The sequence below is a fragment of the Pseudonocardia sp. genome, from assembly GCF_035305885.1.
GTDB lineage: Bacteria > Actinomycetota > Actinomycetes > Mycobacteriales > Pseudonocardiaceae > Pseudonocardia.
Map to the genome: position 1 here is coordinate 56181 of NZ_DATGOP010000110.1, position 114880 is coordinate 171060.

At 74.8% G+C, this 114880-nt stretch carries 100 protein-coding genes, 4 tRNA genes, 1 pseudogene and 1 riboswitch (2 of these 106 only partly in view); of the genes and pseudogenes, 40 read left to right on the plus strand and 65 right to left on the minus strand.

From position 1 onward, the window contains the following. A protein-coding gene (locus VKZ81_RS22860; protein WP_324243698.1) for a hypothetical protein crosses the window boundary here: on the minus strand, positions 1–314 show its 5' portion. It extends 85 nt beyond the left edge of the window; only the first 314 of its 399 coding nucleotides appear in the window; the start codon lies at positions 312–314; its stop codon lies off the left edge, out of view. 109 nt (positions 315–423) lie between these two features. Between VKZ81_RS22860 and VKZ81_RS22865 the strand changes: the two genes are divergently transcribed. Together VKZ81_RS22865 and VKZ81_RS22870 are read left to right on the plus strand one after the other, a co-directional pair. Then, positions 424–663, plus strand: coding sequence for a hypothetical protein (locus VKZ81_RS22865; protein ID WP_324243699.1), 240 nt, complete (start codon positions 424–426; stop codon positions 661–663). A gap of 1 nt (position 664) precedes the next feature. Then, the gene (locus VKZ81_RS22870) at positions 665–1150 is read left to right on the plus strand and encodes an OsmC family protein (RefSeq protein ID WP_324243700.1); all 486 of its coding nucleotides are present in this window, start codon (positions 665–667) and stop codon (positions 1148–1150) included. A gap of 4 nt (positions 1151–1154) precedes the next feature. Here the strand turns inward: VKZ81_RS22870 and VKZ81_RS22875 are convergent, their stop codons facing one another. After that, positions 1155–1865 carry an alpha/beta fold hydrolase gene (locus VKZ81_RS22875; protein WP_324243701.1) on the minus strand — a complete coding sequence of 237 codons (711 nt, stop codon included), beginning with the start codon at positions 1863–1865 and terminating at the stop codon, positions 1155–1157. A 115-nt stretch (positions 1866–1980) separates the two neighbouring features. Continuing rightward, a complete protein-coding gene (locus VKZ81_RS22880; protein WP_324243702.1) occupies positions 1981–2805 on the minus strand; it encodes an SAM-dependent methyltransferase in 825 nt (274 codons plus the stop codon). A gap of 226 nt (positions 2806–3031) precedes the next feature. Here VKZ81_RS22880 and VKZ81_RS22885 point away from each other — a divergent pair, with 226 nt between their 5' ends. Further along, positions 3032–3928: a Sco1979 family transcriptional regulator gene (locus VKZ81_RS22885; protein WP_324243703.1), complete on the plus strand. Its 897-nt coding sequence runs from the start codon at positions 3032–3034 to the stop codon at positions 3926–3928. 87 nt (positions 3929–4015) lie between these two features. Here VKZ81_RS22885 and VKZ81_RS22890 read toward each other — a convergent pair whose 3' ends face one another. After that, positions 4016–4252, minus strand: coding sequence for a DUF397 domain-containing protein (locus VKZ81_RS22890; RefSeq protein WP_324243704.1), 237 nt, complete (start codon positions 4250–4252; stop codon positions 4016–4018). Between the two features lie 574 nt (positions 4253–4826). On the opposite strand from VKZ81_RS22890, the gene VKZ81_RS22895 reads away from it, so the two are divergent. Next, positions 4827–5051 (plus strand): hypothetical protein, encoded by a 225-nt coding sequence (locus tag VKZ81_RS22895; RefSeq protein ID WP_324243705.1) that lies wholly within the window; start codon positions 4827–4829, stop codon positions 5049–5051. 97 nt (positions 5052–5148) lie between these two features. Here the strand turns inward: VKZ81_RS22895 and VKZ81_RS22900 are convergent, their stop codons facing one another. The 8 genes from VKZ81_RS22900 to VKZ81_RS22935 form a co-directional block, all read right to left on the minus strand. After that, positions 5149–5514 (minus strand): DsrE family protein, encoded by a 366-nt coding sequence (locus tag VKZ81_RS22900; RefSeq protein WP_324243706.1) that lies wholly within the window; start codon positions 5512–5514, stop codon positions 5149–5151. Between the two features lie 132 nt (positions 5515–5646). Next, positions 5647–6729 (minus strand): alpha/beta fold hydrolase, encoded by a 1083-nt coding sequence (locus tag VKZ81_RS22905; protein WP_324243707.1) that lies wholly within the window; start codon positions 6727–6729, stop codon positions 5647–5649. A gap of 198 nt (positions 6730–6927) precedes the next feature. Continuing rightward, positions 6928–7161 carry a hypothetical protein gene (locus VKZ81_RS22910; RefSeq protein WP_324243708.1) on the minus strand — a complete coding sequence of 78 codons (234 nt, stop codon included), beginning with the start codon at positions 7159–7161 and terminating at the stop codon, positions 6928–6930. 389 nt (positions 7162–7550) lie between these two features. Then, positions 7551–7922, minus strand: a complete 372-nt coding sequence (locus tag VKZ81_RS22915; protein ID WP_324243709.1) for a VOC family protein — start codon at positions 7920–7922, stop codon at positions 7551–7553. A 61-nt stretch (positions 7923–7983) separates the two neighbouring features. Next, positions 7984–8057: transfer RNA gene (locus VKZ81_RS22920), tRNA-Leu, on the minus strand. Between the two features lie 42 nt (positions 8058–8099). Beyond that, positions 8100–9470, minus strand: a complete 1371-nt coding sequence (locus tag VKZ81_RS22925; RefSeq protein ID WP_414709448.1) for an NAD(P)/FAD-dependent oxidoreductase — start codon at positions 9468–9470, stop codon at positions 8100–8102. Positions 9471–9487: 17 nt separating this feature from the next. After that, positions 9488–10225 (minus strand): uracil-DNA glycosylase, encoded by a 738-nt coding sequence (locus tag VKZ81_RS22930; protein ID WP_324243711.1) that lies wholly within the window; start codon positions 10223–10225, stop codon positions 9488–9490. A gap of 354 nt (positions 10226–10579) precedes the next feature. Then, positions 10580–11533, minus strand: coding sequence for a Ppx/GppA phosphatase family protein (locus VKZ81_RS22935; RefSeq protein WP_324243712.1), 954 nt, complete (start codon positions 11531–11533; stop codon positions 10580–10582). Between the two features lie 180 nt (positions 11534–11713). Here VKZ81_RS22935 and VKZ81_RS22940 point away from each other — a divergent pair, with 180 nt between their 5' ends. Both VKZ81_RS22940 and VKZ81_RS22945 read left to right on the plus strand, forming a co-directional pair. Next, positions 11714–13345, plus strand: a complete 1632-nt coding sequence (locus VKZ81_RS22940; protein ID WP_324243799.1) for an acyl-CoA dehydrogenase family protein — start codon at positions 11714–11716, stop codon at positions 13343–13345. 57 nt (positions 13346–13402) lie between these two features. Continuing rightward, positions 13403–14269: a sigma-70 family RNA polymerase sigma factor gene (locus VKZ81_RS22945; RefSeq protein WP_324243713.1), complete on the plus strand. Its 867-nt coding sequence runs from the start codon at positions 13403–13405 to the stop codon at positions 14267–14269. On the opposite strand, the gene VKZ81_RS22950 is transcribed toward VKZ81_RS22945, so the two are convergent. From VKZ81_RS22950 to eno, 5 genes are all read right to left on the minus strand, one after another. Further along, the gene (locus VKZ81_RS22950; RefSeq protein ID WP_324243714.1) at positions 14209–14604 is read right to left on the minus strand and encodes a MarR family winged helix-turn-helix transcriptional regulator; all 396 of its coding nucleotides are present in this window, start codon (positions 14602–14604) and stop codon (positions 14209–14211) included. The genes VKZ81_RS22945 and VKZ81_RS22950 overlap by 61 nt on opposite strands. Before the next feature lie 278 nt (positions 14605–14882). Beyond that, entirely contained in the window at positions 14883–15944 is a 1062-nt protein-coding gene (locus VKZ81_RS22955) for an SDR family oxidoreductase (protein ID WP_324243715.1), read from the minus strand. A gap of 83 nt (positions 15945–16027) precedes the next feature. Continuing rightward, the gene (locus VKZ81_RS22960) at positions 16028–16525 is read right to left on the minus strand and encodes a DUF501 domain-containing protein (protein WP_414709449.1); all 498 of its coding nucleotides are present in this window, start codon (positions 16523–16525) and stop codon (positions 16028–16030) included. Next, positions 16522–16926 carry an FtsB family cell division protein gene (locus VKZ81_RS22965; RefSeq protein ID WP_324243716.1) on the minus strand — a complete coding sequence of 135 codons (405 nt, stop codon included), beginning with the start codon at positions 16924–16926 and terminating at the stop codon, positions 16522–16524. Before VKZ81_RS22965 ends, VKZ81_RS22960 begins: the two co-directional genes overlap by 4 nt. A gap of 121 nt (positions 16927–17047) precedes the next feature. Then, positions 17048–18346: a phosphopyruvate hydratase gene (eno, locus tag VKZ81_RS22970; RefSeq protein WP_324243717.1), complete on the minus strand. Its 1299-nt coding sequence runs from the start codon at positions 18344–18346 to the stop codon at positions 17048–17050. Positions 18347–18506: 160 nt separating this feature from the next. Between eno and VKZ81_RS22975 the strand changes: the two genes are divergently transcribed. Then, positions 18507–18908 (plus strand): tetratricopeptide repeat protein, encoded by a 402-nt coding sequence (locus VKZ81_RS22975; protein ID WP_324243718.1) that lies wholly within the window; start codon positions 18507–18509, stop codon positions 18906–18908. Between the two features lie 135 nt (positions 18909–19043). Here VKZ81_RS22975 and VKZ81_RS22980 read toward each other — a convergent pair whose 3' ends face one another. From VKZ81_RS22980 to mfd, 5 genes are all read right to left on the minus strand, one after another. After that, positions 19044–19796, minus strand: a complete 753-nt coding sequence (locus VKZ81_RS22980; RefSeq protein ID WP_324243719.1) for a lytic transglycosylase domain-containing protein — start codon at positions 19794–19796, stop codon at positions 19044–19046. Between the two features lie 77 nt (positions 19797–19873). After that, positions 19874–20827 (minus strand): nucleoside triphosphate pyrophosphohydrolase, encoded by a 954-nt coding sequence (locus VKZ81_RS22985; protein ID WP_324243720.1) that lies wholly within the window; start codon positions 20825–20827, stop codon positions 19874–19876. A 4-nt stretch (positions 20828–20831) separates the two neighbouring features. Continuing rightward, entirely contained in the window at positions 20832–21734 is a 903-nt protein-coding gene (locus VKZ81_RS22990; protein WP_324243721.1) for a SurA N-terminal domain-containing protein, read from the minus strand. 36 nt (positions 21735–21770) lie between these two features. Next, positions 21771–22181 carry an RDD family protein gene (locus tag VKZ81_RS22995; RefSeq protein ID WP_324243722.1) on the minus strand — a complete coding sequence of 137 codons (411 nt, stop codon included), beginning with the start codon at positions 22179–22181 and terminating at the stop codon, positions 21771–21773. 205 nt (positions 22182–22386) lie between these two features. After that, a complete protein-coding gene (gene mfd, locus VKZ81_RS23000) occupies positions 22387–25941 on the minus strand; it encodes a transcription-repair coupling factor (protein ID WP_324243723.1) in 3555 nt (1184 codons plus the stop codon). A 135-nt stretch (positions 25942–26076) separates the two neighbouring features. Here mfd and VKZ81_RS23005 point away from each other — a divergent pair, with 135 nt between their 5' ends. From VKZ81_RS23005 to VKZ81_RS23035, 7 genes and pseudogenes are all read left to right on the plus strand, one after another. After that, positions 26077–26868, plus strand: coding sequence for an SAM-dependent methyltransferase (locus VKZ81_RS23005; RefSeq protein WP_324243724.1), 792 nt, complete (start codon positions 26077–26079; stop codon positions 26866–26868). Positions 26869–26904: 36 nt separating this feature from the next. Further along, complete coding sequence (locus VKZ81_RS23010; RefSeq protein WP_324243725.1) at positions 26905–27696, plus strand: SAM-dependent methyltransferase; 792 nt, start codon at positions 26905–26907, stop codon at positions 27694–27696. A gap of 41 nt (positions 27697–27737) precedes the next feature. After that, positions 27738–28529, plus strand: a complete 792-nt coding sequence (locus tag VKZ81_RS23015) for an SAM-dependent methyltransferase (protein WP_324243726.1) — start codon at positions 27738–27740, stop codon at positions 28527–28529. Between the two features lie 195 nt (positions 28530–28724). Further along, a riboswitch (guanidine-I (ykkC/yxkD leader) is annotated at positions 28725–28832 on the plus strand. A gap of 54 nt (positions 28833–28886) precedes the next feature. Then, a complete protein-coding gene (locus VKZ81_RS23020; RefSeq protein ID WP_324243727.1) occupies positions 28887–30041 on the plus strand; it encodes an agmatinase family protein in 1155 nt (384 codons plus the stop codon). A gap of 69 nt (positions 30042–30110) precedes the next feature. Beyond that, a complete protein-coding gene (locus VKZ81_RS23025) occupies positions 30111–31586 on the plus strand; it encodes a sodium:solute symporter family transporter (RefSeq protein ID WP_324243728.1) in 1476 nt (491 codons plus the stop codon). 40 nt (positions 31587–31626) lie between these two features. Further along, positions 31627–32211: pseudogene (locus VKZ81_RS23030) on the plus strand (LLM class flavin-dependent oxidoreductase); the annotation flags it as partial. Between the two features lie 22 nt (positions 32212–32233). Further along, on the plus strand, positions 32234–32554 hold the full coding sequence (locus VKZ81_RS23035; RefSeq protein WP_324243802.1) for a hypothetical protein: 321 nt from the start codon (positions 32234–32236) through the stop codon (positions 32552–32554). Between the two features lie 73 nt (positions 32555–32627). On the opposite strand, the gene VKZ81_RS23040 is transcribed toward VKZ81_RS23035, so the two are convergent. Then, positions 32628–35969 carry a S41 family peptidase gene (locus tag VKZ81_RS23040; RefSeq protein ID WP_324243729.1) on the minus strand — a complete coding sequence of 1114 codons (3342 nt, stop codon included), beginning with the start codon at positions 35967–35969 and terminating at the stop codon, positions 32628–32630. 69 nt (positions 35970–36038) lie between these two features. Between VKZ81_RS23040 and VKZ81_RS23045 the strand changes: the two genes are divergently transcribed. Together VKZ81_RS23045 and VKZ81_RS23050 are read left to right on the plus strand one after the other, a co-directional pair. After that, positions 36039–37268 (plus strand): PQQ-dependent sugar dehydrogenase, encoded by a 1230-nt coding sequence (locus tag VKZ81_RS23045; RefSeq protein ID WP_324243730.1) that lies wholly within the window; start codon positions 36039–36041, stop codon positions 37266–37268. 231 nt (positions 37269–37499) lie between these two features. Continuing rightward, positions 37500–37769: a DUF2277 domain-containing protein gene (locus VKZ81_RS23050; RefSeq protein WP_324243731.1), complete on the plus strand. Its 270-nt coding sequence runs from the start codon at positions 37500–37502 to the stop codon at positions 37767–37769. On the opposite strand, the gene VKZ81_RS23055 is transcribed toward VKZ81_RS23050, so the two are convergent. After that, positions 37654–38886, minus strand: a complete 1233-nt coding sequence (locus tag VKZ81_RS23055) for an MFS transporter (RefSeq protein ID WP_324243732.1) — start codon at positions 38884–38886, stop codon at positions 37654–37656. The two genes, VKZ81_RS23050 and VKZ81_RS23055, sit on opposite strands and share 116 nt — an antisense overlap. A 92-nt stretch (positions 38887–38978) precedes the next feature. Between VKZ81_RS23055 and VKZ81_RS23060 the strand changes: the two genes are divergently transcribed. Next, on the plus strand, positions 38979–39488 hold the full coding sequence (locus tag VKZ81_RS23060; protein WP_324243733.1) for an Lrp/AsnC family transcriptional regulator: 510 nt from the start codon (positions 38979–38981) through the stop codon (positions 39486–39488). A 161-nt stretch (positions 39489–39649) separates the two neighbouring features. Here VKZ81_RS23060 and VKZ81_RS23065 read toward each other — a convergent pair whose 3' ends face one another. The 4 genes from VKZ81_RS23065 to VKZ81_RS23080 are packed head-to-tail and all read right to left on the minus strand — an operon-like array spanning position 39650 to position 43510. Further along, the gene (locus tag VKZ81_RS23065; protein WP_324243734.1) at positions 39650–40675 is read right to left on the minus strand and encodes an NAD-dependent epimerase/dehydratase family protein; all 1026 of its coding nucleotides are present in this window, start codon (positions 40673–40675) and stop codon (positions 39650–39652) included. Positions 40676–40732: 57 nt separating this feature from the next. Further along, complete coding sequence (locus tag VKZ81_RS23070) at positions 40733–41413, minus strand: PIG-L deacetylase family protein (RefSeq protein ID WP_324243735.1); 681 nt, start codon at positions 41411–41413, stop codon at positions 40733–40735. Between the two features lie 13 nt (positions 41414–41426). Then, complete coding sequence (locus VKZ81_RS23075) at positions 41427–42290, minus strand: sugar phosphate nucleotidyltransferase (RefSeq protein WP_324243736.1); 864 nt, start codon at positions 42288–42290, stop codon at positions 41427–41429. Further along, positions 42287–43510 carry a class I SAM-dependent methyltransferase gene (locus tag VKZ81_RS23080; RefSeq protein WP_324243801.1) on the minus strand — a complete coding sequence of 408 codons (1224 nt, stop codon included), beginning with the start codon at positions 43508–43510 and terminating at the stop codon, positions 42287–42289. The genes VKZ81_RS23075 and VKZ81_RS23080 overlap by 4 nt, the downstream gene beginning before the upstream one ends. Positions 43511–44001: 491 nt before the next feature. Here VKZ81_RS23080 and VKZ81_RS23085 point away from each other — a divergent pair. The 3 genes from VKZ81_RS23085 (at position 44002) to VKZ81_RS23095 (ending at position 44910) form a co-directional block, all read left to right on the plus strand. Next, positions 44002–44072 (plus strand) — tRNA-Gln (locus VKZ81_RS23085). Positions 44073–44410: 338 nt separating this feature from the next. After that, on the plus strand, positions 44411–44683 hold the full coding sequence (locus VKZ81_RS23090) for a hypothetical protein (RefSeq protein WP_324243737.1): 273 nt from the start codon (positions 44411–44413) through the stop codon (positions 44681–44683). After that, entirely contained in the window at positions 44680–44910 is a 231-nt protein-coding gene (locus VKZ81_RS23095) for a hypothetical protein (RefSeq protein WP_324243738.1), read from the plus strand. The genes VKZ81_RS23090 and VKZ81_RS23095 overlap by 4 nt, the downstream gene beginning before the upstream one ends. Before the next feature lie 129 nt (positions 44911–45039). Here the strand turns inward: VKZ81_RS23095 and VKZ81_RS23100 are convergent, their stop codons facing one another. After that, complete coding sequence (locus VKZ81_RS23100; protein WP_324243739.1) at positions 45040–45477, minus strand: OsmC family peroxiredoxin; 438 nt, start codon at positions 45475–45477, stop codon at positions 45040–45042. A gap of 136 nt (positions 45478–45613) precedes the next feature. Next, a complete protein-coding gene (locus VKZ81_RS23105) occupies positions 45614–46087 on the minus strand; it encodes a L,D-transpeptidase (protein WP_324243740.1) in 474 nt (157 codons plus the stop codon). Positions 46088–46330: 243 nt separating this feature from the next. Here VKZ81_RS23105 and glmU point away from each other — a divergent pair, with 243 nt between their 5' ends. Next, positions 46331–47836, plus strand: coding sequence for a bifunctional UDP-N-acetylglucosamine diphosphorylase/glucosamine-1-phosphate N-acetyltransferase GlmU (gene glmU, locus VKZ81_RS23110; protein ID WP_324243741.1), 1506 nt, complete (start codon positions 46331–46333; stop codon positions 47834–47836). Further along, positions 47833–48813 carry a ribose-phosphate diphosphokinase gene (locus VKZ81_RS23115; RefSeq protein ID WP_324243742.1) on the plus strand — a complete coding sequence of 327 codons (981 nt, stop codon included), beginning with the start codon at positions 47833–47835 and terminating at the stop codon, positions 48811–48813. Before glmU ends, VKZ81_RS23115 begins: the two co-directional genes overlap by 4 nt. Positions 48814–49117: 304 nt before the next feature. Here VKZ81_RS23115 and VKZ81_RS23120 read toward each other — a convergent pair whose 3' ends face one another. Together VKZ81_RS23120 and VKZ81_RS23125 are read right to left on the minus strand one after the other, a co-directional pair. Next, positions 49118–49285 (minus strand): hypothetical protein, encoded by a 168-nt coding sequence (locus VKZ81_RS23120; protein WP_324243743.1) that lies wholly within the window; start codon positions 49283–49285, stop codon positions 49118–49120. A 241-nt stretch (positions 49286–49526) separates the two neighbouring features. After that, positions 49527–50315, minus strand: a complete 789-nt coding sequence (locus tag VKZ81_RS23125) for an SDR family oxidoreductase (RefSeq protein ID WP_324243744.1) — start codon at positions 50313–50315, stop codon at positions 49527–49529. A 382-nt stretch (positions 50316–50697) separates the two neighbouring features. Between VKZ81_RS23125 and VKZ81_RS23130 the strand changes: the two genes are divergently transcribed. Further along, positions 50698–51318 (plus strand): 50S ribosomal protein L25/general stress protein Ctc, encoded by a 621-nt coding sequence (locus tag VKZ81_RS23130; RefSeq protein WP_324243745.1) that lies wholly within the window; start codon positions 50698–50700, stop codon positions 51316–51318. Positions 51319–51323: 5 nt separating this feature from the next. Next, positions 51324–51905, plus strand: coding sequence for an aminoacyl-tRNA hydrolase (pth, locus tag VKZ81_RS23135; RefSeq protein ID WP_324243746.1), 582 nt, complete (start codon positions 51324–51326; stop codon positions 51903–51905). 42 nt (positions 51906–51947) lie between these two features. On the opposite strand, the gene VKZ81_RS23140 is transcribed toward pth, so the two are convergent. Further along, a complete protein-coding gene (locus VKZ81_RS23140) occupies positions 51948–53621 on the minus strand; it encodes a fatty acyl-AMP ligase (RefSeq protein ID WP_324243747.1) in 1674 nt (557 codons plus the stop codon). A gap of 43 nt (positions 53622–53664) precedes the next feature. Between VKZ81_RS23140 and VKZ81_RS23145 the strand changes: the two genes are divergently transcribed. Further along, positions 53665–55017 (plus strand): dipeptidase, encoded by a 1353-nt coding sequence (locus VKZ81_RS23145; RefSeq protein WP_324243748.1) that lies wholly within the window; start codon positions 53665–53667, stop codon positions 55015–55017. A gap of 436 nt (positions 55018–55453) precedes the next feature. Here the strand turns inward: VKZ81_RS23145 and VKZ81_RS23150 are convergent, their stop codons facing one another. After that, positions 55454–56011, minus strand: a complete 558-nt coding sequence (locus VKZ81_RS23150; RefSeq protein ID WP_324243749.1) for a TetR/AcrR family transcriptional regulator — start codon at positions 56009–56011, stop codon at positions 55454–55456. A 93-nt stretch (positions 56012–56104) separates the two neighbouring features. Here VKZ81_RS23150 and VKZ81_RS23155 point away from each other — a divergent pair, with 93 nt between their 5' ends. Then, complete coding sequence (locus VKZ81_RS23155; protein WP_324243750.1) at positions 56105–56542, plus strand: nuclear transport factor 2 family protein; 438 nt, start codon at positions 56105–56107, stop codon at positions 56540–56542. Positions 56543–56560: 18 nt separating this feature from the next. Here the strand turns inward: VKZ81_RS23155 and VKZ81_RS23160 are convergent, their stop codons facing one another. The 12 genes from VKZ81_RS23160 to metG all read right to left on the minus strand — a co-directional run bounded on the left by VKZ81_RS23160 (position 56561) and on the right by metG (position 72017). Beyond that, on the minus strand, positions 56561–58045 hold the full coding sequence (locus VKZ81_RS23160) for an ArnT family glycosyltransferase (RefSeq protein WP_324243751.1): 1485 nt from the start codon (positions 58043–58045) through the stop codon (positions 56561–56563). Positions 58046–58116: 71 nt separating this feature from the next. Beyond that, a complete protein-coding gene (locus VKZ81_RS23165; RefSeq protein WP_324243752.1) occupies positions 58117–58998 on the minus strand; it encodes a hypothetical protein in 882 nt (293 codons plus the stop codon). Beyond that, the gene (locus tag VKZ81_RS23170) at positions 58995–60011 is read right to left on the minus strand and encodes a C40 family peptidase (protein ID WP_324243753.1); all 1017 of its coding nucleotides are present in this window, start codon (positions 60009–60011) and stop codon (positions 58995–58997) included. Before VKZ81_RS23170 ends, VKZ81_RS23165 begins: the two co-directional genes overlap by 4 nt. Further along, positions 60008–60490, minus strand: coding sequence for a poly-gamma-glutamate biosynthesis protein PgsC/CapC (locus VKZ81_RS23175; protein ID WP_324243754.1), 483 nt, complete (start codon positions 60488–60490; stop codon positions 60008–60010). The genes VKZ81_RS23170 and VKZ81_RS23175 overlap by 4 nt, the downstream gene beginning before the upstream one ends. Then, the gene (pgsB, locus tag VKZ81_RS23180; RefSeq protein ID WP_324243755.1) at positions 60490–61686 is read right to left on the minus strand and encodes a poly-gamma-glutamate synthase PgsB; all 1197 of its coding nucleotides are present in this window, start codon (positions 61684–61686) and stop codon (positions 60490–60492) included. The genes VKZ81_RS23175 and pgsB overlap by 1 nt, the downstream gene beginning before the upstream one ends. Beyond that, positions 61683–63107: a HAMP domain-containing protein gene (locus tag VKZ81_RS23185; protein ID WP_324243756.1), complete on the minus strand. Its 1425-nt coding sequence runs from the start codon at positions 63105–63107 to the stop codon at positions 61683–61685. The genes pgsB and VKZ81_RS23185 overlap by 4 nt, the downstream gene beginning before the upstream one ends. Before the next feature lie 163 nt (positions 63108–63270). Continuing rightward, positions 63271–65049: an ABC-F family ATP-binding cassette domain-containing protein gene (locus tag VKZ81_RS23190; protein WP_324243757.1), complete on the minus strand. Its 1779-nt coding sequence runs from the start codon at positions 65047–65049 to the stop codon at positions 63271–63273. After that, complete coding sequence (locus VKZ81_RS23195) at positions 65049–66014, minus strand: 4-(cytidine 5'-diphospho)-2-C-methyl-D-erythritol kinase (protein ID WP_324243758.1); 966 nt, start codon at positions 66012–66014, stop codon at positions 65049–65051. The genes VKZ81_RS23190 and VKZ81_RS23195 overlap by 1 nt, the downstream gene beginning before the upstream one ends. Before the next feature lie 159 nt (positions 66015–66173). Beyond that, on the minus strand, positions 66174–67031 hold the full coding sequence (gene rsmA / locus VKZ81_RS23200; protein WP_324243759.1) for a 16S rRNA (adenine(1518)-N(6)/adenine(1519)-N(6))-dimethyltransferase RsmA: 858 nt from the start codon (positions 67029–67031) through the stop codon (positions 66174–66176). A 16-nt stretch (positions 67032–67047) separates the two neighbouring features. Next, a complete protein-coding gene (locus VKZ81_RS23205; RefSeq protein ID WP_324243760.1) occupies positions 67048–69081 on the minus strand; it encodes a transglycosylase family protein in 2034 nt (677 codons plus the stop codon). Between the two features lie 270 nt (positions 69082–69351). Continuing rightward, on the minus strand, positions 69352–70227 hold the full coding sequence (locus tag VKZ81_RS23210; RefSeq protein ID WP_324243761.1) for a TatD family hydrolase: 876 nt from the start codon (positions 70225–70227) through the stop codon (positions 69352–69354). Next, positions 70224–72017, minus strand: a complete 1794-nt coding sequence (gene metG, locus VKZ81_RS23215; RefSeq protein WP_324243762.1) for a methionine--tRNA ligase — start codon at positions 72015–72017, stop codon at positions 70224–70226. The genes VKZ81_RS23210 and metG overlap by 4 nt, the downstream gene beginning before the upstream one ends. A 109-nt stretch (positions 72018–72126) precedes the next feature. Between metG and VKZ81_RS23220 the strand changes: the two genes are divergently transcribed. The 3 genes from VKZ81_RS23220 to VKZ81_RS23230 all read left to right on the plus strand — a co-directional run bounded on the left by VKZ81_RS23220 (position 72127) and on the right by VKZ81_RS23230 (position 75049). After that, complete coding sequence (locus tag VKZ81_RS23220) at positions 72127–72606, plus strand: cation:proton antiporter regulatory subunit (RefSeq protein WP_324243763.1); 480 nt, start codon at positions 72127–72129, stop codon at positions 72604–72606. Then, the gene (locus tag VKZ81_RS23225; protein WP_324243764.1) at positions 72606–73802 is read left to right on the plus strand and encodes a cation:proton antiporter; all 1197 of its coding nucleotides are present in this window, start codon (positions 72606–72608) and stop codon (positions 73800–73802) included. Before VKZ81_RS23220 ends, VKZ81_RS23225 begins: the two co-directional genes overlap by 1 nt. A gap of 206 nt (positions 73803–74008) precedes the next feature. Continuing rightward, positions 74009–75049, plus strand: coding sequence for a polysaccharide lyase family 7 protein (locus tag VKZ81_RS23230; protein WP_324243765.1), 1041 nt, complete (start codon positions 74009–74011; stop codon positions 75047–75049). A 271-nt stretch (positions 75050–75320) separates the two neighbouring features. Here VKZ81_RS23230 and rsmI read toward each other — a convergent pair whose 3' ends face one another. Continuing rightward, on the minus strand, positions 75321–76172 hold the full coding sequence (rsmI, locus tag VKZ81_RS23235; RefSeq protein WP_324243766.1) for a 16S rRNA (cytidine(1402)-2'-O)-methyltransferase: 852 nt from the start codon (positions 76170–76172) through the stop codon (positions 75321–75323). A 23-nt stretch (positions 76173–76195) separates the two neighbouring features. Between rsmI and VKZ81_RS23240 the strand changes: the two genes are divergently transcribed. After that, positions 76196–77806: a dolichyl-phosphate-mannose--protein mannosyltransferase gene (locus VKZ81_RS23240; protein ID WP_324243767.1), complete on the plus strand. Its 1611-nt coding sequence runs from the start codon at positions 76196–76198 to the stop codon at positions 77804–77806. A gap of 3 nt (positions 77807–77809) precedes the next feature. On the opposite strand, the gene VKZ81_RS23245 is transcribed toward VKZ81_RS23240, so the two are convergent. After that, positions 77810–78694: an EamA family transporter gene (locus VKZ81_RS23245; protein ID WP_324243768.1), complete on the minus strand. Its 885-nt coding sequence runs from the start codon at positions 78692–78694 to the stop codon at positions 77810–77812. 117 nt (positions 78695–78811) lie between these two features. Between VKZ81_RS23245 and VKZ81_RS23250 the strand changes: the two genes are divergently transcribed. Further along, positions 78812–79432, plus strand: a complete 621-nt coding sequence (locus VKZ81_RS23250) for an XRE family transcriptional regulator (protein WP_324243769.1) — start codon at positions 78812–78814, stop codon at positions 79430–79432. Here the strand turns inward: VKZ81_RS23250 and VKZ81_RS23255 are convergent. From VKZ81_RS23255 to VKZ81_RS23280, 6 genes are all read right to left on the minus strand, one after another. Beyond that, positions 79429–79992 carry a hypothetical protein gene (locus tag VKZ81_RS23255; protein WP_324243770.1) on the minus strand — a complete coding sequence of 188 codons (564 nt, stop codon included), beginning with the start codon at positions 79990–79992 and terminating at the stop codon, positions 79429–79431. The genes VKZ81_RS23250 and VKZ81_RS23255 overlap by 4 nt on opposite strands. Before the next feature lie 1236 nt (positions 79993–81228). Beyond that, positions 81229–81301 (minus strand) — tRNA-Ala (locus VKZ81_RS23260). A 40-nt stretch (positions 81302–81341) separates the two neighbouring features. Further along, positions 81342–82328 carry a SepX/GlpR family protein gene (locus VKZ81_RS23265; RefSeq protein WP_324243771.1) on the minus strand — a complete coding sequence of 329 codons (987 nt, stop codon included), beginning with the start codon at positions 82326–82328 and terminating at the stop codon, positions 81342–81344. Between the two features lie 131 nt (positions 82329–82459). Further along, the gene (locus VKZ81_RS23270; RefSeq protein ID WP_324243772.1) at positions 82460–83146 is read right to left on the minus strand and encodes a GNAT family N-acetyltransferase; all 687 of its coding nucleotides are present in this window, start codon (positions 83144–83146) and stop codon (positions 82460–82462) included. An 8-nt stretch (positions 83147–83154) separates the two neighbouring features. Beyond that, positions 83155–84381: a molybdotransferase-like divisome protein Glp gene (glp, locus tag VKZ81_RS23275; RefSeq protein ID WP_324243773.1), complete on the minus strand. Its 1227-nt coding sequence runs from the start codon at positions 84379–84381 to the stop codon at positions 83155–83157. A gap of 7 nt (positions 84382–84388) precedes the next feature. Further along, complete coding sequence (locus tag VKZ81_RS23280; RefSeq protein WP_324243774.1) at positions 84389–85288, minus strand: UTP--glucose-1-phosphate uridylyltransferase; 900 nt, start codon at positions 85286–85288, stop codon at positions 84389–84391. Between the two features lie 36 nt (positions 85289–85324). Here VKZ81_RS23280 and VKZ81_RS23285 point away from each other — a divergent pair, with 36 nt between their 5' ends. The 4 genes from VKZ81_RS23285 to mscL all read left to right on the plus strand — a co-directional run bounded on the left by VKZ81_RS23285 (position 85325) and on the right by mscL (position 87475). Further along, the gene (locus VKZ81_RS23285; protein ID WP_324243775.1) at positions 85325–85930 is read left to right on the plus strand and encodes a 5-formyltetrahydrofolate cyclo-ligase; all 606 of its coding nucleotides are present in this window, start codon (positions 85325–85327) and stop codon (positions 85928–85930) included. Between the two features lie 68 nt (positions 85931–85998). Further along, the gene (locus tag VKZ81_RS23290) at positions 85999–86334 is read left to right on the plus strand and encodes an FmdB family zinc ribbon protein (RefSeq protein ID WP_324243776.1); all 336 of its coding nucleotides are present in this window, start codon (positions 85999–86001) and stop codon (positions 86332–86334) included. Positions 86335–86415: 81 nt separating this feature from the next. Then, positions 86416–87051 (plus strand): SAF domain-containing protein, encoded by a 636-nt coding sequence (locus VKZ81_RS23295; protein WP_324243777.1) that lies wholly within the window; start codon positions 86416–86418, stop codon positions 87049–87051. A gap of 1 nt (position 87052) precedes the next feature. Next, the gene (mscL, locus tag VKZ81_RS23300; protein WP_324243778.1) at positions 87053–87475 is read left to right on the plus strand and encodes a large-conductance mechanosensitive channel protein MscL; all 423 of its coding nucleotides are present in this window, start codon (positions 87053–87055) and stop codon (positions 87473–87475) included. A 6-nt stretch (positions 87476–87481) separates the two neighbouring features. On the opposite strand, the gene VKZ81_RS23305 is transcribed toward mscL, so the two are convergent. Then, positions 87482–87640, minus strand: a complete 159-nt coding sequence (locus tag VKZ81_RS23305) for a hypothetical protein (protein ID WP_324243779.1) — start codon at positions 87638–87640, stop codon at positions 87482–87484. Between the two features lie 34 nt (positions 87641–87674). On the opposite strand from VKZ81_RS23305, the gene VKZ81_RS23310 reads away from it, so the two are divergent. Beyond that, on the plus strand, positions 87675–87968 hold the full coding sequence (locus tag VKZ81_RS23310; protein ID WP_324243780.1) for a hypothetical protein: 294 nt from the start codon (positions 87675–87677) through the stop codon (positions 87966–87968). A gap of 6 nt (positions 87969–87974) precedes the next feature. On the opposite strand, the gene VKZ81_RS23315 is transcribed toward VKZ81_RS23310, so the two are convergent. The 4 genes from VKZ81_RS23315 to VKZ81_RS23330 form a co-directional block, all read right to left on the minus strand. Then, on the minus strand, positions 87975–88463 hold the full coding sequence (locus tag VKZ81_RS23315) for a MogA/MoaB family molybdenum cofactor biosynthesis protein (RefSeq protein WP_414709453.1): 489 nt from the start codon (positions 88461–88463) through the stop codon (positions 87975–87977). A gap of 238 nt (positions 88464–88701) precedes the next feature. Next, complete coding sequence (locus tag VKZ81_RS23320; RefSeq protein ID WP_324243782.1) at positions 88702–90156, minus strand: S1C family serine protease; 1455 nt, start codon at positions 90154–90156, stop codon at positions 88702–88704. Positions 90157–90233: 77 nt separating this feature from the next. Then, positions 90234–91661, minus strand: coding sequence for a sensor histidine kinase (locus tag VKZ81_RS23325; RefSeq protein ID WP_324243783.1), 1428 nt, complete (start codon positions 91659–91661; stop codon positions 90234–90236). After that, positions 91658–92356 carry a response regulator transcription factor gene (locus VKZ81_RS23330; protein ID WP_324243784.1) on the minus strand — a complete coding sequence of 233 codons (699 nt, stop codon included), beginning with the start codon at positions 92354–92356 and terminating at the stop codon, positions 91658–91660. The genes VKZ81_RS23325 and VKZ81_RS23330 overlap by 4 nt, the downstream gene beginning before the upstream one ends. A gap of 257 nt (positions 92357–92613) precedes the next feature. Here VKZ81_RS23330 and srmL point away from each other — a divergent pair, with 257 nt between their 5' ends. Then, positions 92614–93753, plus strand: coding sequence for a PheS-related mystery ligase SrmL (gene srmL / locus VKZ81_RS23335; RefSeq protein ID WP_324243785.1), 1140 nt, complete (start codon positions 92614–92616; stop codon positions 93751–93753). Between the two features lie 44 nt (positions 93754–93797). Here the strand turns inward: srmL and VKZ81_RS23340 are convergent, their stop codons facing one another. After that, complete coding sequence (locus tag VKZ81_RS23340) at positions 93798–94121, minus strand: antibiotic biosynthesis monooxygenase family protein (protein WP_324243786.1); 324 nt, start codon at positions 94119–94121, stop codon at positions 93798–93800. A 97-nt stretch (positions 94122–94218) separates the two neighbouring features. Beyond that, entirely contained in the window at positions 94219–94941 is a 723-nt protein-coding gene (locus tag VKZ81_RS23345; protein ID WP_324243787.1) for an SIR2 family NAD-dependent protein deacylase, read from the minus strand. 94 nt (positions 94942–95035) lie between these two features. On the opposite strand from VKZ81_RS23345, the gene VKZ81_RS23350 reads away from it, so the two are divergent. Further along, positions 95036–95108: transfer RNA gene (locus VKZ81_RS23350), tRNA-Arg, on the plus strand. Between the two features lie 44 nt (positions 95109–95152). On the opposite strand, the gene VKZ81_RS35210 is transcribed toward VKZ81_RS23350, so the two are convergent. Further along, complete coding sequence (locus VKZ81_RS35210; RefSeq protein WP_414709450.1) at positions 95153–95629, minus strand: DUF2510 domain-containing protein; 477 nt, start codon at positions 95627–95629, stop codon at positions 95153–95155. Here VKZ81_RS35210 and VKZ81_RS23355 point away from each other — a divergent pair. Continuing rightward, entirely contained in the window at positions 95574–96065 is a 492-nt protein-coding gene (locus VKZ81_RS23355; RefSeq protein ID WP_324243788.1) for a GNAT family N-acetyltransferase, read from the plus strand. The genes VKZ81_RS35210 and VKZ81_RS23355 overlap by 56 nt on opposite strands. A gap of 6 nt (positions 96066–96071) precedes the next feature. Here VKZ81_RS23355 and VKZ81_RS23360 read toward each other — a convergent pair whose 3' ends face one another. Beyond that, positions 96072–97235: an epoxide hydrolase family protein gene (locus tag VKZ81_RS23360; protein ID WP_324243789.1), complete on the minus strand. Its 1164-nt coding sequence runs from the start codon at positions 97233–97235 to the stop codon at positions 96072–96074. A 102-nt stretch (positions 97236–97337) separates the two neighbouring features. Between VKZ81_RS23360 and VKZ81_RS23365 the strand changes: the two genes are divergently transcribed. Next, positions 97338–97913 carry a CGNR zinc finger domain-containing protein gene (locus tag VKZ81_RS23365; protein ID WP_324243790.1) on the plus strand — a complete coding sequence of 192 codons (576 nt, stop codon included), beginning with the start codon at positions 97338–97340 and terminating at the stop codon, positions 97911–97913. A gap of 9 nt (positions 97914–97922) precedes the next feature. Here the strand turns inward: VKZ81_RS23365 and VKZ81_RS23370 are convergent, their stop codons facing one another. Both VKZ81_RS23370 and VKZ81_RS23375 read right to left on the minus strand, forming a co-directional pair. Continuing rightward, positions 97923–98537: a hypothetical protein gene (locus VKZ81_RS23370; protein WP_324243791.1), complete on the minus strand. Its 615-nt coding sequence runs from the start codon at positions 98535–98537 to the stop codon at positions 97923–97925. A 74-nt stretch (positions 98538–98611) separates the two neighbouring features. Next, positions 98612–114880 carry the 3' portion of a preprotein translocase subunit SecA gene (locus VKZ81_RS23375; RefSeq protein ID WP_324243792.1) on the minus strand. The gene runs 3525 nt beyond the window's last position, so 16269 of the gene's 19794 nt are visible here — the last part of the coding sequence; its start codon lies off the right edge, out of view; the stop codon is at positions 98612–98614.

Sequence of the window (114880 nt, forward strand, 5' to 3'; positions counted from 1 at the left end):
GTGGCGAGCGGGGCGTCGACGTCGACGATCCGGCAGCATTCCACCAGCGTGTCGTCGTAGGCGGCCTGCACCGCCATGCGCCGCACCTGGTTGCGGTAGCAGCCGCGGCGCACCTCGCGGCGCAGCCTGCGCAGATCGGCCACGACCGATTCGAGCGCGGGCCCGTTCGGGCCCTGCGGGCGCCTGCGGTGCTCGGCCCACGCCGTGGCGGCAGCGGGGAGTAGCCGCAGCGCCGCCCAGAACAGGAGGGTGGGCGTGGCCGCGACGAGGACGTAGAGCATCAGTCCCATCAGGACCGGACGGTCGCCCGCCATCGCCCGATGGTAGCCCCGCCTGCGGCCGGAGCGGGAGCCGTTTGTGCCGGTCGCGCGGCGGGAACAACATCGTCTGCACGTGCACCGACTCGTCGGAGGTGACCTTCGGATGTGGGCCTTCCTGTCCGCCCGGCTGCGCTGGTGGCTCATCCTCGCGATCGGGGCGCCGCTGCTCGGCTGGGTGCTCGGCCGGATCGGTGACGTGATCGAGTCCCGCCGCGGCCCGAACGCGCTCAGCAGGGTGCTGCAGACGGCCCGCGGCTGGCTGCGGCGACGCTCGCGCGGCCCGTTGGCGCGGCGAGCGGGCGACCCCGCGAGCGTGCGCGACACCGGCGCGCCACGCCGCTGACATGGCCGACGACGTGTCGGGGCGACCCGTCCACACCTACCGGGCCCTCTGCTCGTGGTCCGGCTCCACCGCGGGCGGGCACCCGTCCTACGACCGGGCGCACCGCGCGAGCGCTCCCCCGGCCGAGGCGGAGCTCGCGCTGTCGGCCGAGCCGGCGTTCGGCGGGGAGCCCGGCCGGCTCAACCCGGAGCAGCTCCTCGTGCTGTCCGCCGCGTCCTGCCAGCTGCTGTCGTTCCTCGCGGTCGCGGCACGGGCCCGGCTCGACGTCCGCGACTACCGCGACGACGCCGTCGCGGTGATGCCGGAGGCGTCGCGCCCCGTCCGCATCTCCGAGATCGTGCTGCGGCCCCGCATCACGCTCGCGGCGGGCCCGTCGGAGGAGCGGGTGCGCCACCTCGTCGAGGTGGCCCACCGCGAGTGCTTCATCGCCAACAGCCTGGCCACCCCGGTCCGCATCGACCCGGAGATCGCGTTCGTGGAGGCGTGACGCGTCAGCGGCTCACGGCCGGGCGGCGCGCCGCGAGCAGCTCGGCCCGCAGGACCCCGGCGAGCTGGGCGGGCCGGGACAGGAACGGGGCGTGCGAGGTGGGCATCCGCAGCACCCGGTCCGCGCGTTCGGCCATCAGCTCCTGCGCCACCACCGGGATCGCGGCGTCGCGCTCGCACACGACGTAGGTGCTGGGGATCGTGCGCCACGCCGCCCGGGTGAGCGGCTGCTCGAACGCGACCAGCGACTGGTGGGCGAGCCGGGCGACGGCGCCGCGCGCCGGGTGCGCGCGCACGTCGGCGTAGAAGGTCTCGAACGGGCGCAGCGGGTCGACGTAGCCCTCCGACCGGTGGACGTCCCACCAGCTCGGGACCCTTCCGCCGACCGCGGACAGGATCGACTCGCCGACGTCGAGCTGGAACCCGCACACGTAGACCAGCCCGACGACGTTCCCGATCCCGGCCGCGGCCTGGGTGACCGGCATCCCGCCGTAGGCGTGCGCGCACACCACCACGGGACCGTCCACGACGGCGATGGCGGCCCGCACCGCTTCCGCGTCGGTGTGCATGTCCCCGAGCGCCCTCGGGTCGGGCCCCACCGAGGGGAGCGCGACCGTGCGGACGTCGAGATCGGTGAGCTCCTCGACGAGCCGGCGCCACGCCCACGGCCCGTGCCAGGCACCGTGCACGAGCACCAACGTCGGCGCCGACCCCATGGCCACCTCCCCGGAACGGGTCTTCCGAAGCGAGCAGCCTTCGCCCGCCGCGGAGGCCGAGCAACATCACTTCCGTTGACCGGAAGGATCGTTGCCCGGCCCGCCGATCACCCCGTCAGGGCTTGCGGCCGACCGCGCCGACGATGGTGTTGGAGATCGGCGGCAGCGGCTTGACCCGCGGCCCGTCGGGCCACCAGTCGCAGCAGCGCACGAGACCGGGCTCGACGAGCTCCAGACCGGGCAGCATGCTCATGATCTGCTCGCGGGTGCGGAACCACCCGCTGCCCATCGGGCTGTGCAGGAATACCTCTTCGAGTCGGCGCGCGAGCGGGCTGAACTCGTCGGTTTCCGGGTCGAAGAAGTGGCTCAGCGCGACATAGGAGCCGGACGGCAGCGCGTCGATGTACTCCTGCATGATCTCGGCGTACCGGTCGCCGCTGTAATGGTGGAGAGTCCCACACTGGTACAGCGCGATCGGCTCGCTGAAATCGACGTGCTTGCGCACGACCTCGTCCTCGAGAACCTGTCGCGGTTCGAAGATGTCGGCGCCGATGAGGTGGGTCTGGTCGTTCTCCTCGAGCAACGCCCGCCCGTGTGCCAACACCACCGGGTCGTTGTCGACGTAGATGACGGTGGCCTCCGGGTTGATCCGCTGCACCACCTGGTGGGTGTTCTCGGCTGTCGGCAGGCCGGAGCCGCAGTCGAGGAACTGGCGGACCCCGGTCTGGCTGGCGATGAACCGGCTGGCCCGGATGAGGAACTCCCGGTTGTCCCAGCCGAGCTGGGTGGCCTCCGGCGCCACTTCCTGAACGCGCCGCAGGACTTGGCGGTCTATCTCGTAGTTGTCCTTGCCGTTCAGGAAGGCGTCGTAGACCCGCGCGACACTGGCCTTCGACACGTCGATGTAGTGCGGAACGACTTCTTCCTCGGTACCCGGCACACTCGCCTCACTCGGTAGTTGATCACGGAACCCGGGAGTCTAGGGCGGCGAGTAGAGTGTAGGGCAAGGACTGATCACGTTGAACCTCGGACGTGATCCACCACTTGTCCTTCTGTGCGTGTACGGTCATCCTCCAGCAGAGTGCCGGCCCTGCTCGTTCTGCCATGAGCGGGAAGTGGGGAGGCTCGAGGACGCAACCGGGCCGCAAGTCCGCGAGGAGGAGCTGATGGCGGAGGGTGGCCGCTCCGAACCTGGTTCCGCGCTGCCCACTGAGGTCCGCGGTGTCACGGCGCGCCGGATCGTGCTCGGCACCCAGCTGCGCAGGCTGCGGGAGCGGGCCGGCATCTCGCGCGCCGACGCCGGCTACATGATCAGGGCATCCGATTCCAAGGTCTCCCGGCTCGAGCTCGGTCGCGTCGCCTTCAAGGAACGCGACGTCGCCGACCTGCTCACCATGTACGGCATCAGCGACCCGGAGGAACGCGAGCAGTTCCTCGCGATGGTCCGCAAGGCCAACGAGCCGGGCTGGTGGCGCCGCTACACCGACGTCGTCCCGAGCTGGTTCCAGGAGTTCATCGGGCTCGAGGAGTCCGCCAGCCGCATCCACACCTACGAGCTGCAGTTCGTGCCCGGCCTGCTGCAGACCGAGGCCTACGTGCGGGCGGTGCTGACGCGGGGCCGCCCCGACTACGCGCCGCCCGACATCGAGAAGCGGATCAACCTGCGCATGCAGCGGCAGGCGCTGATCACCGCCAGCCCGAACCCGCCGAAGTACTGGGCGATCGTCGACGAGTCGGTGATCCACCGGCCGATCGGGGGCCGCAAGGTGCTGCGCGAGCAGCTGAAGTTCCTGCTCGAGCAGTCGAAGCAGCCGCACATCACCATCCAGATCGTGCCCAACGCGCTCAGCGGCTACGCCGCGGAGGGGCCGTTCCAGCTGCTGCGCTTCGCCGAGCCGGAGCTGCCCGACGTCGTCTACATCGAGCACCTCGGCGGCGCCGTCATGCTCGACGGTGTCGAGGAGATCGAGATCTTCAGCCGCGCCCTCGACCGCCTCACGGTCGACGCCGAGACGCCGGATCGCTCCCGGCAGATGCTGGCGAAGGCCATCGCCGAGCTCTGACGGCGCGGCGCCGAACCCCGGACACACCTCCGCCCGGCGTGGGAACCCACGCCGGGCGGAGTCGCATGTGCGGCCGGGCCGCGTCGGTCAGCGCGTGGGGCGCTCTCCGAACTCGCCGTGCCAGGCGCCCTGCAGGAACGCCGACCACTCCTCCGGCGTGAACACCAGCGCGGGCCCGGAGGGCTGACGCGAGTGGCGCACGGCCACCTCGCCGCCGTCCAGCATCGCCACCTCCACGCAGGCGTGCTGCCCGCTGAACGTGCTCTTGCGCCAACGCGCGCCGTCGATCTCGCTCGCCGGCACCACGGTGCGATCGTTCGCCATCTTGATCACCTTCCGGGGACAACACTGAACGGCGGTTGCGTGCGACGGTAGCAGGCTGCATCTGCACGTGCATATGGCGTTCGCAGCTGCAGCGGCGGACGGCGCCTGCATTTCACCCGATCGAGTGCCCCTCGACCAGGCTTTTCGTCCCGCGTGTCGACGACTGCTGATCAACACGAAGTTCTAGGGTCGATCTTTCGTGGCGCGGCGCCGGCCGCAGAAGTGTCGTGCAGCTGCACGTGCACGCGTGCACTTGCAGGAGCTGCTTGCATCTGCAGCCGTCGAGCGGCACACTGCTGTGTGTGTCCGGAGCTTCACGCAGCGAAGCCTCGGCGCACCTCAGGGGAGTCGAGAGCGGCCGCAGGCCGCCGACCGGCGCTCCGGCGCATCGCCCCAGGGCCGGGCCCCCGGGCACCGGTGGCACACCGGTGAGCACGGAGCGCCGACCAGCGAGAGGAGCAGCAGTGTTGCGGGGATCAGCGAGGGGGAGCTCGCACGCAGCGTGGCGTTGCAGACGCGAAGCTGGACCGGACCGCCTCCACCCTCCCCGGCTCGCGTGATGGCGTCGGCACCGGTGGCTCGCGAGCCGAGCGATCAGATCCGCAGCATCGCCGAAGTCCTCGCGGCCACGTTCACCTCGTCCGCGGTACGCCACATCCTGGCCGAGCACAGTCCCGATGCCACCGGTCACTGCCGCGGCTGCCGCCTGCCCACCACGGTCGCCCCGGTGTGGCCCTGCCGCCTGTGGGAGATCGGCAAGGAGATGGAGCGGCTCCGCGCCGCGGGCGGGCGCCGGTAGCGCCCGCCCCCGCAGACCCGGCGGCGGGCGCCCCGAAGGGCGGCGCTCGTCGCCGGCCTCGACCGCCCCGGGTCGGGCGCCCGACGGACCCGCCGGGTCAGTAGGAGAACGTCGTCGCGCCGTCGCCGATCCAGCGCCAGAGCGGCACCGTCCCGCCGAGCTCGGCGCCCTTGATCAGCTGGGTCTCGTCGAGGCCCTTGGCGTGGAAGCAGATCGGGCAGACCAGGAACGTGCCCCCCGCGGTCTGGTAGCGCTCGACCAGCTCCGGCAGCGGCGGGCACCCCTCGCAGGCGGTGCCGGTGACGACGCCCGTGATCGCGAGCCGGACCGCCTCCTTGGTGAGGAACATCGAGGTGGGCCGCCCCTCCTCGGCGGCCGCCACCGCCACCAGGAACGCGACGGTGACCCGCTCGGCGTCCTCCAGGCCCGTGCTGAGGCTGATCGCTGCCTTCCGGTTCGTCATCTCGGCCGTCCTCGTCTCGGGTGCTCCGGCCGGGACGACGCTAGGGAGCCGCGGTCCCGTCGGGATCGGTGCCGACCGCCGAGTTCGGGCCCGGCACAGCCGCCGCAGGTGGCGGCCGGCACCCAGGCCGGGTCAGCCGTGGGTGAGCAGGCGGGCCACCGCCGCGGCCCGCGCCGAGCGCCCGGACACGCCGAGCTTGGTGTAGATGCTGGTCAGGTGCCGCTCCACGGTGCGCACGCTGAGCGCCAGCTGCTGGGCGACCTGCTGGTTGTCGTGACCGCGACCGACGAGCCGCAGCACGTCGAGCTCGCGCTCGGTCAGCGAGCGCAGCGTCGCGTCGGGCGCCCGGGCCGCCACGCGGTCGGCGGTCAGGAAGGCCGCGACCTCGTCGACGAACACGGGCCACGCGGGCTCGTCGGCCAGCGTGATGTGGTTGTCGGAGTCCAACGTGACCAGCCGGGCGCCCGGTATCCGCGCGGCGAGGTCGCGCCCCCTCGCGAAGTCGATCATCCGGTCGCCGCGGGCGTGCAGCACCAGCGTCGGCACCGACACCTGGCCCAACAGGTCGGATACGTCGATGTGCGAGCGCGCCGCGCGGGCCCGCACGGCGTTCTCGGCGCAGGTCGCGATCGCCTGCAGGTCGTCGAGCCAGCCGGCCTGCTCCTCGGAGGCGTTCGGGATCATGAGCGAGGTGAACACCCGCCGGAACGTGCTGTCCTTGCGGGCGAACCCCACCTTGATCATCTGCTGGAACGTCTGCTCCAATTCCTCGTCCTGCGGGTTGCGGTTCACCAGCACCGCGTACGTGCCGTACAGGACGAGCCGGGTGAGCCGGCCGGGGTGGCGTGTGGCGTAGGAGATCGCCACCGGACCGCCCTGCGACATCCCCAGCAGCGCGAACCGGTCGAGGCCCGCGGCGTCGGCGACGGCCTCCAGGTCGGCGATGCGGGCTTCGAGGCCGTGGTCGGACACGTCCCAGTCGGACAGGCCGTGCCCGCGCTCGTCGTAGCGGACGACGGTGGCGAACCGGCCGAGGTCGGACAGGAAGTGCCGCCACACCGGGCTCTGCCAGTCGAACTCCAGGTGGCTGAGCCAGCACGAGGCCACGAGCAGCGGAGGGCCCGTTCCGTGCCTGGCGTACGCCAGGCGCGTGCCGTCGGCGCTGCGGCAGAAGCGCACGTCCTGCGGCGGGGTGTCGGCGCTGACCGACGGCATGGGCCAAGGGTAGCGGCGACCAGGCGGTTCTCCGCAGGATCGCGTAGCCCTCGCCGCGCGCGACCGCCCGGTAACCCGGGGACAGCTCCCGTTCGCGGCCGGGTCGGCGGGGCAGGCGACCGCCTGCGCGTACGTGTTGGTCGGCGGCGACGGGCAGCACGGCCGCGCGCACCCGCTCCGGTTCGGCAGCCCGGACGGTCATCCCGCCCTCGCCGGGCCCGTCGGCCCGGACGACGGCGCGCAGCCGTGCCGGGACGGCACCGCCGGGTACACCAGCGGCGCACCGGGCGGGACGGTGGCCTCGGTGGCCGCGGCCACGGGCCCGATCCGGTGGCCGACGTCGACGTACTCGACGGCGTGCAGCCCGAGGACCGCGATCACGAGCGGCCGGGTCGCGCCGGTGGCGGCCGGGCGGACGGGCCGGCGCGCCACGGCACCGGCCGGTTCGCGAACGCGTCGCGCACCAGGGCCCCGCGGTCCGGGCCGTCCGTCGCGGTGACGCCCGGTGCACCACCGCGACGACGACGGGAAGCCGGGCGCCCACGGGTGCTCGATCGGGGTGGGCCTGCCCTGCAGCGTGCGCACGAGGTAGCCGAACGAGCCGGCGAGACCGAGCACGCCGAGGACGACGAACAGCTCCCCGGCCGCCTCGACGGCAGGAACACGTCGAGGGCGCGGCCCCGACGGGCGCTGCGACGTCGGGTACCGGCACGGGGTCGAGCGAGTGGGCGCGGGCGGTGCCCGAGCCGTCGCCATGCCCCGCGTGGTCCGGGCCGGCCGCGGAGCGGCCCCTGGACATCACGCCCGCGAGCGCCCCCTCCTCAGTCGAGGCGCCTGCGGAGCAGGCAGAACACGTTGCCCTCCGGGTCGGCGAGCACGTGCCACGACTCCTCGCCGGTCTGGCCGACGTCGGCCGGGCGCGCCCCGAGCGCGAGGAGGCGTTCGAGCTCGGCGTCCTGGTCGCGGTCGGTGGCGTTCACGTCGAAGTGCAGCCGCTGCTGGCCCGTGCCGGGGTCGGGGTTGGGGCTGAAGATGATCGTCGGCTGCAAGCCGCCGAACCCCTCCTGCGGGCCGATCTCGATCGCCCCGTCCTCGACGTCGAGAACCACGAAGCCGAGGACCTCGCACCAGAACTCCGCCAGCCGTTGCGGGTCCCGGCTTTCGACCACCAGTTCGGAGATTCGGCAGGCCATGATCGGCACCCTAGTTCCGGCCCGACCACCCCGCGCGCCGATTTCCTCCGGGAAGCGTGCGTGCCCCCGGTGGGATTCGAACCCACACAGTGACCCTTTTAAGGGGCCTGCCTCTGCCGGTTGGGCCACGGGGGCGCGCGCCAAGCCTACGGATCGGGCAAGCCCCCCGGGACCGCGTCAGCTGCCCTTCGGCGCGGCCGCCACCGGCTCCCTCTCGGCCTCCGCCGGCTTGGCGGGCCCGGCGACGCGGCTGAACTCCGCCTTCGGGTCCATGATCTGGCCCAGCGCCACCACCTCGCGGCCGAGGAACAGCGCGCCCGTCCAGTCGAACACGATGCGGATGCGCCGGTTCCACGTGGGCATGCGGCTCACGTGGTAGGTGCGGTGCATGAACCACGCGACGATGCCGCGCAGCTTGATGCCGTAGATCTCGGCGACTCCCTTGTAGAGCCCGAGGCTCGCCACCGAGCCGGCGTAGCTGTGCTTGTACTGCTTGAGCGGCTTGCCGCGCAGGTGGGCGATGATGTTGTCGGCGAGCACCTTGGCCTGGCGCACCGCGTGCTGCGCCGACGGGCTGGTGCGGGCCCCCGGGTCGTCCTTCGACAGGTCGGGCACCGATGCGCAGTCACCCGCGCTGAACACCTCGGGCATGCCGACGACCTGCAGCTCGGCGGTGCACTCGACGCGGCCGCGCGCGTCGCGCGGGAGGTCGGTGTTCTCGAGCATCGGGTTGGGCTTGACCCCGGCCGTCCAGACGATCGTGTCGGCGTCGAACTCGGTGCCGTCGTCGAGGACGACGTGGCCGCCCTCCATCGACTTCACGCGCGTGTCGAGGAAGACCTCGATGCCCGCCTCCATCAGCCGCTCGACGGTGTAGCGCCCCATCCGCGGGCCGACCTCGGGCATGATCCGCCCGGCCGCCTCGACGAGCACCCACCGCATGTCCTCGGGCGAGATGTTTTCGTAGTAGCGGGTGGCGTAGCGGGCCATGTCCTGCAGCTCGGCGAGCGCCTCGATGCCCGCGTAGCCGCCGCCGACCACGAGGAACGTCAGCAGGCGCTTGCGCAGCTGCGGGTCGACCGTGGTGGCCGCGGCGTCCAGTCGGGACAGGACGTGGTTGCGCAGGTAGATGGCCTCGCCGACGGTCTTGAAGGCGATGCCGCGCTCGGCGAGACCCGGGACCGGCAGCGTGCGGGCCACCGAGCCCGGCGCGACGACGAGCACGTCGTAGCCGAGCGTGGTGACGGTGCCGGAGATGAGCTCCGCGGTGACCTCGCGGGCGGCGTGGTTGATCGACGTGACCCGGCCGGTGAGGTGGTGGCACTTGCGCAGGACCTTGCGCAGGGGCACCACGACGTGGCGCGGCTCGATGGAGCCGGCCGCCGCCTCCGGGAGGAACGGCTGGTAGGTCATGTGCGGCTGCGGATCGATCACCGTGACCTCGGCCTCGCCGCGGCGGAGCTTCTTCTGCAGCCGCAGTGCGGTGTACATGCCGACGTAGCCGCCGCCGACGACGACGATCCGCGTGTTGCGCGCCATGAAACCCATGTTCCCACCCGGGGCCTTCAGGACACCTCCCTCGCGGGGGTGAGCCTGGCTACCTCCGCCGCACGTCGCAGCACGTCCTCGAGCATCGCGGGCGTGAGGCGGCCGGTGAAGGTGTTCTGCTGGCTCACGTGGTAGCAGCCGAACAGGTGCAGCGGGCCGCGCTCGCCCGCGAGCTCGACGTGGGCGCCGTGGGCGAACCGCGGGCGGGGCCGGGGCACCACCCAGCCCGCCTCGGCGAGCGCCGGCATCAGGGCCTGCCAGCCGAACGCGCCGAGCACCACGACCGCCCGCGGCCGCAGCAGCGCGAGCTCGGCGCGCAGCCACGCGCCGCACCGTTCGCGCTCCTCCGGTGTCGGCTTGTTGTCCGGCGGGGCGCAGTGCACCGGGGCGGTGATCCGGGTCGAGAACAGCTCGAGGCCGTCGTCGGCGTGCACCGCGGTCGGCTGGTTCGCGAGACCGACCGCGTGCAGCGCGGCGTACAGCACGTCGCCGGAGCGGTCGCCGGTGAACATCCGGCCGGTCCGGTTGGCGCCGTGCGCCGCCGGGGCGAGGCCGACGATGAGCAGCCGCGCGTCCGTCGGGCCGAACCCGGGCACCGGGCGGCCCCAGTACTCCTCGTTCCGGAACGCCGCCCGCTTCTCGCGCGCCACCCGCTCGCGCCACTCGACCAGCCGCGGGCAGGCGCGGCAGTCGACCAGCGCCGCGTCGAGCTCGGCGATGCTGGCGAAGCCCGTCGTCGACGGCTGGGTTTCCACGGCGGACACGCTACGCACACCCCGCGCGGCCGCATCCACACACCGACCCACCCGCACCCACACCGCGACTCGCCGGGGCCTCGGCGAGTCGCGCCCTGGATGCCCGCGAGTCGCGCTCTCGGTGCGCGCGAGTCGCGGGCTGGGTGCGCGCGAGTCGCGGGCTGGTGCGCGCGATCAGGCGGCGGAGACCCCGCGCAGGCCGGCGCGGGCACATCCACACCGCGACTCGCACACGCTCACACCGCGACTCGCACACGCTCACACCGCGACTCGCGGACACTCACACCGCGACTCGCCGGGGCCTCGGCGAGTCGCGCCCTGGATGCCCGCGAGTTGCGGGCGGGGTGCGTGCGGTCAGGCGATGGAACGGGCGATGCCGTCGAGGATGTCGTGCTCGCTCACCACCAGCTCGTCGATGCCCGCGCGGTCGTGCAGCTCGGCGGCGAGCACGTCGACGATCAGCGCACCCCCGCCGATCACGTCGATGCGGCCGGGGTGGATCCCGCCGTAGCGCCGCCGCTCCTCGCGCGTCGCGCCGAGCAGCTCGTCGGCGATCCGGTGCAGGTCGGCGCGGGGGATCCGGGACATGTGGACGGCGTCCGGGTCGTACTCCGCGAGGTTCTGCGCCACCGCCGACAGCGTGGTGATCGTGCCGGCCACGCCCACCCACGTGCGCACGCCGTCGACGGGGACGGCCTCGAACGCCTCGTCCAGGATCTGCGTGGCCAGCTCGCGGGCCTGCGCGACCTCGGCGGCGGTGGGCGGGTCGCCGTGCAGGCAGCGCTCCGTGATCCGGACGCTGCCGATGTCCACCGAGCGGGCGGCGCGCACCGCCGCCTTGTCGACCTCCAGCGTGCCGACGACGAGCTCGGTGGACCCGCCGCCGACGTCGACCACGACGAACGGACCGTCGTCCGGGTCGAGGTCGCCGACCGCCCCCGTGAACGACAGCTGCGCCTCCTCGTCGCCGGAGATCACCTCCGCCTCGATGCCGAGGGTGGCGCGGACCATCCCGAAGAAGTCGTCGCGGTTGCGGGCGTCGCGGGTGGCGCTGGTGGCCACCATGCGCACCCGCTCGGCGCCCTTGCGCAGCAGCACCGCGGTGTAGTCGGCGAGCGCGGCCCGCGTGCGCTCGATGGCCTCGGGCGCGAGCTCGCCCGTGGCGTCCACACCCTGGCCGAGCCGGACGATCCGGGTCTCGCGGTGGACGTCGCGCAGCGCAGGCGCACCGTCGTACCCGGTGGTCACGTCGGCGACGAGCAGGCGGATCGAGTTCGTCCCGCAGTCGATTGCTCCCACCCGTGCCATGCACCCTCCTTCTGCCGCCGGATCACGGTACGCGGTGCGAAGCCCTCCGAAACCCGCCCACCGGCCGCTACGCTCGCCCGGGTGGACCAGAAGGAGCTGGGATCCGCGCCGACGGTCCCCAACCCGGCCGACCGCAACGGCCGGGGCAGGCCCGTACCCACCCGCTCGCCCGAGCCGCCGCTGCGGCCCGGCGACCACCGCACGCACCGCGTGGAGAACCAGCCGCCCGCGCTGGACGGCGCCGACCTGCTGGCCTGTGACCCGGCACTGACCGACGCGGTCGCCCGGGAGGGCGCCGAGGAGGCGCTGCCCGCGCTGCGCCAGCTCGCCGCCCTCGTCGCGTCCACCGAGGCCCGCGAGCACGCCCGCCTCGCCGACCGCTACGGGCCGGTGCTGCACACCCACGACCGGTACGGCCACCGCATCGACGAGGTCGAGTACCACCCGTCGTGGCACTGGCTCATGCGCACGTCCGTCGGCTGGGGCCTGCACGGAGCGCCGTGGGTGGCCGAGCCGGGCACGGGCGCCCACGTCGCGCGGGCGGCCGGCTTCTACCTGATGAGCCAGCTGGAGGCGGGCCACGGCTGCCCGATCTCGATGACGTACGCGGCCGTGCCCGCCCTGCGCCGCGACCCCGAGCTCGCCGCGCGGTTCGAGCCGGGCCTTCGGTCCACCACCTACGAGTTCGGGCTCGCGGAGCCGTCGACGAAGGCGGGGCTGCTCGCCGGGATGTCGATGACGGAGAAGCAGGGCGGCTCCGACGTGCGCGCCGGGACCACCACGGCCACGGTGACGTCCGACGGCACCTACCGGCTCGTCGGGCACAAGTGGTTCACCTCGGCGCCGATGAACGACATCTTCCTCACGCTCGCCCAGGCCCCGGCCGGGCTGACGTGCTTCGTGCTCCCCCGGGTGCTGCCCGACGGCACGCGCAACGCCATCCACCTGCAGCGGCTCAAGGACAAGCTCGGCAACCGCTCGAACGCGTCGGCGGAGATCGAATACGCCGGCGCGGTCGGGTGGCGCCTCGGCGACGAGGGCCGCGGCGTCCAGACGATCATCGAGATGGTGTCGATGACGCGGCTGGACTGCGTCATCGGCTCGGCCGCCGTCACGCGGGCCGCCCTCAGCGAGGCCGCCCACCACGTCGCGCACCGCAGCGCCTTCGGCACCCGGCTCGCCGACGCGCCGCTCATGCAGACCGTGATCGCCGACCTGGCGCTGGAGTCCGAGGCCGCCACCGCGCTCGCGATGCGGCTCGCCGGCGCCGTCGACCGCCAGGAACGCCAGCTGCTGCGGCTCGCGCTCCCGGCCGCGAAGTACCTGGTGTGCAAGCGGGCGCCCACCGTGGTCGGCGAGGCGCTGGAGTGCCTCGGCGGCAACGGCTACGTCGAGGACTCGGGGATGCCGCGGCTCTACCGGGAGTCGCCGCTGAACTCGATCTGGGAGGGGTCGGGCAACGTCACGGCGCTCGACGTGCTGCGCGCGCTCACCCGGGAACCGGAGTCGGTCGACGCGGTGTTCGCCGAGATCGAGGCCGCGTCCGGGCTCGACTCGTGGTTCGACCGCGGCGTGCGGGACCTGCGCACCGAGCTGCGCGGGCGCGAGGAGCGCCGCGCCCGCCGACTCGCCGAGATGATCGCGCTGTGCCTGCAGGGCTCGCTGATGCTGCGGCACGCGCCCGACGAGGTGGCGCGCGCGTTCGTCGCGAGCCGGTTCCTGCCCGACGGGCCGTGGCGCACGTCCGGCACGCTGCCCGCCGAGGCGCAGACCGACGTGCTGGTCGCCAGGGTCACACCGAAAACGCCCTGAGGCCTGTCACCTCCGTGCCCACCGCTCCGTCGAACAGGTGGCGGACGGAGGACATCGATGACTGAGGCAGAGGTGTTCGAGGCGCACCGCCCGCACCTGCACGCGGTGGCGTTGCGGCTGCTCGGATCGGCCGCGGAGGCCGAGGACGCCGTGCAGGAGGCGTGGCTGCGGTTCAACCGCACCGACACGAGCTCGGTGGACAACCTCGCGGGCTGGCTCACCACCGTGACCTCCCGCGTGTGCCTGGACCACCTGCGCTCCCGCGCGTCGCGGCGCGAACGGCCGGCGGGCTGGGAGCTCCCGGAGCCGCCGGACGCCGCCGGCCCCGACCCGCAGCAGGAGGCCCAGCTCGCGGACTCCGTCGGCCGCGCGCTGCTGGTGGTGCTGGACCGACTCGGCCCCGCCGAGCGGGTGGCGTTCGTGCTGCACGACGTGTTCGGGCTGGCCTTCGCCGAGATCGGCGCGGTCCTGCAGCGATCGCCGGACGCGGCGAAGAAGCTGGCCAGCCGAGCGCGGCAGAAGGTGCGGGTGCCCGAGGACGCGCTGCCGTCCGACCTCGCCGGCCGCCGCAGGCTGGTGGAGGCCTTCCTCGACGCCATCCGCCGCGGTGACCTGGACGCGCTGCTCGCCGTCCTCGCCCCCGACGTCGTGCGCCGCGCCGACCCCGCCGCCCTCCCGCCGGGCGCACCCACCGTGCTCCGCGGGGCGCGCGCGGTCGCCGACCAGGCGCGCTCGCTCTCCCCGCAGCGCGCTCGGCACGCCGAGCCCGCGCTCGTGAACGGATCCGTCGGCGCGGTCGTCGCCCCGGGTGGGCGGCTGGTCGCCGCGCTGCTGTTCACGTTCGCCGGCGACCGGATCAGCTACTACGAGGTGGTCACCGACCCGGCCCGGCTGGCCGGGCTCGAGATCTCCGCGCTCGGCTGATCGAGGACCCGCCGGAGCAGCTCGACGAGGGTGCGCCGCTCGTCGGCCGACAGCGGGGCCAGCAGTCCCTCGTTGGCGCGCTGCACGACCGGCACGAGCTTCGCGACCAGCGCCGCCCCGTCCTCGGTCAGGGTGACGTGCTGGCGCCTGCGGTCGGCCGGGTCGCGCCTGCGGCCCACGAGGCCGCGGTCCTGGATCTCGTCGAGGTAGCCGACGCGGTGGCTGCGGTTGAGCCCCAGCCGCTCGGCGAGCTCGTGCTGGGCGAGCGGCCCGAAGTCGGCGAGCGCCATCAGCACCGCGAAGTGCTGAAGCCGAAGGTCGTGCTCGGCGAGCACGGCGATGAGCCGGCTTCCTGCAGGGCGGGCCGGACGCGTGGGCCGAGCAGCTCGCCGGGGTGGCGGTCGAGGCGTGACCACTCCCGGCGAGTCGCGGTCTGGGTGCGTGCCAGTCGCGGGCTGGGTGCAGGCGAGTCGCGCCCTCGGTGCCCGCGAGTCGCGCCCTCGGCGCCGGCGAGTCGCGGTCTGGTGTCGGCGAGTCGCGGTCTGGGTGTCGGCGAGTCGCGGCGTGAGTGCCCGCGAGTCGCGGCCCGGGTGACGGCTGGTCGCCCGGACGGTCAGCGGAGGCGCCGGCCGAGCGCCCGGAGCGTGCTGTGGGACTGCGGGATCGCGAGCGCGCCCGCGGTCGCCGCGACGAGCCCGGCCAGGGCGGCGGTCCGCCGTCTGCGTTCGCGCTGCCCGCCGCGCCAGCCGCCGTCCACCGCGGCCGGGGCGGCACCGGGCGCGTGCAGCGAACCCGAGGTCGGCGGCACCGGGGCGCCGTCGTCGCGGAGGGACAGGTCCACGTCGATCGCGAGCATCCGTTCCGCCAGGCGGGGCGCGAGGTTGTGGGTCGCGACGAACGCGCGGCCCAGCAGCCCGCCCGCCACGGCCTCGCGGCGCGGCCTGCGCAGCTGGTTCAGCACCACCTGCGCCACCCGCTCGGCGCGGTAGACCGGCGGTGGCGGGTGCGGGACCCGTCCCGAGTGGTTGGCGGCCGACGCGTAGATCGGGGTGTCGACCGCGGCCGGCAGCACGGTGGAGACCGACACCCCGCGCTTGCCCGCCAGGCGCAGCTCCTCGCGGACGGCCACGCTCAGGCCGCGGATCGCGAACTTCGACATCGTGTACGCCGTGCCGTAGGGCTGCGCGATCCGGCCGAGCAGCGACGAGACGTTCACCAGCACGCCCGAGTCCTGCGCCGCGAACCGGGAGAGCGCCGAGCGCGTGCCGTGGACGTAGCCCATGAGGTTCACGTCGAGGACCCGGCGCAGGTCGGTGAGCGGGGTGTCGAGCAGCGGGCCGAACATGGTCACCGCCGCGTTGTTGACCCAGCCGTCGATGCGGCCGAACCGCTGCTCGGCCGCCACGGCCGCGTCCTCGACGGCGTCGGCGTCGGAGACGTCCACGGGGATGACGAGGGTGCGGCCCGGCCCGATCTCCGCAGCGATCTCGGCCGCCACCTCGTCCAGGGCCTCGGCCCGCCGGGCGAGCAGCACCACCCGGGCACCCTCACGGGCGAGGGCGAGCGCGGTGGCCCGCCCGATACCGCTGGACGCGCCGGTCACCACGATCACGCTGCCGTCGATGTGCATCTGCTGGTCGTACCCGCGGCCCGCCGCTCGAACCCCGCGGGTCACGCCCGGGTGCCCGCGACTCGCGCGTGTTCAGAGCGCGACTCGCCTGCGTTCAGAGCGCGACTCGCCGGGGTTCGGGCCGGGTTTCAGGGGCGCACGCAGGGCCCCGCCTGCCACCACTCGCCGAGCTCGGCCAGCGCCTCGTCCCCGAACGGGTTCACGCCGGGCCCGGCGGCCAGTGCGTGCGCAACGCACACGTGCAGGCACTTCACGCGCCCGGGCATCCCGCCCGCGCTGACCTCGGTGCCCAGCGGCTCGATCGCGTCCCGCTCGGCGAGGTACGACTCGTGGGCGCGCTGGTAGGCCGCGGCGAGCTCGGGGTCCTCCTTGAGCCGCTGGGTCATCTCCCGCATCCGCCCGGACGCCTCCAGGCCGCCGACGCGCGAGTTGAGCCGCGAGCAGGTCAGGTAGTACAGCGTGGGGAACGGGGTGCCGTCCTCCAACCGCGGGGAGGTCTTGACCACCGCCGGCAGCCCGCACGGGCACCGGTACGCCACCTCCCGCACCGCCCGCGGCCTGCGGCCCAGCTGGGCGGCGACGGCCTCGACGTCGGCCTCCGCGATCCCCTCGCGCTTCGTGCTCACCGCGGTCCCTCCGCCACCTCTCGCCACAGCACCCGATACCACGGGACGCCGTCGTTCGCCGCTGCCGCCGGGTCCGGGTCGGGGTCGACCGGGAGCTGCACGACGTAGGGCACCTCCCCGGGCATCACGTACCCGAGCCGGGACCGGGCCTGCGCCTCGATCTCGGCCGGGTCCGACAGCCGGGCCCGCTCCTGCTGGAGCCGCGCCACCTCGGCCGCCAGGAGCTGCTGCTGCTCCGACACCGCGGCCAGCTCCTGGCGCTGGGCCACGTAGTTGCGCAGCGGGACGGCGACGGTGAGGGCGAGCGCGCACACGACGATCGCGAGGATGGCGGCCCGCTTCGTCGACGACAGGCCGAGCAAGCCCGTGGTCGCCGCGACGACGCCGCGGGCGCGGGGCACCCGTGTCAGCTGCGGTTCCCTGGTCCGGCGGCGGGGTGCCGCCGTGCCGGAACGGCGCGGACGCGGGGTGCGGCGCGCGCGATCCCCGCGTGCCCTGGCCCGCTCGTCCCCCACCTCGCGCCTATGCCTCGGTGTCCGCCGACGGGGTGTAGCGCGGGAACGCGAGATCGCCCGCGTACCGGGCGGCGTCGCCCAGCGCCTCCTCGATGCGCAGCAGCTGGTTGTACTTCGCCACGCGCTCCGAACGGGCCGGCGCGCCCGTCTTGATCTGCCCGCACCCGGTGGCGACCGCGAGGTCGGCGATCGTGGTGTCCTCGGTCTCGCCGGACCGGTGGCTCATCATGCAGCGGTACCCGGACGAGTGCGCGAGCGTGACGGCGTCGAGGGTCTCCGACAGCGTCCCGATCTGGTTGACCTTGACCAGCAGCGCGTTGGCCGCGCCCCGGCTGATGCCCTCGTCGAGCCGCTCGGGGTTGGTGACGAAGAGGTCGTCGCCGACGAGCTGCACCTTGTCGCCGATCGCCTCGGTGAGCGCCACCCAGCCGTCCCAGTCGTCCTCGGACAGCGGGTCCTCGATCGACACCAGCGGGTAGGCGCCGACGAGCTCGGAGTAGACGGCCGAGAGCTCCTCCGAGGTCAGCTTCTTGCCCTCGTAGGAGTAGGTGCCCTCGCTGTGGAACTCCGTGGCGGCGACGTCGAGCGCGAGCGCGACGTCCCGGCCGAGGGCGTAGCCGCTCTTCTCGATCGCCTCGGCGATGAGGTCGAGCGCGGCGCGGGTGCCCGGCAGGTCCGGGGCGAAGCCGCCCTCGTCGCCCAGCCCGGTGGGCAGGCCCTTGCTCTTCAGCACCGACTTGAGCGCCTGGTAGACCTCGGCGCCCCAGCGCAGCGCCTCCCGGAAGGAGTCGGCCCCGACCGGGGCGATCATGAACTCCTGCACGTCCACCGAGGTGTCGGCGTGGGCGCCGCCGTTGAGGATGTTCATCATGGGCACCGGCAGCACGTGCGCGTTCGGGCCGCCGACGTAGCGGAACAGCTCCAGCCCCGACGACTCGGCCGCGGCCTTCGCGACGGCCAGCGACACGCCCAGCAGGGCGTTGGCACCCAGGCGCGACTTGTCCGGCGTGCCGTCGAGGTCGACGAGCCGCTGGTCGATCAACCGCTGGTCGACCGCCTCCATGCCGGTGAGCTCGGGGCCGATCTCGTCCAGCACGGCGGCGACGGCCTTCTCGACGCCCTTGCCGCCGAAGCGCAGCGGGTCGCCGTCGCGCAGCTCGACCGCCTCGTGCTCACCCGTCGACGCGCCGGAAGGGACCGCCGCGCGCGCCAGCGTCCCGTCGTCGAGCGCGACCTCGACCTCGATCGTCGGGTTCCCCCGCGAGTCGAGGATCTCGCGTGCGCCAACCTGCTCGATGACCGCCACCAGTGCTCCTGTCGGGAAGGTTCGCTCGTCCGGGGCGCCAGCCTAGTCGGCGGGGTTGGCGGGACCGCGCAGGAACCCGCACGTCGCCTCCGCTTTCCCGGTATGAAGGTCGCCTGAGGCCTCGCCAGTCGCGTCGCTACGACCTAACGTAGGAACGACCATGACGAGCGAGCCAGCATCAGACGGCCTCTTCGAGTCGTTCCGCCGCGCAGAGATGCTGATCGCGCGCAGCAGACCGCTCGACGCGCTGCAGGCACTGTCCCCGGTCCTGGAGAACCTGCCGAACCACGCATCGGTGCAGCTGCTCGCCGGGCGGGCCTACCTCGACTCCGCCCAGCTGCAACGGGCGGAGGAGGCGTTCGGCCGCGTGCTCGACCTCGATCCGGCCGACCACTACGCCCGGTTCGCCCTCGGCAAGGCCCTGCAGCGCCAGGGCAGGCTCGCCGAGGCGCACGCGCAGCTGAAGATGGCCGCCGCCATGGACCCGCGGCCGGAGTACCAGGAGGCGCTCGGCGAGCTGCGCGTCCGGATGGCCGTCGACCTTCCGGACGATTCGGGGTGAGTCGACACGACCGCCCCTGACCCGCGGGGATGCGCTCTGCGCGACTCGCCCACACCGAGACCGCGACTCGCGCGCACCCAGGGCGCGACTCGCCGGGGCTCGGCGAGTCGCGGTGTGAGTGGGGGTGAGTCGGGGTCAGGCGGCGGTGGCGGCGCGGTAGCGGTCGGCCGCCGCCCAGACCAGGCGGGCGTAGTCGAGGGAGCTGTTGTAGGTGAGCACACCGTCCCACCAGCCCTCGCCGCTCGCGGTGTCGCGACCGTTGGCGCACAGGTAGCGGGCCGCGGCGAGGGCGGCGTCGTCGAGCTGGTTCGGGTCCTCGACGCCGTCACCGTTGCCGTCGGCGCCGTAGCGGGCCCACGTGCCGGGCAGGAACTGCATCGGGCCCACGGCGCGGTCGTAGACGGGGTCGCCGTCGAGGCGCCCGCCGTCGGTGTCGCGGATCTCGCGCACGCCGGGCGAGCCGTCGAGCGGCGGCCCGATGATCGTCGGCCGGGCGGTGCCGTCCGCCCCCAGGCGGGCGCCGCCGAAGCGACCGTGGTCGGACTCGACCCGCCCGATGCCGGCGAGCGTGATCCACGACAGGCGGCAGTCCGGGGTGGCGGCGCGCTGCGCCAACTCGGCGGCGGCGTAGGCGCGCAGCGCCCGCGCCGGCACCCCGCTGCGCTCGGACGCCGAGGTCGACCACGCGACGAGGTCGATGTCGTCGTCCAACGGCGGGGGTTGCCGCACGGGGGTGTCGGGTTCCACGTCGGCCGCGGTGAGTCCGTCACCGCGGGACCGCTCGGCCCGGTGGTCGCGGTCGTGGCGGTCGGTGACGATCGCCACGCCGATCAGGACCACCAGGGCCATCATCCCGGCGACGGCCGTAGCGACCGCCACCCTGACCATCTGCCTAGCTGCGCTGCTGCGGCGTCTCACGGACTTGCGTCCACGACGTGCCGTCACCCGGCCAGGGTAACCAGAGATCAGCTCGGCCAGTAGCGACGCCATCCGGCGGCGTCGAGGGCGTGCGGGTCGGCGCCGTCGGCCGCGGCGGCCCGCTCGGCGGCCCGCACGCGGTCGGCGAACCGGCGCGCCGCCGTCCGCAGCGCGGCCTCCGGGTCGACGCCGGCGAGCTTCGCCTTGGCGGCGAGAGCGAACAGCTGCTCCCCCGGGTCGTCGCCGGACGGCAGCAGGTCCTCGGGCAGGTGCGCCCGCGCGGTGCGGCTGGTGAGCTTCGCGGCGAGCGCGACGGCGGGCTGCCCGAGCGGCACGCCGTCGACGCTGGACTCGCGCTGCTTCTCGGCGCGCTTGAGCTCGTCCCAGCGGCGCTCCTGGCGCTCGGCCGTGTCGATCTTCTCGCTCCCGGCGAAGACGTGCGGGTGCCGCCCCACGAGCTTGGTGACGAGGTCGGCGGCGACGTCGTCGATCGTGAACGGGCGCGCGCCGTGCTCCGCGGCGACCCGGGAGTGGAACAGCACCTGCAGGAGCACGTCGCCGAGCTCCTCGCGGATGGCCTCGCGGTCGCCGTCCTCGATCGCCTGGTAGAGCTCGTAGCACTCCTCGATCAGGTACTGCAGCAGCGACTCGTGGGTCTGCTCGGCATCCCACGGGCAGCCCCCGGGCGAGCGCAGCCGGTCCATCACGGCGACGGCGTCGAGCAGCGCGGCCCCGTCGGGAGGCCCGACGACGGCGGCGCCGTCCGCTGCCCGGGCGGGGTCGGCGGTGAGCAGCACCTCGGCCGCACCGTCGTCGCCCCAGCCGTCGGCGCGGGTCGCCCCGGTCGCGGCGACGACCTCGTCGGGCACGGTGGGGTCGGCGAGGACGCGGTCGGCGGCCCGCAGCGCCGGGAGGGCGGCGGCGGGGAGCACCCCGGCCCACCGGCCGGGCAGGACGACGACCGTGCGCTGCGCGACCCCGGTGCTCGCGAGCTCGCTCATCCGCCTAGCTCGCCAGCGGCGGCAGCACCGTGCCGACCTGCTGGTCCTCGCCGACGATCTGCATCTGGATCGGGTCCCACACGCCGTAGCGCGGGTTGACCCGGATGCCGACCTGGTCGGCGGTGGGCTGCAGGAGCCGCTCGCCGATGGCGATCAGCTGGCTTTGGCTGATGTTGCCCACGGCGGCCGGATCGGACGGCGCGTCGGTGCGCCGGTCGACGACCTTCGCGACGATCCACGTGCTCTGCTGCGGGTTCGGCTGGAACGAGACGACGGCTCCCGCCGGCAGCCCGAACAGGACGGTGGCGGCGTTCTCCGGCACGTTGGCCGCGACGAACGTCTCGCCGCGCCGGGACGTGTTGGGGTCGGCGAACAGGGCGTCGGCCTCCGGCCCGCCCGTCTGCAGCGCCGCGGCCGCGGCGTCGGCGTCCGCCCGCGACGTCGCGGCGACGAGGTCGGCCGTGACCACGAGCCCGGCAACCTCCTGCTGGGCGAGCTGCGCTGCGATCAGGTCGTCGCGCACCCGCTCCCGCAGCCTCGGCAGGTCGTACATCGAGCCGTCGAGGAGGGCGTCGGCCCCGCCGTTCTCGGCGATGAACGCATCGACCTGCTCGTCGGTGACGACGATGCCCCGCTCGGCCGCGGCGCGGGTGAGGAGGTCGTGCTTGACCGCACGCGTGACGATGCTGCGGGCGATGTCGGCGGTGGACCCGCCCTGCGCCTCGAACTGCGCGACCAGGTCCTTCTTCGCCAGCACCGTGTCGAGCTCGGTCTGGACGCGCTCGATCGGGACCGCGTGGTCCCCGACGAACACGGCGGTGCCCGCCTGGATCGGGCCACCGCACCCACTGATCACCGCCCCGACGACGGCGACCGCTGTTACGACGCGTCCCACCTGCTTGCGCACGAACGACACCTTCTCACGTGCGATGTGTGGCCCGGTTCAGAGGTCGGCCTGCACCACCAGCGTCGAGCAGATCTTGTCGGCGAACGTCTGCCGGTGCTCGTCCCAGAGCGGCCACAGGTATCCCAGCCCGAGCGGGATCGCGTCGAGCAGGTGCGCGGCCTGGCGGCCCAACGCCCGGGGCACGCCGACCGGCTCGCCCGACCCGGCTCCGACCAGCCGCGTCCCGAGCACGCTCTTGCCGAGGCTCTGCCCACTGCGGCCCTGCCGGTAGCCGCAGTTCCAGACGACGAACGCGAGCCCGACGAGGATCGCCACCGGGTAGACGACGCCGATGACGACGAGGTCCCTCGTCGCGAGCGCCGCGATCAGCACGACCGCGAGCAGGCCCCCCGGGATGCCGATGTCGATGAGGAAGCCGCCGACCCGCTGCCCGTACGTGGCCGGCATGGAGAACCCGAATCGCGCAGACGACTGAGGGCGCGGTCCGCCGTTCGGCGGCTCCCGACGCGACGGCTCGGTCTCCGGGCGGGGATCGGGCACGCAGCTCTCTCCAGGGCGTCCTGCCCGTCCAGGCGGGTCCCGGAGGGCTCCGACTGGTTGATCGTCGAAGGAGCAGCTGCGTTACTCCGCGCAGGTGATCGGACGCGGGCTGTCAGGACCGCACCGGCGTCAGCAGGTCGTTCAGCAGCTTCGTGCACCACTCCAACAGAGCAACGTCGCGCAGCGGCGGCGACCCGACCCGGCCACTCTCGGTGGGCTTCGGGACGCTCACGAGCTTGGCCGCGGGCTTGTAGACCGCCTTCGGGTACAGGCGCTTGAGCCGCAGCTGCGCCGAGTCGGGCAGGTCGACCGGCCCGATCCGGATGCTGGCCCCGGCCACGGCCACCTCGGTGACGCCGAGCGAGCGGCACGTCTGGCGGAACGCGGCCACGGCGAGCAGGTTGCGCACCGGCGTGGGCGGTTCGCCGTAGCGGTCGGTGAGCTCCTCGACGATGGCGTCGAGGGCGGCGCCGTCCGGCGCCTCGGCGATCTTGCGGTAGACCTCGAGCCGCAGCCGCTCGCCGGTGACGTAGTCGTGCGGCACGTGCGCGTCGATCGGCAGGTCCACCCGGACCTCGGCGAGCTGCTCCTCCTGCTCGCCCTCGCCCGCGCCCGCCTGCTTGCGGAACGCCGCGACGGCCTCCCCGACCAGCCGCAGGTAGAGGTCGAAGCCGACGCCCGCGATGTGCCCGGACTGCTCCGCGCCGAGGATGTTGCCCGCGCCGCGGATCTCCAGGTCCTTCATCGCGACCGCGGCGCCCGCACCCAGCTCGGAGTGCTGCGCGATCGTGGCGAGCCGGTCGTGCGCGGTCTCGGTGAGCGGGTGCTCCGGCGGGTAGAGGAAGTAGGCGTAGCCGCGCTCGCGGCCCCGGCCGACCCGGCCGCGCAGCTGGTGCAGCTGCGAGAGCCCGAGGGTGTCGGAGCGCTCGACGATGAGCGTGTTGGCGTTGGAGATGTCCAGGCCGTTCTCCACGATGGTCGTGCAGACGAGCACGTCGTACTCGCGGTGCCAGAACCCGTTGACCGTGCGCTCGAGCAGGTCCTCGTTCATCTGCCCGTGCGCGATGGCGACGCGCGCCTCCGGAACGAGCTCGCGGACCCTGCGCGCCGCCCGCTCGATCGTCGAAACCCGGTTGTGCACGTAGAAGACCTGCCCGTCGCGCAGCAGCTCGCGGCGGATCGCGGCCGCCACCTGCTTGTCGTCGTACGGGCCGACGTAGGTGAGCGTGGGGTGGCGGTCCTCGGGCGGGGTGGCGATGGTCGACATCTCGCGGATGCCGGCGAGGCTCATCTCCAGGGTGCGCGGGATCGGCGTGGCCGAGAGCGTGAGCACGTCGACGTGCGTGCGCAGCGCCGTGATGTGCTCCTTGTGCTCGACGCCGAAGCGCTGCTCCTCGTCGACGATCACGAGGCCGAGGTCCTTCCACCGCACCCCGGTCTGCAGCAGCCGGTGCGTGCCGATCACGATGTCGACCTTGCCTTCGGCGAGCCCCTCGATGGTCTCCTTCGCCTCGGCGGGCTCGGTGAACCGCGACAGCCCCCTGATCGTCACCGGGAACGCGCGCATGCGCTCGGTGAAGGTCTGCAGGTGCTGGGTGGCCAGCAGCGTCGTGGGCACGAGCACCGCGACCTGCTTGCCGTCCTGCACCGCCTTGAACGCCGCGCGCACCGCGATCTCGGTCTTGCCGAAGCCGACGTCGCCGGAGATCACCCGGTCCATCGGGACCGGCCGCTCCATGTCGCGCTTGACCTCCTCGATGGCGGCGAGCTGGTCGGGTGTCTCGGTGTACGGGAACGCGTCCTCCAGCTCGCGCTGCCACGGGGTGTCGGGGCCGAAGGCGTGCCCCGGCGAGGACTGGCGCGCCGCGTAGAGCTGCACGAGCTGTGCGGCGATCTGCCGGACGGCCTTGCGGGCGCGGCCCTTGGTCTTGGCCCAGTCGGCGCCGCCGAGCTTGTTGAGCGTGGGCACCTCGCCGCCGACGTAGCGGCTGACCTCGTCGAGCGAGTCGGTGGGGACGTACAGCCGGTCGGCGGGCTGGCCGCGCTTGGAGCTCGCGTACTCCAGCACCAGGTACTCGCGGGTGGCGCCGCCGACGGTGCGCTCGCGCATCTCGACGAACCGGCCGATGCCGTGCTGGGAGTGCACGACGTAGTCGCCGGGCCGCAGGGTGTCGAGCTCGACCGCGTTGCGCCGCCGCGACGCGAGCTTGCGCGGCTCGGTGCCCGCCGCCCGGTTGCCGGTGAGGTCGGCCTCGGTGAGCAGGACGAGGGCCCGCGTGGTGAAGCCCTCGGTGAGCCGCCCGCAGGTGACGGTGACCAGGCCCGGCTCCGGCTCACCCAGCAGCTCCTCGACGAGCTTGGCCGGCACGTCGGCCTCGTGCAGCTGCTCCAGCGAGCGCTGCGCCGTGCCGTGACCCGCGACGACGAGAACGGCGGTGCCGCCCGTGGCCACGTGGGCGCGCAGGTCGACCAGCGCGCGGTCGATGTCGCCGCGGTAGCTCTCCACCTCGTGCACGGCGGGGGCGAGCACATCGTCGCGGCCGGACACGAGCGGGCTCAGCGTGACGACCGGCCGCCCGGTGGCCGACGCGTGCTCCAGCACCTCGCCGAGGTCGCGGTAGGCGGACGCGCCGACGTCGATGGGCGAGTCGCCGCCCACGCCCGCGGCGAACCAGCTCGCCTCCAGGAACTCCTGGCCGGTGCGCACGAGGTCGGCGCTGCGGGTGCGGATGCGCTCCGGGTCGGCGAGCAGCACCAGCGACCCGGCGGGCAGCAGGTCGGTGAGCAGCTCCAGCTCCCCCGCGACGAGCGCGGGCACCAGCGACTCCATCCCCTCGCCCGGGATGCCCTGGGCCAGGCGCTCGAGCAGCTCCCGCAGCTGCGGGTTGTTCTCGTGGGTGCGCGCGAGCGCGGCGGCCCGCTCCCGCACCGGCTCGGTGAGCAGCAGCTCGCGGCAACCGGGCGCGATCAGCTCGTCGACGGGGGCGACCGAGCGCTGGTCGGCCACGGTGAACGAACGCAGCTCGCTCACCTCGTCGCCCCAGAACTCGATGCGCACCGGGTGCTCGGCGGTGGGCGGGAAGACGTCGACGAGCCCGCCGCGGACGGCGAACTCGCCACGCGCGGTGACGATCTCCACTCGCGTGTATGCGAGCTCGACGAGCCGGGTGAGCAGCGCGTCGAAGTCGTGCGTGTCGCCGACCCGCAGCCGCACCGGCTCGATCGTGCCGAGGCCGGGAGCGACCGGCTGGATCAGGCTGCGGGCCGCCGCGACCACCACGCGCGGCGCCGTCTCCGGGGCGGCGAGCCGCCGGAAGATCTCCAGGCGGCGCCCGACGGTGTCCGGACGCGGGGAGAGCCGCTCGTGCGGCAGCGTCTCCCATGACGGCAGCACCGCGACGGCGTCGGGCCCCAGCAGCTCGGCGGCCGCGGCGCCGGTGTCGTCGGCCTCGCGGTCGGTGGCGGTGACGACGAGGACGGTGCGGCCCGCGCCGCCATCGCCCTCGGGGGCACCGAAGGCGGCGGCCAGGAACGGGCGCAGCGCCGACGGTCCCTCCACCGACAGGGCGGGCACCTCACCGGCGCGCACGTCCCGGGCGGCCTCGGCCACGGCTCGCAGATCGGGATCGGAGAGGTAGGAGCGGAGAAGACCGGAGAGCTTGGCCACGTCGGAGGACCCTCGCAGAGCTGTGAAAATGCGCACGCAGAACAGACCCCTGCCCGGGACGTACCCCCCGGCACGGGGTCCTCGTCCAGACTACGCCGGGGGCCGGAACGGCCGTGAGCTGGCAGCATGATCGCCATGACCGACCTGTCGCAGCTGCCGCCGGTCGACCCCGACGTCCCCAACGCCGCCCGGATCTACGACTACTTCCTGGGCGGCTCGCACAACTTCGCCGCCGACCGCGCCGCAGCGGAGCGGATCAAGGCCGTCATGCCGTTCGCAGCGGAGGTGATCCACGCGAACCGATACTTCCTCGGGCGGGCGGTGCGCTTCTGCGCGCAAGAGGGGATCGACCAGTTCCTCGACCTCGGCTCGGGCATCCCCACGGTCGGCAACGTCCACGAGGTGGCGAGGGAGGTCGACCCGACGGCCCGGGTCGCCTACGTCGACAACGAGCCGGTCACCGTCGCCTCGGCCGCCGCGCTGCTGGAGGGCGACCCGCTCGCCACGATCACCGCGGCGGACCTGCGGGAGCCCGACGCGGTGTTCGACGCACCGGGCGTGCGCGACCTGCTCGACCTGTCCCGCCCGGTCGCGCTGCTGACCGTCTCGGTGCTGCAGTTCGTGCACGACGACGCCGAGCTCGAGTCGATCGTCAAGCGCTACCGCAGCCGGCTCGCGCCCGGGAGCCTGCACGTGCTGTCCCACGTGACGGGCGACCACGACCGCGCCGAGCTCACCGCCGCCGAGGACGAGTACCGCCGCACCGCCAACCCGGGGCGGCTGCGCTCCCGCGACCAGGTCGCGACCCTCCTGGAGGGGCTCGAGCTCGTGGAGCCGGGGATCGTGGACGTCACCGAGTGGCGCCCGGACGACGCGGCCACCACGCAACACCGGGGCATGTGGGCGGCGGTCGGCCGCATCCGGTAGTGGACCACGGGCGGTCCGGCCGGGAACATCATCGGGATGACCGACCTGTCGCAGCTGCCGGCGGTCGACCCGGACGTGCCCAACGCCGCCCGGATGTACGACTACTACCTGGGCGGATCGCACAACTTCGCCGCCGACCGCGCCGCGGCGGAGCGGATCAAGGCGGTCATGCCGTTCATCGTCGACGCCGCCCGGTCGAACCGGTTCTTCCTGCACCGGGCCGTCCGGTTCTGCGTGCAGGAGGGGATCGACCAGTTCCTCGACCTCGGTTCCGGCATCCCGACGGCCGGCAACGTCCACGAAGCCGCGCTCGCGATCAACCCGCGGGCGCGGGTGGCCTATGTCGACAACGAGCCGGTCACCGTCGCCTCCGCCGCCGCCCTGCTCGTCGACGAACCGCGGGCCACGATCACGCACGCCGACATCCGCGACCCCTGCTCCGTGTTCTCCGCACCCGGAGTGCGCGACCTGCTCGACCTGTCCCGCCCGATCGCCCTCCTCACCGTCGCGGTCCTGCACCACATCCCCGACGAGGACGATCCGGTCGGGCTCGTGCGGGAGTACCGCGCCCGGCTCGCTCCCGGCAGCTTCCACGTGCTCACCCACGCCACCACCGACCACGACGCGCTGGAGGCGAAGGCCGCGGCAGAGGTCTACCGCGGCATCGCCAACCCCATCACCACCCGGACCAGGCAACAGGTGGCCGCGCTGTTCGGCGACGCGGAGCTCGTCGAACCCGGGTTGGTGGACGCGACGCAGTGGCGCCCCGAGGACACGGTCGGCGGGCAGCACCGCGGTTTCTGGGCGGGCGTCGCCCGCATCGCGTGACGATTCGTGCCGGGCGTCCCGGGCTGGGAGTATCGATCACCATGACCGACCTGTCGAAGGTGCCGGGCGTCGACCCGAACGTGCCGAACGCCGCCCGGATGTACGACTACTACCTGGGCGGATCGCACAACTTCGCCGCCGACCGCGCCGCGGCCGAACGGGTCAAGGCCGCGATCCCCCAAGCCGTGGAGGTCGCCCGGGCGAACCGGTTCTTCCTGCACCGGGCCGTGCGGTTCTGCCTCGACGAGGGCGTCGACCAGTTCCTCGACCTCGGTTCGGGCATCCCGACGGCGGGCAACGTGCACGAGATCGCGCGGGAGCGCAGCGCGCAGGCGCGGGTGGCCTACGTCGACAACGAGCCGGTCACCGTCGCGTCCGCGGAGGCCCTGCTCGCCGACGACCCGCTCGCCACGATCACGAAGGCCGACGTCCGCGACCCGGAGGCCGTGTTCTCCGCACCCGGGGTGCGCGACCTGCTCGACTTCTCCCGCCCGACCGCCCTGCTCACCGTCGCGGTGCTCCACTTCGTCCCCGACGAGGACGACCCGGTCGGGCTCGCGCAGAAGTACCGCGCGCGGCTCGCGCCCGGCAGCTTCCACGTGCTCACGCACGGCACCGCCGACCACGACCCGGACGAGGTGCGCGAGCTCGGCGGCGTCTACCGCAACACCGCGAACCCGGTGACCGCCCGGACCCGCGCCGAGGTCGCCGCGATCTTGGAGGGCACCGACCTGGTGGAGCCGGGCCTCGTCGACGCCACCGAGTGGCGCCCGGAGGACACCATCGGTGACCAGTACCGCGGCATGTGGGCCGCGGTCGGCCGGATCCGCTGACGGGTCAGGCCGGAGGGCGGATCCAGAGTCCGCGGGGCCGGCCCAGACGAACTTCAGGAAAGCCACATTCATGAACGTGGGCTTCATGAATGTGGCCTTCCTGAACCTGGGCGGGGGTGGGTTTCACCGAGCGGTAACGATGGGAGCGATCACCTGCAACAGGCCGCGCCTGTACTGGTCCGCGACTCACGAGAGGTGAGGCGCGTCTAGGGTTCCGCCCCGCTCGACGCGGGGGCCTGGTCCGAGAGACGCAGGCGGCCAGGCACGTCGGCCGCCCCACGGCGGGACAAAAGCCCGGGAGACAGCTGGTGGTGCCGGCTGCCCCGCGGTCGGTACCCCGACCGTGAGGGAGCTTCCGTGCACTTCCACCCCCGACGCCCCGACCAGACCCCCGACGGGCCGCAGCTGCACGACGACTACGGCCCCGAGGCCGCGTACGCGGTGCGCGCCGAGGCGGGCCTGCCCACCACGAAATGGGAGGAGGAGGTCGCCCGCGGCCTCGAGCTGGGGCTGCCCGGCGCCGACTCGATCGTCGACAAGCGCATCCCGACGTTCTCCCGCGGCGAGCTGCCGCACTTCGCCGGGATCAACACGTTCCTCAAGGCCCCGTACGTGGAGGACGTGCGCCGCTGCGGCGAGTACGACGTCGCCGTGCTCGGCGCCCCGTTCGACGGTGGCACCACCTACCGCTCCGGCACCAGGTTCGGCCCGCAGGGCATCCGCAAGATCTCCGCGCTGTACGGCCCGTACAGCTTCGAGCTGGGCGTCGACCTGCGCGAGTCGATCACGATCGGCGACCTCGGCGACGTCTTCACGATCCCCGGCAACATCGAGAAGACGTTCGACCAGATCACCAAGGCGGTCTCGCACGTCTACGCGTCCGGGGCGTTCCCCGTGGTCCTCGGCGGCGACCACTCCATCGGCTACCCCACGGTGCGCGGCGTCGCCCCGCACCTGAACGGCGGCAACCTCGGGATCATCCACTTCGACCGCCACGTCGACACCCAGGAGACCGACCTCGACGAGCGGATGCACACCACCCCGTGGTTCCACGCCACGGACATCCCGAACGTGCCGCCGAAGAACCTCGTGCAGATCGGGATCGGCGGCTGGCAGGCCCCGCGGCCCGGCGTGAAGGTCGGCCGCGAGCGCGGCACCACGATCATGACCGTCACCGACTGCGTCGAGATGGGCATCGAGGAGGCCGCGCAACGCGCCCTCGACGTGGCGTGGGACGGGGCCGACGCCGTGTGGCTGTCGTTCGACGTCGACTGCCTCGACGCCGCGTTCGTGCCCGGCACCGGCTGGCCGGAACCCGGCGGGTTCCTGCCCCGCGAGGTGCTCAAGTTCATCCAGATCATCGCCGACGCCCGCCCGCTCGCGGGCATCGAGGTCGTGGAGTGCTCCCCGCCCTACGACAACGCCGAGATCACGTCGCTGATCGCCACCCGCGTCATCTGCGACACCCTCGGCTGCCTGGTGCGCTCCGGCCACCTCCCCCGCCGGTCCTGACCCACGCCCACCGCAGGGACGGCGCCGTCCCCCACCCAACCGGCACGCCCCACCAGACCGGGAGCCACCATGATCATCCTCGGTGTCGCGATCAGCGTCCTCGTCGTGCTCGTCGTCGGGCTCGCCGTCGCCCGCAAGGTCGACGGCGACAGCACCAACTTCCTCGTCGCGGGCCGCACGCTCGCCCTGCCGCTGACGGCGGCGGGCCTCATGGGCCAGGCCGTCGACTCCAACGCCACCCTCGGCAACACCGACCTGTCGGCGGGCCTCGGGTTCTGGGCGGGGGCGTCGCTGCCGCTCGGGCTCGGCCTGTGCCTGCTGCTCACCGGCATCTTCTTCGCCAAGCCGATGAACCGGATGGGCCTGCTCAGCCTGCCCGACTTCTACCGGATCACCTACGGGCGCGGGATCGAGCTCGTCGCGTCCGTCCTCATGATCTTCAGCTTCTGCATCCTGCTCGCGGGCAACCTGGTCGCGGGCGGGTTCCTGTTCGAGCGGTTCCTCGGCACGAGCTATCCGCTCGGCGTGCTGCTGATCGTGGGCGTCGTGCTCGCCTACACGATCGCGGGCGGCATGTTCAGCGACGCCTACACCGCGTTCATCCAGATGGTGATCACGGTGATCGGCTCGGCCGCGCTGCTGATCTGGGTGGCCGTGGTGTACGGCATCACGATCCCCGAGGGGATGGGCCCGTTCGACCTCGGCCAGCTCACCGACTCCGCCCAGGGCGCCCCGATCAACTGGGCAACGCTCGTCGCGCTCGGCATCGGCGACATCGTGGCCGTCGACTTCATGCAGCGGATCTTCTCCGCGAGGTCGCCCGAGACCGCGCGGCGCGCCTGCTTCGTCGGGGCCGCGGGCACGGCGGTCGTCGGCGTCCCGTACGCGCTCGTGGCGCTGTCCAGCGGCGCGATCCTCGACGGCCCCGCCGACGGCCCGGTGCTGTTCGCCCTGCTGGAGGGCTACGCCCCAGCGGTGCTGACCGTGCTCGTGCTGTCGGCGATCGTCGCCGCCTCCTGCTCCACGGCCAACGGCGTCATCCTCGGCACGGCGTGCGTGGCCGTCCGCAACATCGCGGGCCTGGGGCGGCAGGCCGACCCGGCGGGCGGGCGGGACCCGCTGCTGCGGCGGGTGCGGGTCACGATGCCGCTCGTGGTCGGGATCGCCATCTTCTTCGCGCTGCGGGTGCCCGAGACCGGTGTTCTGCTCACGCTGGCGTTCGACCTCATGCTCGCCGGCCTCGTGGTGCCGTTCGTGCTGGGGCACTGGTGGCGCTCCCGGGTCAGCGCGGCCGCGGCCGCCGCGTCCATCGCGGTGGGCGTGGCGCTGCGGCTGGTGCTGTTCGCCCTGACCCCGACCTTCTACGGGGCCGACAACACGCTGCTCCACATCCCGAACGAGGTGTTCGGGGCGGGCTTCGACGGCTGGCCGACGCTGATCTGCCCGGTCGTGTCGCTCGCGGTGTTCGTCGCGGTCGCCCTGCTGGCCCCGCGCCCCACGCCGACCGCGCCGCAGCACGCGGAGGTGGTGCCGGCCGAGGGCTGACGCCTCCGGCGCCCCGCCCGCCCGGTCCTACGCTCGGCCGATGAGGTTCGGGATCGGCATTCCGCAGTTCTACTCCGACGGCGGCTTCGACGGCGAGGAGTTCCGCAGGTACCTGCTGCGGGCCGAGGAGCTCGGCTTCGAGAGCGGCTGGACCCAGGAGCAGGTGCTGGGGACGTCGTCCCAGCTGTCCGCGCTCGAGACCATGACCTACGCCGCCGCGTGCACGCAGCGGCTGCGGCTGGGCTGCGCGGTGTTCGTCTCCACGCTGCACAGCCCCGTCCACCTGGCCAAGAGCCTGTCCACGCTGGACCAGCTGAGCGGGGGCAGGCTCGAGATCGGCCTCGGCCACGGGGGCAGGCGGCCCTTCGGCGCGTTCCGGGTGGACCCCGAGCGTTACATCGCGCAGTTCACCGAGGGGATCGCGCTGATGAAGGCGCTGTGGACGGACGAGCGCGTGACGTTCACCGGCGACTTCTGGCAGCTGGAGAACGCGGCGATGGCACCGAAACCGTTCCAGAAGCCGTACCCGCGGATCTGGATGGGGGGCAGCGCCGACGCGGCGCTGCGCCGCGCCGTCCGGCTCGGCGACGGCTTCTTCGGAGCCGGGTCGTCGCCCACCGCGCGGTTCGCCGAGCAGGGTCGCCACGGTGCGGCGCCTGCTCACCGAGAGCGGCCGCGACCCGGCGACGTTCCCGATCGCGAAGCGCGTCTACGTGCTCGTCGACGACGACGCCGACCGCGCCCGCCGCGAGATGGACGACGCCCTGGCCTCGATCTACGGCGCCCGGATCCCGGCGATCGAGGCCGCCGCCGTCACCGGCACCGCGGCCGACTGCGTGCGCGGCGCGCAGGAGGTGCTCGACGCGGGCGCCGAGCTCGTCCTGTTCACCTGCGTCCGGGACCCGGCCGAGCAGATGGAGCGCCTCGCGGCCGAGGTGATCCCGCGGCTCGAGCCGACGGCCGGGTAGGCGCGCCCGCCGGACAGCACCGCGCCGAACAGGGCCGCGCCGAACAGGCCCGCGCCGGACAGCACCGCGCCGGTCAGGGCCGCGGCGGCAGGTCCGGGCGGCGCCGCGACGGGCGGGTCGCCGGGTCGGGCGGGCGCACCGCTGGCCGCTCTCGGAGCGCGGCCAGCGCGAGGTCGACCGCGCGCTCCAGCTGCGGGTCCCGGCCGGCCACCCAGTCCTGCGGCCGCATCACGACCTCCACGTCCGGGTCGACGCCGTGGTTCTCGACCGACCAGCCGGTGTCGTCGAACCAGGTGGCGTACCGCGGCTGCGTGACGCTGGTGCCGTCGACGAGGCGGTAGCGGCCGTCGATGCCGATCACCCCGCCCCACGTGCGCACGCCCACGACCGGCCCGATCCCGAGCCGCTTGATCGCGGCGGTGACGATGTCGCCGTCGGAGCCCGCGAGCTCGTCGGCGAGCGCGACCACCGGGCCCCGCGGAGCGTCCTCCGGGTACGTGGTGGCCTGGCGGTGCCGCGGCGCGTCCCAGCCGATCACCTTGCGGGCGAGCTTCTCGATCACCAGCTGTGAGGTGTGGCCGCCGCCGTTGCCGCGCACGTCGAGGATGAGCCCGTCGCGGGAGGTCTCGCGGGACAGGTCGCGGTGCAGCTGCGCCCACCCCTGCGCGCCCATGTCCGGCACGTGCAGGTAGCCGAGCCTGCCGTCGGAGCGGTCGGCGACGAACGCCCGGCGCCCCGCCACCCAGTCGTGGTAGCGCAGGGCGGCCTCCGAGGACAGCGGCTTGACGACGACCCGGCGCACGCTGCCCGCGTCGGGGCGGTCGGGGCCCGAGCGGACGGTGAGCTCCACCAGCTTGTCCGCCCCGGCGAGCAGCAGCGGGGCCGGCCCGTAGCCGGGGTCGACGGGGCGGCCGCCGACCTCGAGGATCACGTCGCCCGGCCGCACGTCCACGCCCGGTCCGGAGAGCGGGCTGCGGGCGGCGGGGGCCGAGGTCTCCGGCGGCAGCACGCGGACCACCCGCCAGCCCTCCCCGTCGGGCGAGGGCTCGAGGTCGGCGCCGAGCAGGCCCGGCCGCCCGTCCGCGTTGCCTCCCTTGCTCGCTCGCACGTACGCGTGCGACGTGCCGAGCTCCCCGTGCACCTCCCAGAGCAGGTCGACGAGGTCGTCGTGGCTGCCGACGGCGTCGACCAGCGGGCGGTAGCGGGCGAGCTCGGCCTCCCAGTCGACGCCGGCCATGTCGGCGACCCAGAAGTGGTCGCGCATGAGCCGCCCGGCCTCGTCGAACATCTGCCGCCACTCGGCGGTCGGGTCCACGGTGACGACGATCCGGCTGGTGTCGATCTCGAACTCGTCGGGGTCGTTCGCCGACGGCGCGTCGGAGCCGGACCGGTCGGTGCGCAGCACCCGCAGCGTCTGGCCGTCGCGTACGACGAGGCGGGTGCCGTCGCCGCTCACCGCGAACGCGCTCACCGGGTCGGCGATCACGTCGAGCTTGCGGCGCACCAGGTCGAAGCGCTCCAGCACCGGGCGCTCGGCGCGGTCGTCGGTGTCGGCGATCGAGTCGCCGAGCACGCCCGACACCGGGATGCGGTACCAGAGCAGGCAGTCCTTGCCCGCCTGCATGCCGCTGTAGCGGGCGGCGGGCACCGGCACCGGCACGACGCGGGCGGTGAGGCCCTCGACGTCGACCACCACCCGGGGCGGTGCCCCGTCGTCCTTCTTCGGGTCGTCCTTCTTCGCGTCCTTCTCGTCGTCCTCGGCGCCGTCCCCGCGCTCCTCGTCCTCGGCCGGCGCGGGCAGGTCGTCCGTCCCCTCCTCGCCCGGCGAGACCGGGCGGCCGTCCGGGCTCGCCCCGAACGGCGACGGGGTGCGGGCGGCCAACGGCACCAGGAACGGCCGCCACGACGCGGGGAAGGTGAGGTCGAAGGCGTGCTCGTCGTAGATCGGGTCGAAGCTGCGCCGGGACAGGAACGCGAGGTACTTGCCGTCGGAGGTGAAGACCGGGTCGGTGTCGGCGAAGCGGGGCTCGGTGACGGCGACGAGGGTGTCGTCGGCCATCCGGGCCATCATGATCCGCGACAGGCCCGCCTCCGCGGGGTCGCAGTAGGCGAGCCACTCGCTGTCCGGCGACCACGCGAGGTCCGACAGCTCCCGGTCGGCGCCCTGGGCGATCCGGCGCAGCTCGCCGGACTCCGTCTCCAGCACGAGCAGCCGGCAGTCGTGGGTGGCCACGGCCACCTTCGAGCCGTCCGGGGAGGGCGCGAGCTCCAGCACCCGGCCCACCTCGCCCGCGCCGAACCGCCGCAGCGGCTGGGAGCCGTCGGTCCGCCGGTCGAGCGGGGCGATGCAGATCGCGTCCTCGCCCTCGGCGTCGTCGACCCACACCGCCCGGTCCGTGCCGAGCGGGCGCGCCAGCCGGGCCCGCACCCCGGGCTCGGCGAGCAGCGTGCGGGCCGGGCCGGCGCGGTGGGTGAGGCGGTGCACCGTGCCGCGGACCAGCGTGATGCTCGTGCGGCCGGTCCGGTCCGGGGCCGCCCACGTGAGCTCGCGGGCCGTCGACACCCGGTAGGGCTCGCGGTTCGTCCGGGGCCCGCCGAGGTGCACGTCCAGGGGGCGCGGCTCGTCGTCGAGGGAGTCGAGGATCCACAGCTGCCCCGCGGACTCGTACACCACGCGCTCGCCGTCGGTGCTCGCGTGCCGCACGTAGAACGCGGGTGCGCCGGGGGCGCCGTGATCGGTGTGGCGGCGCAGGCCGGTGCCGTCGGCGGCGACGGAGTAGAGGTTGCCCCAGCCCTCGTGGTCGGAGAGGAACGCGATCCGCGACCCCACGTGCATCGGGGAGGCGATCTGGCCGTCGACGTCGGCGAGGAGCCGCTCGAACTCGCCGGAGCCGGTCGGGTCCCACCAGAGCTTGCCCGTGGTGCCGCCGCGGTAGCGTTTCCACCAGGCGGGCTCCAGCATCACGGTGCTGACGACCACGGTCGGGCGGCCGGCCGCGAGCGCCACGTCCGAGACCGGCCCGTACGGCAGCCGGCGCGGGGTGCCGCCGTCGGCCGGGATCGCGTACGCCCACGTGCGCCGCGGCGGCGCCTGGCCGGTCGCGCTCAGGGCGAGCACCTCGCCGTCCGGCGTCCAACCGAGCGACTCGGCCCGCGGGTCGCCCCAGTACGTCAGCCGCCGCGCCCCGCCCCCGTCGACGTCGCTCACGTAGACCTCGGGGGCGCCGTCCTTCCACGAGGTCCAGGCCACCCGCGTGCCGTCCGGCGACAGCCGCGGGTTGGCGACCGGCACGTCGTCGGCCGTGAGCCGGTACGCGCGGCCGCCGGACACCGGTGCGGTCCAGACGTCGTCCTCGGCGGTGAACACGAGGGTGTCGCCGCGGAGGTGGGGGAAGCGCAGGTAGCTCGGGGGCATGAGTCCGAACGGTATCGAGGGGTGACCCGCCTACGGCATGTTCACCCTCGCGGCGGCAGGATGGCCCGTATGCGGGGGTTGTGGCGATCGATGGTGGTCGGCGTCGTGGCGGCGGTCGGGCTCACCGGGTGCGGGGCACCCGAACCGACGGCGGCCGTCCCCTCCGCGCCGCCCACGACGACCGCGCCCGTCACCACGCCCGCGGCCCGCACCGGCGTACCGGAGCTGCAGGTCGAGCTCGTCGCGGGCGGACTGGAGCACGTCTGGGACATCGGCTTCCTCCCCGACGGGCGCGCCCTCGTCACCGAGCGCCGCGGCCGGATCGTGCTGCTCTCCGGCATCGGACCCGGCGCCACCGCCCGCCCCGTCGAAGCGGACCTCAGCGACGTGTACGTCCGCGGTGAGGGCGGCCTGATGGGCATGGTCGTGCACCCCGACTTCGCCGAGTCGCGCCGCTTCACCACCTGCCAGACCCACATGCAGGACGGCAGCCCCACCGACGTCCGGCTCGTGACCTGGCAGCTGTCGGAGGACGGCACGTCCGCCACCCGGGTCGCCGACCCGCTCGTCGGCGGGCTGCCGATCAACCAGTCCGGCCGCCACTCCGGCTGCCGCCCGACGATCGCCCCGGACGGGGCGCTCCTCGTCGGCACCGGCGACACCGCACGCGGGGCCGTCTCGCAGGACCTGAACTCGCTCGGCGGCAAGGTGCTGCGCGTGGACCTCGAGACCGGCGAACCCGCCCCCGGCAACCCCTTCGCCGACGCGCAGAACCCGGCGCAGCGGCTGATCTGGACCTACGGGCACCGCAACGTGCAGGGCGTCGCCGTGCGGCCGGGCAGCGGCGACGTCTACACCACCGAGCACGGCCCGACCGAGGACGACGAGGTGAACCTGCTGCGCCCGGGCGCCAACTACGGCTGGGACCCGTCGCGGGGCGGCACCGTCGGCGGCTACGACGAGGACGTGCCGATGACCGACCTCGAGCGCTTCCCCGACGCCGTGCCCGCGGTGTGGAGCTCCGGCGACCCGGTGGAGGCGATCAGCGGCGCCGATTTCCTGTCCGGCGCGCACTGGGGCGACCTGGACGGCGCGCTGGCCGTCGGGGCGCTGCGGGGCGAGAAGCTGCTGATCATGACGCTCGGGCCGGACGGCGCCGTCGCGGACGTGAGCATCCCCGCCCCGCTGGACGGGACGTTCGGCCGGCTGCGCGCCGTGCGGCTGGGGCCGGACGGGGCGCTGTACGTCTCGACGTCCAACGGCACGAACGACGAAGTCCTTCGGGTCACCCCCATCTAGGTGCCCCTCCCCCCGGCGAGTCGCGCTCTGAGCGCCGGCGAGTCGCGAGCTGGGTGCGCGCGAGTCGCGGGCTCGGCGTCGGCGAGTCGCGCCATGAGCGCGGGCGAGTCGCGCCCTCGGCGTCGGCGAGTCGCGCCGTGGGTGCACGCGAGTCGCGCTCCACGCAGGCGTCTCGTGGCGCGCCGCTCCGTTAGGTTCGGACGGAGTGCCGTTCGTACGAAGGGGCAGCGCATGTGCCGCAACATCCGGACGCTTCACAACTTCGACCCGCCGGCCACCCCGGAGGAAGTGCGGGCAGCGGCGCTGCAGTACGTGCGGAAGGTCAGCGGATCGTCGAAGCCGTCGCAGGCCAACGAGGCGGCGTTCGCGCGGGCGGTCGACGCCGTCACCGAGGCGACCCAGCGGCTCCTCGACGAGCTGGTGACGACGGCGCCGCCGAAGAACCGCGAGGTCGAGGCGGCGAAGGCGCGGGAGCGCGCCGCCCTGCGCTACGCCCGCTGACGCCCGCCCGCCACGCGACCCCCACCACGAGCGCGGCCACCGCCGCGCCCGCCGAGGCGAGCAGCCCGTAGCCACCGCCGCTCACGACCGCGCCCGACGCCGCACCCCCGCCTCCGGCCGCGACACCCATCGCCACCTCGCCCCACCCCTCCCGTCCGGGGCGTTGCGCGGCAGGCACGCCCGCGGTGAGCAGCGTGCTGCCGGCCACGAGCCCGAGGTTCCACCCGACGCCGAGCAGCACGAGCGCACCGCTGAGGACGATCGGCGCGCCCGCCCCTGCGGCGGCGAGCAGCGCCGACCCGGTGAGCACCGCCCCGGCGAGCGCCGCCGCCGGGACCGGGCCCCACCGGTCGGTGAGCCGCCCCGACAGCGGCGCGGGCGCGAACATACCCGCGATGTGGAGGCTCACGACCAGCCCGATCGCGCCGAGGCCGACGCCGAGGTGGTGCAGGTGCACCGGCGCCATCGTCATGACGCCGACCATCACCAGGTTCGCCAGCGCGAGGACGGCGAGCCCGCGCACCGCGGTGCCGCCCGGCGCGACGGCGGACGGGGCCGGCTCGACGTCCGCGGGGCGAGCCGGCAGGACCAACAGCAGGGCCGCCGACCCGGCGAAGCACAGCGCTGCCACGACGTACGCGCCGGCCAGCCCGGGCAGTCCGAGCGCGCGGCCGAGGGCGTCGGACGGCACGAGCAGGTTCGGCCCGGCCACCGCCCCGACGGTGGTCGCCACGAGCACCCCGGCCATCGCGCGCCCGCGCTGCCCCTCCGGCGCGCCGTCGGCGGCCGCGTACCGGGCGAGCATCACCGCGGCCGTCCCCGCACCCAGCAGTACGGTGCCCGCGAGCAGCCCGAGCAGGTCTCCCGCGACCACGACGACGACGCTCCCACCCGTCGCGACCGCCATGCCGGCGGCGAGCGCGGCCGGGCGCCCGAACCGCCTGGTGAGCGCCGACATCCCCAGAGCCGCGACGGCCGACCCGACCACGAGCAGGGCCTGCGGGAGCCCGGCCACGGCGTCCGAGCCGCCCAGGTCACGGGCCAGGAGCGCGGCGGCCGCACCGCCGAGGGACTGGGCGAACCCGCCGAGCAGGCTCGCGATCCGGAGTGGAATCACCTGGAAAACGGTAGGAAGGGGACAGGGCCGGTCGAAGGGCCGGAACGGGGGTCGAAACCGCGTCGCGGTTCACGAACGCGAGGAGTTTCGGGGTGGACGCTTCACGACCGTTCGAACTGGACGACGTGGACTGGCGGCTGCTCGACGCGCTGCAGGCCGACGCCCGGCTGTCGTTCAACGCGCTGAGCAGGCGGGTGCACCTGTCACCGCCCGCGGTGGCGGAGCGGGTGCGCAGGCTGGAGGCGGCCGGCGTCATCTCCGGCTACCGGGCGACGGTCGACCCGGCCGCGGCGGGCCAGCCGCTGCTCGCGTTCATCCAGCTGCGCTGCTCGCTGGGCCGGTGCCTGCTCAAGACGACCGACTCCGCCACCTACCCGGAGGTCGTCGAGATCCACAAGCTCTCCGGCGAGCACTGCACGATGCTCAAGGTGCGGGCCGCCTCGCTCGCCCACCTCGAGGGCGTGATCGAGCGCATCGGCGAGCACGGGCAGATCAACACCCACATCGTGCTCTCCACGGCGTTCGAGGGGCGGCCGGTCTCCGCCGTCACGCCGGAGCGGCCGGTCACGCGGTCCGAGGGGTGGAGCCGCGGACAACGGTGACAGCGTCGCGCGCCGCGCACCCAAACCCCGACTCGCTCGCACCCAGAGCGCGACTCGCCGGTGCGGAGACCGACTCGGCCACGCGGAGCCCGCCGGGTGAGAACGCGAACGGCGGCCCCGCCCGGGAGGGGGTGGGGCCGCCGTTCGTGCGCGGTGCGGCGTCAGCGGATGACGCGCATGCCCTCGTCCAGCTCACCCCGCTTCTGCCGGGCGGCGAGCACGGCGAGGCGGGTGAACTTGTTGTCGAACGCGTCCTGGGTCAGGCCGCGCTCCTTGTACTCCTTCGCGAGCTGCGCGGCGCCCTCCGGGATCGACCACTGCGCCTCGAAGCCGAGCTCCTTGCGGGCGCGGGAGAAGTCGACGCGGTAGGAGCGCGGGTCGTTGCCCGACTCGCCGGTGATCAGCAGCTCGGCGCCGGGGACGGCGTCGACGACCGCCTGGGCGATCTCGGCGACGGTGCGGTTGTTCTTCTCCGTGCCCACGTTGTAGGCGCGGGCTCGCACCACGTCGGCCGGCGCCTCGAGCGCGGCCACGACGGCGCGGGCGATGTCCTCGGCGTGGGCGAGCGGGCGCCACGGGGTGCCGTCGGAGAGCACCTTGACCACGCCGGAAAGGATCGCGTGCCCGACGAGGTTGTTCAGCACGATGTCGGCGCGCAGCCGCGGCGAGAACCCGAACGCGGTGGCGTTGCGCATCGAGACCGGCACGAAGTCGCTGTCGGCGAGCTCGGCGAGGTCGGCCTCCACCCGCACCTTGGAGATGGCGTACGGGGTGACCGGCTTCAGCGGGGCGTCCTCGTCCACGAGCTCGTCGCCGGACTGCGCGCCGTAGACCGAGCAGGTGGAGGCGTAGATGAACCGCTTGACGCCCGCCTCCTTCGCCAGCTTCGCCAGCCGCGTCGAGGCGTGGTGGTTGATGTCGTAGGTGATCTCCGGGGCGAGCGAGCCGAGCGGGTCGTTCGACAGCGCAGCCATGTGCACGACGGCGTCGAAGCCCCGCAGCTGCTCCTCGGTGACGTCCCGCAGGTCGGTGGACAGGCCCTTCGCGTCCGGCACGTCGAGCGAGCCGAGCACGCAGTCGGCGAACAGGCCGCTGTCCAGGCCGGTCACGTCGTGCCCTGCGGCGGTCAGGATGGGGGCCATCACGGTGCCCAGGTAGCCCTGGTGCCCGGTCAGGAGGATGCGCACGGGTTGTCGTTCCCTTCGATCGTCGTCATTACTCCGTCGAGCCGAATCCCGGGCTCGTTACCGGATCCCGTCCATCGGGTCGCTGCTCGGGAGCGGCGCCACACCGAGCACCAGCTTCGAGACGTGGAACGCCTCGGCGTACCGCGCGTGGCACTGCACGCCGCGGATGCGGGCGATCCCGCCGAACGCCTCGGCGTCGAACCACACCCGGTCCCGCTGGGAGCCGTAGTGCTCGTGCAGCTTCGCGATCTTCTCGCGCAGCACCGGCTCGGCCAGCGGGAGGTACACGGTGGGCTGGGCGAGGTCGCCGTCCCATTTGAGGATCTCGTAGCCCAGCGTGAGGTGGTCGCGGAAGACGGTGGGCGTGAGCTCGGCGAGCGTGCGGTGGTCCTGGTGGGCGTCGTGCGGCGACGGGCCGAACACGAGGTCCGGTTCACCGTGCGTGCGCAGCTCCTCCAGCGCGAGCTTGGCCCGCTCCCACCGGGTGGGCACCCGCCCGTCGGGCAGGTCGAGGACGGTGACGTCGAGCTTCGCGCCCGGGCAGAACGCGGCGAGGGCCGCGCGTTCCTCCTCCTCGCGCAGCGACCCGCCGCCGGTGAGCACGAGCGCCTCCACGGTGACCCCGGGGTGCGCGCGGCACAGCTCCAGCAGCGCCCCACCGGCGCCGATCGCGATGTCGTCGCAGTGGGCGCCGAGCAACAGCATCCGGTCGAGGCGTTCGGGCAGCAGGCTCAACATCGCGGGGCCCCGTTCAGCGTTCGACGAGGGTGCCCTGCAGGGCCGAGAGGGCGGCGTGCAGCGGGTCGGACCCGGAGGCACCGAGTTCGTCGTCGGCGTTGTCGGCGGTGTGCTCCCACAGCATCCAGGGTCGGTCGCCCGCGTGGTACGCCGCCTCGAGGGCGTGCCGCTCCTTCACCGTGTCGGCGGGCTGCCAGAAACCGCGGTGCCGGTAGGCCATCAGCCGGCCTTCCTCCGCCAGCGGGCGGCACGCGTCCATGATCAGGTCGCCGTTCGGGGGCAGGTAGTCGAAGATCTCCGGCCGCAGCACGAAGTACCCGCCGTTCTCCCACAGCGGCATCTCCTGCAGCGTCGTGATGCCCGAGACCCGGTCGTCGTCGTCGACGTCCACGCAGTGGAACGCCGACTGCGGCGGCACCGCGAGCAGCGCGCCCACCGCGTCCGAGCGCCGGAACTTCTCGATCATGTCGTTCAGCGGCAGGTCGGTGAGCACGTCGGCGTAGTTGGCCAGGAACATCTCCTCGCCCGCGACGTGCCTGCGCACCCGGCGCAGCCGCTCCCCGATCGGGGAGTCCAGCCCGGTGTGCACGAAGGTGATGGTCCAGTCCGAGATGTCGCTGCCCAACAGGTGCACGTCGCCGCCGCGGAGCACGAAGTCGTTGGACGCCGTCTCGGAGTAGGTGAGGAAGAAGTCCTTGATGTGGTGCGCCCCGTAGCCGAGGCACAGCACGAAGTCGGTGTGGCCGAAGTGCGCGTAGTAGCGCATCACGTGCCAGATCAGCGGCCGCGGTCCCACCGGGTGCATCGGCTTCGGCAGGTCGGAGACGCCGTCGCGCATCCGCATCCCGTAACCACCGCAGAACAGCACGACCTTCACGAGACCACCTCGAGCTCGGGGATCGGGAACACGAGCCTGCCGCCCCACTCGCGCACGTAGGACAGCTGCTCGACCAGCTCGTCACGCAGGTTCCACGGCAAGACCAGCACGTAGTCCGGCCGGTCGGCGGCGATCCGCTCCGGCGGCAGCACCGGGATGCGCATCCCGGGCGTGAACTTGCCGTGCTTGTAGGGGTTGCGGTCGACGGTGTAGGGCAGCAGGTCGGGCCGGATGCCGCAGTAGTTGAGCAGCGTGTTGCCCTTGCCCGGGGCGCCGTAGCCGACGACCTTCTTCCCCGCCCGCCGCGCGTCGACGAGGAAGCCCACCAGGTCGTCGCGCACCCGCGACACGGCCTCGGCGAACCCGTCGTGACCCTCCGCGGAGTGCAGCCCCGCTGCCTCCTCGGCCGCCAGCACGTCCCGCACCCGCGGCGACGGCTCGCCCGCCACCTCGGCCGGCCGCGCCCACATCCGGATCGACCCGCCGTGGGTGTCCAGCAGTTCGACGTCGACCAGCGCGAGACCGCCGCTCGCCAGCGCCCGCTGCCCGGTCAGCAGCGTGTAGTACTGGAAGTGCTCGTGGTAGATCGTGTCGAACTGGGTGCGCTGCACCAGCGTCAGCAGGTGCTGCACCTCGATCGACACCCAGCCGTCGTCGGCCACGAGCGACCGCAGCCCGCGGGTGAACCCGATGACGTCGGGGATGTGGGCGTAGACGTTGTTCAGGCACACCAGGTCGGCCGGCCCGTGCTCGGCGCGCACCTGCTCACCGGTCTGCGCGGTGAGGAACGCCGTCAGCGTGGGCACGCCCTTCTCCCGCGCCGCCTCGCCCACGTTCACCGACGGCTCGATGCCCAGGCACCGGATCCCCCGCTCGACGACGTGCTGCAGCAGGTAGCCGTCGTTGCTCGCCACCTCGACCACGAACGACCCCGGGCCCAGCCCGAGCCGGCGCACCGCGTCGTCGACGAAACGGCGGGCGTGCGCCACCCACGAGGTCGAGAACGACGAGAAGTAGGCGTACTCGGTGAACGTCTCCTCGGGCGTGATCAGCGGCGGCAGCTGCGCCAGCAGGCACGCCTCGCACACGCGCACGTGCAGCGGGTAGGTGACCTCCGGCGCCTCGAGCTCCTCCGCGGTCAGGATCCGCTCGCACGGCGGGGTCGCGCCGAGGTCGAGGAAGCTCCGCAGCCGGGTCGACCCGCAGAGCCTGCACGACAGGGCCGGGACGTCGCCCGGTCGACGCGCTTGCGCGTCGGGCTCAGCCGCGTTGTCCGTCAGCACCGCGTCGACCCCCCGGTTGTCGCCTCGATGCGCGCAGTCTCGGCGTGCACGGCGGCCAGTGTTCCACGCTCCGGGTGTCGCCCCGCCCCGGCCCCGGGCCACCGCGCGCGGCGCGCGTCCGATTCGGCCTGGTCAGACCGGTTGACCGGAGTTCCCACGACGGAGACGGACCGTGACGGGCGGCCGGCGCGGTCGTCCGGTCGAGGGCGTTCGAGGGCGCGCCGACGGCCGCACCGCGACCGGTCCCGGCGGCTCGGCGCGCAGGTGGGGCGACGAGTTGATCTGGCGCTCGGGTGACGGGCGCGGCGCCGGACCCCGCCGCCGGACGTCACCCGATCGCGGGTTCCGCGGGCGGGCCCGGTCTCGCCCCGGTCGGAAGCGCGGCGTCGTGCACACCGATTCGCGGCCCGTGTCAGGATGAAGGCCTGTCCGCCGTGGTGTAACGGCAGCACCTCGGATTTTGGTTCCGATGGTCCAGGTTCGAATCCTGGCGGCGGAGCAGCGGCACGCCGGCCGGGGCGCACGCCCGCCTCATTTGCGGAACAGCAGGTAGAGGATCAGCAAGATGATGATCAGGCCGAAGAGCCCGGTCTTGCTCTCGATCCCGTCCCCGTCGGCCAGAACCATCTGGGCGGTTCCTGTCACGGCCACACCTCCGACGCACGTCCGAGCAGGTCCCGAGCGTCGCACCGAGGGTTACCCGATGGGGTGAACGACACGCGTCGCCCGCCGGTCCCCCTGGCGGGGGAGGCGGCCGGCGCCCGCGGGGGATCCGCCGGGACGGCACGGAGGCGAGGGTCGGGGCGTGTCGACGTTCCGAGCCGAACTCGTGCCCACGTGGGCGACGGTGACCGCCTGGGCGGTACCCGCGACGGTGCTGCCCTCCGCGGTCTGGCGGGTGGTGGACGGGCGAGCGGCCTGCTGCGCGGCGGACACCCGTGCGCGGCGCCGGGCCGGCCGCTCTGGGAGGTGGCCTACATCCCGTCGCTGTCGGTGATCTCGCTGGGCCTCGCGTCCCTGACGATCGGCCTGGTGCGGCCGTGGGGCGAGGTGTTCCCGGCGTGGCTGCCGTGGATCGGGGGCCGCCGGGTGCCGCTCGCGTCGCCGTGACCGCGGCGACGGCGGGCGCGGTGCTGGTGGCGGCGTTCATCGTGCGCGCGGCCGTGGCCGGCGAGCCGAGCCGCCCGCTGCCGCCCGGCTGCAGCCCGCCCGGCTGGGACGTCCTGCGGTTCTACGTGCCGATGGTCCTGTGGCCCCCGCTGCTGCTGGCGGTCACGTGGCACCACTACCGCAGGCGCCGCACACACCGAACGGCCCTCCCGCCGGAAACGGCGTGAGGACCGTTCGTGGTCGCTGGGCTCAGCGGCCGCCGGGACGCGGCGGCGGCTCGGGCGGACGCCCGTTCCCCGTGCACCTCATCGTCAACTCCTTCACCCCTCCGAAACCGCCTGTGCCGCTCCCCCGGGTCAGTCGAGGGCGGCGTCCAGCGTGATCGTCGTGCCGGTCAGCGCCTTGCTGACCGGGCACCCCTCCTTCGCCGCCTGTGCGGCGGCTGCGAACCCGTCCGCGTCGAGGCCCTCGACCTCGGCGCGCACCTTGAGAGCGATCTGCGAGATCCGAAACCCGCCCGCGGGGTCCGGACCCAACGTCACGTCGGCCGACACGTCGAGCGACTGCGGGGTTCCCCCCGCGCGCCCGATCTCGGCCGAGAGGGCCATCGAGTAGCAGGCCGAGTGGGCCGCCGCGATGAGCTCCTCCGGGCTGGTGGTGCCGTCGGCCTCGTCGGCCGCCCGCTTGGGGAAGCTGACGTCGTAGGTCCCGATGCCGCTGCTGGTGAGCTCGACCTGCCCGGACCCGTTCTGCAGGTCGCCGTTCCAGGCCGTGCGGGCGGTACGCGTGGGCATCCCGGCCCCCTTCTTCCTCGTCGTCGCTTCTCACCCTGACAACTGTTGAGTCGTCGGTGTCGCTCCGCGTGACACGTCCGTTGAGCCGACCGGTGGGTGTCCGACGGCGAATGGTCGTTACACGGCGGTAACAGGCCTAACGTACTTCGACCGCGTCGCCGACCTCGAGGACGTTGTAGAACTCGACGGCGTCGTCGTGGCCGAGCCGCACGCAGCCCTTCGACGGGCGGCGGAGGTCGCCCTCGTGGAACGCGATGCCGCCCTCGGCGAAGAAGACCGCGAACGGCATCGGGGCGCCGTCGTACTCCGCACTGCGGTGGTTCGTGTGCTTCCACTCGACGCGGAAGTCGCCCGTGGGCGTCTCGTGGCCGGGGCCTCCGGGGCTGATCGGCACCGGGCCGTGCACGACCGCGCCGTCGTCGATGAGCCACGCGCGCTTGCTGCCGAGCTCGACGCACGCGCGGGCGTGCTCGCTGCAGGGGGTGCCCTCGACGCGGCCGTCGTCGGCCTGCGCGGTGCCGACGGTCCCCAGCCCGCCGAGAACCACCAGCGCGGCCGCCACCACCAGCGAACGCGCGCGCAGGCGTGCCGCCCTGCTGTGCTTGCCCATCGAATCCTTCCGAATCCCGGGATGCGTGCCGTACGTGATGATCTCGACACGCTGAGTACTCGGCTCGCACAACGAAGCGCGTCGGTCCCGGTTACGTCGCCTCCCCGGGCGGCGGCGCACGGCCGGGTGAAGCCGTACGATCGAGCGGTCCCGACCGCCGGCACCGGCGCGTCGAGCCGCGCTCCCGCGGCATCGCCGTCCGCCGACGCCGCGCGGTCCAGGCCACAACCAGGAGTGGACTCCATGCTCGACCCGCAGGGGCGAGGATCCTCCGGCAGCACGTCGACCCGGCCCGCGGCGGCGATCGTGCTGGCGGCGGGCGAAGGCACGCGGATGCGGTCCGCCGTTCCGAAGGTCCTGCACCCGATCGCAGGCCGCAGCCTGCTCGGCCACGCCGTGCACGCCGTCGCCGCGCTCGAGCCCGAGCACCTGGTCGTGGTCGTCGGGGCCGGGGCCGACCAGGTCCGCGCGGCGATCGACGGGATCGCCGCCGAGCTCGCCCGCCCGGTGCTCGTCGCGCACCAGCACGAGCGCCGCGGCACCGGCCACGCGGTGCGCTGCGCGCTGGACGCCCTGCCCGACGACCTGTCCGGCCCGGTCGTCGTCACCTACGGCGACACGCCGCTGCTCCAGCCACCGACGCTGGCCGCCCTGGTCGCCGACCACACCGCCTCCGGTGCCCCGCTCACGCTGCTCACCAGCGAGGTCGACGACCCCACCGGCTACGGACGGGTGCTGCGCGAGTCCGACGGCACCGTCACCCGGATCGTCGAGGAGGTCGACGCCACCCCGGAGCAGCGCGCGCTGCGCGAGGTCAACTCGGGCGTGTACGCGTTCGACGCGGCGTTCCTGAGCGGCGCGATCGACCACCTGCGCAGCCACAACAACCAGGGCGAGCTGTACCTCACCGATCTGGTCAAGATCGCCCACGACGACGACCTCGACGTCCGCGGCGTGCGCTGCGACGACGACTGGCAGGTCCGCGGCGTGAACGACCGCGTGCAGCTGGCCGCGATGCGCGCCGAGCTCAACCGGCGGCTGCTCGAGCGGTGGATGTACGAGGGCGTCACCGTGATCGACCCCGCCACGACCTGGGTGGACGTCCAGGTCCGGCTCGAGCCCGACACCGTGCTGCACCCGGGCACCCAGCTGCACGGGGCCACGTCGGTGGCGGGCGGGGCGGAGATCGGCCCCGACACCACGCTCACCGACTGCGAGATCGGCGCGGGCGCCACCGTCGTGCGCACCCACGGCAGCCAGGCCGTGATCGGCCCGGGGGCGTCGGTCGGGCCGTTCGCCTACCTGCGGCCGGGCACGCGGCTGGGCGAGCGCGGCAAGATCGGCACGTTCGTCGAGGTGAAGAACGCCGACATCGGCGCGGGCACGAAGGTGCCGCACCTGACGTACGTGGGCGACGCCACGATCGGCGAGCACAGCAACATCGGCGCCTCGTCGGTGTTCGTCAACTACGACGGGGTGCGCAAGCACCGCACGGTCGTCGGATCGCACGTGCGAACGGGTTCGGACAACACGTTCGTCGCCCCGGTCGAGATCGGCGACGGGGCCTACACGGGGGCGGGCGCGGTGATCCGCGAGAACGTCCCACCGGGGGCGCTGGCCGTGTCGGCCGGGTCACAGCGCACCATCGAAGGGTGGGTCGCCCGCAAGCGGCCCGGCACCCCGGCCGCCGAGGCCGCCGCACGCGCGACCGACCCGGCCATCGACGTCCACGGAGGCACAGCACGGTGAGCGCGATCTCGGCCACGCCCAAGAAGAACCTGATGCTCTTCTCGGGCCGGGCCCACCCGGAGCTGGCCGAGCAGGTGGCGAAGCACCTCGACGTGACGATCACCCCGCAGTCGGCGTACTCGTTCGCCAACGGGGAGATCTTCGTCCGGTTCGAGGAGTCGGTGCGCGGCTGCGACGCCTTCGTCCTGCAGGCGCACTCCGCCCCGATCAACGACCAGATCATGGAGCAGTTGATCATGGTCGATGCGCTGAAACGCGCGTCGGCCAAGCGGATCACGGTCGTGATGCCGTTCTTCGGCTACGCCCGGCAGGACAAGAAGCACCGCGGCCGCGAACCGATCTCCGCCCGGCTCATCGCCGACATGTTCAAGGTCGCGGGCGCGGACCGGATCATGACCGTCGACCTGCACACCGCCCAGATCCAGGGCTTCTTCGACGGGCCCGTCGACCACCTGTTCGCCCTCCCCGTGCTCGCCGAGCACATCAAGCGCACCTACGCCGACGAGCCGCTCTCGGTCGTCTCCCCCGACTCGGGCCGCGTCCGGCTCGCGGAGCGGTGGGCCGACACGCTCGGCGGCACGCCGCTGGCGTTCATCCACAAGACCCGCGACCCCCGCAAGCCGAACGAGGCCATCGCCAACCGCGTGGTCGGCGAGGTCGAGGGCCGGCTCTGCGTGGTGATCGACGACATGATCGACACGGGTGGCACGGTCGCTAAGACCGTCGAGGAGCTGTTGAAGGAGGGCGCGAAGGACGTGGTCGTCGCCGCCACGCACGGCGTGCTCTCCGGGTCCGCCCCGGCCCGGCTGGCGGAGTGCGGCGCCCGTGAGGTGATCTTCACCGACACCCTGCCGATCCCGGACGAGAAGCGCTTCCCGTCGATGACGGTGCTGTCGATCGCCCCGCTGCTGGCGCGCGCGATCCTCGAGGTGTTCGACGACGGCTCGGTCACGAGCCTGTTCAACGGCAACGCCTGACCCACCCCCGGCGAGTCGCGGGCTCAGCGTCGGCGAGTCGCGGGCTCAGCGTCGGCGAGTCGCGCGCTCGGTGCGCGCGAGTCGCGGTGTGAGTGCGGGCGAGTCGGGTCTCGGTGCCGTCCGCAGCGGGCGGTCCGGGGCGCGGTAGCGGTGCGGACCTCCGGGGGCCCACCGCAGTTCCCACTCGGCGGCGGGCTCGGTGCTGAGCGAGGGCTTGTCCTCCACCACCGCCACGTCGGTGCGGTCGAAGCACGCCGCCCCGGATGTCGTTCCACCCGGCGCGAGGTCGCCGGCGTGCAGCGGGTCACCGTCGACGGTGGGCCACGCGTTCGTGGGCGCGCCCTGCCGTGAGCCTGGCGCCGAGCGCCGTGGTGACGTGCACGATGGCGACGACGCCGCCCACGATCGCGGCGACGGAGAGCGCCGACCCGGAGATGGTGACGCCGCGGCTCCTGGCCCGACCCCAGCGCACCCGGGTCAGAGCGACGAGTGCCGGAGTCGCACCGACGGCGCGCGGGATGAGGGCTGGGCGTGGCCGTTCTGCGGAAACCGCGGCGGTTACGGCCGGCCGTAGACCTGGGCTGCCGGGCCGGGCGGGTGTGACGCCGGTTGGGCGCCGCGCGTCCTGGCGCGGGTGCGAGCACCCGGACCCCGACTCGCCGACGCCCAGAGCGCGACTCGCCCACACGCAGAGCGCGACTCGCGCGCCGGGCTCATCCGCCCGCTCGGGTCGAGCGGAGGAACTCGGCGAACGTGGTGCTGCCGAACGCGTGCCCGGGGGCGAGGTTGTGCCCCGCCCGGTAGGCCGCCGCCGTCCGGCCGGGAACGGGAAGGGGCACGACGGGCCTGCGGGCACCGAGGGCACCGAGGCACGCCTTCACCAGGTCCTCACCGCGGTGGACCTCCGGACCGCCGATGTCGTCCACCCGGCCGCGCGGCTCGGCCGACACGAGCGCGACGAGCCGCGCAGCCACCTCGTCGGCCGCGATCGGCTGGAACCGGAAGCCGGCGGGCACGGGGACCACCGGCAGCCGGCGCAGCAGCCCGGTTGCCCGCAGGAACAGCTCGTGGAACTGCGTCGCCCGCTGGATCGTCACCGGCAGCCCGGACTGCAGCAGCAGGGTCTCGACGTCCCGCTTCACCGCGTAGTAGCCCAGCGGGATCCGATCGACCCCGACGATGCTGACGTACACGACGTGCGGCCGCCCCGCGGCAGCGGCCGCCTCGGCCAGCACGCGCGCGGCGACGAGATCCTGCTTGTACTTCAGGAAGTTGCTCGCACAGTGCACGACCGCGCCGACGCCGTGGACCGCGCCGCGCACGGCCGCCGGGTCGGTCAGGTCGCCCGTGACCCACCGGGCCCCCGATTCGCCGTCCGCGGGCGGCGATCGCCGGCTGAGCAGCCGGACCGGCACACCCGCGGCCTCGAGGTGCTGCACGACGAAGCGACCGAGGGTGCCGCGCCCCCCGGTGACGAGCACCTCGCCATCCGACCCACCCATCGCTCCCCCGCGTTGCCGACGTGAACAGCCCTGGCGACTCACGCGCCATCCTCCAAGCCGCACCCAGAGCGCGACTCGCCGACACCCGGAGCCGGACTCGCGCGCACGCACACCGCGACTCGCCGACACCCGCAGCGCGACTCGCCGACACCGAGAGCGCGACTCGCCGACACGCAGACCGCGACTCGCGCGCACCCGGAGCGCGACTCGCCGGGGGCGGGACCCGGAGGTCGGGTGGTCGAAGGCCGTCACGTATCGTGGACGCCAGTTCCGCGGCGAGGGCGGGTGCACGCTGGCCCGCCGTGATCGACGCAGTTCCGGCTCCCCCCGGCCTGCCTCGTCGCGCGCGTACACCGCAGCAGTTCCGATCGAGGAGACCATCGTGGCCGAGGCCCGAATCGACGCCGAGCCCCGCACCGAGTTCGGCAAGGGAGCCGCCCGCCGCACGCGCCGTGCCGGCAAGATCCCCGCCGTGCTGTACGGGCACGGCACCGACCCGCAGCACCTGTCGCTCCCGCAGCTGGAGTTCGCGCGGGTGATCCGCGAGCACGGCCGCAACGCCGTGCTCAGCCTGAACATCGACGGCAAGACGCAGCTGGCGCTGACCAAGACCGTCACCACGCACCCGATCCGCCCGTACATCGAGCACGTCGACCTGCTGGTGATCCGCCGCGGCGAGAAGGTCGCCGTCGAGGTCCCGCTGGTGGTCACCGGGGAGGCCGCGCCGGGCACGCTGGTCACCCAGGAGCTCAACGAGCTCGAGATCGAGGCGGACGTGTCGCGGATCCCCGAGCAGATCGAGGTGTCCGTCGAGGGCCTCGAGGTCGGCTCGCAGATCCACGCCTCGGACGTCCAGCTGCCCGAGGGCGCCGAGCTGAAGGCCGACCCGGAGCTGCTCGTCGTCAACGTCGTCGCCGCGCCGACGGCGTCGGAGCTCGGCGCCGAGGAGGCCGAGGCGGGCGAGGGCGAGGCCGCCGCGGAGGCCTCCGACTCGGAGAGCTGACCGCGATGCCGGGCCCCGCTCTGGTGGTCGGGCTCGGCAACCCCGGCCCCGGCTACGCCGACACCCGGCACAACGTCGGGTTCGGCGTCGTCGAGCTGCTCGCGGAGCGCGCCGGGGGCGGCCGGTTCTCCAGGCACCGGACGAACGCCGACGTGCTGGAGGGCAGGCTCGCCGGACGCAAGGTGGTGCTGGCGAAGCCCCGCACCTACATGAACCTGTCCGGCGGGCCGGTCGCCGGCCTCGTGAAGTACTTCTCGATCCCGGTCGAGGACCTCGTCGTGATCCACGACGACCTGGACCTCGGGTTCGGCGTGGTCCGGCTCAAACGGGGCGGCGGCGAGGGCGGCCACAACGGGCTGCGCTCGATCAGCCAGGCCCTCGGCACGCGCGACTACCTGCGGGTGCGGTTCGGCATCGGCCGCCCGCCGGGCCGCCAGGACCCCGCCGACTACGTCCTCAAGCGCTTCTCCAGCACCGAGCGCAAGGAGCTGGACCTGGCGTTGGACCTGGCGGCCGACGCCGCGGAGGCGCTGCTCGCCGAAGGTCTGGAGGCCGCCCAGAACCGGTTCCACGCGCTCAGCGGCTGAGCACGGGCCCCGCGCCGTTCGTCGGCGCGGGGCCCGTCTCGCCTATGCGCCCCGCTTCCGCAACAGCTCGGCGGTGGCCGATCGGCGCAGCTTCCCGGACGGCGTCTTCGGCAGCGTGCCCGGGGGCAGCACCACGACCTCGGCGGGCCGCGCGCCGACCGCGGACACCACGCGGCTGGTCACGTCCTTCTTGATCAACTGCTCGGCCTCGGCGTCGCCCGCCTTGCGCGACTCGACCGCCACCGCGAACGACTCGCGGTGCCGCCCGCCGTCCTCGCCGGCGAGCATCCGCACGGCGACGGTGTTGCCCGCACGCACGTCGTCGGCGGTGGCCGCGGCCCGCTCGATGTCGGTCGGGTAGATGTTGCGGCCGCCCATGATGATCACGTCCTTGCGCCGGCCGCACACCACGACCTCGCCGTCGACGAGGTAGCCCTCGTCACCGGTGTCGAACCAGCCCTCGGCGTCCTGCGTGGCGACGGGACCGTCGACGGTCAGGTAGCCCGGGGTCACGGACTCGCCCCGCAGCTGCAGCACGCCCACCTCGCGCTCGCCGAGGACCCGGCCCTCGTCGTCGACCACGCGGGCCTCGATGCCGGGCAGCGGCGGGCCGAGCCGCGGGAAGCGGCGGGTCGGCCCGTCGCCCGTGGGCACGGCGCGCCGGTGCGACTCCAGCTGCTCGGCGTCGATCGTGTCGACCTCCAGCCCCTTCTCGACGGGCGCGAACGACACCCCGAGCGCGGTCTCCGCCATCCCGTACGCGGCGAGCACCGACTCGGGGCGCAGCCCGAACCTCGCACCGGCCCTCGTGAACGCCTCGACGGCGTCCGGGTCGATCGGCTCGGCCCCGTTGAGCGCGATGCGCAGCGTGGACAGGTCGAGCGACCCCTCCTCGGCGCGCGCCAGCTGGCGGGCCAGCACGGCGTAGGCGAAGTTCGGGGCGGCCGTGACCGTGCCGCCGTACTTCGAGATCAGCTCGGCCCACAGCAGCGGGCGGGAGAGGAAGTCGGCGGGTGTGACCGTCACCAGCTCCACCCCTGTGGTCATGGGCGTGGTCAGGAACCCGACCATGCCCATGTCGTGGAAGAGCGGCAGCCACGAGACCATCACGTCCCGCTCGACGGCGAGGCGGGACGCCTCGATCATCCCCTGCATGTTGGCGTAGAGGTTGCGGTGCGTGATGCGCACCGCCTTGGGCTCGGCGGTGGACCCGCTCGTGAGCTGGAGCAGGACCGTGTCGTCCTCCGAGGCGACGTCCGCCGACGGCACGATGCCGTCGCCGCGCAGGTCGTCGTCGATGACCCGGAACGGGATGCCGTGCTCGGTGAGGACGGGGGCGAGGCCGTCGAACGGCGCCCCGAGCAGCACGAGCCGCGCATCGATCATGCGGAGCACCGTGACCGTGTCCTTCGCCCACGCCGCGAGGTCGGTGCGCGCGGTGGGCTGGTGCAGCATCGTGATGCTGCCCCCGCACAGCCACACGGCCTGCGCCGCGGGGGCGATCGCCGCCGGATCACCCGCGAGCACACCCACCGCGGAACCGTGCTCGACCGGGGGAACGTCGGCGGTGCCGGCGCGCAGGGCCCCCGCCATCCGGCGGGCGATGGCGTGCACCTCGGGCCACGTGCGTCGCACCGGCTGCTTCGGCTCGCCCGTCGTCATCCCGCGGGGCGAGTGGGCAGCGGAATCCAGCAACATCGCGAGGAACCGGGACATGGTCACCGAGCCTACGTTCTCCCGGCCAGTAGCATCCGAGAACATGTCTGAGCAGCTCGCCGCGTCCGTCGCCGCCGCGCTCCCCGGGGCCCGAGCCGACCTCGAGCGGCTCGTGCGCATCCCCAGCATCTGGGCCGATCCCGCCCACGCCGACGACACCCGGCGCAGCGCCGAGGCCGTCGCGCAGCTGGCGCGGGACGCGGGAGCGGCCGACGTCTCGGTGATCTCGGCCGACGGCGGCGCCCCCGCCGTGGTCGCGCACTTCCCCGGCCCGCCGGACACCCCGACGGTGCTGCTCTACGCCCACCACGACGTGCAGCCGACGGGCGACCCGGAGCTGTGGACGAGCCCGCCGTTCGAGCCGACCGAGCGCGACGGCAGGCTCTACGGCCGCGGCGCCGCCGACGACAAGGCGGGCGTGATGGCCCACCTCGCGGTGCTGCGCGCCTACGGCGGCCGCCCGCCGGTGGGGGTCACCCTGTTCGTCGAGGGCGAGGAGGAGTCCGGCTCGCCCACGCTGCCGGCGCTGCTGCAGGCCCACCGCGAGCAGCTCACCTGCGACGTCATCGTGATCGCCGACGCGGCCAACCCCGCGGTCGACGTCCCGGCGCTCACCACGAGCCTGCGCGGCCTCGTCGACGTGACGGTCGAGGTCTCGATGCTGGAGCGGCCCGCGCACTCGGGCGTGTACGGCGGCCCGGTCGGGGACGCGCTCACCGCGCTGTGCCACGCGCTCGCCTCGCTGCACGACGCCGACGGTGAGGTCGCCGTGCCCGGCCTGGTCCACGGCACCTCCGAGGCGCCCGACATCGACGAGTCCGTCTTCCGCTCCGACGCGGGCCTGCTCGACGGCGTCGAGCTGATCGGCAGCGGCACGATCCCGACCCGCCTGTGGGCGAAGCCCGCGGTCGCCGTGCTGGGCATCGACGCGCCGCGGGTCGCCGAGGCGTCGAACGTGCTGCTGCCGAAGGCAAGGGCGCGCGTGGGCATGCGACTCGCGCCCGGGGACGACGCGGTCAAGGCGCAACGCGCCCTCGCCGACCACCTCGAGGCCAACGTCCCGTGGGGTGCTCAGGTGGCGGTCCGGCTCGAGCCGGGCATCGCCGAGCCGTTCTCGATCGACGCCAGCGGCGCCGCCTACGACGCCGCGCGGCGCGCGTTCGCCGAGGCGTACGGCAACCCGGTGGTGGAGACCGGCATCGGGGGTTCGATCCCGTTCATCGCGGAGTTCGCCCGCCAGTTCCCGGGGGCTGCGGTGCTGGTGACCGGCGTCGGCGACCCGGCGAGCCGCTGGCACGGGATCGACGAGAGCCTCGACCTCGCGATGTTCTCGCGCGCCGTGCTCGCCGAGGCGCTGCTGCTCGCCGAGCTCGCGAACGACGAGCCCGGCGCGTGAGGACGGGCGCACCCGCGCGCCGCCGCTCGCCCGGGCACGAGCGGGCGAAGCTGATCTGTTCGCCGGCTCCGGCCCGATCCCGCGCGGTCCAGCGTTGTCGCCGGCGTCGGTCCCCCGGGCCCCACGGGCCACGCCGCAGGGGCTGCCGAGCGGGCCGACGTCCCCCGCTCCACCCGGTCGGCAGCGTCGCTCCCGGCGCCGCTGCGACGTGATCGACGCCCCGGGGCACCCGGGTCACCGCACGGTGGTCGCGGCCGATCGAGGGGAGGCCGCGGCGGGTGCGGGGCGCGCCGACCGGCCCGTTGCCGCCGTCGACGGCAGCGGACCGGTCCGCGCTGCGCGGGTCTCCCCACACCGGGTCCCCCCGAACCCGGCCCGCGCTGCCACCCACGCTAGATCGCCGGGCCCGTCACCGGATCGGTCGAAGGGTTGATCCTCACCCCTCCGAAGGTCGGAGGCCGTCGCGGACCACGGCGAGCAGCCGGTGCCGCAGGTTCGGGTCGGGATCGTCGCCGACGGCGTGCAGCAGGCCCTTGAGCAGCGCGATCAGGTCGGAGACGGAGATGTCGCGGCGGACGCCCCCGGCCTCCTTCGCCCTCTCGAGGAGGGCGCCGAACGCGGAGTGCAGGTCCGCCACGGCGGCGGCCATCGCCTCCGCGCCGGCACCGGCGAACGCGTCTGGCAGGTCGCGCTTGGCGAGCGCCTGGTCGGCGACGCGGTCCAGGAAGCCGGAGAGCGCGGCGACCGGGTCGTCCGACCCCGCGCGGGCGCGGGCCTCGGCGGCGAGGTCCTCGACGTTGGCCACCGACACCGCCTCGAACAGCGCCTCCTTCGTCGGGAAGTGCCGGTAGACGGTGCCGGGTCCGACCCCGGCCGCCGCGGCGATCTCGTCGAGCGGCACCGCGTAGCCGCGTTCGGCGAACGCGCGCCGGGCGGCGGCGAGCACGCGCTCCCGGTTGCGGCGGGCATCGGCCCGCAGGGCGCGTTCAGCCATGGTCCCGGCCGCGCTTGCCAAGCGGGGCGAGCGTTCCGTATGTTCTAAGCGGGGTCACCGTTCCGATTCTAGTCGTCTCCCAGGAGGATCACCGTGAGCCGCAGCCCGCGCGAGGTCGCCGAGGACGTGCGCCGGATGGTCGCCGGGGAAGGGGTGGTGTTCGCCGACCTCTTCGCCGAGGACGGCGTGCTCCGCTACCCCTTCGCCGCGCCGGGGACGCCGCGCGAGCTGGTCGGCCGCGAGGCGATCCGCCAGTACTTCGGCGCCGCCGCGGCGTACCGGTCGATGCTCGAGATGCACGGCGTCGACATGGTCGTTCGCGAGACCGACGACCCCGAGGTGGTCGTCGTCGAGATCGAGCACCACGGGTACTCGCGCGGGGTCCGCGGCCCCTACCGCTTCCGCGCGCTCGGGGTCGTGCGCGTCCGCGACGGCGAGATCGTCGAGTACGACGACTACATGGACCCGATCGCGATGGCGACGATCCTCGGGCGCACCGAGGACCTGGTGTCCGCCCTCGCCGCCGCCTGAGGCCCGTGAGGGGTGGCCTCAGAGGTGGCGGGCGGACTCCCACAGCTGCGCCCATGCCAGCCGCCGCTCGGTCAGCAGGTGGATGGGCGTGCCCTGCACGAGGTTGGCGACCCGCTCGTCGTTGTCGAGCGCGCCGATCCGCTCCACCTGCCCGAACCCGGACGCGATCGCCGACGGGTCGCCGACGAAGACGACGGCGTCCGAGTCCTCCGGCGGGACGCCGAACCACGCCGCGCCTCGGCTGAAGCTGAACGAGCGCAGCTCGGGCGCGAACTTCTGGATCGCCGAATAGGTCCAGTAGTCGCCGGTGACCACCACCGCGTCGGGCGCGACGTCGGGCGGCAGCGCCCGGTGGGCGGCCTGGACGTCGGCGACCACCGCGGGCCAGCCGATCTCGTCGCGCTGGAAGTTGCCGATCTGCAGAGGCTGGTCGGCGTGGAACGACACCGGCTGGATCGGCAGCACGTTGCCCCACAGCACGGCCGCGGCTGTCAGGGCGTACACCGGCCACGTCGGCACCCAGCGCCACCACGCGGCCGGGCGCACCCGCTCCACCCGCGCCGCGCCGGCGGCCCACAGCAGCGGCAGCACGCCCGCGATGTAGTACGGCCGGCCGCCCGCCACCATGAACAGCAAGCTCACCCCCAGCGCGGTCACCCCGAGGAAGCGCAGCTCGGGCGTCCGCAGCAGCCGCACGAGGCCGACCACGCCGAGCACCGAGCCGATGAGCAGCCCGAACGCGAAGAACCCGAGCGGGAGGAAGCCGAGCATCCCGCCCGCGTAGACGCTCTCGGCCGCGACGATCCGGCCCATCTCCAGCTGCGGCCAACCGTTGCGGGCCTGCCAGACCAGCGTCGGGACCGTCGTCAGCGCCGCGATCGCCGCGCCGGCCCACAGCGCGCGCCTGCGCAGCAGCTCTCGGGGCCCGCAGACGGCCACCGCGACGAGCGCGACGCCCCAGAACGCGACGATCAGGAACTTGGCCTGCAACCCGACCGCCGTGACGAGGCCCGCGGCGAGCAGCAGGCGGTCGGACCGGGTGCGCACCCAGCGCACCAGCAGGTAGGTCACCGCGATCCAGACGACCGGGTCGATCGTGGACGTCGCGAGCAGGTGCCCGGTCGCGAGGAACCCCGGTGAGACCGCCACGGCGCCCGCGGCGAGCAGCTGCGCCCGCCCGCCCCCGCCGAACTCGCGGGCGAGCAGGGCGGCGAGCACGACCGCCGTGACGATCGCGAGCGTCGCCGGGATGCGCAGCGCCGCGACCGACCCGGGGGCGACGGTGTCCATCAGCAGCGCGATCAGCGGCAGCAGCGGCGGCTGGTCGGCGTAGCCCCAGTCCAGGTGGTGGCCCGCCGCCACGAAGTACAGCTCGTCGCCGAAGTAGCCGTACCGGCCGCTCACGGCGGTGAGCACGACGCCCACCGCGGCGGCGACGGCGAGCACGGGGCCGCGGCGGAAACCGGGCAGCTCGCGCACCGGTGCCTGCTGTTCCAAGGTCACGTGGGCGACGCTAGGGCGCGTTCCCGCGGCGCGGAGTCGATCGATCGGTTGACCTGGTATCCACCGGCCCGCTACGCGCCGAACGCGGCGAGCACCGGGGCGACCCGGTCCGGACGCCTGCGGACCGGCGCGCTCATCTCCACGTGCGCGAACGGCAGGCCGTCGCGCGCCGCCGCCCGGCCCTGCACGTTCGTGCGGCCCTCCAGCCGGCTGCAGCGCTGCGCCCAAGCCCGGCAGACCTGCAGCCCCGCCGCCTCCAGCCGGTCGGCCAGCTCCACCACCGGCGGTGCGGGGTCGTCCGGGCCGCCCCCGAGCACGACGTCGGCGTCGAGGTCGGCGCGCTCGGCGAAGCCGTGCAGCTGCAGCTGGGGCAGCCCCAACCGGGTGGAGAGCTCCACGGCGAGGGCGTGGAACAGCGAGTCCTCCTCGTGCGCGACGTCGGCCCGCTCGCCCGAGGCCCTGCGGTGCGCCCCGGCCTGCAGGTACACCGCGTCCGGACGGGCGGCGAGCACCGCGAGCCCGACCTCCTCGGTGGCGAGGTCGGCGTTCGGGTGCGGCACCTCGACGAGCAGCCGCGGCGGCCGGTCCAGCGGCAACGCGATCAGGCCCCACGACCGCTGCGACGCGGGGTCGCTGCGTGCAACGAGGTAGTCGACGCCCGCGGCGCTGCGCGCGGTGCCGACGGCGAAGCCCGCGGCCTCGAGCACGCCCCGGTGCACCTGCCCGTCCGATCCCGCGGCGAGCAGCGCCGTGACGGCGCCGACCACGGCGTCGCGCTCCGCGGGCGTGGGCGCGCGGTACGGCCCGTCCGGGTCGAGCCGGTCGGTGAGGTCGCGCACCTGCTGCTCCAACGTCGGTGAGGCCCCGCGGGTGGCGAGCACGCCCGCGAGCGCCCCGGCCGCCACGAGCGCGATCACCACGAGCACGACCACCGTCCCCCTCGCCCCCCTCACAGCCGCTTCGCCGCCCGGAACGACCTGGCGTAGTGCCCGCCGTCGTCCAGGACCGAGGTGCCGCCGAGGTCGCCGAGGGTGGGTCCGTCGGCGCGCCGCCTGCTCGACACGAAGCGGGCCTTCCCGGCCTCGTCGCGGCCCAGGTAGATCGCGACGTGGTCGATGCGCCGGTCCGGGGCCCGGTCGAGGTCGAAGAACAGCAGGTCGCCCGCCTGCAGGGCCGCGAGGTTCGTCGGCGGGACGCCGGTGTCGGGCAGCACCACGGCGCCCGGGCCGACCTCGGCCATCGCCCGGGCCCGCCGCGGCAGCCCGGGGCCGGGCCGCTCGCCCGACAGCAGCGGGTAGCCCGCCCGATAGCCGTAGACCAGCCGGACGAAGCCCGAGCAGTCGACGGCGCCGTAGCGCTCCCGCTCCGGGCGGCGCACCTGCCGGTCGGCGAAGCGCCACGTGACGCCCAGGTAGTCGTAGAAGTCGGAGTTCTCGGGCGAGGGGCCTCCGTTCGGCCCGGGCGGGCCGAACCGGGCGTCGCCGCCCACCCGCACGCCGTCGGCGTCGCGCCGCTCCGGCGCCCCGTCCAGGTACTCCGCGGCGTAGGCGAGCACGTCCGGCTCGGTGCTGCCGACGCTCTCCGCGAGCCACGGCCGGAACCACGGCTCGTTCTCCGCTCCCGGCCGCCACTCGTGCGGCAGGAGCCGCACCCAGACCCGGGTCGTGACCGGCGCGCCGCCGAACTGCGGTTCGGCGAAGGTGCGCGGCGGACCGTCGAGGGTGGCGGTGCGGGCGCCGTCGGTGAGGGTGGCGAGCACGGTGCCCGCGACGTCGACCACGGTGGTGCCCGGGGGCGCCTCCCGGCGCAGGAACCGCAGGTCGGCCGACGCCGCCGCAACCCGCGACTCCGGCGCCGCCGGGGCCGGCGGGTCGTCGCGCAGCTGGCCGACGACGATCCCGGAGCCGCCGACGACCACCGCGAGCAGCCCCATGACGACGCGCCGCGTGCGCAGCGCGCTGCTCACCACGCCGTCACCGCCCCGAGCAGCAGCCCGCTCGCGAGCACCCCGTAGCTGGCCAGGCTGACCGCCGAGGTCGCGAGCACGGTGGCGAGCGGCGGCTGGCGCACGAGCTGGTAGGCCACCAGCCCGGGGATCACGAAGCCGAGGGTCTCGTGGGCGAACAGCAGCGGGTAGTCCCGCTGCACCAGCAGGAACAAGCCGGTCGACAGCAGCACCGACAGCATCATCACCGCCGAGAACAGCCGCTTGCCGTAGAGGATCACGAGCCGCTGCAGGACCCGCACGCCGGCGTAGGTGACGACCGTGACGCCGGCGATCACCGCCACCTTCAACGCGTCCTCCACGAGCGTGAGCGCGAGCCACCCGGGCGTGATCATGCCGCCCGGCGAGAGGTTCGTGGTGAGGTAGCAGATCAGCGCGAACAGCAGCCCGATCGCGAGGGCGACGGTGGCGGCCTGCGGCGCGAGGGTCCCGGAGAGCATCAGGCCGCCTTCGGGCGGGCGGCGGGCCGCGGCATGGCGGCCATCCGGGCCAGCAGCACCTCACCCTGGCCGTGGATGTTGCCGACCGTGGCCACCGAGCCCGTCCCGTCCGGGCCGATCGCGACCGCGTCGAGCAACGCGTCCACGTCGAGGGGGCCGCCGAGGTCGACGACGCGGTCGGCCAGCTCGCGCGGCACCCGCACGCGCGCCGTGTGGGTCTGCTCCCCGATCAGCACGATCCGCTCCGGCCGGATCCGGCCGGTCAGCTCGCCCATCTGCCCGTTGCGCTCGACGCGGTCCGGGCGGCAGTTGATGACCGTGGTGAGCGGCGTCCCGATCAGCCCGCGGTCGCGCAGCAGGTCGATGTTCATGAGCGTCGATTCGGGGTCGTTCGCCGCGAACACGTTCGCGAACGCGATCCGGCCCCGGGGCGTCGCGTAGTTCTCGACGGTGACGGTGCCCGGGTCGGGGCGGGCCGCGACCATCCCGGCCATCGCCTCGCCGCGGGGGACGCCGCACATCTGCGCGACGGCCAGCGCGATCGCCACGTTCTCCTTGAACGTGATCCAGCGGAACCGCTGCATCTCCTCGTCGCGCACCGAGTCGGGGTCCACCGCGATCAACCGGCAGCCGCGCCGGTCCGCCTCCTCCTGGAGGATGTGCAGCCGCTTGCGCTCCGCGGTCACGCAGATCCCGCCCTCGGGCATCGAACGCGCCAGGGAGCGGGCCACGTCGTCGAGCGTCGGGCCCATCTCGTCGAGGTGGTCCTCGCGCACGTTGCAGATCACGCAGATCGTCGAGCGGATCAGCTTCTTCTCGTTGATCTCCTGCAGGTCCGGCAGCACCGCCATGCACTCGACGACCAGCGCGTGCGGCGCCCACGACGCCGCCCGCCGCACGATCCCGATCTGCTCGACGACGTTCGCGATCCCGAACTTGCGGTGCACCGGCTCCTCGGTGCCGTCGGGGAGGATGAACCGCGCCGCGGTCCCCGTCGTCTTCGCCACGACGCGCATGCCGCCGCCGCGCAGCGCCCCGGCGCACAACCGCGTGATGGAGCTCTTCCCGCGGATGCCGTTGACCACCACCCGCTCCGGGATCGAGCTCAGCCGCCGGAAGTGGCCGCGCTGCTCGAGGATGCCGGCGACCAGCAGGAACAGGCAGCCGGCGACGTACACGCCGTACAGGAACGTCACGTGCGGGCCACCCCGAGGACGACGGGCGTGGCGGCCAACCGGTTGGTCGCCTCCACGGCGGTACCGATCTCGTCCAGCCGCTGCGGAGCGAGCGGCGGCACGTCCTCGCCCGCCGCCAACCGCTCGGCGTGGCGGGCCAGCCTGCGGGCCGGGCCGACGACCGTCACGGCGGTCCAGACCAGCGCCCCGCACGCGAGGCTCGCCGCCGCCACGATCGCGACGAGCGTGGCGCGCCGGTTGCCGTCGCTCGCGAAGGCCGCAGCTGCGACGTCCCGGTCCTCGACGAGCACCCACCCGAGGTCGGTCGCCGTCCCGGGCGGGGTCACCCGCTGGGCCGCGGCCACCCGCCCGTCCTCCGGGGTGTCCACGGCGGGCCCGCCCTCGGCCGCCGCAGCGGCCAGCGCCCCGAGCGCGGGGTCGTCCAGCGGCTCGAACGCGGTGTAGCCGTCGGTGTCGAGCACGGTGGCCCGGCGCCCGTCGACCACGAGCGTGTGCCCGCCGGAGCCGCGGATCACCGAGTTCAGCTCGCGTGGGTCGAACTCGGCCACCAGCGCGCTCTCGCCGTCCCACATGGGGGCCGCCGCGCGGACGAGCGGTTCGCTGCCCGTGCTGTTGGCCTGCACCACCCGGGGGCCGTCCGGCGGGGGTGCGAGGTCGCCCGCGGGCGGCGAACCGGCCGTCGCGATCGGTTGCCCGTCGCCGTCGACGACCGCGACCGAGCGGAACCGCGGCTCCTCCGCGAGCACCTGGGCCGCCGTCGTGCGGGGGTCGGTGACGGCGGCGCCGGTGGGCAGGGCGGCCGCGCGCTCCACGACCGCGAGGCCGTTGCGCAGCGCGCCGTGCAGCTCCTCGGCCTCGGCCGCCGCGCTCGCGCCCGCGTCGCGCACGACGGCGTCGGTCCGCGGTTCCACGCCGCCGACCGTGGCCACCGCCGCCGGGACCGCCCACCCCAGCACGAGGGCGGCGACCGTCGCGAGCACGGTGGCGAGCGGAACCCGGTGGCGGGTGCGGGCCCCGCGCCTGCCGGGCCGGACGCGGCGGAAGCGGTAGAGCGCGAGCGCGACGCGGTCGAGCTCGGCGACCCGCGCGCGGGGGACGAGGTCGACGCGGTCCTCGGCCGCCATGCGGGCCATCGCCGCGGCGAACCGCCGGACCGGGCGCACCAGGAGACCCCAGAGCAGGCAATACGCCGCGACCACCACCAGCGCGAGCCCGGTGGGGACCCACCAGTCCGGCCAGCCCGCGCCGATCACGGCGATCGCGCAGAGCGCGACGACCCCGGCGAGCAGCGCGACCAGCGCGACGAGGGGGCCGCCGCGCACGCCCAACGTGGAACGCGACTCCGGGAACGGCGGGAACCGCAGGTCGGGCATGGTCTGCGCGGGCAACGGGATCGTCGGCGGGGAGCAGGGCGTGCTCACAGAGCTGTCCTTCGAACGTTCCTCGGGCGGCCGGCGGTACCGCGGCGGGTGTGGGGGCACCCGCCCCGTCGGCCCCGTCATGTCACGTGCACAGGTCCAAGGCCGTCACGATAGCGTGACGGCGTCGCCCGAATGACGCAGCGTCGATTACCGAGGGTTGCGGCTAAGATTCAGCGCGTTCCGCGGCTTCGAGCCACTCCAGCTCCACCTGCTCCCGCTCGGCCACCACGGCCTTGAGCTCCCGGTCGAGCTCCATCAACCGGTCCGGGTCGGTGGCCGCCTCCGCCAGCTGCTCGTGCAGGCGCGCTTCGGTGGCGGCGAGCTGCTCCATGCGCCGCTCCAGCCGGGCCGCCTCCTTGCGGGCGGCCCGCTGCTCGGCGGCGCTCGAGACCCGCTTCGCCTGCTGCGGCGCGGGAGCGGCGGCCGCCCGGGCCGCCTCCCGGCGGCGCAGGTACTCGTCGATCCCGCCCGGAAGGTGGGTGATCTTGCCGTCCCCGAGCAGCGCGACCACCGTGTCGCAGGCCCGTTCGAGCAGGTAGCGGTCGTGGCTCACGACGACGAGCGTGCCCGGCCAGCCGTCGAGCAGGTCCTCGAGCTGGGCGAGGGTGTCGACGTCGAGGTCGTTGGTGGGCTCGTCGAGCAGCAGGACGTTCGGCTCGGCCATCAACAGCCGGGTGAGCTGCAGCCTCCTGCGCTCACCGCCGGACAGGTCGCCGACCGGCGTCCACTGCCGCGACGCGGGGAAGCCCAGCCGCTCGAGCACCTGCGACGCCGACAGCTCCGCCTTGCCGAGCCGCACGTACTTCGCGACCTGCTCGGTGGCCTCCAGCACCCGCATGTCGGAGGGCAGGTCCACCAGCTCCTGCGTGAGCTGGGCGAGCTGCACGGTGCGCCCGCGCACCAGGCGGCCGCCGTCGAGGGGGCGCTCGCCGGCGAGGCAGCGCAGCAGCGTGGTCTTGCCCGAGCCGTTGACGCCGACGATCCCGATCCGGTCCCCCGGGCCGATCCGCCACGTGACGCGGTCCAGCAGCGTGCGACCCGCGACGACGGCGGTGGCCTCCTCCAGCTCCAGCACCGTGCGGCCCAGCCGGTTCGCGGCGAACCGGTGCAGCTCCACCGTGTTCCGCGGCGGCGGGACGTCCGCGATCAGCGCCTCGGCGGCCTCGATCCGGAACCGGGGCTTCGACGTGCGGGCCGGCGCGCCGCGGCGCAGCCAGGCCAGCTCCTTGCGGGCGAGGTTCTGGCGGCGGGCCTCGGCGGCGTCGGCCTGGCGTGCCCGCTCCGCCCGGGCGTAGACCCAGTCGGCGTAGCCGCCGAGGTAGGTCTCGACCCGGCCGTTCACGACCTCCCAGGTGCGGGTGCACACCGCGTCGAGGAACCAGCGGTCGTGGGTGACGACCACGACCGCGCAGCGGCGGGCCACGAGGTGCTGGGCGAGCCACGTGATGCCCTCGACGTCGAGGTGGTTGGTCGGCTCGTCGAGCACGACCAGGTCCGGGTCGCCGACCAGCGCAGCCGCCAGCGCCACCCGGCGCTTCTCCCCGCCGGAGAGCCCCTCGACGCCGCGGTCGAGGTCGGTGATGCCGAGCCCGTCCAGGACGTCGCGGACCTTCGGGTCGGCCGCCCACTCGTGCTCCGCGGCACCGGCCCACGCCGCCAGCACGACGTCGCGGACGCGGGCGCCCTCGGGCAGCACGTCGGTCTGCGCCAGGTGGGCGAGGTTCAGCCCGCCGAGGCGGCTCACGCGGCCGCCGTCCGGATCGCGGACGCCGGTGATGATGTCGAGCAGGGTCGTCTTGCCGCCGCCGTTCAGGCCGACCACGCCGATCCGGTCGCCGCGCTCCACCCCGAGCGACACGGCGTCGAGCAGCACGCGCGAGGCGTCGCCGGGGACGTGCGCGGTGACGGACTCGAGGTTGACCAGGTTCTGCGTCGGGGGCATCAGGCACGCACCGGGGGCCAGGACGTGGGGGGTGGTGGGCTGCTGGGTGGTTCGTGGTCGACCACGCGGGCACCGGGGACGGGGCCGTGCGCCACCCGGACCGTGCGGCACACGCCCACCCCGGCGAGCTCGGTGGCCACGTCCAGCGCCGCCTCGGCGCTGGCGCACAGGAAGGCGCACGTCGGCCCGGAACCGGACACCAGGCCGGCGAGCGCGCCCGCGGCCACACCCGCGCGCAGCGTGCGCCGCAGATCGGGGATCATGCTCACGGCCGCGACCTGCAGGTCGTTGCCGAGGCTGAGCGCGAGCTGGCGCGGGTCGCCGCCCGCGAGGGCCTCGAGCACCGGCTCCACCGGCCGCTCCGCGGGCGGGTCGTCGCCGCGCAGGCGGTCGAGCTCGCGGAACACCGCGGGCGTCGACAGGCCGCCGCGGTGCAACGCGATCACCCAGTGCTGCGTGTGCCGCGAGAGCACCGGCACGATCTGCTCCCCGCGCCCGGTGCCGACGGCCGTGCCGCCGTAGAGCGCGAACGTGACGTCGCTGCCCAGCTCGGCCGCGAGCACCGCCAGCTCGTCGCGGCTGAGGTCGAGCTTCCACAGCGTCGAGAGGCCGACCAGCGCCGCCGCCGCGTCCGCGCTGCCGCCGGCCATGCCGCCGGAGACCGGGATGCCCTTGCGCAGCACCAGCCGCACGTCCGGGTCGCGGTCGGCCTTCTCGGCGAGCACCTGGACGGCGCGCCAGGCGAGGTTCGTCTCGTCCGCGGGCACCTCGGTGACGCCCTCCCCGTACACCTCGATGCCGGGTGCCTCGCTGGCCACGACGGTGACCTCGTCGAACAGGCTCACCGCGTGGAAGACGGTGACGAGCTCGTGGTAGCCGTCTTCGCGCAGCGGGCCGACCGACAGGTGCAGGTTGATCTTGGCAGGCACACGCACTGTGACCGGTGGTGGGACGGCGGCGAGCACTGGTCAACCCTACGTGCGCCCGCACCCTCCGCGCCGCGACCCGCCTCCACGCACCCACAACGCGACTCGCTCACACCCACACCGCGACTCGCCGACACCCAGAGCGCGACTCGCCGGGCCCCCGGCGAGTCGCGGGCTCGATGCGGGCGAGTCGCGGGCTCAGTGCGGGCGAGTCGCGGCGAGGCGGGCGAAGTCCTCCACCGAGAGGGTCTCGGCGCGGGCCATCGGGTCGATGCCCGCTTCCCGGAGGGCGGCCTCGGCGGCGGCCGGCGAGCCCGCCCAGCCGGCGAGCCCGGCCCGCAGGGCCTTGCGCCGCTGCGCGAACGCCGCGTCGATCAGCCGGAAGACGGCCTCGCGGTCTCCGGGCGGCGGCTCGCGGCGCTCGAAGGCGAGCAGCCCGGAATCGACGTTGGGCACCGGCCAGAACACCGCCCGCGGCACCGGCCCGGCGCGGCGGGCCGTGGCGAACCAGGCGAGCTTCGCGCTCGGCACCCCGTACGCCCGGCTGCCCGGGGCGGCCGCGAGCCGCTCGGCGACCTCCGACTGGACCATCACGAGCCCCCGGCGCAGGCCCGGCAGCTCGGCGAGCAGGTGCAGCACCACCGGCACGGCGACGTTGTAGGGCAGGTTCGCCACGAGCGCCGTGGGGGCGGGCTCCGGCAGGTCGCCGGCGCGCACGGCGAGCGCGTCGGCCGTGGTGACCGTCAGCCGGTCGGCGAACGCGGGCGCCCGCTCCGCGGCGGTCCTGGGCAGGCGGCCCGCGAGCACCGGGTCGATCTCGACCGCGTGCACGGCCCGCACGACGGGCAGCAGCCCGAGCGTGAGCGACCCGAGCCCCGGCCCGACCTCCACGACGACGTCGTCGCCGTCCAGCCCGGCCGCCTTGACGATCCGGCGCACGGTGTTCGGGTCGTGCACGAAGTTCTGCCCGAGCCGCTTCGTGGGGCGCAGGCCGAGCTCGGCGGCGAGCGAGCGCACCTCGGCCGGGCCGAGCAGCCGCGACTGCGTCGTGGTCACGCGGGCAGCATGCCGGTCAGCGCGGGAGGCCGAGACGCCGGGAGCACGCGGGCCACGCCCCGTACCCGCCGCGGTCGTCCCGCACGCGGGTCGCGACGGCGATCTGCTCCTCGCGGGTGGCCTGGTGCGGCAGCGGCGCGTAGTCGGTGCCGCCGTAGGCGCGCCAGGTACCGGCGTCGAACTGCAGGCCCCCGTAGTAGCCGTTGCCGGTGTTGATCGCCCAGTTGCCCGTGGACTCGCACTGCGCGAGCCGGTCCCACACGCTGCCGTCGGCGACGAACGGGGCGCGGAGGCTGTCGTTCGTGCCCAGCCGCACGACGCGGGGCTTGGGCGGGGTGATGCCGCCCGCCCGCACCTGCTCGCGGCGGACCTCCTGGCCGTTCTGCACGTAGACCCGCATGATCGCGGTCTGCTCGCCGGGCGCGCCCTTGTCGACGACCACGCGCTTGCCCCGTGGCAGGTCCGGGTCCTCGATGATCTCCTCGGGGGGCGGGATCGGCCGGACCTCGACCACCTCGCCCTCACCGTTGCGCACGACGTGCACGTCGAGGCCCTCGGTGAGCGGGGTGTCGGCCGACGGGACGGACACGTCGTCCGGCCCGAGCTGCACGCCCTGCTCGGCCAGCAGGCCGGCGACGGTGCCGGACATCGTGGTGACCTCGGTCGTCTCCCCGGTGCCGTCGGTGAACTTCACGGTGCGCGGCACGCGCAGCTCCAGCCGGAAGCCATCGAGCGGGATCGGGGTGGACGGCGGCGCGGACATCTGGGTGGGGGCGGCCTCGAGGCCGAGGATCTGCAGCGCCTCTTCCACGGTGGTGGCGGGGATCGGCAGCTCGCGCTGCGAGGCGCCCTCGACGAGGGTCAGGGTCCGGGCGTGGGTGAAGATCACTTCGTCGCCGTCTTGGACCGGGTTGCTCGGCGCGGGTTCGACGCGGTCGCGCGGGGTCGGCTGGATCCCGGCCGCGGCGAGCGCGGCGCCGACGTCGGCGGCGTAGGTGTGCACGACCCGCTCGTGGCCGTCGATGGTCACGGTGATCGTCTTGTCCGTGGCCAGCGCGGTGGCGGCGCCGGCGATCATCATCAGCACGACGGCGACGACGGTGGCCCGCAGCAGGCCGGAGCGCCTGGGCTCCTCCTCGGCCGCGCGGCGCGCCCGCCGCGAGCGCCGCGGCACGACGTCGATCGTGGCGGTGAGCGCCGTGACGGGCGTCGGCCCGGACGGGGGAGCCGGCCGGGGCCGGGGTCGGGATGCCGGCGTCGGGGCGGGCGCCGCCGCGGGCTCGGGCTCCGCAGCCGGAGCCGGTTCGGGCGGGGCCGGTGCGGTCGGGGCGGCGGGCACTGCCTCGACCGGCGCGGTGACCGCGCTGATCGGGTGCGTGACCGACTCGTCCTCGATGGCGGGCATCGGCCCGGTGGGCGCGTCGTTCAGGTACGCCGTCCAGGACGGCCTGCGCGCCTTCGCCCGCTCGAGGGTCTCCTCGGTGCCGGTCGCCGTGGCCCCGGCCGGTTCGGGCTCGACGATCGGCGGCTGGGGTCCGGTCACCTCGGTGGCCGCCGGCCGCGGGCGCTCCACGGCGGGCTGGACGCCGGTCCGCGCCGCCGGGGCCGCGGGCTCGACAGCGGGCGGCGACACCCGGGGCGGCGACACGGTGCGTTCGACGGCCGGCGCCGCCCCGGTGCCCAGCTCGACGGGCGGCAGCCGCGTCCCCGTCCGCTCGGCGGGCGGCGCGGGGAGCGGGTTGGTCGCCTCGTCCGGGGCGACGGCGGGCATCGGGCCGGTGACGGGGTCGGCGCCGGCGTCCTCGGCGGAGTCGTCCACCGGGTGCGTGACGATCGGCCGGAACTGGCCCGTGACGGTGGCCAGGCCGCCGGTCTCCAGCCCGGGGGCCCGGCGGTGGGCGCGCGAACGGGTCAACAGCGAGCGCGCTGCGGGAGTGGCGGGCGGGACGGCCTCGAGCGCGGTGGTGACGACCGCTTCGGGAGCCTCCGGGTCACCACCGGCGTACCAGGCCGCGTACGGGTCCTCCACGGCCTCCGCGTCGGGGGCCACGCGACCGAGCCGCGCGCGGATGTCGGCGTGTCGCCGAGCACGCGTTGGGACGTCGACCACGCAGCATCCAGACCTCGTCGGACCGGGCAGGGGAGGTACTGCGGGCACGGTGCCCCGGAGGCCGTCGATCTGGGGGGAGCGCCCCGGACCACCGTGCCCGCATCAGCTGGGGAGCGGTTCCCCACCCCGGCTTGCGATCACGGAACCGTAACGGGGAGTGAGCGCCCAGGTCGAATCCCGACACGCGGACAGCGCCGAACGGCCCGCTCCCTACGCCGAGCGCGAGCCGTCGCCGGTGGGCGTCGCAGCCCCGGCGGCGGGTGGCAGCTCGGCGAGCCCGAAGACCCGCTCGGCGTTGCGCCGGACGCTGTCCGCCAGCCGCTCGGCCGGGACTTCGCGCAGGTCCGCGAGCCCGCGGACGGTCCACGGCAGGCAGTACGGCTCGTTCGCGCGCCCGCGGTGCGGATGCGGCGTGAGGAACGGGGCGTCGGTCTCGACGAGCAGCTGCTCGTCCGGCACGACGACCGCGGCCTCGTGCAGCGCCCGGGCGTTACGGAACGTAACCGTACCCGCGAACGACAGCACGTACCCGGCGTCGGCGCACTCGCGCGCCATCGCGGCGTCGCCGGAGAAGCAGTGGAACACCACGGTGTCGGGTGCGCCCTCCTCCCGGAGGATGCGCAGCACGTCGTCGTGGGCGTCCCGGTCGTGGATCATCAGCGGCTTGCCGAGGCGCTTGGCGAGGTCGATGTGCCTCCGGAACGACTCCTGCTGCGCCTCGGGCGGCGAGTAGTCCCAGTAGTAGTCCAGGCCGGTCTCGCCCACCGCGACGACGCGCGGGTCGCGGGCGAGCCGCTCGATCTCGGCGTGGTCGTCCTCGGTGAGGGCGGCCGTGCGCGTGGGGTGCAGCGCGACCGCGGCCGCGACCCGGTCGTCCCAGTGCGCGGCCTGCACGACCCACCGGGCAGAACCGAGGTCGTCGGCCACCGTGACGGCGCGCGCGACCCCCACGGCCTCGGCCCGGTCCATGGCCGCCCGGACCCCGGCCGCGTCCACGCACCCGCAGGCGTCGAGGTGGGTGTGGGAGTCGACCGTGGGGACCGGCAGCGGCTCCGGTGGCGGGGGCGCTTCCCGCCGGCCCGTCACTTCTGGATCGGGGCCCACTCGGGGCCCGTCTCCGCGAGCTCGGGGTCCAGCTTCCGGAAGATCGGCGTGGGCTTCTGCAGCGGCCTGCCCACCTCGATCGGCGTCGACACCCAGCGCGCCTGCTCCGCGGCGTAGTCGCCGGTGAGGATCGGGTTGATGCGGCCGGGGATGTCGAGGTCCTCGACGTCCTCCAGCCGCGGCTGCGCGGCCCACACGCCGGTGCCCCCGAGCGCCTCGTGCACCTTCTGCGCGGCGTGCGGCAGGAACGGCGTGAGCAGCGTGTTGGCGTCCTGCACGACCTGCAGGGCCGTGTGCAGGACGGCGTCGCGCCGGTCCGGGTCGTCCTTGAGCTTCCACGGCTCCTGGTCCGACAGGTACCGGTTGGCCGCGGAGACGACCTTCATCGCCTCGCTGATCCCGGCGCGGAACCGCGACCGCGCGAGGTGCCCGCCGACCGTGTCGAACGCCGCCTTCGACAGCGCCAGCAGCTCGGCGTCGGCGGCCGCGGGCGCGGTGGGCGGCGGGATGGCCCCGTTGTTCCTGTGGGCCATCGAGATCGACCTGTTGACGAGGTTGCCCCACTCGTTGGCGAGCTCGAAGTTGATCCGCCGGACGAACTCGTCCCACGTGAAGTCGACGTCCTGGGTCTCCGGTCCGGCCGCGGCGATGAAGTAGCGCAGGCTGTCCGGCCCGAACTCGCGCAGGAAGTCGTTCAGGTAGATCACGGTGCCGCGCGAGGTGGAGAACTTCGAGCCGCTCATCGTGAGGAACTCGCTCGAGGCGATCTCCGACGGCAGGTTCAGCACCCCGTACGGACCCGGCTCGCCACCGCGGTCCCCCTGGCCGTTGTGGCCGAGCAGCAGCGCGGGCCAGATCTGGGCGTGGAAGGTGATGTTGTCCTTGCCCATGAAGTACACGAGCTCGGCGTCCGGGTCGTTCCACCACGCCCGCCAGGCGTCCGGGTCGCCGGTGCGCCGGGCCCACTCGACGCTGGCCGAGAAGTAGCCGATGACCGCGTCGAACCACACGTAGAACTTCTTGAGCGGCTGGTCGCGCCAGCCGTCCAGGGGGATCGTGACGCCCCAGTCGAGGTCGCGCGTGATCGGCCGCGGCCGCATGTCGTCGACCAGGTTCCTGGTGAAGTTCAGGACGTTGGGCCGCCAGCCCGTCTTCGACGCGAGCCACTTGCCGAGCGTCTCGGTGAACGCGGGCAGGTCGAGGAACAGGTGTTCGGTCTCGACGAACTGCGGCACCTCGCCGTTGATCCGCGACCGCGGGTTGATCAAGTCGGCGGCGTCGAGCTGGTTGCCGCAGTTGTCGCACTGGTCGCCGCGCGCGCCCTCGTAGCCGCAGATCGGGCAGGTGCCCTCCACGTAGCGGTCCGGCAGCGTGCGCCCGGTGGACGGGCTGATCGCGCCGGTGGTGGTCTTCGGCACCACGTAGCCGTTGCGGTGCAGCGCCAGGAAGATCTGCTGCACCACCTCGGAGTGGTTGCCGCTGGTGGTGCGGGTGTAGAGGTCGTAGGTGACGCCGAGCCCGCGCAGGTCCTCCGCGATCACGCGGTGGTACTTGTCGACGGTCTGCTGCGGCGTGAGACCTTCCTTCTCCGCCTGCACCAGGATCGGGGTCCCGTGCTCGTCGCTGCCGGAGACCATGAGCACCCGGTTGCCGACCATCCGCTGGTAGCGGGAGAACACGTCGGAGGGCACGCCGATGCCGGAGACGTGGCCGATGTGCCGCGGGCCGTTGGCGTAGGGCCAGGCCACGGCGGTCAGCACGTGGGAGCTCATGGGCTCCAGCCTATGCCCGCGCCGCATCCGGCTTCTCGCCGACGCTCGCGCCGGGAGCCGAGCGCCACCGGCCCGTGGCCCTGGTCCCCCGCTCGGTTAACGTGACGGCGTGAACGTGGAGGTCACCCCACTGCCGGGAATCGGGGTGCGCAAGGACTTCGCCCTGCGCAACGGCCGAAGGATCGGCGTGGTCACCATGCGGGACGGCACGATCGACCTGATCGTCTCCAAGTCCGACGACCCGGACGCGTGCCTCGCCGAGCTGTCCCTCACCGCGGAGGAGGCCGCGGCGCTGGCCAACCTGCTGGGCGCCCCGCAGCTCGTCGCGCAGCTGAGCGAGGAGCACCGCGACCTCCCCGGCATCCACACCCGCCAGCTCCCGGTCGGCGCCCCGTTCGACGGCCGCACGCTGGGTGACACCGCCCTGCGCACCCGCACCGGCGTCTCCGTCGTCGCCGTGATGCGCGCCGGCCAGGTGCACCCGAGCCCCACCCCCGACTTCACGCTGACCGCGGGCGACCTCCTGGTGACCGTCGGCACGGCGGAGGGCCTCGAGCACGCCGTCAAGATCCTCAAGCGCGGCGGCTGATGGAAAGCACCGCTCTCGAGCTGCTCGAGCTCGGGGCCGTCTTCTTCGGGCTCGGGCTCCTCGGCCGCCTCGCCGGCCGGATCGGTCTGTCCCCCATCCCGCTCTACCTGGTCGGCGGTCTGACCTTCGGCACCGGCGGTCTGGTGCCACTGCACGGCATCGAGGGCTTCACCGAGCTCTCCGGTGAGGTCGGCGTCATCCTGCTGCTCCTGCTGCTGGGGCTGGAGTACTCGGCCTCCGAGCTGATCCACGGGATGCGGAGCACCTGGACGGCTGGCCTGCTCGACATCGTGCTCAACGCCGCGCCCGGTGTCGCCGTGGCGCTGCTGCTCGGCTGGGGCCCGGTCGCCGCGCTCGTGATGGGCGGCGTCACCTACATCTCGTCGTCCGGGATCATCGCGAAGGTCCTGGGCGACCTCGGCCGCCTCGGCAACCGCGAGACCCCGGTCGTGCTGTCGATCCTCGTGTTCGAGGACCTCGTGATGGCGCTCTACCTGCCGATCCTCACGGCGTTGCTGATCGGGGTGACGTTCCTCGGTGCGCTGAGCGCGGTCGGAATCTCGGTGGCGGTGCTCGCCGTCGTGCTCGTGGTCGCCCTGCGCTACGGCCGGTTCGTCTCCGCCGTGGTGGACTCGCCCGACCGCGAGGTGTTCCTGCTCAAGGTGCTCGGCCTGGCGCTGCTGGTCGCGGGCTTCGCCTCCGCGATGCAGGTCTCGGCCGCGGTCGGGGCGTTCCTGCTGGGCATCGCGATCTCCGGCTCCACCGCCGAGAACGCCACCAAGCTCCTCGAGCCGCTGCGCGACCTGTTCGCCGCGGTGTTCTTCGTGGTGTTCGGCCTGAACACCGACCCCGGGTCGATCCCGCCCGTGCTCGGCTGGGCCGTGGTGCTGGCCGTCGCGACGACGGCGACGAAGGTGGGCACCGGCTGGTGGGCCGCGCGACGGGTGGGCATCGGCCCGATGGGGCGCGCCCGGGCGGGCGCGGCGCTCATCGCGCGCGGCGAGTTCTCGATCGTGATCGCCGGGCTGGCGGTCGCCTACGGCGCGGTGACGAACGACCTCGCGGCGCTCGCCACCACCTACGTGCTGCTGATGGCCGTGATCGGACCCGTCGCGGCGCGCCTCGTGGAGCCGGCTGCGCGGTGGGTGCGGGCCCGCCGCCCGGCGAGCCAGCCGGCACCCTCCGCCGGCAACTGAGTGAACCGTTCACTCGAACGGTGTAACACACCGACCGTTCATCGCAGAGATCGTCACTCTCAGCGGGCAACAGGCAACCCGAGACGGTCCCGCCACTAGCTTTCCGGGCGACCGCACCGGTCACAAATCGGACACGGGGCCTCCCCACCCCCGCCGGCACCCCCGAGCCGGACGTCCGGACCGGCGTCGATCCGGAAGGCAGGTACGTGGCCCGGCACCGCTCCCCACGGACGCGCCACGCGCCGCCCGCTCCGTACGACCAGGAGACGGAGCAGGGCGACCACGCGCGTGGCGCGCACAACCCGGCGCACCACACGACCCTGGTCGCCGTCGTCATCGCGGCGGTGATCGCGGTCCTCGGCAGCGTGCTGTCGTTCGCGGGGGCGCTCGGCCCGCCCGCCGAGGAGGACGTCAACCTGGCCTCCCGCGACCTCTCGGTGCTCCCCACCGCTGAGCTGCCGCTCCCCGAGCCGCCGCGGGAGCCGGAGCCCACGACCGAGGCCCCTCCGCCCACCTCGGAAGCCCCCGCCGAGGACGAGGGCGAGGGCGAGAAGGGCGAACGAGAAGGGCTCGGCGCCGCCGTCGCCCGCGCCGTCCGGTTCCCGGCCGAGATCATCGACGCCAGCAAGTGGTACCTCACGCTGCCCACCGGGAAGGAGGGCAGCCCCGACACCGTCGAGACCGAGGACCTGGCCACCTACAGCAGCAAGTGGTTCCGGCTCAACGAGTCGAAGGACGGCGTCGTGTTCACCGCGAACGCCGGCGGGGCAACCACGGTCAACAGCAAGTACCCGCGCTCCGAGCTGCGGGAGATGATCAACGGCAAGAAGGCGGAGTGGGACGGGAAGTCCGGCACCCACACCATGGAGCTGGACCAGGCCATCACCAGGACGCCGCGCACCAAGCCGGACGTCATCGCGGGCCAGATCCACGGCGGCGACGACGACGTCATGCAGATCCACCTGTCGGGCCGCAAGCTCACGGTGAAGTACGCCGACGGCGACAAGGACGTCGTGCTCGACCCCGCCTACGAACTGGGCAAGCGGTTCCGCGTGAAGATCCAGGCGTCGGGCGGCAAGGTGAAGGTCTGGTACAACGGCAAGCTCGCCGCCGACCTGCCCGTCTCTGCGTCCAAGAGCTACTTCAAGGCGGGCGCGTACGTGAACTCCAACCCCGACAAAGGCGCCGACCCGGACGACGTGGGCCAGGTCGTGATCTACGGGCTGAAGATCAGTCACAGCGGCTGAGGGAGCCGCCTGCCGGGCGATCGGATGTCCGCGAGTCGCGCCCTGAGCGTCCGCGAGTCGCGCCCAGGGCGCAGGCGAGTCGCGCTCTGGGTGTCCGCGAATCGCGGTTCGGGTGCTGCGCGCCACGGGCCGCGCAGGCGGAGCCGGCTCGCCGACACCGAGACCCCGACTCGCGCGCACCCAGAGCGCGACTCGCCGACACGGACACCCCGACTCGCGCGCACCCAGAGCGCGACTCGCCGACGCCGAGAGCGCGACTCGCCGGGGTGGATCAGCGGCGGGCGGCGACCGTGGCCGCGTAGAGCTCCCGCTTCTTGACCCCCGCCGCCTCGGCCACGGCCGCGACGGCGTCCTTGAGCCGCTCCCCGTCGGCCACCCGCTCCTGCACCACGTCCACCAGCGACTCGACGGTGGGGGCCTCGCGCGGCGCCGCCCCGGCCAGCACCACGGTGATCTCCCCGCGCACCGGGCCGTCGGCGGCCCAGCGGGCGAGGTCGCCGAGCGGCCCGCGGACCACCTCCTCGTGCGCCTTGGTCAGCTCGCGGCACACCGCGGCCGCGCGGTCGGCGCCGAGCACCTCGACGGCGGCGGCGAGGGTGTCGGCGAGCCGGTGCGGCGACTCGAAGAACACCACCGCCCGCGGCTCGGCGGCGAGCGTCCCGAGCCAGCGGCGGCGGTCCCCGTCGCGGCGCGGCGCGAAGCCCTCGAAGCAGAACCGCTCCGCCGGGATGCCGGACAGCACGAGCGCGGTGGTCACCGCGGACGGGCCGGGCAGGCACGTCACCGGGAGCCCCTCGGCCGCCGCCGCGGCCACCAGCCGGTAGCCGGGGTCGGAGACGACGGGCATGCCGGCGTCGGTCACGACGAGGACGGTCCGCCCCGCACGCACTTCGTCGAGCAGCCGGGGCAGCCGCGCCGCCTCGACCGCGTCGTAGTGGCTGATCACCCGGCCGGTGACCGCCACCCCGAGTGCCGCGGCGAGCGAGCGCAACCTGCGCGTGTCCTCGGCGGCCACGACGTCGGCCGTGGCCATCGCCTCGCGCAACCGGGAGGAGGCGTCGCGGGCGTCGCCGAGCGGGGTCGCCGCGAGCACGAGGCGGCCGGGACCTGGACCAGAGGACACGGCCACAGCCTACGATCGGGCCGATGGTCACCCGGGGGCTCGAGGGCTTGCGCAGCCGCGCGGCAACCGGGAAACCACCCGTGGTGGGCGTCCAACCGGTGGGGACCTACCCCGAGCTCCCCCCGCGCCCGCTCGACCCCACCGCCGTGCTCGGCCCACCGCCCCCCACCGACCGGCTGCGCGGGTGGCTCGTCACGCTCACGCTCACGCTGGTCGCGGCCGTGGTGCGGTTCACCGGCCTCGGCCACCCGACCGACGGCGGCACCCCGGTCTTCGACGAGAAGCACTACGTGCCGCAGGCGTGGCAGATGCTGCGCAACGGCGGGGTGGAGGACAATCCGGGCTACGAGCTCGTCGTGCACCCGCCGCTCGGCAAGCAGCTGATCGCACTCGGCGAGCTGCTCTTCGGCTACGACGGCTTCGGCTGGCGCGCGGCGTCCGCGCTCGCGGGCACGCTCACGGTGCTGCTCGTCATCCGCGTCGCCCGCAGGCTCACCGGCTCCACGCTGCTCGGCGGGCTCGCGGGCATCCTGCTGATCTGCGACGGCCTCTCGCACGTGCAGTCGCGGATGGGGATGCTCGACGGCTTCTCGGCGTTCTTCGTGCTCGCCGCGTTCGCCGCCGTGCTGTGCGACCGCGACGACGTGCGCGCCCGGATGGCCGTCGTCGTCACCGAGGGGCGCGTGGACGACACCCCGTTCGGCCCCCGGTACGGGGTGCGGTGGTGGCGGCTGCTCGCGGGCGCCCTGCTCGGGTGGGGGTGCGCCGTCAAGTGGTCGGGCGCGTACTGGGTGGCCGGCTTCGCGCTGCTGGTGCTGCTGTTCGACCTCGGCGCGCGGCGCGCGGCCGGCGTGCGGCGACCGTGGGCGGGCACCGTGCGTCGCGACCTCGGCCCCGCGGTGTGGGCCCTCGGCGTCGTTCCGGTGCTCGCGTACCTGTCGGCGTGGTGGGGCTGGTTCCGCAGCGAGACCGGCACCGACCGGTACGCCGTCGGGATCGAGGTGGGCACCGGTGGCGCGTTCTCGTTCCTGCCGGACGCCCTGCGTTCGCTCTGGTACTACAGCGGCCAGGTGCTGGAGTTCCACACGGGCCTCACCACCGAGGCGAGCGGGGTGCACCCGTGGGAGTCCAAGCCCTGGACGTGGCCGATGGGGCTGCGCCCGATGCTCTACTACTACGCGTCGGGCGACCAGGTCACCGGCTGCGGCCGGACGGACTGCATCAGCGCGGTGATGCTGATCGGCACCCCGGCGCTGTGGTGGCCCGCGATCCCCGTGCTCGCGTTCGCCCTGTGGCGGCTGCTGAGCCGCGGCGACTGGCGCTTCGGGGCGGTGCTGCTCGCGTACGCCGCGGGCATCCTGCCGTGGTTCGCCAACATGGCCCGCCAGATGTACTACTTCTACATGGCGCCGCTGGCGCCGTTCCTCGTGCTCGCCACCGTGCTGGCCATGGGCGTGGTGCTCGGCCCGGCCGACGCCGGCCGCGAGCGGCGCCAGACCGGGCTGCTGGTCGTCGGGCTCTGGACCGGCCTCGTCGTCGCCAACTTCGCGTGGCTGTGGCCGATCCTCGTGGGCCTGCCCATCACCCCCGAGATGTGGGACGCGCAGCTGTGGCTGCCGTCCTGGCGGCAGTGACCCTCACGCCGTCGAGAGCAGCGCGCTGGCCGTGAGCGCCAGGCCCGCGCTGAGCAGCTGGGTGCGGGTGAGCCGCTCCCCGAGCACCACGCGCGCCAGCAGCACGACGACCACCGGGTAGAGCGAGACGACGACGGCGCTGATCCCGAGGTCGCCCAGGCGCGTGGCCACGAGGAACAGCACGTTCGCGGCCGTGTCGAACACCCCGCTCACCACCATCAGCAGCAGCGGGCCGCGCGCCCCCCGGCGGGCGGTGGCGGGCGTGCCGGCACCGACGGCGGTCACGGCACGGGCTCGGACGGGCAGCGGCAGGTGGTGCCGCAGGACGAGCGCGACGAGCACCGCGACCGACGCGACGCGGCCGGCGAGCAGGGGCCACAGCCCCGAGTCGTCCGGCGCGGCGTCCACCCCGACGAAGAACGCGCCGAAGCCCACGCCCGCGACCAGGCCCAGCAGCACGCCCGTGCCGGCCGCCCGGTCGGCCCGGGTGCCCGCCGTGGCCAACAGGATCGCCGCCAGCGCGACGGCGACGGCGAGCATCCCCACCGGCCCGAGGCGCTCGCCGCCCAGCAAACCGACGAGCAGCGGGAGCCCGGCCCCGACCACCGCCGACAGCGGCGCGACGACGCCCATCGGCCCGACGGCGAGCGCCCCCAGGTACACCAGCAGCCCCGACGCCCCGGCGAGCCCGGCGAGCACCCCCATGCCGAAGGCGGCGGCCGACGGCCGCCCCGGGACGAGCCCGATCACCAGCAGCAGGCTCAGCAACCCCGCAGCCTGCGCGACGACCGTGACGACGAGCACAGGGGCTCGTCGCGCCGCCAGCCCACCCGCGAAGTCGGCGATTCCGTACGTGACGGCCGACGGCAGGGCGAACGGCAGGGACATCGGACCTCGTCTCCAGGGTTCAACAGACCGAACTGCAAAGAACAGCGAACTTGACGCTAGCCGACGCCGAGCGGGAAGTACAACCAAATATCCGCCGGGGTCCGACAGAATGTCCTCATGCAGTCCCCTGAGGACGTCGCCCAGGCGGTGGGCCGGAACGTGCGCGCGCTGCGCCAGCAGCGGCGGATGACGATCGACGCGCTGGCCTCCGCGGCGGGGGTGAGCCGCGGCACCGTGATCCAGATCGAGACGGCGCGCGGCAACCCGAGCATCGCCACGCTGACGGCGCTGGCGGCGGCGCTGCGGGTGGGTGTGGCCTCGTTGGTCGAGGACGCGTCCGAGCCGCACGTGACCGTCCGCCGCGCGCACGAGGCCGCGACGCTGTGGAGCAGCGCAGCGGGCAGCACGGCGGTGTTCCGGATCGGCACCGACCCGCCGGACGTGGTGGAGCTGTGGGACTGGACGCTGCAGCCGGGGGACGGCTTCGACGGAGAGGCCCACCCGATGGGCACCCAGGAGGTGCTGGGGGTCCTCTCGGGCCGGCTCGGCCTGCGGGTGGGGGCGAGCGAGCACGAGCTCGACGCCGGCGACACGGTGATCTTCGAGGCGCACGCCCCGCACCGCTACTCGGGCATCGGCGACGGTCCGGTGCGGTTCGTGATGGTGGTGCTGCAGCCGGGTGACGCCGGCATGGTGCCGCCGACGAGCATCGCGGAGGCGGAGTTCCCGCTGTCCTAGCAGGTGTCGGGGCGCAGGGTGCGGTAGACGGGATCGACCTCGAGGGTGACCGCCTCGACCTCGGAGCGGTAGACGCACGGGCCGGTGCGCACCTCGACGGTGTCGGCGTCGACGAAGCGGACGTCCGACGGCGCGGGCCCGGCCTCGACGCCCTGGTAGACGACGGCCTCCTGTTCGAACAGGCCGGTGCCGGAGCGGACGACGACGGCGTACACGGGGCGCGCGGGTGTCGGCGCCGCCGCGACGACGACGAGCCGCCGCCCGCCGTCGGCGACCTCGGTGATGGTGTGGTTCTCGACGCTCACCTGCGCGGCGAGCACCACGATCGCCACCCAGCCGAGCACGGCGATCCCGCCGATGCCGAGCACGACGAGCCGCAGCGCCCCGCGCACGAGCACCGCGAACGCGGCGGTGCCGAGGATGACGGCGAGCAGCACGGCGGTGGCGGTGAACCAGCGGATGTGGCGCAGGTGGAACGGGTCGGCGACGGCGAGCGCGGCGAACCCGACGGCGAGCACGGCGCAGGCGGCGAGGACGACGGCACCGCGGAGTCTGCGCACGGACGCATCCTGCCTTGCGGAGCCGCCCGCCGCAGACCCGGTCTGGGCGGCTTGCCGCCAGCTCAGCGCATCGTGCGGGGGCCGCCCCTCGCGGCGGGCCGCGGCCCGCCGCGTGGGCGGCGCCACCAGCAGGCGGTTGGGCCATCGAGTTCCGCGGAACCCGGCGATCGTGCACACCTCGGCAGCGCGGTGCCCACCGGCGGCGCTGTGCCACGGGTGCCGGAAGGCGTGCAACGGAGCCCGCTGGTGCGCCTCGGCTTCCGCGTGATCGGACTGCCGCCCGCCCCGGGGGATGCTGCACCCGGCTGCGGCCCCTACGGGCAGGTGTTCGCGGGCAGGCGAGGGGCCCGCCCGGTATGGCGCGCGGCGCCACCAGCAGGCGGCTGTGTCGTCGAGTTCCGCGGAACCCGAGAGGGCCGTGCCCAGCTCGAGGGCAAGGGTGGCCCCGTGCACGGAGACCGAGGAGGCACGCACGGCGAGCACGCGTTCGGTGGGCCCGCTGGTCGCGCCGCGCTGGTGCCGGGCGACCCTCCGACAGGACATCGCGGGCGGCCCGGGAACCCCCGGCGCAGAGCCTCTCGTGGAGCGGCGGCAGACGCAGGGCGGCACCCCACGAGCCACCCCGGCAAAGGACCGCTGGAATCGCCACCGAACCACAGGAGACGGGGGTCCGGGGGCGCCGCCCCCGGCTGGAGCCTGGGGGCCCGGCCCCAGAGGAAACGCGACACGCGAGCCGACGAGCCCCGCCACAGCCGGGCGAGCACCCACCTCCGAAAGCCATCCGCCCCAGCCAGCCGAGCAGGCAGCCCTCGACCCGCCCGAAGCCAGCAGACCCGAGGCGATGACCAACGAGCCGACCCCGAAACCGACCGTCGAACTCACCACCGGACCACAGAAGACAGGGGCCCGGGGGCGCCGCCCCCGCCTGGAGTCTGGGGGCCCGGCCCCAGAGGAAACGCGACACGCCAGCCGGCGAGCCCCGCCACAGCCGGGCGAGCACCCGCCCCCGAAAGCCACCCGGCCCAGCCAGCCCTGAACCCGCCGGAAGCCAGCAGAGTCGAGACGGAGACCAACAGGCCGACCCGGAAACCGATCGTTGAACTCGCCACCGGACCACAGGAGACGGGGTCCGGTGGCGCTGCCCCCGGCTGGGGTCTGGGGGCTCGGCCCCCAGAAAGAACGCGACACGCGAGCCGGCGAGCCAGCCGCAGGCGGGCGAGCAGCCGCCCCCGAGAGTGGAGCTGAGGGGAATCGAACCCCTGACCTACTCGATGCGAACGAGTCGCGCTACCAACTGCGCCACAGCCCCGTTGTCCGGTGTGCCGGACGGGAACGACCTTAGCAGGGTCTCATTCGCCGGCTGCACGCCGGTATCCCGGTTGGGCCGGGCCGTCGAGATCGTAGAGGTCGGGGTCCTCTTCGTCGGCCTCGACGAGCGAGGTCCCGGCGGGGAGGGCGGGCGGCGGGGCGGGGCGCAGGCGCGGGAGGGCGGGCTCGGGTTCGGGCTCGTCCTCCGGCTCGTCGCGATCGCGGGCGCGTCCGGGCTCGTCGTCGGCGTCCGCCTCGTCGTCGTGGTCGGGGCGGTCCTGCTCGTACCGGTCGTCCTCGTAGTCGTCGTCGTAACGGTCGTCGTCGTACCGGTCGTGGTACCGGTCGTCGTCGTACTCGTCGCCGCGGTCGTCGGCTCGGTAGCGGTTGTCGCGGCGGGTGAGTTCGCGGCCGCGGCGGGCCCACTCGTCGAGTTCGGGGTCGTCGGCGGCGGACGGGCGGCGGGTGCCCGCCATGCGCGCGGCCCGGCGTTGCCGGATGGCCTCCTCGAGGCGGACCTGGCGGCGCAGGTAGGCGAGGTAGGCGACGAGGGCGAGGTCGACGGCGCCGTGCGCCCACCACACCCCGGGGATGGCGAAGGCGGCGACGACGCCGGTGACGAGCGCCAGGATGAGCATGGTGAGCACGACCCGCTGGCGGAAGGCGTAGCGCCTGCGCGCGGCGAGCGCGGCGGCTTCGGGGTCGAACCCGCCGCGGCCGGGGCGGTAGCGCGGCCGCGGGGGCTCCCATCCGCGGTCGTCGTGGTCCGGGACCGTGCGGGGGCTCACGTCCTCGGCGCGGTCGTCGTCGACGTGCTCTGGGGCCCGGCCCGTCTCGTCGTCCATCCCGTACACCTCCCGCTCGCGGCCCGTGGCCTGCCCCGGTGTCCGGCGCGGCCGGTCGAGCACCCGCCCGGACAGGGCTGCGACGCTCGGTCGTGCCACTTCCTGCCGGCGTCGTGCGACGGCGGGGACGAGGATCAGCAGCCAGAGCACGACCAGGCTCGCGAAGATCATCGAGCTCGGCACGGCTGCCTCCTACCCCTCCCCCGCGGCGCAGTGAGGAGCGACCCGGTTTCCCCGGCCAAGATCGCTCCCGCGGCCAACGGTAGTGAGCACCACCGGGTGAGCCGGGGAACGACGCGCCGTCGGGTGGAGGTTCACCCCGACGTCGGCGTGGTGTGGACGCGTTCGGCCCGGCCGGCCGCGATGAGGCGTCCGGTGAGGCCGCCGGGGCGGACCTCGTCGGCGGTGAGCGCATAGCAGGCGTGGTCGCGCCAGTCGCCGTCGACGTCGAGGTAGCGGCGGAAGAGGCCCTCCTCGCGGAACCCGAGCTTCTCGAGCACGCGCAGGCTCGCGGTGTTCTCCGGGCGGACCGTCGCCTCGACGCGGTGCAGCCCGACTCGGGTGAAGCAGTGGTCGACGACGAGGGCGACGGCGGCGGTGGTGATGCCCCGGCCGGAGACGGTGGAGTCGACCCAGTAGCCGACGTAGGCCGACAGCAGCGGTTCGCGCACGACGTTGCCGACCATGACGTGGCCGACGAAGCGGTCGTCGAGGGTCACGGCGAACGGCAGCGCCGTCCCGCGCCTGCCGGCCGCGCGCAGCTGCAGCCAGCGGCCGGGCCACTCGCCGGGGGAGTTCCGTTCGACCCAACTGCCGGGCATGGTCGGTTCCCACGGGGCGAGGTACCGCTCATCGCGGATCCGGATCGCCGACCACGCCGCGCCGTCGCGGAGCCGGACCGGCCGCAGCGCGACGACACCCGCGCGCACGCGCAGCGGGCCGAGCCGGGCGGGCCACCCGGGGTGGCGGGCGGAGTACCGGCCCGGGTACGCGTGCGCCACGGTGTCCCCTACTGGGGGCTGGGCAGGAACGCCACGGTGACCGGTTCGTCCACGGTGGCCTCGGTGAGGTCCTCGGGGAGGATGATCAGCCCGTTGGCCTCGCCGATGGACGACAGCAGGTGCGTGCCGGAGGTGCCGAGCGGCTGCACGAGGTAATCGCCGGTGGCCTGCTCGCGCAGCAGCCGTCCGCGCACGTAGCCGCGCCTGCCCTTGACCGACGTCACGGGCGAGGTGAGCCGGGCGGTGACCGTCCGCCGGTACGGGTCGGTGCGCCCGAGGGCGAGGCGCACGAGCGGGCGGACCATCACCTCGAACAGCAGCAGCGCGGTGGCCGGGTAGGACGGGAAGAGGAACGTCGGCACCGCGTCGGGTCCGAGCCGGCCGAACGCCTGGGTGGAACCGGGGTGCATGGCGACGCGGGTGGCGTCGATGTCGCCGAGGCCGGCGAGCGCGGACTGGATCTCGGCGCCCGCGCTGCCGCCGACGGCGCCGCAGACCACGATCACGTCGCTGAACGGGAGCCGGTCCTGCAGCGCCGCGCACACCTCGCGGGCGTCGCCGCGGACGAGCCCGGCCCGCGACGTCTCGGCGCCCGCCTCCCGGGCGGCCGCGGTGAGGGCGTGCGAGCAGACGTCGGTGATCTGGCCCGCGCCCGGGGTGCGGGCGAGCTCGACGAGCTCGTCGCCGACCGAGATCACCGACACGCGGGGCTTCGGGTGCACGAGCACCTTGTCCCGCCCCGCTGCGGCGAGCATGGCCACCTGGGCGGCGCCGATGACGGTGTCGCGGCGCACGGCGACGTCGCCCGGCTGCACGTCCTCGCCGATCCGCCGCACGAACGCAGCGGACGGCACGCTCTCGTGCACCTCGAGGCGGGCGGTGCCGCCGTCGGTGTTCGCGATGGGGATGACGGCGTCGGCGAGCGTGGGCAGCGGCGCCCCCGCCGCCACGCGCACCGCCTGGCCCGGCTGCAGCCGGAGCGGCTGGCGGGAACCGGCCGGGATCTCACCGACGACCGGGAGGGTCACCGGCTCGGCGGGAGTCGCCCCCACGACGTCGACGCTGCGCACGGCGTAGCCGTCGATGGCCGCCTGGTCGAACCCGGGCAGCGGGCGCGCGGAGACGACCTCCTCGGCGCAGCGCAGTCCGTGCGCATCCGAGATCGCGACCCGCACCGGCGCGGGGCGGACCGCCGCGGACAGGATCCGCTCGAGCTGCTCGTCGACCGTGCGCACGGCGTCCTCAACCGTTCAGTCGGGCGGCCAGCCAGGCACGCAGGTCGGGGCCGATCTCCGGGTCGTCGAGCGCGAAGTCGACGACGGCGCGGATGTAGCCGGCCGGGTTGCCGAGGTCGTGGCGGCCACCGCGGTGCACGACCACGTGGACCGGGTGCCCCTCGCGGATCATCAGCGCGATGGCGTCGGTGAGCTGCAGCTCGCCGCCCGCACCCGGCTCGATGCGGTCGAGCGCGTCGAACACGGCCCGGTCGAGCAGGTAGCGCCCGGCGGCGGCGAACGTCGAGGGCGCCTCGTCGGGTGCCGGTTTCTCGACCATGCCGTGCACCCGTTTGACGTCCTCGTCGTCGGTGTCCTCGACCTCGAAGACGCCGTAGGCCGAGATCTCCTCGCGCGGCACGTCGAACGCGCAGAGCACGCTGCCGCCGTGGCGGTCGCGCACCTCGGCCATCCGGTTCAGGACGCCGGTGGGCAGCACGAGGTCGTCGGGGAGCAGCACCGCGAACGCCTGCTCGTCGGGGCCGATCGCGTCGCGCGCGCACCCCACCGCGTGGCCGAGCCCGCGCGGCTCGTCCTGGGTGACGGTGCGCACGTCGATCAGCTCGTGGGCGCGGCGCACCTTGGCGACGAGGTCCTGCTTGCCCCGCGCGGCGAGCTCCTTCTCCAGCTCGGAGGAGTCGGCGAAGTACGCGGCCACCGCGTCCTTGCCGGGCGAGCTGACGATCAGCAGCTGCTCGGCCCCGGCGTCCGCGGCCTCGGCCGCCACGAGCTCGATCCCCGGTGTGTCGACGACCGGGAGCAGCTCCTTCGGCACGGCCTTGGTGGTCGGCAGGAAACGCGTGCCCAGACCGGCGGCCGGAACCACGGCGGAGCGGAACGGGCTCTTTCCGGGCGCGGCTTCGCTCATGGCTCGCGAGCCTAACGGCGCAAGTAGGGTCGATGCGTGACGGGACGCGCCGTTCTCGCCGAGAAGACACGCTTGCGTACCGCTCTCGTGGCTGCTCGGAAGGCCATTCCGGCCGAGGAGCGGGCGGCCCGCGCCGCGGCGCTCGCCGCCGCGGCCGTGGATCTCGCCGCCACGACGGGCGGCCCGGTGTGCGCGTACCTGCCGGTGGGGTCGGAGCCGGGGTCGCCCGAGCTCGTGGCAGCCCTGCACCGCGCCGGGCACCAGGTGCTGCTGCCGGTGGTGCCGCCGGAACAGGGTCCGCTCGACTGGGCCGCCTACACCGGACCCGACTCGCTCGCCGCCGGCCCGCTCGGGCTGCGCGAGCCCACCGGGCCGCGCCTCGGCCCGGACGCCGTCTCCCGCGCCCGGCTCGTGCTGGTGCCGGGGCTCGCCGTGGACCGCGCCGGCGCGCGGCTCGGCCGCGGCGGCGGCTACTACGACCGCACCCTGCCGCTCGTGAGGCCGGGCACCCCGGTCGTCGTGGTGCTGAACGACGAGGAACTGCTGGACCGGCTGCCCGCCGAGCCGCACGACCGACCCGTGACGGGCGCCCTGCTCCCGGGAGCGGGCCTCGTCACGCTGGGGAACATCCGGGAGGGGTGACCGGTTATTCTTGGCACTCAAAGCGTTCGAGTGCCAAAGCTCGATCGCGTGTGCCTCCGGAGGGACACGTGCCGACCTACCAGTACGCCTGCACCGCCTGCGACCACCGCTTCGAGGCCGTGCAGTCCTTCACCGACTCCGCCCTGACCGAGTGCCCGGCTTGCTCCGGCAACCTGCGCAAGGTCTTCTCCTCGGTCGGGATCGTGTTCAAGGGCAGCGGCTTCTACCGCACCGACAGCCGCTCCGGTGGTGGCGGGGTTCCGGCCAAGGGCGACAACGGCAAGAGCGACTCCGGCTCGTCCGACTCGAGCTCGTCCAGCAACGGCTCGAAGGACAGCTCCTCGAGCTCCTCGAGCTCCTCGAGCTCCTCGTCCAGCTCCTCCACCGCGGCCGCCGCGTCCTGATCCATCCACATCGCACTCGATCCATCCACAGGTTCGGCAACGCCGCCCCGGTGACGTCGCCACCGACCTAGCGTCGGTCGCATGACCGACCCCCGGCTCGCACCCCGGCCGCTGTCGCGGCTCGGGGCGCTCGTCATCGGCCAGGGCTGGCGCCGGATCGTGCTGCTGCGGCGGACCGCGGCCGGAGCGCTCGCAGCGCTCGCACTGGTGCTCGCGCTCGCGCCCGGCGGCGACGCGAACGGCGTGCCGGTGGTCGTGGCCGCGGTGGACGTCGCGGCTGGAGCCACCCTGCGCCCGGCCGACCTCGCGGTGCGCCGCTGGCCCGCCGAGCTGGTGCCCGCCGGGTCGCTGCCCGATCCGGGCGCCGCGGAGGGGCGCGTGCTGGTCGGGGCGGCGCGGGCGGGCGAGCCGATCACCGACACCCGGCTGGCGGGGGCCACGGCGGGCGTTCCGCCCGGTGCCGCCGCCGTCCCCGTCCGGCTGGCCGACCCCGGCGCCGCGGCGCTGCTCCAGCCGGGCAGCCGGGTCGACGTCGTGACGGTCGGCGGGGAGACCGGCGAGCCCGTCGTCCTCGCCGCGGCGGCGTCCGTGCTCGCGGTGCTCCCGCCCGAAGCGCCGTCGTCGGGCCGGTTGGTGCTGGTCGCGCTGCCGTCGGCGATCGCCGCCCGGGTGGCCGCTGCGTCACTCACCGAACAGGTCGCCGTTACGCTCCGCTAGCGTGTTCAAGGGTTTCAAGGACTTCATCCTGCGCGGCAACGTCGTCGACCTGGCCGTCGCGGTCGTCATCGGGGCGGCGTTCGGCAGCATCGTCACGTCGTTCACCGAGCGCATCCTCCAGCCGCTGATCAACGCGGTGACCCCGCCGGAGAGCCCCGGGTTCGGCATCCAGATCGTGCCCGGGAAGGACAGCACCTACATCGACGTCGCGTCGGTGATCTCGGCGGTGATCAACTTCCTGATCGTGGCCGCCGTCGTCTACTTCCTGATCGTGCTACCGCTCAACCACCTCAAGGAGCGGCGCAAGCGCGGCGAGGAGGCGGGCCCGAGCGAGCCCACCGACATCGAGCTGCTCACCGAGATCCGCGACCTGCTGCGCGCCCAGCAGTCGGGCGCCCAGCAGACGGGGACGCGCCGGCCCTGACCCCGGTCAGCCCCGGTCGTGGTGCGGCGGTCGGTTCTCCATGAGCTCGGCGTCGCTCCCGCGCCGATCGGGCCGGTCGTCGCGCTCGTCGGAGGTCGTGTCGGGCAGCACCTCGCCGAACACCTCGTCGAGGCGGCGGCGCACCGCATCGGGCAGCTGGTCCACCCCACCATCGTGCACCGGTGCCACCATTGGCGGTATGGGACTCACGGACAGGGCCAAGGAGCTCGCCGACGTCGCGCTGCAGAAGGCGGGTGAGCTGTCGGAGGTGGCGCGCGAGAAGGCGCCCGGCTACCTCGACCGTGCGGCCGATCTCGCCGTGAAGGCGGCCGACGTCGCCGCGACCAAGGTCGACCACGTCACCGGTGGCCGGTTCCACGACAAGATCGAGGAGGTCACGGCGAAGGTCGGGGAGTCGCTGGACCGGCCGCGCCAGACCGACTCCCCCACGGTGGTCGTCGAGCCGGACGAGCCGCGGAACGCCTCGAACTGACCCGCCTCAGTCGATCCCGGACAGCTCCGAGATCACGTGCGAGACGAGCGGGGTCAGCGTGGCCATGCCGTCGCGCACGGCGGCGCGGGACGGGGCGAGGTTGACCACGAGGGTGCTGCCCGAGACGCCGACGAGCCCGCGCGACAGCCCGGCGTCCACGGCCCCCGCGGCGAGGCCGGAGGCGCGGATGGCCTCGGCGATGCCGGGGATCGGACGGTCGAGCACGCCCGCGGTCGCATCGGCCGTGACGTCGCGCGGGGACACCCCGGTGCCGCCGACCGTGACGACGAGGTCGACCCCGCCGATCACGGCGGTGTTGAGCGCGTTGCGGATCGCCACCGGGTCGCCCGGCACGACGACGACGCCGTCGACGACGAGGCGCGCCTCCTCGAGCAGCTCGGTGACCAGCGGACCGATGGAGTCCTCGCGTTCCCCGTGACTGACCCGGTCGTCCACGACCACCACGAGGGCTCGACCGATCTGGGGTGGCGCCATCTCCATGGCGCTCAACTTAGCGGTGTCACCCCGGGTCCACGCTCACCCGGTCCGGCGAACGCCGGGTCGCGCCGGCGCTGGGAGGGGGAACCGGCGCCGACGCGACGGGCGCCCCGGCGTGGGGCACCAACGCCGGGACAACGAAACGAGACCAGAAGGTCACGATCGCGTCAACCGCTGGCCACGACGATCCACCGGTGGTGCGAAGCCCCCGCCCGGCGCGAGCCCCGCGAGCGGTCTAGTTCGGCGCGGCGGTGAGGGTGGCCGTCACCGTGCGGTCGGCGAGCTGGACCTCGACCACCTCGCCGGGCGCCCGGGACCCCACGGCGGCCTGCAGATCGGTGCCCGTGGTGATCCGCTGGTCGCCGAAGCGGAGCACGATGTCGCCCTCGCGGATGCCCGCCTGCTCGGCGGCGCCGCCCGGGGTGACGCCCTTGATGATCGCGCCCGCCCGCTGCGGGTCGTCGGTGACCGTCACACCGAGCACGGCGCGGGAGGCGCGCCCGGTGCGCTCGAGCTCCTCGGCGACGCGCCGGGCCTGGTTGATGGGGATCGAGAAGCCGACGCCGATCGACCCGCCCTGGGCGCCGGTGGTGGCGATGGCGGAGTTGATGCCGATGACGCGGCCGTCCATGTCGACGAGCGGCCCGCCGGAGTTGCCCGGGTTGATCGCGGCGTCGGTCTGCAGGGCGTTGAGCACGGTCGGGGTGTTGGCCCCGGACTCCGCGCCGACGTTCACGGCCCGGTCCACCGCGCTGATGATGCCGGTGGTGACCGTGCCGCCGAGCCCGAGCGGGGCGCCGAAGGCGACCACCTGCTGGCCCACCCGCACCGACTCGGAGTTGCCGAGCTCGACCGGCACGAGCCCGGACACGTTCTGCGCCCGGAGCACCGCGAGGTCGGAGCTCGGGTCCCGGCCGACGATCTGGGCCGGGGCGCTGGACCCGTCGTGGAACACGGCGGTGACGGTGCCGCCCTGAGCGGCCTCCTCCACGACGTGGTTGTTGGTGAGCAGCAGCCCGTCCGGGCTCAGGACCATCGCCGAGCCCTCCCCGGACGCGGCGGGCCCCTCGACCCGCAGCTGCACGACACTCGGCAGGACGCGGGCCGCGACGGCCTCCACGGGGGTGGTGGGCGCGCTGGCCTGGTCGACCGACGGCAGCGGGAGGTCGAGCACCCCGCTCGACCCGGTGCGGCCGCCGCCCGCGAGTGAGTTGCCGACGACCCCGCCGATCACCCCCGCCAGCACGACCGCGGCCAGCGCGAGCGCGATGAACGGGCCCCGCCGGGGCGCCGTCGCCGCGGGCGCCGCCTGGGGGTAGGGCCCGGACGGCGCACCGTACGCCGGGACGTGGGGCTGGTGGTACGGGTTGGCGTAGGCCTGCGGGTCCGCCTGCTGGGCGCCGTACCAGCCCCCGTTCGCGGCCTGTCCCGGCTGGACGCCGTAGCTCGGCCAGCCGCCGCCCCAGGTGGGCGCGGTGGGGTACGCCCCGTGCTCCGGCAGGCCGCCGGCCCGCCCCTGCCACCCGTTGGGCGGGGGCATCTCCGCGGTGGTCGAGGCGCCGTCCCGGTCCTGCGTGCCGTCGGCGATGGCCCACCCGGGCCGCTGGTCCGACTGGTCACCGGGGTTGCGCGGCACCCCCTCGTCCGGCCCTCCCGCGGGCTCGTCGTGGTGGGAGGGGTGGTTCGCCATGCCATCACCGAATTCGCGTCAGGGGACGTGCGCACCCAGCCTAGCGACGACCGGGCGGGAAGTTCCGATCTTCCGGGTCAGGCCGACAGTCTGCGCCCCGGGAGCCGCATCGCGAGCAGCGCCCCGCCCTCGGGCGCCCGGCCCGCCCACACCGCACCGCCGTGGCGCACCGCCACCTGCCGGACGATCGCGAGCCCGAGGCCGGAACCGGGCATCGTGCGCGAGCTCGCCGCGCGGTAGAAGCGCTCGAACACGAACGGCAGGTCCTCGTCGGCGATGCCCGGCCCGGCGTCGGCGACCTCGAGCACCACCCACCAGTCGTCCAGCGGCCGCATCTGCACGCGCACCCGACCGCCGGGCGGGCTCCACTTCGCCGCGTTGTCGAGCAGGTTGAGCACGGCGCGTTCGAGCGCCGTCGCGTCGCCGGTGAGCGTCCACGGGACGAGGATCGGGTCGAACTCGACGTCGCCCGCGCGCCTGCGGGCCCGCTCCAGCGCCCGCATCACCACATCGGTGAGCTCGACCGGCTCGTGCACGACCATCGGGGCGTCCTCGCGGGCCAGCTCGACGAGGTCGCCCACGAGCGTCGACAGCTCGGCGACCTGGGCCTGGACGTCCTCGAGGATCTCGGCGCGCTCGGACTCCGGCAGGTCCCGCGCCCCCGGTTTGCTGGCGGCGGCGAGCAGCTCGAGGTTCGTGCGCATCGAGGTCAGCGGGGTGCGCAGCTCGTGGCCCGCGTCCGCGACGAGGCGCCGCTGCTGTTCCTGCGAGGCCGCGAGCGCACCGAGCATCTCGTTGAAGCTCGCGGTCAGCCGCGCGAGCTCGTCGGACCCCTCCACGGGGATCGGGCGCAGGTCACCGGTGGCCGTCACGCGTTCGGTCGCAGCGGTGAGGCGGTCGACGGGGCGCAGCCCGGCGCGGGCGACGGCCACGCCCGCGATCGCGGCGACCACCACGCCGAGCCCGCCGACCACCGGCATCGCCACGCCGAGCTTCGTGAGCACCTGCTGGGTGGCGTCGAGCCGCTGGGCGATCACGAGCGCCTGCCCCGGCCCGGCCTGGACGGCCACCACCCGGTACGGCACGCCGCCCTCGGTGGCCGTGCGGGTCGAGGAGCTCTCCCGGCCCCGCGCGACCTCCAGCTCGTCCTCGCCCAGCGGCGGGGCGGACGCGGCCCCCTCCGCCGAGATCGCCGGCCCGTTCGCGAGCAGCAGCGCCAGGCGGATGTCGCCCGCGCCGAGGACCTCGGTCGGGATGGTGGCGAGCACCTCCGGTTCGCCCAGCTCGCTCTGGGCGGCGGAGGTGGCGCGCTGCAGGAGGTTGGCGTCGAGCGTCTGCATGATGTTGACGCGGACGGTGACGAACGCGGCCGCCGACACCAGGACCACCGCCAGCGCCGCGACGAGCGCCGCGAGCACGCCGACGCGGGTGCGCAGGGAGAGCTGGTCGAACGCCACCAGCCGGGACGGCCTCCCCTGCGGCTGCGGGGCGGCGGGCCAGGTCACGGCGGTGTGTCGCGCAGGACGTACCCGACGCCGCGCACGGTGTGGATCAGTCGCGGCTCCCCGCCTGCCTCGGTCTTGCGCCGCAGGTAGCCGATGTAGACCTCCAGCGCGTTGCCGGTGGTCGGGAAGTCGTAGCCCCAGACCTGCTCCAGGATCTGGGTGCGGCTGAGCACGCGCCGCGGGTTGGCCAGGAGCAGCTCCAGCAGCGTGAACTCGGTGCGGGTGAGGCTGATCCGGCGGTCCCCGCGGCGGACCTCGCGCGTCTCGGGGTCCAGCGTGAGGTCGGCGAACTGCAGCGGCCTGCTCTGGCCGCCCGCCCCCGAGCCGTCGTCCGTCGTCCGCCTGCGCAGCAGGGCCCGCAGCCGGGCGAGCAGCTCCTCGAGGGCGAACGGCTTGGGCAGGTAGTCATCGGCGCCCGCATCGAGCCCGGCGACGCGGTCGGAGACGGCGTCCCGCGCGGTGAGCACGAGGATCGGCAGCTCGTCGCCCGCGGCGCGCATCCGGCGGCACACCTCGAGCCCGTCCACCCGCGGCATCATCACGTCGAGGACCATCGCGTCCGGGCGCCGCTCGAGCACGGCGTCCAGGGCCGCCTGGCCGTCGCCGGCGAGCTCGACCTCGTAGCCGTTGAAGGCGAGGGAGCGGCGCAGCGACTCCCGGACGGACCGGTCGTCGTCCACGACGAGAATGCGCATGCGGCCAGTGTGGACGCGCGATCTGAGACGCGCCTGAGAGGCCCCTGTGGCGCTGCCAACGTTCCCCACCGGGGTGACCAGGTAATTCGGCGGCGCCCTCGCCCCGCCCCGCGCTACCGTTCCCGCATGGCGAGCGTGCGGCGATTTCCGCGCCCCCGGCCGCGGTGCGGCCGCGCGGGCGTCGCTTGCGCCTGATCCCGCGCGGCCGGGCGGCCGGGGATGAGCCCACCCGTCGTCGCCTCCCGTGAGGAATCGCCGTGTCCGCCACCACCCTCTCCCCCGACCGCGTCACCGCCGCGCTGGCGCTGCGGGACCTGTCCGACCCGGCGCAGGGGACGCACGCCGTCGGGCTACTGCTCGAGGCCGTCGTCGAGGCGCTCGCCGCCCGCTGGGGCTGCGCCGTGCGGGTGCTGCGCGCGTCGCCGTGCGTCAGCGTCGAGGACAACTACGACCGCCTCGGCTACCCGCCGTCCGCGATCACCCGCGACGCCCGCTACTCGCGCTACCTCTCCGACACCGTGGTGCTGCGCAGCCACACGACGGCCGGGGTCCCGCCCGCGCTGCGCGCGCTCGCGAAGGAGCCCGACCCGCCCGCCGACCTGCTGCTCGTGCTGCCCGGCCTGGTGTACCGCCGCGACGTCATCGACCGCCTGCACGTCGGCGAGCCGCACCAGGTCGACCTCTGGCGCATCAGCGAGGGCGAGGTCGACCTGGACGAGATGGTCCGCGTGCTCGTCGACGCGGTGCTGCCCGGGGCGCGGTGGCGCGCCGTGCCCGCGCAGCACCCCTACACCGAGCAGGGCCGCCAGGTGGACGTCCGCGTCGGCGACGACTGGGTCGAGCTCGCCGAGTGCGGGCTCGCCGCGCCGCACGTGCTGGAAGCGGCCGGGCTGGACCCGGCCCGCCGGCGCGGGCTCGCGCTGGGCATGGGGCTCGACCGCGCCGTGATGCTGCGCAAGGGGGTGCCCGACATCCGCCTGCTGCGGGCGACCGACCCGAGGATCGCCGAGCAGATGCGCGACCTCGCGCCGTGGCGACCGGTCTCGACGCTGCCGCCCGTCCGGCGCGACCTGTCGATCGTCGTCGCGGCCGCCGTCGACGACGAGCTCCTCGGCGACCGCGCCCGCAGCGCGCTGGGGCCCGACGCCGACGTGTTGGAGAGCCTCTCCGTGGAGACCCGCACGCCCCACGAGCGGCTCCCCGCGCCCGCCCGCGCGCGGCTGGGCACCGAGCCCGGCCAGGAGAACGTGCTGCTGCGGCTGGTCCTGCGCCCGCTGGACCGGACCCTCACCGACGCCGAGGCCAACGAGGTGCGCGACCGCGTCTACGCCGCGCTGCACGAGGGCCCGCACCACGAGTGGGCCTGCGCCGCCGGACGACGGGCTGGGCCGGCGTGAGGCCGTTCCCGGGTGCCGCCTTGTGCGGGGCTGGCAGGAGGCGGTCAGGACGGCTGGGGGCGGCGGTCGACCACCTCGTGGTGGGCGGCGCGCTCGTCGAACCGGGACAGCACCGCCCTCGCCGGAGCAGGGACGTGGCTGACCGCGTAGTCCTCGCCGGTGAACGCCTTGATCGACTCGAGGTCGTCGAACCACATCATGGTCACGAACTCCACCTCGTCGTCGTGCGCGCGGCGCAACAGGTCGATGTGCCGGAACCCCGGGATCCGCATCGCCTCGATGCCGGGGATCACCTCGCCCCTGACGACCGACTCGTAGGCGTCGGCGTTCTCGGGGGTGGTCCAGCCGTGCCAGATCCGACAGATCATCCGCAGACCGTCCTCCAGGACTCGGGTGCCTCGGGCAGCAGACGCTATGCGCCACCCCCGACATCCCGGCGCCACCCGGACCGCGAACGGGGTCCCGCTACGCCGCCCACTCGGTCAGCACGTTCTGCGCGTCGCCCACGACGCGGGCGTGGAAGGCGGGGTCGACCGGCCCGTCCGGGTGCAGGTCGATGTTCACGCAGAACGCACCCGCCGCGCGGGCCATCGGCGCGAGCCACGACGCGGGCGCCACCCGGCCGGACGTGCCGATCGCGAGGAACAGGTCGCAGGCCGAGACCAGCCGCCGCGCCGCACCGAGCGCCCCGGTGTCGAGCATCTCCCCGAACAGGACCACGGCCGGCCGCGCGGGCTCGGTGCATTGCGCGCACCCCGGCGGGTCGCCGGCCCGGGCCTCGTCGGCGGGCCCGATCCAGCCGCAGAACGCGTCGTCGAGGCAGCGGGCGAGGCCCGCCGAGCCGTGCAGCTCCACCACGTCGACCGACCCCGCGGCCTGGTGCAGCCCGTCGACGTTCTGCGTGATCACCGACGCCCCGACGGTCGCGAGCGCCCGGTGGGCCGGCGTCGGGCCCGCGGCCGCCGCCGTCTTCCACATGCCGCCCCAGACCTCCCAGAGCGCGTCGACGTTGCCGGGCAGCAGGTGCGCGTGCATGGCGCGCTCGACCTCCGGCGCGAGCGTCCAGCGCCCGTCCGGGCCGCGGAACGTCCCGAGTCCGGCCGCCACGCTGATCCCCGCCCCGGTGAGCGCGCAGATCCGGGTGAACCGCTCCCGCGGGGCGACCTCGGCGAGGCTCTCGACGTCCACGTGTCCTCCCTCCGACTCGCCGATCCTCACACTCGTGCGCCGCCGGCGCCCGGCCCGGGCTGCGCGGCCGGTCACGGCTAGTATCGGTCCGCAAGCCCTCGTAGCTCAGGGGATAGAGCACCGCTCTCCTAAAGCGGGTGTCGCTGGTTCGAATCCAGCCGGGGGCACGCAGACGGGTGGCGACGCAGGACGTTCGCCGGCCCGGCGGCTTTCACCGGACCGCCGTGGTCTGCGGTGTCCAGATCGACCCGTCCCACCACCGCAGACCCGGCCCGCTCGGATCCGGATACCAACCGGGAGGCGGAAGCGGCTGCCCGGACGACGTCGACGACGCACCGGCCGCGTCGTTCCTCGGCCCACTCGTTGCCCGTCGATGCGCCTCTTCAGAACGTGACGCTCCGAGGCAGGTACCGTCCGCCTGGGGGACCGACCACAGCTCGGAGATCAAGACGGAGCCGTTACCGGTGGGCGACCCACCGTGACGTCGACGTCGATCGTGCTTGGCACACACGACGACCGAGGGCCGCAGCCGTACCAGCGCCGGCGCGGTCGCGTGTCGGTTCGACGCGAACGGCCGGCGGGGTCCAGGATCTCGTGGAATGGGCACCGCAGAGGGCGGATCACGTAGCGCGTTGACCACGCCCCGGTTGGTGCTGCGCGAGATGACCGGCGCCGACCTCGACGACATGGCCGCGCTGCTGGGCGACCCGGACGTGATGCGCTACTACCCCGCCGCCAGGACCCGGGACGAGGCGCGGGCGTGGATCGCCTGGAACCAGCGGCTCTACCACGAGCGCGGGTTCGGGCTGTGGGCGGTCGTCGTCCGCGAGTCCGGCGAGTTCGCGGGCGACTGCGGGCTCACCCCGCAGCGGGTGGACGGCGTGGACGAGATCGAGGTGGGCTACCACATCCGCGCCGACCTGCAGGGCAACGGCTACGCCACCGAGGCGGCCGCCGCCTGCCGCGACTTCGCCCGCGACGTCCTCGGTGTCCGCCGCCTGATCGCGATCATCGACCCCGCCAACGCACCCTCGCAGCGGGTCGCGGTCAAGATCGGGCTGGAGCGGGAGAAGACCGCCACCGTCCTCGGCGGGGAGCGGGTCGTCCACGCCGGGGCCCTCTGACCGCGCCTACGCCGCGGCCAGCACCGCCCCCAGGCCCTCCCGCAGGTCGGCGACGAACGAGTCGGGGACCTCCAGCGACGGGAAGTGCCCGCCCGCGTCGGCCGTGCGCCACCGGACGATCCGCCGGTACCGCTCCTGCGCCCACGGCCGCGGGCACTTCTCGACGTCGCGCGGGTACGTGGTGATCGCGGACGGGACGTCGACGCGCAGGTCGGGGTCGAGCGAGTCGTGGCTCTCGAAGTAGATGCGGGCGGCCGACGCGCCGGTGCGGGTCAGCCAGTACAGGGTGACGTCGTCGAGCACCCGGTCCCGCGGGATCCGCTCGAACGGGCTGTCGTCGGTGTCGGACCAGTCCGCGAACTTGTCGAGCAGCCACGCGAGCAGCCCGACCGGGGAGTCGACGAGCGAGTAGCCGATGGTCTGCGGCCGGGTCGCCTGCTGCTTGGCGTACGCGGCGCGGTGGCCCCAGAAGTGGCGGGTCTCCTCCGCCCACCGGCGCTCGTCCTCGGTCAACCCGTCGGTGGACAACCCGGGCGGCCCCTGGGCGAACGTCGAGTGGATGCCGATGACGTGCGAGCCGAACCGGCCGCCGAGGACCGTGGTGATGTTGCCGCCCCAGTCGCCGCCGTGCGCGAGGAACCTCGGGTAGCCGAGCCGCCCCATCAGCTCCACCCACGCCGCCGCGATCTTCTCCGTCCCCCAGCCCGTGGTGGCCGGCTTGTCGCTGTAGCCGAAGCCCGGCAGCGAGGGGACGACGACGTGGAACGCGGGCGCGGCGGGATCGCGCGGCTCCGCCAGTTCGTCCACCACGTCGACGAACTCGGCGACGCTGCCCGGCCAACCGTGGGTCACGACCAGCGGAACCGCGTCCGGGCGCGGCGAGCGCCGGTGCAGGAAGTGGATCCCCAGGCCGTCGATCGTCGTGCGGAACTGGCCGATCGCGGCGAGCCGGTCCTCGAACCACCGCCAGTCGTAGCCGGTGCGCCAGTGGTCGACGACCTCGACGAGGTCGGCGAGCGGGACACCTTGGTCCCACCGGTCGCGGCCGGCGCGCTCGACCGTCTCGGGCTCCGGGAGCCGGGCCGCCGCCAGCCGGGCGCGCAGGTCGTCGAGTTCGGCATCGGTGGCGCGGGCGGCGAACGCCTGCACGTCGCGGGCTGGACGGGACATGGCACCTCCTGGCCGTCGCGGAGCCGACCCACCGTCGATGTGAACCGGCTAAGCCGGTTCTACACGCCATCGCGGGCAAAGGCAACCGGCTAAGGTGGTTCCATGAGCGAGAGGTTCCCCGAGTTCCGGCTCGGCACCGTGCTGGCGACGAGCTTCACGGGGACCCTGTCGGAGCGGTACGGCACCGCCGTGGAGCGGATCCCGACGCCGCATCGGCTCGTCGACTGGCTCGCCGAGTACGGCCTCGACGTCGACTCCTGCACGCCCGCCCAGCTCGACCGCGCCCGGGAGCTGAGGGAGGCGATCCACGCCGCCGGGACGGCCGCCGCGACCGGCGAGCCGCTGCCCGCGCCGGCCGTCGAGCTCATCAACGACTGCAGCGTGGACGGCCGGGCCGCGGCCGTCCTGACCCCCGACGGCGCCCGGCGCTGGCGGCTCAGCTCGCCCTCCCGCGTGGAGGACGCGCTGGGCGTGATCGCCGCCGACGCGATCGAGATCATCTCGGGTGAGCGGGACGGGCGGCTGGCCCTGTGCGCGTCGCCGACCTGCCGGGCCGTCTTCTTCGACACCAGCCAGAGCCGCACCCGCAGGTGGTGCGACATGAACACCTGCGGGAACCGCCAGAAGAAGGCGCGGTTCCTCGCCAACCGGCGCCGGGCCGCCGCGGCCGACCGGTGACGAGGGCCGTCACGCCTGGTCGTGCCTGCGGCGCATCTCCTCGGTGAGGTCCTCGGCCCGCCGCGCGTGCGCGTCCGGGACCGACGCCTCCAGCCGCTCGACCCGGGCGGTGATCAGGTCGAGCTGGACCGAGAGCTCCCGCGCCGCGCTCTCCGGGGGTGCCGCGGGCGCCCACGCGAACCAGGCGTCGAGGCACTCCGCGAGGTCGGCGCGGACGACCTCGGCGACCTCGGCGAGCCGCTCGGGCGCCGCCCGCCGGTCGACCTCCAGGTCGGGCACCCGGTCGAGCCGGTCGAGCAGCAGTCGCAGGGTCCGCGCGATCCGGCGCACGGCGGCCTCCGCGCCTGCCGGCAGCTCGTCGCGCTGCAGCTCGACGCGGGTGAGCTGCGCCTCGACCTCGGTGCGCAGGGCGTCGACCAGGCTCGGCTCGGCGGCGGGCGGCTCGGCCCGGGCGGACGGCGTGACCAGCGCGGCCACCGCGTAGAGCCCGGCCGCGACGAGCGGCCACGCCTGGTCGACCAGCCCGGCGAGGTGCAGCCCGGCGCCCGCGAGCGCACCCGCCAGCCCGGCGACGTTCTTCCGCGAGCGGAGGTAGCGCCGCACCGCACCCGTCCGGTCAGCCATCCCGGCGGCCCCCGCTCCCCGGCTCGGTCGTCGGTTCCGCCCCGGATTCTGCCGCCCGCGCAGCCGGCCGCGCATCAACCGCCACCGGTGCCGAGCGGGCGCGGCGCGCCGGGGCCGAGGGGCGCCGGGCCCGCCCGCAGCACCGCCGTGGTGAGGTCGTCACGGCCACCCGCGGCGCGGGCGGCGTCGGCGAGCGCGCGGGCGGCCTCGGCCGGGTCGATGCGGGCGCGGCCGGAGAGCGTCGCCGCGAGGGCCTCCGCGCTGGGCAGGTAGCGCCACAGCCCGTCGGTGGCCAGCACGACGAGGCCGGGCACGTTCGGGGCGAACGTGGTGACGGTCGGCGCGGGGCGGTAGTCGCTGCCCGCCCAGCGGGTCATGACCCCGCCGTCGGCGATGTCCCCGCCGCGGGAGTCGTCGTCGGTCAGGGTCTGCCCGGCCTCGCCGCGCACCAGTGGCAGGTAGAAGGCGCGGGCCGTGCCGGCGTGGATGGTCGTGACGGTTCCATCCGCGCCGACGTGGGCGGCCAGGTAGGCCACGGCGCCGTGCCCGCGCTCGGGGGTGTAGCCGCTGGTGAGGGCGTCCAGGCCGGCCTGGTGCGCATCGAGCAGGGCCTGCGCCGGGGTGCGGGCGGCCCGGTCGGTGCGGGCCAGCTCGGCGCGGAACGCCGTGGCGAAGTCGATCGCCGCGAACCGCGAGGCCGGGTAGCTGAACACGCCGTCCACGACCAGGGCGACGCGGTCGCCGTTCGGCAGTACCAGGAGGGTGGCGGCGTCCTGGTTGGTGCGGTTGCCGAGGCCGCGGCGGGTCGCGACGGCCACGTCGGCGCCGGTCAGGTCGTCGTCGCCGTAGGGGTGCTCGACGCGGTCGCGGTGCGGGACCAGCGGGGACACCCCCGGCGCGGGCATCGCGACCTCGTCGAACAGGTCGGGGTGCGCCGAGCGCAGCGCCTTCGCCGCGAGACGGGCCTTCTCCATCACCCGCATCCCGCCGATGGTGCGGTGCAGCTGCGACGCCCAGCCGTAGTCGCGGTCGATCGCGTAGCGCTCCAGCGACAGGCGGGCCTCGGCCAGCGCCGCGTCCCGCTCCGGCCCGGGCGGCAGGCCGTCGAGCCGCTTGCGGACGGCGTGGAGCTCCTCGGTGATCTCGCGCAGCCAGTGGTCGGCCGTGGGCGGGAACGGGTCGGCGCCGGGCGCGTGCCGCAGGGTGCGGTCGGCGCCGCTCAACGCGCGGTCCACCTGGTGCGGGTGGGCCCCCACCGCGCCCAGCGCGGCCGCGGCGCGGCGCTGGGCCTCGCGCAGCCGCCCGTACTCCTCCACCTGCACGTGGCGGGCCGCGTGCAGCAGGCCGGCCGCCTCGACGGGCATCCTCCCGCCCGGGTCCTGCGCGGTGAGGAGGTCACCGACCCGCAGCGCCCGCAGGTAGAGCCGGTCGGAGGCGTCGGTGCGGCGCTGCAGCGCCGCCAGCGCGCGGCGCTGCCGGCTCGGGGTCACCCACTGCTTCAGGCGCGCCACGGCCAGGTCGCGCACGCCGCGGGCCAACCGGACGGGGGCCGCGGGGCGGTCGGGCGGCAGCGGCCAGTCGCGCGCGCCCGCCGAGTGCCGCATCCGGTACGCGAGCCCGGTCAGGCGGCGCGCCGCGATGCCCGCGTCGTCGATCCAGCCGTCGCGCCAGTGGCGGAACGCCAGGTCACCGTTGCGCAGCAGGTCGTGGAGCGCCGCGACGGCGGCCCGCTCGGCGTCGGTGACGCCCGCCGGCCCGAGCCGCGGGACGGCGAGCGCGACGAGCTCGGCGCCGCCCGGCAGCCGCGACGTGTCGAACAGCCACGCGTACGTGGCGTCCGCCCGCACCGCGTGCCGCAGGCGCGGCCGGGCCGCCCGCCAGAGCGCGGCCAGGTCGGCCGTGACCCGGTAGCCGCCGGCAGCGTCGGCCTCCAGCGCGCCCATCTCGGCCAGGGCGGAGAGGGTGTCGGCCCAGCCGGTGCCGCCGTAGCGGGCCGCCAGCTCGGCTGCGGTCGCCGGGCCGCGTAGGCCCGCGAGCAGCAGCAGCCGCTCCAGCAGGGTGTAGGGCACCGGGTTCGGCGGGACGACGACCGCCCTGGCGATCGCGGCGTCCCACCGTTTCCGCACCTCGCGCCGGTGGGCCCGCGTGAGCTGGACCTCGATGCTGAGCTGCGCGGCCGAGCGCAGCACCCGCATCCCGGCCGCGAGCTGGCGCATCTCGACCAGGCGCGCACGGGTCGCGGCCGGGTCGCCCGCCGCGAGTCCCCGCTCCTCGGCGGCCGCGGCGTCCGCGGCGCTGCGGGCCCGCTGGTCGGCCAGCTGCGCCACCAGCTCCAGCGGGTCGCGGCGCGGCTTGCCCATCCCCACGAGCTCGAACTCCAACGCCGCCAACGCGGCGCGCGCCCGCTCGAGGTTCGGGTGCCCGTCCTGGTCGGTGTCCAGGTAGTGCTGCTTGAGCACCTCGAGCAGCACCTTGCGCGGACCGGCCAGGTACTCGGCCCGCAGCTCGGTGCGCTGCTTCGCGTGTTCGGCCAGCCGGGCGCGCCAGGTCCGGTGGCCGGGTGGAGGCACGGACCCGCCCGCGGCCGCGGCGAACTCGGCCCACAGCTCCTGGCCGAGCATCCGGTGGAAGTCGACGACCGTCGCGTCGCCCGCCCGGCCGGCGCTGCGCAACCGGTCGGCCACCAGCGCGAGGGTGGCCGGGTCGGCGGCGAGGATCGGTACCACCAGCGTGATCGTCCGGACGTGGTGGGCCCGCCGCTCGTGCGCAGCGCGCTGCTCGTCCCACAGGGCCTCGAGGACCTTCCGGTCCGCGGGCAGCGGGTCCCACTCGTCCAGCGGACGGTGGATCTCGGCGGGCATCCGCCGCCACAGCCGCCTCGCCAGTCCCTCGGCCAGGCTGCGGTCCAGCTTCTCCGGGGCGGGGCTGGGCCACCCGAACGCGGCGAGCAGGGCGTCCAGGTCCCGCCGGTAGTCGCTGACCCGCTGGTGCAGGCGGTCGCCGCGCCACACCCGCCACCGGGACGGCCGCTCGGGCGAGCGCAGCGCGCGCTTGCTGCGGAAGCCGTAGTAGCCGTTGCGGAACTCGTCGGCGTCCCGCCACAGCTTCCCGATCAGCCACACCGAGGTGGCCATCACCGCGAACCGCGTCAGCACGGTCGGGAGCGAGTTGTCGTGCGTCTCGATCCACGCGCGGTCGACCCAGGCCAGGTTGATCACGATCGCCGACAGCCCGGCCAGCACGGGGTCGAGCGCCTTGCGCCGCAGCAGGCGGGTGTCGACCGGCGAGAAGTTCGTGTAGTCGAGCCCGGCGGCCAGCAGGCGCCGGATCCGGTCCCGGCTGCCGCCCGACTCAGCCGCGTTGCGCTGGGCCTCGAGCGACTTCCGCTTCACGATCGGCGCCATGACCCGGCCGACGAGCACGTTGGCGTACTCGGCGATCACCGTCGGCGAGGCGTACACCACGGTGGCGACCAGCACTGCGTTGATCAGATCGCCCCACGCCCCCGGCGCCGGCCCGCCGCCGAGCGTGCTGATGACGAACGCCACCGCCGCCGAGAGCGTGCCGGACACCGCCGCCTTGATCAGCCTGGTGCGCGCGACGTCCTTCTGCTGCAGCACCGAGCCGGTGATGCCCGCGACGACCGCCGCGGCGATCGGCCACAGCCCCACGTAGCCGGTGACCAGGTCGAACGCCCGGGCCAGGCCGAGCGCGGCGGTCGCGGTGTAGGCGGCGACGGCCGACGCCCACGCCGCCGCCCGCGGCCTGGTCTGCATGCCGGAGCTGCGGTTGACGTGCTGGCGGCGCAGCACGTACCGGAACACCAGCCCCGCCGTGATCGCGGGCACGAGCAACGCCTTGACCCCGAACAGGCCGGGCTGGTCGGCGAACACCGGCCAGTGGCGCCGCAGCAGGTCGGCGACCGGGTCGGCGGCGACGGCGGCACCGAGCCCGCTCATCGACCAGAGCGCGAGCCGCCCGGCCTGCGCCCGCAGCCCGCGCGCGAGCGCGCGCAGCGGCGGGGCCCGCGGGTTGCCCGGCGTCCACACCGCTCGGACGGCCGCGGGCAGCGCGACCCCGGCGACGATCGCGCCCGCCGGCACCGCCGCGGCGCCCACCTCGACGACCCCGAGCACGCCGCCTGCCAGCAGGCCGACACCCACACCGACGCCGAAGGCGGTGATCCGCACCCGCCGCGGCCGCACCCGGTCCGCGACCGGGACGTCCAGGCCGAGTCCGGTCCAGATCCGCATCCGCACCCCGGCCAGGCCGTGGCCGCGCGCCGCCCTGGCCATCCGCCGGTCGGCCCGCTCCGGTGCCACCCCGGCCTCGATCGCGACCCGGGCGCCGCGGGCCTGCGCGGCGGCCAGCGCCCGTTCCGCGGCGGCGCGCGCGGCCACGGCGTTCGGCACCGCCGGGTGCGCCTCGGCGAACCGGCTCGCCACCACCGCGAGGACGCGGTCGAACGACACGCCGGTCCGCGGGGTCCCGGCCGGCGGCTGGACCCGGGCGGGGTCGAGGAGGGCGGCCCGGTCGAGCAGCCGACGGACCGCGCGCTCGGTGAGGTTCAGGTCCCGGGCGATGAGCCGGGCGAGCTGGTCGTCGGTCAGCCGGGCGCCGCGTGGCCGGGCCGAGTTCACCACCGACAGCCAGCCGATCCAGCCGAGCTGCTCGGCGGTGACCGCCCGCGCCGCCGCCCGCTGCTCGCGGCGCAGCAGGCGCTCCGCGGCACCGACCGCCGCCCTCGCCCGGGCCACGACCCGGACCTGCGCGCGCAGCACCGGGCCCGCGCGCACCCACGTCACGAACCGGTGCCGGCCGTGGCGCAACCGGGTGCCGGTCGCCCGGATCGCGGCACGGGCACGCTGCCACGCGGCGGCGAGCGCCGCCCCGACGACCCGGCGGGCCTCGACGACCCGCACGTGGACCCGGTCGACCGCGGCCCGGCCGCGGGCCGCGGCGCGGGCCCGCAGGTCGCGCAGCTGCCCGGGCACGAGCACCGCCCGGGCGTGCAGGCCGCTCGCCCGCCACCGGTCCCGCAGCTGCCCGGGCCACCCGCGGACGGTGCTCCGGTGCCGCACCACCGCGCGCACACCGAGGACGGCGGCGGCGACGCCCGTGGCGAGGAGGGCGCCGATACCGAGCACCGTCCACCCGCCGCCGTCGGGCGCGGCCACCGGCGGCTGCGCCGGGGCCGTGGTCGCGCCCGGCGTCCCCGACGGCGTCGGCTTCGGCGTGGGGGTCGGCGTCGGGGTCGGGGTCGGGGTCGGGGTCGACCGATCGTCCGCGGCCGGCGTGCCGGGCACGACGAACCGCTCGCCCACCCCGATGTGGTCGCGGCTCGCGCGCGTCGGGAACCGGCCGCCCTGCGCCTCGGCGAGCCGGTCCGGGTCGACGCCGAGCCGCGCGGCGATCTCGTCGAACGTGTCGCCCGGCTGGACGCGGTAGCGGTCGTCCCACTCCGCGGGGATGGCCAGCCGCTCGCCGATCCGGATCAGGTCGCGGCTCTCCCGCGTCGGGAACCGACCCGGGTTGGCGTCCACCCACGCCTGCTCGGGCACGCCGAAGGCGCGCGCGAGCCCGCTCAGGGTGTCCCCCGGCTGCACGACGACCCGGCGCGGCGCGGCCGAGGCCTGCTGCGCGTGGGTCGACGAGCCGGTGAGCGCGCCGTCGACCACGACGACCGCGCCGGGCCGCTCGGGCGCCGTCACCGGCGAGGTGGGCTCGCCCACGGCGAGCAGGCCTGCGGCGCCGGCCAGCGCCGCCGCCGCGACCACCCGGCCGAGCACACGCCGGATCGACGGCCCGAGCCGCGGCACGCCGACCCGCAGGCGCGGAGCCGTGGCCACCGCGACCGCGGCGACCGCGGTACCGGCCGCGAGCAGGTTCGTCCCCGGGAGGCCGGTGGGCGTCAGCACCGCGGAGAGCAGGCTTGCGCCGACCAGCGCGGCGGCCACCCGCCGACGCGTCAGCGGGTCGTTCCACAGCGGGGTACCGATGACCAGCCGGTCCGTCCACCGCCGCGCGGCGAGGCGGGTCGCGGCGGGTGAAGTGGTGGAGCGGGCCGCGGCCGGCGGGCCCCGGTTGCGCAGCAGGTGGACCGCGGTCGGCACGGCGGCGCCGAGCACGGCGCCGACCACGGTGGACCCGGCGACCACGACGCCGGCCGCACCGGCCAGCGCGGCCGCCCCGCCACCCGCCGCGCCCGCCGCGGTCGCGGCCCCGGCGACCAGGTGGGCCGGGAACCGCCGCCGATCCGTCGGCGCGGCGGGCTCGTCCGCCGGGGCGGCGGTGCCGGCGGAGCGGGCTTCGACGTACGCGTCCAGCACGAGCAGCGCGACCCGCTGGCCGAGCCCGGGGCCCGGCGCCGGCAACCGCAGCGCACCGGACCCGGCGGCCACCAGCTGGGCCAGCTCCTCGTCACTCAGCGAGCCGGCGCGGGCCTCGGTCAGGAGGTCGAGCGCCTCGACCGGCCAGGCGGCCCGCTCGGCGGCGTCGAGCGGCACCGTGCGCAGCACGTCGGCGAGCAGGGCGAGCGTGTCGATCCCGGCCGCGGTGCGCAGGTCGGCGATCCGGCCGTCGGACACCGGCGCCGTCGGGTCGTACGGCTCGCCCGCGGCGATGTGCAGCGCCGCCACCAGGTCGTCGTAGGTCCAGTCGGTCCGCGCCGCGAGGGCCGCGGCCCGGTGCCGGTCCCGCGTGTCGAGCCGGTCGGGGACCGCGACCCCGGCGAGGGCGCCGCGCACCGCGCGGGTCGCGGCGGCGCTCATCCCGAGGTCGGCCAGCTCGTCGAGCGACATCGCGGCGAGCTGCGCGACCGAGGTGACGCCCGCGCGCACGAAGGCCCCGTACCCGGGGTCGCGGTGCCGCGCCGGGAGCAGGCCGACGAACTCCTCGATCCGGTCCGCGCGCTCCCACAGCGACGCCGCCTCCGCCGGGTGCAGCCCGTGCAGCTCCACGGCGCGCAACTCGTCGCGGACCCGTTCCCACAGCCCGTCCGCGTCGGCCGGGTCGGTGACCCCCCGCTCGGTGAGGACGCGCGCCACGACCGCGGTCCGGGTCGCCTGCTCGGTGCGCACGTGGCGGCCCGCGGCCTCCCGCGTGCCGAGCAGCGGGTTGTTGCGCGTGGCCCGGGTGAGCTTGTCGACCACGACGCCCGGGCCGGTCCAGCGCTGGGGGTTGGCGGGGTCGGGCACCGGCAGGAACCAGCCGAGCTCGCCGACCGGGATCCCGAGCCGCTGCGCGATCAGGCCCTCGGGGAGGCCGGCGACGTAGTCCAGCAGGGCCTGCAGCTCCCGGTCGCTCAGCGAGGCCAGCCGCAGGCGCTCGGCCGGGTCGCCCCGGTGCACCTCCACCGGGCGGCCGCGCCGCTTCGCCTCCTCACGTTCGGCGAGCAGCTGGGCCGCGACCGCCGCGGTCGCGGCGAGCTGGTCGGCGTCGGCGCCCAGCAGGTCCTGCAGCTCGCCGGCGCGGCCGACGGCGTTCGCCTGCCGGGTGAGCTCCGCGATCCGGTCGTTCACCGCGGCCAGGTCGGCCTCGGTGTACCGGTGGGGCTGGAAGGTCCGCTCGGGCAGGTGCCGCGCGATCGTGGCCGCCGCCTCGAGTTCGGGCCCGGTGACGGCGTTCTCGACGTCGAACCGCTCCGCGAGGTCGCGCAGCTCGCGGTTGAGCTCCGCCGACAGCCCGGGGACGTCCTGCCCGGCCCGCAGCAGGGCCAGCTGCGGCAGGTCGATGCCCGCCGGGTTCGCCGGGACCGCCGACCGCTGCGTCGGTGGCGGGACGCCCTGCGCGTCGAGCACTCCCCGGGCAGGCGAGCCGCGCCGCCAGGACGGCCGCTGCACCGCCACGCGGGCCCGCTGCGCGCCGCGCTCGGCACGGACGGCCAGCTCGGCCTCCTGCCGGGCCAGCCGGAACAGCGCGTCGACCGCGGCGGAGTCGACCCGAAGCGCCCCGTCGTCCGCCGCGCGGGTCGCGCTGAACTCGCCCTTGCCGACCGGCTGCAGGACGGGATCCTCCAGCGACCGGTGCAGCGTCGAGCTGCCGTTCTCGCCCTGCCGGCCCGCCCGGCCGCGGCCCTGGTACTCGACGCGCAGCGACTCGGGGAACTCGGTCAGCACCACGTGCAGGCCGCCGGCCTCGTTGATCGCGTCGTGCCGCAGGCCCTCCGCCTCGATCCGCGCGGCGTTGAACAGGCCCTCGTAGCGCGGGTCGGCCGGCGTGATGCCGGGGTGGTCGCGCTCCATGATCCGGCGCGCCAGCGGCGTGGCGTCCCCGCCGAGCTTGATGTCGATGCCTCGGCCCGCCCGGTTGGTGGCTACCGTGACCTGGTGCCATCGGCCCGCCTCGGCGAGGATCCTGGCCTCCTCCGCCGGGCTGGTCCGGGCGGTCAGCACGTTGTGCTCGATCCCCGCATCGCGCAGCCGCTGCGAGAACCGCGCCGCGTCGCGGATCGACCCGGTCACCACCAGCACCGGCCTGCCGGTGCGCCGCGTCGCGACGACCTCTGAGAAGATGCCGTCCCACTTCTCCGCAGCGGTCCGGTAGGTGACCGTGTAGTCCTTGCGCGCCGGCGGGCGGTGCGGCCGGATGTCGGCGACGCCCTTGCCGTAGTGCTCGCGGAACGCGGCGACGCCCGCCTCGCCGCCGATGGTGCCGGTCATCCCGGCGAACTCGCGCTCGGCCAGGAAGTCGACCACCGTCATCGCGTCGAGCACGCGGGTGGGGCCGAGCACCTCCACGAGCTCGGCGTACTCGATCGCCTCGGCCAGCCCGTCGTGGTAGCGGCGGTCGTTCAGCCGGTGCCCGGTCCGCGTGTCGACCAGGACGACCCGCCCGTCCTCCACGAAGTAGTGGACGTCCTTCTCGATCAGCCACTTCGCGGTGAGGGCGTTCTCGACGTGCCGCTTCAGCGGCTCGTTCGCCTTCGTCGACAGGTTCCGGCCGGTCTGCTGCTCGATGAAGCGGATGCCGTCGTCGGTCAGCGCGACGCGGTGGGGGCCGATCTCGTAGTGGCCGGGGTCGGCCTTCGTGCGCGGCGTCAGCTTCGTCGCGAGGTCGGCCGCCCACGCGAGGTCGCCGAGCGGCGCGCGGCCCCGGGCTGGTGCCGCCAGCACGTGCGGGGTCAGCGCCTCGTCGAGCAGCACCTGGTCGACCTCGTCGATCAGGTGCCACCCGCCGCGGTCGGCGTGCACGGGTCGGCCGCGGCCGTTGCGCGCGCGCAGCGCGTCGAACACGAACTCGCTGACCGTGCCGAGCGTGATGTCGGCCTGGTACGCACGCCGTTTGGCCAGCGTGTTCCACACCGACCCCACCGGCCGCAGCACGCCGGTGCGGATCCCGAGCAGGTCGGCGATCGGCCGAACGGTCCGGGCCGCGGACAGCAGGTCCGTCGGGTTCAGCGCCATCCACTGCACGCCCCTGCCCGCGACGGGCCGCCCCGCGGCGTCCCGGGCCTCGAGCGCGCGCACCACCGCGGCGAGCGCCCCGGCGAGCGTCTTGCCCTCGCCGGTGAGCATCCGGACGATCTGCCCGCGCGCCAGCCCGATCGCGCCCGCGATCTGCTCGTCGTACGGCGCCTTGCCGGTGCTGCGCCGCGACGCCTCGCAGGCGAGCGCCGCGCACTCCGGCATGACCTCCTCGAGCGTCCTGCGGCCGCTGCGGACGTCGTCGGCGATCGCGCGGAACCGCTCCCGCAGCTGCTCGCGGGTGAAGGTCTTGAACCGCTCCCAGAAGGTGCGGACCCGCGCGACATCGTCGGCGAGGTCGTCGAACCTGGTGACGCGCGGTCCGTTCCGGCCCGACGGCGGGGGCAGGTCGGTCTCGAGCTCGTTGACCTCCGTGCGGAAGCCCGCGCTGGGCTTGCGGGGCGTCGGCTCGTCCGCCAGGGCGCGCGGGCCGCCGGCGGCGGGGTTCTCGGTGGCCAGCGGGTCCGGCCCGTCGCCACCGCCCGGCCGCTGCCCACCGCCGAACCGGTCGGTGCCGCGCGGGGCGGGCGTCGGCGACCCGTCGACCGGGTCGGCGGGCCGCGGCCGGCCCGGGGCGGGCGGCTCGACCGTGCGGGTGCCACCCTGCCCGCCCGCCTGCGGCTGCTGTCCGGCCTGCTGCGCCGGCCGGTCCGCGATCGCCGACTCCACGAGGCGGTCGAGCCCGCCGCTGGTGAGCGCGCCGTACTCGCGCGCGCTGAGCCGCCCCTCGGCGATCTGGGACAGCACCGCCGCGCGGTCCGCCGCCCGCACCCGGTCGCGCACCCGGTCCTTGGCCCGGACGAAGGCGTTGCCGCTGCGTGCCTGGACGGCCAGCCCGTTCCGGTTGCGGAGGGTGCCGCCGAACACCACCTGGTCGTATCGGGCGACCGCGCCCGCCCGGTCGACCCGCTGCTGGCGGAAGGCGTGCAACGCCTCGCCGAGATAGCCGAAGCGACCGCGCCCGCCGAGCTGGACGTCGGCGAACAACCCGAACGTCGCGCGGGCGTGCCCCGCCCCGATCTCGGCCGCGGACGCGGCGTACCCGAAGCGCAGCCCGAGCCGGTTGTAGGCGAGCAGGGTGCCGAGCAGGCCGGGCGTCCTGCCGTTGCGCGTCTGGCGCCCGAACAGGCCGTCGGTGCCGACGATCCGGCCCGCGTAGGCGCTGCGCTCCAGGAAGGTGCCGACCCGGGTCAGCCGCGCGGCCTGCGCCTGGAGGGCCACCGCGTCGGCGTACCGGCCGAGCTCGAACGCGGCCCCGGCCCGGCCGGCCGTGACCTCCGCCGCGCCGAGCACGCGGCCCGCGATCGGCGCGACCAGCCCGCGCGAGAGCGCCCCCGCGGCGAACCGCCCGATCGCGAAGTTCACCGCCAGCGGGGCGAGCGCCACCTGCCCGGTCCAGCCCGCGATCCGCATCGAGGCGCCGAACGCCGCGTCCAGCCCGGGCACGCGGGTCACCGACCACGCGGCCCGCGCCGCCGTCAGGCCGGTGCGCAGCCCGGACACCATCGTCGTGCCCAGGCCGGCCGACGCAGCGCCCGCCCCCTTCGCGCCCAGCGAGATGCCCTTGATGACCGCCCCGGCCCCGGCCGCGACGAGCGCGACCGTGCCGACGTCCTCCAGCAGCGTGGAGACCGGCGAGTAGTAGTAGTCGTGGCCGAGGCGGTCCCAGTCGGGGCCGCCGTCCTCGAAGTTCAGCCAGCGGTTGTAGAAGTTCACCGCGCCCTGGGCGATCCCGCCGGTGAACGGGTACAGCCGGGCGTAGTACTCCAGGTCGGACTCGCCCTCCCGCTGCTCGGGCCGGTCGAACCCGACGTGGCCACCGGTCAGGCTGCCGACGAACCCGTCGGAGCCGAGGAAGTCGTACTTGACGCTGTTCCACAGCTCGGTCCCGAGCGACCCGAGCAGCCCGGGGATCGCGTAGACCACGACGTCGCCGAGGTCGCGCCCGAAGTTCTTGAACCACTGCCCGACGGACTTGTCCTCGTGCACGTCCAGCACGAAGAACTCGCCCTCGAGCCCTTCGAACGCCTCCTCGTCGATCCGCTGCGCCTCGCACCGCTGCGCGGCCGAGCAGACCTTCGTCTCGGGGTCGCGCCCCGGCGCCCGCGAGTTCAGGGTGATCCTGTCGTCGCCCTCGGGGTCGATCAGCTGGCCCGCCGACAGCGCGTGCTCGGGCACCGCCAGCCCGACGCAGGTCCCGTTGGCGGCACCGCTCGAGCGGCAGTCGGACAGGGTGTCCCGGTTCGAGTCGACGTGGGTGCTGAACTCGCCGGTGCAGGTGCCGTTCGAGTCGGCGCAGAAGCCGAACGCCACCGCCTGGCCCTGCTTGTCCCGGTCCCCGCCCGCGGCGATGGCCGCCACGGCGAGCGAGCAGTTCCCGGCGACCTGCTTGCCGCAGCTCTTCTGCGAGTCGGCGTTGTTCTTGTCCGCGTCCTGCTGGGCCGTGACGTGCGCGGAGTACGAGCAGGCTCGTGCGTTGCCGCTCTGGCACCAGACCACCGCCTCGACGGTGCGCTGGTCGAGCTCGATCGTGACGTCGGCGGCCACCGAGCACCAGCCGGAGCCGGTCGTGCCGGAGTCGGCGCAGTCGCCCCGCGCGTCGCCCGCGAGCAGCCCGTCGTCCTCGGTCAGCTGCTCGAAGCCGTGCGCGGAGTAGTCGTAGCTGCAGTTCTCCGCCGGCCCGTCGGTGCCGCAGCCCGCGCCGCTCTGCACGTGCGCCGGGAGCCGCACCTGCTCGCCGTTCTCGCCGGTGACCGTGCGCTCCCCGTCGGCGAAGTACTTCGCCAGCGACGACGAGGCGCAGAACCCGCCGGACTGGTTGCAGTCCGACACGCCCTCGCCCTCGAGGTCCTCGCCGTTCACCGACTCGGCCCAGGCGAAGGTGTGGGTCGACGAGCGGGTGCAGCGCGTGCCGCCGCTGTCGCCGGTGCTGCACCGGGCGAACGCGTCGACCTTGCCGGTCTCGGGGTCGTAGGCGACCGACGCGATGGTCGAGCACGAGCCCCACGAGCCCGAGCAGTCGGCGTGGGCGGAGCCCTCGTGCTTCGTGTGCTCGGTCTCGCGGTTCAGCGTGCCCCAGGAGTGGGCCTCCTGGGTGCAGTGCGGGCCCTCCGGGAAGCAGCTGGTCTGGGCGATCACGTGGGCGGGGACGACGTCCGGCTCGCCGTCGCCGTCGGTGTCCTCGCCCGTGGCCGCGGGCACGTGGTCGAACCGGCCGGCCACACCGCAGGTGCCCGAGGTCCGCACGCAGTGCGCGTTGCCGTTCCCGTGGAGCGTGCCCTCGGTCGGGCCGTCCGGCCGCGCCTGACCCGGCCCGGACACCGCCCCGTGCAGGTGCGCCTCGGACTTCGTGCACCCGGTCGCGCCGCCGCCCGCGCAGTCGGCGTAGGCGATGATCTCGCCGGTGTCGGGCTTGAACTCGCCGCCGACGACGGTGGAGCACCACCCGGTGGTGCCCGAGCACTTCGAGACGGCGGTCGCGCCGATCGCGCCGTCCGCGCCGGTGATGGCGGCGTTCGCCTGCGCGCGCTGCGAACAGGTCCCGCCCTCGACGGCGCACCCGGTGCCGACGACCAGCGTCGGCGGGACCGGGTTGCCCTCCTCGTCGAGGCTCGCCTCGTGGAACGCCACCACCCCGACGGCCGAGCAGCTGCCCGGGCCCGCGCCGCTGCAGCGCACGGCGCCATCGCCGGTCAGCTGCCCGCCCCGGAATGAGGCGTCGATGGTGATGTTCGCGTACTTCGAGCACGTGCCGCCCTTGGTGGCGCAGTACGAGGTGGCCTTCAGCTCCCCGGTCCTCGGGTCGTGCGTGACCTTCGAGCCGGTCGCGCAGTACCCGCCCCTCGGGCCGCCGCCCGAGCAGTCCGCGCCCGCGTCGCCGGTGAGCCCGGACCCCGAACCCGCCGACCGCGAGCTCGTCGCGTAGTACGAGTCGCACGACCCGGTGCCCGCGCACCCGGCCTGCGCCAGCGCGCTGTCGGCGTCCACCTCGACGGTGGCGAACGAGCCGCAGGAACCGCCGGTGCCACCGCCGGAACAGCGCGACCACGCCTCGGCGTGCTGACCGCCGACGGTCGCCGACGCCTCGGCGCCGCTGGAGTAGCTCGCCCGGCAGTTCGCCGCGCCGGAGCAGCCCGCGACCGCGTTGGCCCAGCCCTTCCCGGCCGCGGCCTGCGCGAACACCGACAGGCCACCGCCGCCGGGGCCCGAGCCGCCGCCCGAGCCCGCCGCGTGGGCGCGCGCCCAGCTGCGGTGCGTGCCGTCGTCGTAGGACGCCGAGCTCGAGGCCTCGCCCGAGTAGCCCCATCGGCAGTTGGCCGCGCCGGAGCAGGACGCGCTCGCAGCCGCCCACCCCGGGCCCGCCGACGCCGTCGCACTGACGGCGACGCCACCGCCGCCGACGCCGCCGCCACCCGAGCCGGACGCGTACGCCCTCGCCCGGTTGGCGCCGTGGGCCGCCGCGGCCGACGCGGTGGCGCGGTAGGAGTGGCTGCAGCGCACGCCCCGGCTGCCGGTGCAGGAGGCCGCGGCGGAGGCGGCCCCGTCCGCTGCCGACGCCGTCGCGGTGACCGCGACGAAGCCGCCGCCGGACGTCCCCGCCCCCGAGCCGGACGCGTTCGCGCTCGCGCGCGTCCCACCGGACGCGGCCGCGGCCGAGCCGCGGGCCCGGTAGGAGTGCACGCACCCCGAGCTCGGGCTGCCCTGGCACCCGGCCATCGCGACCGCCGCGCCGCGGATGGTCACGGCCTGGGCGGCGGTCGCGCACCACCCGCTGCCCGCGTCGCCGGAGGCCCCGCAGCGCGCGTGCCCGTCGGCGACGGCGCCGCCGGTGCGGCTGTGCGCGGAGCTGGTCGACGAGTAGCCGTGCCGGCATCTCGCCCCCTCGCTGCCCCGGCAGGCCGCGAATGCCTGCGACCCGGCCCCCGTGGCGCCGACCCGGCTCGCGCCCGCGCAGGCGCCGAACGCCGCGGCGGTGCAGTCGGAGCGGGACGTGGCGGTGGTCGTCCCACCCGGCAGGCCGGCGCGCGCCGCGCCGTCGGTGCGGGTCCGGCACCCGGTGCCCACGCACTCGGCAGTCGTCTCGACGAGCCCCTCGGCGGCGAACCCACCGGTCGCCGCGGAGCAGGCGCCCGCGGCGGCGCACGACGCGGTGGACGTGGCGCGCACGCCCGTCCCGCCGTCCGCCGTGGTCCGGCTGGACGTCCGCGTCGCGCAGCCGGTGCCGGTGCCGTTCTCGCAGACGGCCTCGACCGCGGCCGAGGTGACGGAGAGCGGCCCGTCGGCGTCGACGGTGGTGCGGGAGGCGGCGGCGGTGACCTGCGCGAGGCACGCCGTGGTGCCGTCGCAGCGGGTCGAGCCGGTCGCGGCGCTCGCGCTGCGCCTGCCGGCCGGCCCGGCGACGGCCGAGGACGTCCCGGTCGCACCGCCGGTGCACCCGGCCTCGGGGCAGATGACCTGCGACGCGGCCTTCGCGGCGCCGGTGCGGCCCGGGATCGGCGCGCCGTCGGGGTCGGAGAGCCCGGAGTGCGGCTCGGCCGTGGCGAGGGCGTCGCTCGCGACGGCACAGCCGTTCGCGGCGGCGATGCAGTGGGCGCGGGTCGCGGCGCGCCCGGGGGTGCCGTTCGTGGCGCCCGCGGTGTCGGCGCGGCAGGCGGGGCCCTCGCACTGGGCGGCGGCGCTCGACCGCGCCATCGTCGCGGGAGCGTCGGTCACCGGCCGTGCGGCCAGCCTGGCGGCCTCGGCGTGAGCCGTGCGGGCCTCGGCCGCGGCGCGCGCGGCGTCGGCGGCGGCCCTGCGCTGTGCTGCGGTCGCGCCCGGACGGGCGGCGACCTCCGCTGCGGCGCGGGCGGCGACCTCGGCCTCGAGGGCCGTGCGGCGCGCCTGCTCGGCAGCGGTCGTGCGCTCCTCCGCGATCACGTCGGCCACGACCTGGCCGGAGCCCGCGGAGGCGTCGGTCTGGGCGAAGCAGCCGCTCTGCGCGGTGGCGCAGCCGCTGCTGGAGCTGGTGGTCCCGGTCGCCACCGGTGGGCCGCGCGCCCCGCCCGCACCGCTCAGCGCGGTCGGGCCGACGCTGCCGGTGACCGAGGTCCGCGCGGTCCCCGCGCACCCCGTGCCGCCGCTGCAGTCGAGGACGGCCGAGGCCATCGTCCAGCTGGACGCGCCCGGGACGGTCGGACCACCGGAGTTCGCGCTCGAGCCGGGCGCCGTGGAGCCGGGCGGCAAGCCCTGCCGGGGGGCGTCCGGCCTGCGCTCGTCCGCCCCGATCTCCTCCTCCGAGACGTCGGCGTTCGACGTCGACGCGGCCTGCACCAGCGGCAGGATGGTGTTCGCGTCGGGGCCGGACGAGGCGCCCGAGTTCGTGACGGCCTGGCAGCGGCCACCCGTGACGGCATCGCAGGAGCCGGTGCTGCGCGACCCCCGCGGGTCGGCCGACACCGACGGGTCGGTCGCGGTCGCCGCGCTCGACGCGTGCCCGTCGCAGACCCGCTCGCCGGCGCAGGCCACCACGGCGCCCGCGGCGGAGGCCGCCGAGGGCCCGGGGACCAGCCGTGCCGCGTTGACCGGCTGCCCGCCGGAGAAGGCGAGCGCGGCCCCCGACCCGGTGGAGGCGAACGAGCTCGACGCCGCCTGGCAGCCGGCCGTCCCGCCCGCACAGCTCGCCTCTCCGGCCGACGTGCGCGGGACCCCGCCGGCCACCGCGCCGTCCCACGCGGAGGTGGAGGTGCGCACCGAACCGGAGCAGGCCTCGGAGGCGCAGACGACGGTCCCCGACGACGACGCCACCGAGGACGGCCCGCTGGTCGGCTGCCCCGGGAGCGGGCGGCCGGTCACCGGGTCGACCGCGACGAAGTCCGGGGCGGACGACGCCGACGAGGTCGT

Excerpts from the sequence above, each read along its gene's own strand:
- VKZ81_RS22865 (WP_324243699.1), top strand. The coding sequence starts at position 424 with ATGTGGGCCTTCCTGTCCGCCCGGCTGCGCTGGTGGCTCATCCTCGCG.
- VKZ81_RS22870 (WP_324243700.1), top strand. The coding sequence starts at position 665 with ATGGCCGACGACGTGTCGGGGCGACCCGTCCACACCTACCGGGCCCTC.
- VKZ81_RS22875 (WP_324243701.1), bottom strand. The coding sequence starts at position 1,865 with ATGGGGTCGGCGCCGACGTTGGTGCTCGTGCACGGTGCCTGGCACGGG.
- VKZ81_RS22885 (WP_324243703.1), top strand. The coding sequence starts at position 3,032 with ATGGCGGAGGGTGGCCGCTCCGAACCTGGTTCCGCGCTGCCCACTGAG.
- VKZ81_RS22890 (WP_324243704.1), bottom strand. The coding sequence starts at position 4,252 with ATGGCGAACGATCGCACCGTGGTGCCGGCGAGCGAGATCGACGGCGCG.
- VKZ81_RS22900 (WP_324243706.1), bottom strand. The coding sequence starts at position 5,514 with ATGACGAACCGGAAGGCAGCGATCAGCCTCAGCACGGGCCTGGAGGAC.
- VKZ81_RS22905 (WP_324243707.1), bottom strand. The coding sequence starts at position 6,729 with ATGCCGTCGGTCAGCGCCGACACCCCGCCGCAGGACGTGCGCTTCTGC.
- VKZ81_RS22915 (WP_324243709.1), bottom strand. The coding sequence starts at position 7,922 with ATGGCCTGCCGAATCTCCGAACTGGTGGTCGAAAGCCGGGACCCGCAA.
- VKZ81_RS22925 (WP_414709448.1), bottom strand. The coding sequence starts at position 9,470 with ATGGGTTTCATGGCGCGCAACACGCGGATCGTCGTCGTCGGCGGCGGC.
- VKZ81_RS22935 (WP_324243712.1), bottom strand. The coding sequence starts at position 11,533 with ATGGCACGGGTGGGAGCAATCGACTGCGGGACGAACTCGATCCGCCTG.
- VKZ81_RS22945 (WP_324243713.1), top strand. The coding sequence starts at position 13,403 with ATGACTGAGGCAGAGGTGTTCGAGGCGCACCGCCCGCACCTGCACGCG.
- VKZ81_RS22975 (WP_324243718.1), top strand. The coding sequence starts at position 18,507 with ATGACGAGCGAGCCAGCATCAGACGGCCTCTTCGAGTCGTTCCGCCGC.
- VKZ81_RS22980 (WP_324243719.1), bottom strand. The coding sequence starts at position 19,796 with ATGGTCAGGGTGGCGGTCGCTACGGCCGTCGCCGGGATGATGGCCCTG.
- VKZ81_RS22985 (WP_324243720.1), bottom strand. The coding sequence starts at position 20,827 with ATGAGCGAGCTCGCGAGCACCGGGGTCGCGCAGCGCACGGTCGTCGTC.
- VKZ81_RS22995 (WP_324243722.1), bottom strand. The coding sequence starts at position 22,181 with ATGCCGGCCACGTACGGGCAGCGGGTCGGCGGCTTCCTCATCGACATC.
- VKZ81_RS23005 (WP_324243724.1), top strand. The coding sequence starts at position 26,077 with ATGACCGACCTGTCGCAGCTGCCGCCGGTCGACCCCGACGTCCCCAAC.
- VKZ81_RS23010 (WP_324243725.1), top strand. The coding sequence starts at position 26,905 with ATGACCGACCTGTCGCAGCTGCCGGCGGTCGACCCGGACGTGCCCAAC.
- VKZ81_RS23015 (WP_324243726.1), top strand. The coding sequence starts at position 27,738 with ATGACCGACCTGTCGAAGGTGCCGGGCGTCGACCCGAACGTGCCGAAC.
- VKZ81_RS23025 (WP_324243728.1), top strand. The coding sequence starts at position 30,111 with ATGATCATCCTCGGTGTCGCGATCAGCGTCCTCGTCGTGCTCGTCGTC.
- VKZ81_RS23040 (WP_324243729.1), bottom strand. The coding sequence starts at position 35,969 with ATGCCCCCGAGCTACCTGCGCTTCCCCCACCTCCGCGGCGACACCCTC.
- VKZ81_RS23045 (WP_324243730.1), top strand. The coding sequence starts at position 36,039 with ATGCGGGGGTTGTGGCGATCGATGGTGGTCGGCGTCGTGGCGGCGGTC.
- VKZ81_RS23050 (WP_324243731.1), top strand. The coding sequence starts at position 37,500 with ATGTGCCGCAACATCCGGACGCTTCACAACTTCGACCCGCCGGCCACC.
- VKZ81_RS23070 (WP_324243735.1), bottom strand. The coding sequence starts at position 41,413 with ATGTTGAGCCTGCTGCCCGAACGCCTCGACCGGATGCTGTTGCTCGGC.
- VKZ81_RS23100 (WP_324243739.1), bottom strand. The coding sequence starts at position 45,477 with ATGCCCACGCGTACCGCCCGCACGGCCTGGAACGGCGACCTGCAGAAC.
- VKZ81_RS23105 (WP_324243740.1), bottom strand. The coding sequence starts at position 46,087 with ATGGGCAAGCACAGCAGGGCGGCACGCCTGCGCGCGCGTTCGCTGGTG.
- glmU (WP_324243741.1), top strand. The coding sequence starts at position 46,331 with ATGCTCGACCCGCAGGGGCGAGGATCCTCCGGCAGCACGTCGACCCGG.
- VKZ81_RS23125 (WP_324243744.1), bottom strand. The coding sequence starts at position 50,315 with ATGGGTGGGTCGGATGGCGAGGTGCTCGTCACCGGGGGGCGCGGCACC.
- pth (WP_324243746.1), top strand. The coding sequence starts at position 51,324 with ATGCCGGGCCCCGCTCTGGTGGTCGGGCTCGGCAACCCCGGCCCCGGC.
- VKZ81_RS23140 (WP_324243747.1), bottom strand. The coding sequence starts at position 53,621 with ATGTCCCGGTTCCTCGCGATGTTGCTGGATTCCGCTGCCCACTCGCCC.
- VKZ81_RS23145 (WP_324243748.1), top strand. The coding sequence starts at position 53,665 with ATGTCTGAGCAGCTCGCCGCGTCCGTCGCCGCCGCGCTCCCCGGGGCC.
- VKZ81_RS23150 (WP_324243749.1), bottom strand. The coding sequence starts at position 56,011 with ATGGCTGAACGCGCCCTGCGGGCCGATGCCCGCCGCAACCGGGAGCGC.
- VKZ81_RS23175 (WP_324243754.1), bottom strand. The coding sequence starts at position 60,490 with ATGCTCTCCGGGACCCTCGCGCCGCAGGCCGCCACCGTCGCCCTCGCG.
- VKZ81_RS23190 (WP_324243757.1), bottom strand. The coding sequence starts at position 65,049 with ATGCCCCCGACGCAGAACCTGGTCAACCTCGAGTCCGTCACCGCGCAC.
- metG (WP_324243762.1), bottom strand. The coding sequence starts at position 72,017 with ATGAGCTCCCACGTGCTGACCGCCGTGGCCTGGCCCTACGCCAACGGC.
- VKZ81_RS23225 (WP_324243764.1), top strand. The coding sequence starts at position 72,606 with ATGGAAAGCACCGCTCTCGAGCTGCTCGAGCTCGGGGCCGTCTTCTTC.
- VKZ81_RS23240 (WP_324243767.1), top strand. The coding sequence starts at position 76,196 with ATGGTCACCCGGGGGCTCGAGGGCTTGCGCAGCCGCGCGGCAACCGGG.
- VKZ81_RS23245 (WP_324243768.1), bottom strand. The coding sequence starts at position 78,694 with ATGTCCCTGCCGTTCGCCCTGCCGTCGGCCGTCACGTACGGAATCGCC.
- VKZ81_RS23250 (WP_324243769.1), top strand. The coding sequence starts at position 78,812 with ATGCAGTCCCCTGAGGACGTCGCCCAGGCGGTGGGCCGGAACGTGCGC.
- VKZ81_RS23280 (WP_324243774.1), bottom strand. The coding sequence starts at position 85,288 with ATGAGCGAAGCCGCGCCCGGAAAGAGCCCGTTCCGCTCCGCCGTGGTT.
- VKZ81_RS23295 (WP_324243777.1), top strand. The coding sequence starts at position 86,416 with ATGACCGACCCCCGGCTCGCACCCCGGCCGCTGTCGCGGCTCGGGGCG.
- VKZ81_RS23310 (WP_324243780.1), top strand. The coding sequence starts at position 87,675 with ATGGGACTCACGGACAGGGCCAAGGAGCTCGCCGACGTCGCGCTGCAG.
- VKZ81_RS23315 (WP_414709453.1), bottom strand. The coding sequence starts at position 88,463 with ATGGCGCCACCCCAGATCGGTCGAGCCCTCGTGGTGGTCGTGGACGAC.
- VKZ81_RS23320 (WP_324243782.1), bottom strand. The coding sequence starts at position 90,156 with ATGGCGAACCACCCCTCCCACCACGACGAGCCCGCGGGAGGGCCGGAC.
- VKZ81_RS23330 (WP_324243784.1), bottom strand. The coding sequence starts at position 92,356 with ATGCGCATTCTCGTCGTGGACGACGACCGGTCCGTCCGGGAGTCGCTG.
- VKZ81_RS23340 (WP_324243786.1), bottom strand. The coding sequence starts at position 94,121 with ATGATCTGTCGGATCTGGCACGGCTGGACCACCCCCGAGAACGCCGAC.
- VKZ81_RS35210 (WP_414709450.1), bottom strand. The coding sequence starts at position 95,629 with ATGTCGTCGAGGTCGGCGCCGGTCATCTCGCGCAGCACCAACCGGGGC.
- VKZ81_RS23360 (WP_324243789.1), bottom strand. The coding sequence starts at position 97,235 with ATGTCCCGTCCAGCCCGCGACGTGCAGGCGTTCGCCGCCCGCGCCACC.
- VKZ81_RS23365 (WP_324243790.1), top strand. The coding sequence starts at position 97,338 with ATGAGCGAGAGGTTCCCCGAGTTCCGGCTCGGCACCGTGCTGGCGACG.
- VKZ81_RS23370 (WP_324243791.1), bottom strand. The coding sequence starts at position 98,537 with ATGGCTGACCGGACGGGTGCGGTGCGGCGCTACCTCCGCTCGCGGAAG.